Here is a 113,352-nt window from a genome sequence, read left to right as displayed (position 1 = left end):
GGAGACCGCTGCCGACGGCATGCGCGTCACCGCCGTGGAGGGGAGCGACGCCTGGCGCACCACCTCGTACGGCTTCGTGCACGACACCGAGCACGCCCTGCTCGCACCGCTCGAGCCGGACACCGCGATGGAGGTCTCGTTCCCACTCGACTTCAGCGCCCAGTTCGACCAGGCCGGCGTCTTCGTCAAGGTCGACGACACCACCTGGACCAAGGCCGGCGTCGAACGCAGCGACGGCCAGGACAGCCTGGGCGCCGTGGTCACCCGCGGCGTGTCCGACTGGTCGCTGTCACCCGTCCCCGGCTGGCACGGCCGCCTGGTCACGATCCGGGCGAGCCGCTCGGGCGACGCACTGACCGTCCGCGCGCGGGTGGACGACGAGCCGTGGCGGCTGGTGCGGGTGGCGCCGCTCGACCCGGACGCCGCGGTGACCGCGGGTCCGTTCTGCTGCGCCCCGTCCCGGGGCGACCTCACCGTGCACTTCACGGCCTGGAGGCTCGGTGCAGCCGACACGAGCCTGCACCCGGACGAGTGAGCCGGCACCACCCCCGTGGCCACGCCGGCCCCCGTGGTCACGCCGGCACGTCGAGCAAGCGTCCGGTGAACTCCCGGAGCGCCCGGACGGCCCGCTGGGACAGGGTCGCCTCGGGCATCATGCTCATCGACCCGTGGAACGCACCCGGCCAGACGTGCAGCTCCGCCTGCACGCCGGCGGCCCAGAGGGCGCCGGCGTAGGCGACGGTCTCGTCGCGGAACACCTCGGCGCTGCCGCAGTCGACGTACGCGGGCGGCAGCCCGGTCAGGTCGTCGGCGCGTGCAGGTGCGGCGTAGACGGACACGGCGTCGCCACCGCGACGGTCGCCCAGGTACGCGTCCCAGCCGAATCCGGTCATCTCGCGGTCGGCCACGCCGACGCCGTCGAACTGCCGAGTTGACAGGGTCGCGTCGCGGTCGTCGAGCATGGGGCTGACCAGGACCTGCCCGATCACGGCGGGGCCGCTGCGGTCACGGGCGAGCAAGGCCGTGCCCGCGGCGAGGCCTGCTCCGGCGCTCTGTCCGACCAGGACGATCCGGTCGGGGTCGATCCCGAGCTCGTCGGCGTGCTCGGCCGTCCACACCAGGCCGGCGTAGCAGTCCTCGACCGGGTAGGGGTCCGGGTGCTCGGGCGCCAGGCGGTAGTCGGGGCTGACGAGCACGACGTCGTGCACCAGCAGCCAGTCGTCGTACGAGTCGAGGTTGCCCAGGTGGTGCCCGAACACCATGCCGCCGCCGTGGATGGCGTAGGCACAGGCTGCGGTGCCCGTCCGTCCGATGCGCTGGATCACGGCGAGCGCGATCGGGTCGCCGTGGTGTCCGGGGACGGTGATGCTGCGGCGCTCCAGGCCACGGGCGAGCAGGCCGTCGTCGAGCTGCTCGTCGGTCATGCCGAGCTGTCGCATCCTCGGCAGCATCTCGGCCGTCAGGTGGAAGCGGCCGCGCTCGTCCATCGCGGACAGGAAGGGCTCGAACTCGGGGTCGAACGGCGGGCGGGGCAGGGTCTGGATGTCAGGCACGGGTGGTCTCCAGGGTGAGGGGTGTCGGGTCGTTGGTGGTGGCCGGGTCGTTGGTGGTGCGGGATCGGATCATCCCCACCGCGACGAGCAGGGCGGCGACGGCCGCGAGCCCCAGGCCGGCCACGGTCAGGGCGTCCTGGAAGTCCGCCAGCCGAGCGGTCGTCCAGCTGGTGGTGGCGATGCTGCCGCTGACGAAGGCCGCGACGATCGTGCCCGCCGTGGCGACGGCAGCACCGGCCGCGAGTTCGCTCGAGGTGTCGACGAGTGCGGCACCGACCGAGGTGCGGTCGGCGGGCAAGCCCGTCAGGACCGACGCCCCGGCGACGACACCGACCACGCGCATCCCGGCGGCGACGAGCACGAGCGCCACGACTACCCAGCCGTACCCGTACCGGCTCAGCCCGCCGAAGACCACCAGGCCGGAGACCACCGCAGCGGCGCTGATCCAGGCTGCGCGGCCCAGGCCGACGCGCTGGACGAACGGTCCGACGAACCGGCCTCCGGCGAGCAGCACGACGACCTGCGGCAGCGTCCCCAGCGCAGCCAGGACCGGCGACCAGCCCCAGGCGAACTGCAGCTGCAGCGTGACCAGGTAGGACATCCCGGCGACGGCCAATCCAGACGCGGCCTTGAACGCCAGGCCGCTCGACACCAGCGGTCGGGCGAGCAGGTGCAGGTCCACCAACGGGTGCTGCGCCGTCCGCTCCCGTGCGACGAACCCGATCGCACACGCGACCGTCAGGACGATGGCGAGCCATCCCCATTCGGCGGTGGTGCCGGAGCCGACCAGGACGGTCGGCGTCACGAGCGCCCCCACGACGGTCGCCGTGCCGAGCAGGGCGCCCGCGACGTCGACCGGGTCGGGCCGGAGTCCGGCCGCGTCATCACGGTCGATGCCGAGCCGGATGCCGATCCACGCGAGCACCGCGATCGGCACGTCGGCCAGCAGCAGCACCTGCCACGGAGCGACTGCCAACACGAACCCGCCGATCGTCGGACCGATCGCCAACCCGACCAGTCCCGCGGTCGAGATCACCGTCAGCGCGCGGACCCGCAGCCCCTCGTCGTCGAACAACCGGAACGCCAGCGACATCGACCCCGGGGTGGTCATCGCGGCGGCGACGCCCATGACGACCCGCACGGCGATCAGCTGCTCGGTCGTCGTGACCGCCGCCGTGGCGAGGCTCGCCAGGGCCAGCAGGACGAGCCCGACCAGCATCACCCGGCGACGGCCGAAGCGATCAGCGACGGCACCGAACAGCAGCATGAGCCCGCCGAACGCGACGGAGTAGGCGCCCGCGACCCACTGTAGGCCCGTGGTCGAGGACCCGAGCTCGCGGCCGATCGTCGGCAGCGCGACGTTGAGGACGGAGTTGTCGAGCATCTCGAACAGGAACACCGCCGACAGCCCGGCGAGCGCCATCCATGCTTCGGAGAGACGCGGAGGGTGGTCACCGGCCCGAGGGCGGTGGAGGAGAGAGGAACTGGGGGACACGGGGACGCACTCCTTCGAGGGAAGAAGTGGCGACTCGTTCGATGCCGCGTGTGGATGCGTCGCAGAGCGCGGCGCCTTTTACCTCAGTGATCGAGACCATACACGGGCGGCGGCCGCGACGGAAGTCGAGGCAGTGGGCCAGAATGCAGTCGTGCGACGCAGCTCGGGGTGGTCCTCTCGGTCGATGGCTGCTGCCATCGCGTTGACCGCCCTGGTGGCGCTGACCGGCTGTGGGTCCGACGGCGTCCTGACGCTCGGCGCCGACGAGGCGACACGCTCACCCTGCCCCAGCCCGACGACCATCCCGGTCGAACAACTCCGCACCTCCGCCGCGCCGACGTGCGTGCCAGCAGGATCCGACCTGCTCTTCCCCAACGGCACGAGGGTCACCATCGACGACCAGGCCGGGTCGGGCGGCTTGCAGTCGACGAGTGATCCGGTCCGGTACTCGTGGATCGACGTCGGCAACTTCGGAGTCGTCGCCGGACAGGCCACCACGAGCTGCGCGCGACACCACGTGTGGGGAAGCATCGAGGGGGTCCGGAGAGTGCGACAGGCGTTCGGACCTGACTGGCCGTGTCCGGCGAGGGACTAGACACGGTCAGCTCTCCGGACGTCACATCCCGCTGCCGTCGAAGAACGACGCCAGCGCGGGCGCCGTGTCTGCCACCGTCGACACGTTCGCCAGCAGGACCACCCCCAGGAACAGGACCAGCACCGGCAGCGCCGTCCCCGCAGCCGCCAGGACCCGACGGAGTCGCCGATCGGTCGGACTCGTGCGGGCTCGTCGGATCCACACCATCACGGTCGCCACGACCACGGCGACGATCGCCCCCGCTGCGGTCCCGACGAGCACCGCGTGGTACAGACGGAAGTCTTCGACGAGTGCCGTCAGCATCGGCGTCATCGTCCCGGCAGCCAGCTCGCCCCGCACCTGCGCGACAGACGCACCGGTCATCGGCAGGAAGGTCAACACGGACGACAGCGGCGCCGCCGCGCCCTGCACGTTCGCCATCACCATCAGGAGCAGGACTGGAGGCGAGGGGGCGCCGAGCAGACCGGCTGTCAGCAGCAGGACACGCCGGCTCCGCGTCGGGGCGTGGACGTACGCAGCCCAGATCCGCTTGCCGACCGGCAGGACCGCGACCAGGAGCGCTGCCGCGACGATCGCCTTGACGACGTGGAAGACCGCCCAGAACGACACCGCATCGGCCAAGCCCGAATCCGAGGAGCTGCCGGACCGCACCCACTGCGAGAAGCCGGCTGCAACCACATCCGGCAGGGTCGCGACCGAAACCTGTGCACCGGTCGACCACGCTGCGATCGCAGACGGCAGGAACACGAGCGCCATCACCAGCACGCCTGCGCCGGCCAACCACACCGCCCCACGTCGCTCCGGCTGCAGAACCCCGTCCGTCATGGTCATCGTCAGTCCCCTCCACCCATGTCGGGCGATCCCGACGAGTCAACGGTAGGGAGCCCCGGCCCTTCAGCGCGTCCTCCTCGAGCACGAGGCGCGATCATCCCCTCGTGTTCTTTCGTCGCCTATGTCGCCAGCGGGCGCGCCGAGTTGGTACTACGTCCCTACAGCTCTCGCAGCGATACGAGCGAGCGCAGTCGCAGAGCTCGACGAAGCGGGGTCCGCTCAAGTCCATCGACCACGACGGCGGCGCCGATCCAGGTCGCTCCCGCCATGTTCACGAGAGCATGAGCGGCTTCCGCCTGGGCCCCCGTCGCTATCCAATCGTCCACGAAGAGCACGCGGTCCCCGGACTGCAACAGCGAGCGTCGAACTCCGAGGCGCAGGGAGCGGTCTCGGTAGTCCGGCCCGGTCGAGACCTCCCACCAGGGATCACTGTCCGTGGCGCGGCTCGGGTCCTTCCGCACCTCGGCGAGGCCGACGCCGAGGTGCACTGCGACGAGCGCTCCGAGGATGGTCCCGCGCGACTGGATCCCCATGACCACCGACGGCTGGGTGTCATCGAACAGGGAAGCAAGGGCGGGACCGAGGGACCTCAGGACGTGCGGATCACGCCACCAGCCCGTGAGGTCGGCGTACGAGTTGTCGTCCGTCCGGTCACCGAGCCAGCGGAACGAGGTCTGTAGCCGTCGTTTCAAGTCGGCGTCCGCGGTCACAACGCCATTCTCTCAGGGCGCCCGGTGGGCTCTGACGGACCGATGAGGGATCGGCAGCCGAGACAGCGCGGACAGCCGGCGACGTCCTAACCTGCCTGTCGTGCTCATCGTGATCCGCGGCGCCTCTGGCTCCGGCAAGTCGACCGTCGCGGCGCAGCTGCAACAGGAGTTGGGCTGGCCCACCGCCGTACTTGGCCAAGACCACTTCCGACGGACCATCTACAAGGAGCGCCAGGACGCCGGTCACGCTGACGGGATGGAGCACGCGGGGCTCCTCGAAGTCGCAGCCAAATACTGCCTCTCGGCTGGCCATGACGTCGTGCTGGAAGGGATCTTCCAGTCCGACCGCTACGCAGCGATGCTGGAACGCGTTGCGAGCACGTCGCCCGGGGCTCGTTTCTACGCCTTCGACCTCTCGTTCGAGGAGACCCTGCGGCGGCATACGGGACGTTCGCTGGCGTCCGAGGTCAGCCCGGAACAGATGCACGCCTGGTACCGCGGATGGGACCCGCTCCCGTTCGTGACGGAGCGGCCGATCCTCGCGAGCGAAGAGGTAGTCGCAGTCACCCGACGAATCCTCCACGGCCATTAGAGGATCAGGCAGCGGGCCGGGGCGTACGGACCCGTCTCGTTACCCGATCTGCTGCAGGACAACTCGTGTCCAATCTTGCGGGCCGGTTCGTTCTACGCTTCTGGTGTGGACGAGTGGTGGGATCTGATCGACGCGTCCGGAGCGCCTACGGGTGAGACGTTCCGGCGCGGTGACGGCAATTGGCCGAGTGAGGAGTTTCATCTTGTGGTCACGGTATGCGTCTACCGAGCCGACCGAACAATCCTTCTCACGCAGAGGGCTCCGACGAAGGAGTTCGGCTTCGGGTGGGAGTTCCCCGGTGGGAGCGCTCTGGCAGGCGAGGCAGGTCCTGTAGCAGCGTGCCGAGAGTTGCGCGAGGAGACCAATGTCCCAGTCGAGCCGGAGGCGCTGCGCCGCATCGGTCGCTTCACTGAGGAGACGGCGCTGGTAGACCTCTTCGTCGTGCAGGAGCCGACGGGGTCAGCGGTGCGTGCGGATCCTGCCGAGGTAATTGATTGGAGCTGGGTCTCTCTGTCGGAGGTCAACGCGCGTCGCCAAAATGGGGTGATGGCGGACCCATGGGGGCCGCGGCTGGACGCGCTGTGGCCAGCAGCGATGGCATCGATCCTCGCTGCCGACGAGTCACGAATGCACACGTCTCCATAGCCGATCGTTGATCGCCGTCCCCTTCTGCGATGTGGTCTTCACGGATGCAGCTGCGCGCAACGCCCTCCGGCTTCGACACATCGACGAATGGTTGGGGACAGCCCTTCCCCGCCGGGTCGCGGATCTCATCAAGGTGCTCGAGGACCTTCCAACGAAGCCCTCAACGAGTTGAAGGTGCACCGCCCCGCCCGACTCAACGACGGCACATCAGGACGCCTCCGGACGGCAGGTCAGGCCGGCGGAGTGGTCAGAGGAACCAGATAATTGTGCTCGGGCCAGCATTCCGACAAGCCGGTCGCCCCTCGGACGCCAAAGGGGCCGGCGGCGACGACCGCCGGCGACTCGCTGACCGTCTCGCTGGCCGATCGGCAAACGAGATGGATGTTGACCAACGCGCTTGTAGCCTTGGGACGTGCGAGACGCCCTGTTCCCGGTGTTGAGTGTCGCCGTCCTCGTGCTCACCGCCGCAGGAATTGTGTGGCGAGCTCGGAACAAGCGATGGGTTCGGGACGCGCAACTCGCACTCAACGCTCAACCTCGTCTGAGCCTGATCCTGCCCGTCTTTCTGGTGTTGTTCGCAGCAGTGACCGTCATCCTCGGAGTCGGATCACTCGAATCCCGCTTCGCCTACGGATGGGGCTAATTCCCCCTCGCTCTCGACGCGCTCCTCATCGTTGGTTTCACCGTGTGGATCTCACGGCGTCCGTTCCCCGTGAACTGAAACAGTGCGCGTCTGACGCCGCCGCCGTCCGGTATTCGGTCGCCTACCGGGCGTGGAGTTCGAGGTAGTCGAGGGCCTGACGGACCGTTTCTTCGAGGGCGCGGGTGCTGTCGATGACGAGCCGATCGTCCGTGCGAGGCTCGTACTCGTCGGCGGTGCGCTGTACCTCGTCCCACGTCGGCAAAGTGAACCCGGGCAGGTCGTTCGCACGCTTTTCCACGCGGCGACGGTGTTCGTCGACGTCCGCACACACGACCTCGATCACGCGCAGCGGTACCCCGGCGGCATCCGCTGTCGACACCCATCCAGCCCGAGCGGGTTCAACGCCGCTCACCGCGTCCGCGATGACCATCTGCCCTCGCCGCAGATTCGGTACCGCGATGGTATGCATAATCGAGTACGCGGCGATCCCGGACTGCTCGCGCGGGATTTGGTACTTCCACATCGCACCCTCGATCGCGTCGACGCGGAGCGTCAGTGAGGGCATCAGCTCCGCGATCGCAGCCGACAGCGTCGACTTCCCTGCACCGGGAAGACCACAAACCTGAACCAGCATCGACAACTCCTTCGTTGGCCGTAGCCCCTTGTCTATCGGTCATGGACGCGCAGCACCAGCGAAGTGGATACGCACGCCAGACCCCCGAGGACGTGTCCGATTGCCGATTCCTCACCGAGCCGCGTTCGCACGACCAGCTGTCAGCTGTCGAGTGCAATGACCCAGAGCAGCAACAGGAGTCCCGCGACGACGAGAACTCCGATTCCCGACCAGAACCACGGAGCGCTAGCCCCGCGCTCCGCTCTCGCTCGGCCCACCCCATCCCTGCGCACGGCCATGAGAGCAGCTCGCCCAATCAGTCCGAGCCCCGCCAGCATGATGATCAGGACCCCGCACCACGTCCACCACGAGAACTGCACAGGTCGAGCATGCCGGACGAGACTCACTTTTGGTCGCGGCGAGCACAAGGCGGCAGTCTCAATAGCCGATTTCTCAGTGCGACCTCGGTGGACGTTTGATGCGGGGAACAGCAAGTGCCGCGGCGACCGGGATCGTGGTGGCCGACAAGTCGGCGGACTACTGCGGCATGTCCACGAACCGGGAGAACATCCCGTGGAACGCCACCGTGATCGTGTCGGTCGGCCCGTTGCGGTGCTTCGCCACGATCAGGTCCGCCTCACCCTGGCGCGGGTTGTCCTTCTCGTACGCGGACTCACGGTGCAACAGGATCACCATGTCGGCGTCCTGCTCGATGGACCCCGACTCACGCAGGTCGGAGATCATCGGCTTCTTGTCGGCACGCTGCTCGGGGCCACGGTTCAGCTGGGACAGCGCGATCACGGGCACCTGCAGCTCCTTCGCCATGAGCTTCAGTGCGCGGGAGAACTCGGAGACCTCTTGCTGGCGGCTCTCGACCTTCTTGCCCGAGGTCATCAGTTGCAGGTAGTCGATGACCACGAGCTTCAGGTTGTGCTGCTGCTTGAGACGACGGCACTTGGCACGGATCTCGACCAGCGTCATGTTGGGGGAGTCGTCGATGAAGAACGGGGCGTCGTTGATCCGCCCGCGGGTCTGCGCGATGGTGGTCCAGTCGCGCGAGTCGACGGTGCCCTTGCGCATGTTCTGCAGGGGCACGCTGGTCTCGGCGGACAGCAGACGCATCGCGATCTCGGCGCGACCCATCTCGAGTGAGAAGAACGCGGCGGTCTGGTCGTGCTTGACGGCGGCGGCGCGGCACAGGTCGAGCGCCAGGGTCGACTTTCCGAGTGCGGGTCGGGCGGCGATGATGATCAGCTGCCCGGGGTGGAAGCCGTTGGTCAGACCGTCGAGCTGAGCGAACCCGGTCGGCACACCGGTCATCTGGCCGTCGCGGCCCTTGGCGGCCTCGATCTCGTCGATGGCGGCGGAGATGGCCTCGGTCAGGGGGACGTAGTCCTCGGTCTGCACCCCGCCGGCGACGTTGTAGACCTCGGCCTGGGCGCTGTTCACCAGGTCGGTGACCTCGCCCTCGGACGCGTACCCCATCTGCACGATGCGGGTGCCGGCGTCGACCAGTCGCCGCAGCACGGCCTTCTCGGCGACGATCGCGGCGTAGTACCCGGCGTTCGCTGCCGTGGGCACCATGCTCGTGACGCTGTGCAGGTACTCCGCACCGCCGGCGCGGGACAGCAGACCGGTCTTGGTCAGCTCGTCGGTGACGGCGATGACGTCGGTCGGCTCGCCGTGCGAGTACAGCGACAGGATCGCGTCGAAGATGACCTCGTGCTTGGGGATGTAGAAGTCCACGCCACGGGCGGTCTCGATGACGTCGGCGACGGCGTCCTTGGACAGCAGCATGCCACCGATCGTGGACTGCTCGGCGAGCAGGTCGTGAGGCGGGGTGCGCTCCATGCCGCCGCGATCACCGTAGTTCCCGCCGCGCTCCGCGTAGTCCTGTGGCGCCGGGTCCAGGTGTGCGATCGACACGCGAGCTCCTTCAGTTCTGCGACCAGCCCGGACGACTCCGGACCTGATCGTTCTACCCCGAGCGACCGACATCCCCGAGTCGCTGGGCCAAGCTACGGGTACGAAGTTATCCCCAGCAAACGCCCTTGTGGATAACTCTGTGGAGAGACTGCGGAACACGCCGGAACGGTGTGTGGAGAACTGTGGACAGGGCTGTGGAAACTCTCCCCAGAGAACACACTTTCGACTACTTGACCTGGGGTTTCTGTTTCCACCCTGTGTGTGGACAACAGGGCTTCAACGTGGGCTTGAAGGTTTCCGATTTGACGTTTCTCCTGTGTGAAACGGCTTGACAAACGGGCCGTGCGTTCGGAGTCTCCCGGCTGGCTCTCAGCCACCCGCAGCCCTGTCCGTGCGGTAACCCGCAAGGGCGGACGGGTGCCCAGCCAGACCGACGGCAACCGGCGGGAACGACGGAAGGCGGGCCTCCCGACAATCAGCGCAGCACCCGCCGACCCCGCAGGAACGACGGAAGGCGGGCCTCCCCGAGATGGGGAGACCCGCCTTCCGACGGAACAACCGGAACCGACACTGTCGGACCGCAGCAGCCTTACTTGGCGGCGACGACCTTCAGCGAGATCACGGCGGTGATGTCTTCGCGCAGACGAACGGTGGCCTCGTGGTCACCGACGGTCTTGATGGTCGCGGGGACCTCGACCTTGCGCTTGTCGAGCGAGCCGACACCCTGTGCCTGCACGGCGTCTGCGACGTCGGCGGGACGGACGGAGCCGAACAGGCGACCGTCCTTGCCGGCCTTGACGGTCAGCTGGATGGTGGCGTTCTCGAGCTTCATCTTGAGGTCCTGTGCCTCTTCGATGGTCGCGAGCTCGCGCGCGGCACGGCCGGCGCGGATCGCCTCGACCTGCTTCTCGCCGCCCTTGGACCACGCGACAGCGAAGCCCTGGGGGACGAGGTAGTTGCGGGCGTAGCCGTTCTTGACGTCGACGACGTCACCGGCGGAGCCGAGGCCGGAGACCTCGTGCGTGAGGATGAGCTTGGACATGGTGATCCTCCTGATCAGCGGCCGGAGCCGGCGTAGGGGAGGAGCGCCATCTCACGGGCGTTCTTCACGGCACGGGCAATGAGGCGCTGCTCCTGGACGGAGACGCCGGTGATGCGACGGGCGCGGATCTTTCCACGCTCCGAGATGAACTTGCGCAGCGTCGCGACGTCCTTGTAGTCGATGACGCCGACCTTGATCGCCTTCGCGGGAGCGGCGTTCTTGCCGCCCTTGCCGCGAGGCTTCCGGCGGTCGCCGGTGCTCTTTCCAGCCATGATTTTTCCTTAGGAGAAGAAGAAGTGTTGTGTCCGCGGACGGATCAGAACGGGGTCTCGTCGTCGTAGGTGCCACCGGGGGTCGACCACACGTCGTTCGACTGCGCTCCACCACCCTGCTGCTGGCCACCCTGCGGGGACCACGGCTCGTCCGAGCGGCCGCCGCCGGAAGCGTTGCCGCCCCCGCCGTTGCCACCGAAGTTGCCGCCGCCCGAACCGCCGCCGACCTGGCCACGACCGCCGCCACTGCCACCCGCTGCGCGGGTGATCTGTGCGGTGGCGTACCGGAGCGACGGGCCGATCTCGTCGACCTCGAGTTCGATGCTCGTACGCTGCTGGCCCTCACGGTCCTGGTACGAGCGCTGACGCAGACGACCCTGCGCGATGACGCGCGAGCCCTTGGTCAGCGACCCCGCGACGTGCTCGGCGAACTCGCGCCACACGCTCGCACGGAGGAACAGCGCGTCGCCGTCCTTCCACTCGTTCGCCTGACGGTCGAACGTGCGAGGAGTGGACGCGATGGTGAAGTTCGCCACAGCGAGCCCGTTCTGCGTGTAGCGCAGCTCGGGGTCAGCAGTGAGGTTGCCCACCACCGTGATGACGGTTTCGCCGGCCATCGGTTACTCGGCGCTCGCGGTCGCGGCGGCCGGGGCAGCAGCAGCGTTGGCTGCCTTGCGCGCGGCACGGGCCTCGTCGCGCTGCTTCTGGGCGGCGACCTGCGCCATGCCCTCTTCAGCGCGCAGGACCTTCGTGCGGAGCACGGCCTCGGAGAGACCGAGCTGACGGTCGAGCTCCTTGGCGGCGTCGGCAGACGACGTGAAGTTCACGACGGCGTACAGGCCTTCGTTCTTCTTGGCGATCTCGTAGGCGAGACGACGACGGCCCCAGACATCCACGTTGTCGACGGTCCCACCGTCGTTGCGGATGACAGCGAGGAACTTGTCCAGGCTGGGAGCGACGGTGCGCTCGTCGAGCTCGGGGTCGAGGATCGCCATCAGTTCGTACTGGTGCATGCGGAACCCACCTCCTTTGGTCTTGGCGGCTCCGGGCGGTTCCCGGAACAGGAGGGTTGATGCATGTGCGCCAGACCGCAGGTGCGGTCGGCACAACCCCGCAAGCTTAGCGGACAGCCTGGAGGCCCGCTACCGGTCCGTCAGATCGGTGCCAGTTGCTCAGGCGGTCAGGCCGGTGCGTCCCGCTCGGCCCACCAGGCGCGCAGCCGCTCCTCGGCCACGTCGGGCCCGAGGGGCCCCTCGTCCATCCGCGCCTCGAGCAGGAACCGGTAGGCCTCGCCCACGGCGCGCCCCGGCGGGATGTCGAGGATCCGCATGATGTCGTCCCCGGTCAGGTCGGGCCGCAGCGAGTCGAGCTCCTCGCGTTCGGCCAGGTCGCGGATCCGGTCTTCCAGGTCGTCGTACGCGAACGCCAGGCGGTCGGCCTTGCGGCGGTTGCGGGTGGTGACGTCCGAGCGGGTCAGTTCGTGCAGGCGCTCGAGCTGCGGGCCGGCGTCGCGCACGTACCGACGCACGGCGGAGTCGGTCCACGCACCGTCGGTGTAGCCGAAGAAGCGCAGGTGCAGCTCGATCAGGCGAGCGACCGCCGCGATGGTGTCGTTGTCGAAGCGCAGGGCCCGCAGCCGCTTCTTCGCGAGCTTCGAGCCGACCAGGTCGTGGTGGTGGAAGCTCACGGCGCCGCCGGGCTCGAGCTTGCGGGTCGCCGGCTTGCCGATGTCGTGCAGCAGGGCAGCCAGCCGCAGGACGGTGTCGGGGGAGTCGCCGGCGTGCCGCTCGTGCTCGTACCCGATCGCCTGGGTCAGCACCGTGAGCGAGTGCTCGTACACGTCCTTGTGGTGGTGGTGCTCGTCGATCTCCAGGCACATCGCCGGCAGCTCCGGCAGGAACCGCTCCGCCAGGCCCGTGTCGACCAGCAGGCGCAGCCCGGGCACGGGGTCGTCGGTGTTCAGCAGCTTGACGAGCTCGTCGCGCACCCGCTCGGCCGAGACGATGTCGATCGAGTCGACCAGGTCCTGCATCGCCAGGCGCACGTCGTCGGACACCGTGAAGCCGAGCTGCGAGGTGAACCGTGCGGCCCGCATCATCCGCAGCGGGTCGTCGCGGAACGACACGGTCGCCGTCTGGGGCGTGCGGAGCCGTCCGGCCAGCAGGTCCTCGACGCCGCCGTGCACGTCGACGAGCTCACGGGCGGGCAGCCGCAGTGCCATCGCGTTCACGGTGAAGTCGCGGCGCAGCAGGTCGTCCTCGATGGTGTCGCCGAACGCGACCTCGGGCTTGCGGGTCTCGCCGTCGTACACGTCGCTGCGGTAGGTGGTGATCTCGACCTGTTCGCCCTGCACCCGGGCGGCGATGGTGCCGAACTGACGGCCGACGTCCCACGTGGCGCTGGCGATCGGCTCGACGATCGCCAGGACGTCGTCCGGGCGGGCGTCGGTGGTGAAGTCGAGGTCGGTCACCGGGCGACCCAGGAAGGCGTCGCGCACGGGGCCCCCGACGAGCGCGAGCTCGTGACCGGCCTCGGCGAACGCGCGGGCGAGGACCGCGACGGGGGCGGTGGCGGCGAGTGCGTCGAGTCGTTCGACGGCCTGGGCAACGGACTGCATGACGTCGTCGATCATCCCAGATCGACGCGACCGGTTGTCCACGACCTCCGCGTGCACGCCCTGCTCTCATGGTCCGGCCTCATACACTCGTGCGAGGTCCGAACCGATCCCGGCCCTCCACACGCATGCACATCCTCCGCTCCACGCTCGCTGCCGCCGCGTCCGCTCTGGTCGCGCTCGGCCTCGTCGTCACGCCTGCCGCCGTCACCCCGGCCCGGGCGGCGACGACCGCCTCGGTCTCCACCCACGTCGCACACCCGGCAGCAGCCAAGGCCGGCACGACGTCGGTCGAGATCGTGCCGGCGGACCGCGGGGTGGTGCAGCCGGACCAGGACCTCTCGCTCACGGTGACGGTCACGAACGACACCGACAGCGACCTGCCGGCCGGGTCCGCCGAACTCGACATCTTCCGGCAGTACGCGGGCACGCGCGACGTCATCAGCGACTGGCTCGCCGACACCAGCACGACGGGTTACTTCGGCGCATCGATGGGCTCGGTCGACGTCCCGGCCGTTCCAGCGCACCGATCGGTCACCATCGACGACGTCCGTGTCGTGCCGGGCAACCTCGGCCTGTCCGGGTACTCGTCGTTCGGCGCGAGGCGCATCGCTGCCGACTACCGCGCCGGGTCGACGTCGGCCGTGGCGCGGTCAGCGATCACCTGGTACCCGAACTACGAGCAGACACCGGTCGGGGTGTCCGTCGCGATGCCGATCACCATGCCGGCCGGCTCCGGCAGCCTGATCAGCGCGAAGGACCTGGCGGCGGCGACCTCGGTCGACGGCACCCTGACGCAGCAGCTCGACGCGGCGCAGGACCACAACGTCGCGCTCGGGATCGACCCCCGGATCATCGCCTCGATCCGCATCCTGGGCGAGAACGCACCCTCGACGGCGACCACGTGGCTGCAGCGCCTCGAGGGCATGCGCAACGAGACCTTCGCGCTGTCGTACGCCGACGCCGACGTCACCGGACTGCGTCAGGCCGGGGCATCGGGCATCCTGTCGCCCATCTCGCTCGACCAGCTCGTCGACCCGAACGACTTCCCGGGTGCCACGACGGCGTCGCCGACACCGACACCGACCGGCAGTGCGAGCGCCACCGCCGACGCCTCCGCCACGGCGACCCCGGGCACCCCGCAGGACGGCACCGCCGGGCAGACCGGCGCGGGGTCCCAGGGCGGCACCGCGGAACCCGGGCAGGGGGCCCAGCCGACGACGCTCCCGACGACGGCCCAGCTGCTCGACTTCCCGTACACGACGTCGTCGCTCGCCTGGCCGGCCGAGGGCACCGTGGCGACGGACGACCTGCCCGCCCTGGCCGACGCCGGGACGACCAGCACGATCGTCTCCAGCGGCAACACCTCCGCCGGGTCCGACACCACGATCACCGCCTCCGAGAAGATCGGTGACCACCACGTCCTGGTGTCCGACCAGGGCATGTCCGACCTGCTCCGCGACGCCGCGTCCGCCACCTCGCAGCGTGCGTGGTCCAGTGCGATGAGCGAACTCACCGCGACCCTCGCCACCGCCTCACGCCAGGGCGGCACGACCGGCCCCGTCCTGCTCACCCTCGGACGGACGTGGCCGACCGACTCCACGCGCCTCACGCAGGCACTCGACGCACTCGAGACCACCCCGTGGGTGTCACCCGCCGATCTCTCCACCGCGTCGGCCGTCACCCCCGGGTCCGTCTCGCTGGCCAGCTCGTCCGACAGCGACGCCCGGCTCGACCAGCTCCGACGGCTGGTCCAGGCATCGAAGAACCTGACCGACTTCGCGTCGGCGATCGAGACGCCGGCCGACCTGACCGCGCCGGCGCGCGTGGCCGACCTCGCTGCGGCGTCGAACGCCTGGCGCAGTGACGACAGCGGCTTCGCACAGGCGGTCGACACCCGGGTCAGCCGGGCCGCGCGGGTCGTGTCGAGCGTGGGCATCCTCGACGGCAGCAGCATCACGCTGCTCGGCGACCGGTCATCGCTGCCCATCTCGGTCCGCAACCGGTCCGAGTACCCCGTCACGGTGTTCCTGACGGTGCAGCCGTCCAACTCGTTCCTGCGCATCGAGAAGAACGCCGTCCGCGTGACGGTGCAGCCGGACTCGTCCAGCCGGGTCACCTTCCCGGTGCAGTCGGTGGCGAACGGCAAGGTCGAGCTGACGATGTCCCTGACCAGCGCGACGGGGGTGCGGATCGCCGATCCGGCCACGGTCGAGATCAACGTGCAGGCGCAGTGGGAGACCGTCATCACCGCGGCGGCCGCGATCGCCGTCATCCTGATCTTCGGCCTGGGCATCTACCGCAACGTCCGCCGTCGCATCCGGCGACGCCGGAACGGCGAGCCGGACGACGTCGACGACGACCCGAACCGCCTGTACGAAGCGCCGTCAGACGACGACCTGCAAGAAGGCCCCGATCACCCCGCCGGGGCGGCCACCGCCATGGCGACGGTCGGCTCCAGCACCCCGCTCGCCGCCGCAGAGGAGCCCACCATCACCGCCACGCAGCCCGAGCCGCTCGCCACGACCGGTTCCGCCGACCCGGTGGAACCCGTGCAGCGCAGCCTGGGTCGGGCCAGCGCGATGCTCGCGGCCGGCACGATGATCTCTCGGGTGCTCGGCTTCGCGAAGACGTTCGTGCTGGCGTACGCGATCGGCAACTCGGGCTCACGCGCCGCCGACGCGTTCGCCATCTCGAACCAACTGCCCAACAACATCTACGCACTGATCGCCGGCGGGCTGCTGTCCGCCGTGCTCATCCCGCAGATCGTCCGCTCGATGAAGCAGAACAGCGACGGCGGGACCGCGTACGTCAACAAGATCGTCACGCTCGCCGGATCGGTCTTCGTGCTGATCGCGATCGTGGCAACCGTGCTCGCGCCCGTCCTGGTGCGCCTGTACAGCCAGAGTGCGGGTGACGGCGGCAAGGGGTTCACCGCCGCCCAGACCGACCTGGCCATCGCGTTCGCCTTCTGGTGCCTGCCGCAGATCCTCTTCTACGCGATGTACTCGCTGCTCGGCGAGGTCCTCAACGCCAAGCAGGTGTTCGGGCCCTTCACCTGGGCCCCGCTCCTCAACAACGTCATCGCGATCGCTGGACTGATCGTCTTCATCGCGATGTTCGGCGGCCGTGACGTCAACGCGGCCACTGCGGCGTGGACGCCCCTGAAGATCGCTGTCCTCGCGGGCAGTGCGTCGTTCGGCGTCCTGGCACAGGCCGCGTTCCTGCCACTGTTCTGGCGCCGAGCGGGCCTGTCGTTCACCCCGGACTTCCGCTGGCGGGGCGTCGGTCTCAAGGCCACCGGGACCGCTGCGGGCTGGCTGTTCGGCATGATCCTGGTGACGCAGCTGGCGGGCATCGTGCAGGCCCGTGTCGCGTCGCTCGCCCAGGGCGCCGGCAACGCGACCCTGGCGACCAGCTGGCTGCTGTTCATGCTGCCGCACTCGATCATCACCGTGTCGATCGCGACCGCGTACTTCACCCGGATGAGCCACGACGCCGAACGCGGAGACCTGGCCGCCGTCCGTCGGAACCTGTCGCTGTCACTCCGGATCGTCGGCCTGTTCACGGTCTTCGCGTCCGTCGCCCTGGTGGTCATGTCGACGTCGTTCGCCCGGGTCTGGGAGAACACGTTCTGGCTGACGCAGTCGATGGCGTGGGTGCTCGTGGCCTACATGCCCGGGCTGGTGCTGTTCAGCATGCTCTTCATCATCCAGCGGGTGTTCTGGGCGCTGCACGACCACCGGACCCCGTTCCTCATGCAGATCGTGCAGTCCGGTCTGTTCGTCATCGGCGCCCTGGCGGTGGCGGCGTTCCCGGCCGAGCACATCGGTGTCGGCATCGCGGTCTGCACCACACTTGCGGGCACGGCGCAGACCATCGTGGCCCTGGTGGTCGTCCGCAAGCGCCTCGCGGGCATCGACGGGCCGAACGTCACCCGCTCCCACGTGCAGTTCGTCATCGCCGCGCTGATCGCAGGCGTGGTCGGCGTCCTCGTCGCGAACTTCTTCGGCGCGTTCTCGGCGGACGGGTTCGCGATGTCCGACGTCACGAGCGCCCTCATCACGCTCGTCCTGACCGGCGCCGTCATGGTGCTCGTCTACTTCGGAGCCCTCGTCGTCGCGAAGAACGGCGAGATCCGTGGCGCGGTCGACATGCTCAAGAGCCGTCTCGGGCGCTGACCGTCGCCGTTCGGTGCCGGTTCTCGGTGGGTCGCGCGCTCACGGGCGCCGTGGAATGCCCCGCCGGTAGGATGCGTTGACCCGGTCAGAAGCAACGGAAGGGCACTGAAGGCATGCGCCAGCTCATCATCATCGGTTCCGGCCCGGCCGGGTTCACCGCCGGCATCTACGCCGCGCGCGCTCAGCTGAAGCCGCTCATCGTCGCGTCCAGCGTCGAGACGGGCGGCGAGCTCACGAAGACCACCGAGGTCGAGAACTTCCCCGGGTTCCCCGAGGGGATCCAAGGCCCCGACCTCATGATCAAGATGCAGGAACAGGCCGAGCGCTTCGGCGCCGAGGTCCTGTACGACGACGCCGTCTCGGTCGAGCTGACCGGCGACGTCAAGAAGGTCACGGTCGGTTCCGGCGAGACGTACGAGGCCCTCGCGGTCATCTACGCCACCGGCTCGGCCTACCGCCAGCTCGGACTCCCCGACGAAGAGCGCCTGTCCGGCCACGGTGTCTCGTGGTGCGCGACCTGCGACGGGTTCTTCTTCCGTCAGAAGAACATCGCCGTCGTCGGCGGTGGCGACTCCGCGATGGAAGAAGCGACGTTCCTGACGCGCTTCGCCGACAAGGTCACGGTCATCCACCGCAAGGACACCCTCCGTGCGTCGAAGATCATGCAGGACCGGGCGATGAACGACCCGAAGATCGAGTTCGCCTGGAACAAGGAAGTCGTCGGCATCTCCGGCGAGTCCGCGGTCGAAGGCGTCACGCTCAAGGACACCGTCACGGGTGAGACCTCCGAGCTCGCGCTCGACGGCCTGTTCATCGCGATCGGCAACGACCCGCGCGTGCACCTCGTGCACCAGCAGCTGCAGCTCGCCCCCGAGGGCACCATTGCGGTCGAAGGCCGTACCTCCAAGGCCGTCGGCGTCCCCGGTGTGTTCGTGGCGGGCGACGTCCTCGACCACACCTACCGCCAGGCCATCACGGCCGCGGGTTCCGGTGCCGTGGCAGCGCTCGACGCCGAGAAGTTCCTCGCGGACCTCGACGACCACCTGACCAGCCAGGCCGAGGGCGACGCCCCGGTCGAGCCCGTCACCATCTCGGCCTAGGGAATGGTCCGGCGTCTCGCGCCGTTCCATCCACCGCACGACTTCTCGAAGGAGCACACATGTCCAACGCCAAGGCAGTCACCGACGCCACCTTCTCGGACGAGGTCCTGAAGTCCGACAAGACGATCCTCGTCGACTTCTGGGCCGAGTGGTGCGGCCCGTGTCGCGCCGTCTCGCCGATCCTCGACCAGATCGCCGAAGAGCACGCCGGCAAGATCGAGATCGTCAAGCTCAACGTCGACGACAACCCGCAGTCGGCCATGAACTACCAGATCACGTCGATCCCGGCGATGAAGGTCTTCAAGGGCGGCGAGGTCGTCAAGACCGTCATCGGCGCCAAGCCGAAGCCGGCCCTCGAGGCCGACCTCGCCGAGTTCCTCGCGTAGGGACCAGCACCACGACCCGGACGCCCCGTCCTCCATTCCATCGGAGGGCGGGGCGTTCGTCCGTCTCCGGCGGTCGTCGCCTGGACGTCGACAGGTCCAGACGTTCAGGATCGGCCTGTGTCCCCGTGCCCGGCTTTCGGACACACATGTCGTACTGTGGCTGGACTGCCGAGTGAACGGAGAACTCGATGACCAACGGCAACAGTCTCGACCCCTGGTACGACTCCTACGCCCAGCGCACCGCAGGGCTGAGCGCCTCCGAGGTACGAGCCCTGTTCGCCGTGGCCTCCCGGCCCGAGGTCGTCTCACTCGCCGGGGGCATGCCGTTCGTCTCCGCCCTCCCGCGTGAGCTCGTCACGGGCTCGCTCGACCGCGTGATGGCCGAGGACGCCGCGATGGCACTGCAGTACGGGGGCGGCCAGGGTCTGCGCCAGCTCCGCGAGCACATCGTCGACATCATGTCGCTCGAGGGCATCCGCGCGAGCGCCGAGGACGTCGTCGTCACCACCGGGTCCCAGCACGCCCTCGACCTGGTCACCCGCCTGTTCATCGATCCGGGCGACGTGGTGCTCGCCGAGTCACCGTCGTACGTCGGCGCCATCGGTGTGTTCCGGTCCTACCAGGCCGAGACGGTCCACGTGGCGACCGACGAGCTCGGTCTGGTCCCCGAGGCCCTGCGCGAGACGATCGGCCGTCTCCGGGCCGCTGGCAAGCGGATGAAGTTCCTGTACACGATCCCGAACTTCCACAACCCCGCCGGGGTGACCATGAGCCGCGAGCGCCGCATCGAGGTGCTCGACATCTGCCGCTCGAACAACATCCTGGTCCTCGAGGACAACCCGTACGGGCTGCTGTGGTTCGACGAGCCCGCGCCCCAGGCGATCCGCTCGATCGACGACGAAGGCGTGGTCTACCTCGGGTCGTTCTCGAAGACCCTCGCACCGGGCTTCCGCGTCGGCTGGGCCCTGGCACCGCACGCCATCCGCGAGAAGCTCGTGCTGGCGAACGAGTCGGCCGTCCTGGCGCCGAACTCCTTCGGCCAGTACGTCGTCAACGCCTACCTGGACGCCGCGGACTGGAAGGGTCAGATCGACATCTTCCGCGGCATCTACGCCGAGCGCCGTGACGCGATGTTCCAGGCGCTGGGGGAGTTCCTGCCCGACCTGACGTGGACCCGGCCCAACGGCGGGTTCTTCGTGTGGCTCACGCTGCCCGAGTCCCTCGACTCGAAGGGCATGCTGCCCCGCGCCGTCAAGGAGCTCGTGGCCTACACTCCCGGCACCGCCTTCTACGCCGACGGCAGGGGCGCGCAACACATCCGTCTGTCGTTCTGCTACCCGACCGCCGAGCAGATCCGTGTCGGCATCAAGCGGCTCGCGAACGTCGTCAACGACGAGCTCGAGCTCATCGAGACCTTCGGCTCGGCCACCCGACCGAACGCCGTCGTCCCGGCGTCGTCCTCGGTCAGCGGCCCGCCGCCGAACATCTCCTGACCAGCACTTTCCGCAGTTCACCGCAGTTCCGGAGGTCTCTCCCATGGCCGAGCTCACTCGTCGCCACGTCGTCGTCGTCGCCGGAGGGATCTCGCATGAACGCGACGTGTCACTGCGCTCGGGCCGTCGCGTCGCCGACTCCCTGACGGGCTACGGCTGGCAGGTCGACCTGCGCGATGCGGACGCCGCCCTGCTGCCCGCACTCCGCGAGTCCCGCCCCGACGTGGTCTGGCCGGCGCTGCACGGCGCCTCGGGTGAGGACGGCGCGCTGCGCGGCATCCTGGAGGCCGTGGACATCCCGTTCGTCGGCTCACGCTCGACCTCGGCTCGCCTGGCATGGGACAAGCCCACGGCGTCCGCGCTGGTCGCCAGGACCGGCGTGCGGACCCCTCGGTCGGTCACCCTGTCCCACGACGTGTTCCGCGAACTCGGTGCCGTCGGCGTCCTCGAAGCCATCGCGGCCGAGCACCCCGTTCCCCTCGCTGTGAAGCCGGCCCGCGGCGGCAGCGCGCAGGGAGTGACCCTGGTCGCGGACGTCAACGACCTGCCGCGCGCCATGGTCACGGCCTACACCTACTGCGATGACGTCGTCGTCGAGCAACTCATTCGCGGAACCGAGATCGCGCTCGGGATCATCGACACCGGTGACGGTCCCGTTGCCTTGGCACCGGTCGAGATCGTGCCGCGGAACGGCTTCTACGGCTTCGAAGCCCGGTACAACGCGGGAGAGACGACGTTCTACACGCCCGCACGGCTGTCCGACGACAACGCTGCGGCTGCGGCCTCGGCAGCCATCCAGGCACACCGCGCACTCGGGCTCCGACACATCTCGCGTGTGGACCTGATCATCGACGGTGCGGGCACCCCGTGGTTCCTCGAGGCCAACGTCCTGCCTGGCTTGACCGAGACGTCATTGCTGCCGCAGGCGCTCTCAGTGTCCGGCTTCGACCTCGGGTGGACGTACGCAGAGCTGGCGGAACAGGCCATCCGCGACCACAACGCCTAGGTTTCACGTGGAACATCGCCGTCGCTGAGCCGGGACCGAGTGATGGCTGGCCTGCGTCAACGCTGCCGTGGCTGTCGAGACGTGAGCGCTGCAGCGCCGACGGCGATCAGCACAGCGCCCGCGACCAGGTAGTAGATGAGGGCGAAATCGACCCCGCCGCCATCGCCAGCGGTGACCACCACGAACACGCACATCGCCAGGGCGACCGCTCCACCCACAAGCGCGGCGACTCCGAGCACCATCGCAACACGCTGCGGGCGAGTAGGTGCCACGTAAGCCCTCCGGATGTCACGCACGAACGATGTTCCACGTGGAACATCGAAGAGGCGAACTCTAGCGCGCGACGTCCTGGGCGCCGAGCTCGCTGAGGATCCGGTTGAGGTCGGCCGCATTCGCGAAGTCGATCGTGACGCGTCCCTTGCGAGCCCCCATTGCGATCTGCACCCGCGTGTTGAGCCGGTCACCCAGACGCTCCGCAACGTCCACGAAGTGCGCGTCACGCTTGGTCGGCTGCGTGGGGGCCTTCTTGGGAGCTCCCTGCGCCATCTGCTGCGCTGCTGCCTCTGCCTGCCGGACCGACAGGTCTTCGTTCACGATCTTCTCGGCGAGGTACTCCATCGCCTGCGCGTCCGGTGCGGCCAAGATCGCTCGCGCGTGCCCGGCCGACAGCACACCTGCGGCGACGCGACGCTGCACGGGGGAGGGGAGCCGCAGCAGTCGGATCGTGTTCGTGATCTGCGGACGGGACCGGCCGATACGCTGCCCGAGCTCTTCTTGGGTGATCCCGAAGTCAGCGAGGAGCTGCTGGTACGCCGAGGCTTCCTCGAGCGGATTGAGGTTCGCGCGGTGCAAGTTCTCGAGCAGAGCATCGCGCAGCATGACATCATCAGGGGTTTCCTTGATGATCGCGGGGATGGTCGCGAGTCCCAGTTCTTTCGTGGCACGCAGACGACGCTCGCCCATGATGAGTTCGTACTGCGGCTCGGTCCCTCCGGCGCCCTCGATCGGACGCACGACGATGGGCTGCAGCACGCCGATCTCGCGGATCGAGTGCACCAGCTCCTGCAGCTCCTCTTCGCGGAACTCCTTGCGGGGCTGCTGCGCGTTGGGCTTGATGTCCAGCGGGTTGAGGTTCGCCAGGCGCGCACCAGGGACCGCCACGAGCTGCTCAGCCGTCGCACCATCCGTTGCCGGCGCCGACGCGGGCGAGCCGCCGGTCGGGAAGAAGACGTCGACGGGACGTTCCTGCTGATCGGGAGTGGTCGGGATCAAGGCGCCGATGCCTCGGCCGAGTCCGGTCCGCTTGGGTGCCATCAGTGCTGTGCTCCTCGTGCTGCGATCTCGGCAGCTGCCTCCAGGTAGGACAACGAACCGCTCGAGTTGACGTCGTAGGCCACAACGCTCTGGCCGTAGCTCGGTGCCTCACTCACGCGCACCGAACGGGGGATCATGGCCTTCAGGACCTGATCACCGAAGTGCTCCCGCACGTCCGCTGCGACCTGGTTGGCCAGGTTCGTGCGGCCGTCGTACATGGTCAGCAGGATCGTCGACACGCGAAGGTCGGGGTTCAGGTGCCGTTCGATCAGTTCGATGTTGCGCAGCAGCTGGCTGAGCCCCTCGAGCGCGTAGTACTCACACTGGATCGGGATCAGGACTTCCTGTGCCGCGACGAAGGCGTTGATCGTCAGAAGGCCGAGTGACGGCGGGCAGTCGATGAACACGTAGTGGTACGGCTCGTCGAGCGAGGCCAAGTACTGGTCGAGCGCGGTCCGGAGACGCTGTTCGCGTGCAACCAGCGACACGAGCTCGATCTCCGCGCCTGCCAGGTGGATCGTGGCCGGGACGCACCAGAGTGTGTCGGACTCGGGGGAGCGCTGCACGGTGTCTGCGATCGGTGCTTCGTCGACGATCACGTCGTAGATGCTCGCGACCTCGGCCTGGTGGTTCACACCGAGGGCTGTCGAAGCGTTCCCCTGCGGATCGAGGTCGATGACCAGGACCCGTGCTCCGCCGTGCGCAAGACCAGCGGCGAGGTTCACCGTCGACGTCGTCTTGCCCACACCGCCCTTCTGGTTCGACACGGTGATGATCCGCGTCGATGCCGGCAGTGGGAACTGCTGCGTCGCGATGGCACGACGACGGCGATTGAGATCAGCGATCTCGCGAGCGAGTGGTGTCGACGCGTCGTAGTCGGTCGATGAACTCAACGAGTGCCTCTTCCCCGGTTCGATGTTTCACGTGGAACGTGGTGCGCAGCACCCGATCGAACAGGCGATCTCAGCGCCACGCGGCGTCAGTCAACTGTAGCCCGGAACACTCGCGTGGTCTCTTCGACGACACCGACTCCGAGCTCGAGGATCTCGACATCCGCCAGACGATTGCGGAGGATGACCTTGCGCGCTGCAGCCATCTCGTCCTCGACGCGCGCACCCTTCATCAGAATGAGCTGACCGCCGGAACGCACGAGCGGCACGGTGATGGGGATGAGCTTCGACAGCGCACTCACCGCACGCGCCGTGACCTGGTCGAGGACCACCGTGTCCGCGACTTCCTCGGCCCGCCCCCGGAGGACATCGACGTTCTCCAGGCCCAGCCGCGCAGCCTCGGAGGTCAGCCAGTCGACCCGGCGTTCCATCGGCTCGATCAACGTGAAATGCACGTCCGGACGAGCGATCGCCAGCACCAACCCAGGCAACCCGGCACCGGAACCGACGTCACCAACGTGACCACCAGCCTCCAGGAGCGGTGCGACCACCGCGGAATTGAGGATATGTCGTGTCCATAACCTCGGGAGTTCCAGCGGTCCGATCAGGCCGAGCTCTTCACCGCGACGAGCCAACTCGTTGGTGAACGAGCGCGCCGTTGCCAACCGGTCCCCGAACAGGGTCGCGGCGGCAGCCGGCTCGTCTTCGAGCACCGGCGCAGCAGCGTCCGCAGCGGTGGCAGGACCGTCCGTCATCGCGTGATGACGGTGTGCCGGTCGCGACCCTCGCCCTCGGACTCCGAGTGGAAGCCCTTCTCAGCGACGAGGTCGTGCACCAGCTTGCGCTCGTACGACGACATCGGCGGCAGCGACGCCGTCGGGGATCCGTCCTCGATGCGCTCGACCGCGGTGTCCACGAGCCGCTGGAGCTCGGAGGCGCGAGCATCTCGCGATCCACCGATGTCCAGGATCAGCCTGCTGAACTCACCGGTCTCGGCCTGCACAGCGATGCGCGTGAGCTCCTGCAGCGCCGACACCGTGTCCGGCTTGGCCAGGACGCCCAGCGTGTTCCCCTCGTCCGTGACGGACAGGTAGACGCGACCGGCGCGCTCCTCGATCTCGATGTCACCGTCGAGGTCGCAGATGTCGAGGAGTTCCTCGATGTAGTCCGCGGCGATGTCGGCTTCGTCACGCGCGTCCTCGGAGGACACCGGTGCGGTGGACTCCGGGTCGAGGGTGGCGGCGGTGTCGTGGTCGGTCACTTGGTCTTCCCGCTCTTCTTGGCGCGCTGCTTGCCCACCGGCTGCTGACGCTGTGTGGTGATGCGTACGGCCTCCATCTCAGCGGCGCCGGCACCGGCACCGGCCTCGGCGAGCACGCCTGCGGGCACGCCGCGACGCTGGGCCTTCTTGGCGAGGCGGGCCTCACGCGCAAGCGCGGCTTCCGAACCCGGCGTCGGCATGCTGCGGATGACGAAGTACTGCTGGGCCATCGTCCACAGGTTCGAGGCGAGCCAGTAGAACATGACGCCGAGGGGGAACGACAGACCCGAGATCACGAAGATCAGGGGGAGCACGTACAGCATCATCTTCTGCTGGCGGTACATCGGAGACTCCTTGGTCTCCGGGGACATGTTCTTGGCGACGAGCTGCAGCTGCGTGATGAACTGCGAGGCCGTCATCACGACGATCATGAAGCCGGCGATGACGCGGACTTCCCAGCCGGAAGCGTTCGTGAACGTCTCGTGCAGCGGCGCACCGAACAGCGAGGCGTTGCCGAAGGACTTCGCCAGGTCGTTCGTCAGCAGGCCGATGCCGGTCTTGTTGATCTGCGCTTCGTGCAGCACCGAGTACAGCGAGAAGAAGATCGGCATCTGCAGCAGCAGCGGCAGGCAGGAGCTGAGCGGGTTGGTCCCGGTCTCCTTGTACAGCGCCATGGTCTCGCGGCTCATGGCCTCACGCGAGAACTGGTCCTTCTTGCCCTTGTACTTGTCCTGGATCTTCTTGAGCTGCGGCGCGACTTCGAGCATGCGGCGCTGCGACTTGATCTGCCGCACGAAGATCGGGATCAGCGCGGCGCGGACCACGAAGGTCAGGAAGATGATGGAAAGCACCCAGGTGATGCCCGCGCTCGGGTCCATGCCGAGGTTCTCGAAGACCCAGTGGAAGCCGACGAGGATGGCCGAGACCACCCACTTGAGGGGCCAGAGGATCGTTCCGATGATGTCCATGGGGACGGCTACGCCTTTCGAGTGCGCTGGGGGAGCAGCATGGGTCGGAGGGTGCCGACCGGGGACTGCGATTGCTGCGGCACCGGAGCCAGGACGAACCCGAACCGGTTGACGAGGTAGGGCCGACGACGGTCAGGGACGTCGTCGATGCCGCCGGCAGCCCAGGGGTTGCAGCGGCCGATGCGCCAGGCGCCCATCGCGGTCCCGCGTACGACGCCGTACTGCTGGATCGCTTCGAGCGCGTAGCGCGAGCACGAGGGGTGGTAGCGGCAGACGTTGCCGTACAACGGTGAGATGACGGCACGGTAGGCGCGCAGCACGACGACGCAGGCGTTGCGCGGAAGCAACGCCACGGTCCACAGGACCCGCTTCAGGAGCGTCCGGTTCATGCTGCCTTCTCCACACCGCGCGCGAACGATCGCGAGACGTCTTCGAGCAGGGTAGGCCATGTGGCCTGCGGAGCGGCTGGTAGTGCGCGGACCACCACGTCGTACCCCGTGGGATGCCCCTGCAGCAGCTCGTGGGCGATGCCCTTGAGTCGGCGCCTGACCAGGTTGCGCGTCACGGCGTTGCCGACGGTCTTGGCGACGATGAAGCCGAACCGCGTGGGTCCGGCCCCGCTGACGTCGTGACGGACCACCGACACGATGACGTTCCCGGTCGCACTGCGCCGACCACGACGGACCGTCATCCGGTAGTCGTCGCCGCGCACGATGCGGTTGGCGCGGGCGATCATGCCGACACCCACCGGGCGGGGGCGCCGCTGGTGTCGATCCCCGGGCACACCGAAGCGCCGCGCGGCGGGACCAAGGGTCCGGCCGGCGCGGCGCCGGGAGGTGCTGCGATCGGATCCAGCAGGATCAGATCAAGCCGACAGCTCGGTGCGACCCTTGGCGCGACGTGCGGCCAGGATCGAGCGTCCCGCGCGGGTGCGCATGCGCAGACGGAAGCCGTGCTTCTTGGCACGACGACGGTTGTTCGGCTGGAAGGTGCGCTTGCTCATGATCTTCTCCATACGGCTGCTCGAGGCTGGCCGTCACGAATGTGGTTGGTTGACGCAGGTGGTCACGACCAAGGGGCCGCAGTCAACTGGACAACGGTACGTGACCGAGGGCAGTGAGGTCAAACCCCGAACGCGTCCCGGCCAGCCGGCCAGCACCCGGAGAGCGGGGAGCGAGCGTTCTCCACACTGGGGACAACTTCTGTTCGGTGGGAGTCGTCATGGTCCTTTACAGTGGGGTGATCGATCCGCCCTGCGGCCCGGTACGACGGGGAAGCACCACTCCCGCAGTGTCTCGGACGGTGCTGGACCCGACTGTGGACAACCCTGTGGGGAAGTCAGACGGTACGACGGCGTCGACGAGGTCGCCTGAGAACCCCAGACTCCCTCGTCCGGACCAGCACGCGACGGACTGATCAGCGGTCCGACCGCGCCGAGCGGACGATGCACCATGCCCGCAGCACCACGACACCACGAGCCCAGGAGACGAGCGCGACATGACGATGCCCGCCGATCCCGTCGAGGACCTCTGGTCGTCGGTCCTCGGACTGCTCACCGAGGACGAGCGCATCACGCCGCAGCTGCACGGCTTCCTCAACCTCGTCGAGCCGAAGGGCGTCCTGGCCGGCACGCTCTACCTCGAGGTGCCGAACGACCTGACCCGCGGGATGCTCGAGCAGCGCATCCGCCTGCCCCTGACCGAGGCGATCTCGCGCATCGGTGACGACTCGGTGGCGAACTTCGCGATCACCGTCAACCCGGACATGGCCTCCGAGCCGCGGATGGAACCCTCGGTGCCGTCGTACGCCGAACCTTCGCAGGCACCGGTCGAGCAGAGCGCGGCGCCGCGCCAGTACATCGAGGCGCCGTTCGTCCCCAGCCAGATCGACGCCCCGGGCACCGCCGGCCGCCCGGAGTCGCGCCTCAACCCCAAGTACAACTTCGACAACTTCGTGATCGGCGCCTCGAACCGGTTCGCACACGCCGCCGCGGTGGCAGTGGCCGAAGCACCGGCCAAGGCGTACAACCCGCTGTTCATCTACGGCGACTCCGGACTCGGCAAGACCCACCTGCTGCACGCGATCGGCCACTACGCCGAGAGCCTGTACCCGGGCATCCGCGTGCGGTACGTGTCCAGCGAGGAGTTCACGAACGACTTCATCAACTCGATCGCGAACAACCGCTCGAACCAGTTCCAGCAGCGGTACCGCGACATCGACATCCTGCTGATCGACGACATCCAGTTCCTGCAGGGCAAGGACTCCACACAAGAGGCGTTCTTCCACACGTTCAACACGCTGCACGACCACAACAAGCAGGTCGTCATCACGTCGGACGTCGCGCCCAAGCACCTGACCGGCTTCGAGGACCGGATGCGCAGCCGGTTCGAGTGGGGTCTGATCACCGACGTGCAGGCACCCGACCTCGAGACCCGCATCGCGATCCTCCGCAAGAAGGCGCAGTCCGACCACCTGCAGGTGCCCGACGACATCCTCGAGTTCATGGCGTCGAAGGTGTCGAGCAACATCCGTGAGCTCGAGGGCACCCTCATCCGCGTCACCGCGTTCGCCAGCCTGAACCGGACGGCCGTCGACATGGCGCTGGTGCAGACGGTCCTCAAGGACCTGATCACGCTGGACGAGGACAACGTCATCGCGCCGACGGACATCATCAACCACACCGCGGAGTACTTCAAGCTGTCGGTCGACGACCTGTACGGCTCGTCCCGATCCCAGGCGATCGCCACGGCCCGGCAGATCGCGATGTACCTGTGCCGCGAGCTCACGAGCCTGTCCCTGCCCAAGATCGGGCAGCTGTTCGGCAACCGCGACCACACCACCGTGATGTACGCCAACAAGAAGATCGCGGAGCTCATGAAGGAGCGACGGTCCATCTACAACCAGGTGACCGAGCTGACGAGCCGCATCAAGCAGGACCGCCGGTACCGCTGAGCACAGCGCTCACGACGGCGCGGTCGCGTCCGTCAGAACATCGGTTCACACGGCCAGGAGGCCCGACCCGCGTCCGTCGGATCGGCCCACTCCGGCGCGCGTCCACCATCTGAGACGGTTCCATGCGCCGGACTTCTCACAGTGTGGAAAGCCTGTGGATAACTGTGGAGGACACGCCGCGCGGTTGTTCACAGCCATGGGGTCGACTGTGGAATCTGGGGATGGAAGTGGATAGATGAGATTGATTCATCCCGAGGGCGTCAACAGGCCACTCACAAGTCACACGGTTGTAGTTCCCGCTCGCTGACCGGCATCCCCAGAGTTGTCCACAGTGTGCACAGGCGTTATTAGCCTTGTCTCTCTTCATCTCTCTGGATCACTGGGCCAACCTTGTGGACGGCGGGATGACAAGAAATCCGGGCTGTGCTCCGCTGTGCCACAATGGGGCGGCCGGACAGTCCGACGACACGACAGGGGTCCCAGCTGTGAAGTTCGAGGTCAACCGGGACGTCTTCTCCGAAGCCGTCTCGTTCGCGGTGAAGCTCCTCCCACAGCGCACGACCCTCCCGATCCTGTCGGGTGTGTTGATCCATGCCGAGGGCGATCGCCTGACACTGTCGTCGTTCGACTACGAGGTCTCGGCGCAGACGTCCATCGCCGCGCAGATCGACGAGTCCGGCACCGTGCTCGTCTCCGGCCGCCTGTTGAACGACATCGCGAGCCGCCTGCCGAACGCCCCCGTGTCGTTCTCCACGGAAGAGTCGCGGATCACCGTGACCTGCGGCTCGGCGCACTTCACGCTGCTGAGCATGCCGGTCGAGGAGTACCCGACCCTGCCCGAGGTCGGCGAGCAGACCGGCGTCATCCCGGGCGACGCGTTCTCGGAAGCCGTGTCCCAGGTCGCGGTCGCCGCCAGCCGTGACGACGTCACCCCGGTGATCACCGGTGTCCAGCTCGAGGTCAGCGACCACGACCTGTCCCTCATCGCGACCGACCGCTACCGCGTCGCCGTCCGGACGATCCAGTGGGACTCGGGTCGTACCGCCGACGGCGAGTCGACGACCCTGCACGCGCTCGTCCCGGCACGCACCCTGCAAGAGGTGGGCCGCACGTTCGGCTCGGCCAGCACGGTGTCGGTGTCGATCAGCGGCACGTCCGAGCGTGAGCTCATCGCGTTCCAGGCCGCCGACAAGACCGTCACCTCGTTGCTCATCAAGGGCAACTACCCGCCGGTCCGCCGGCTCTTCCCCGACACCGTGCAGGACCACGCCGTGATCAACACGGCCGAGCTGGTCGAAGCGGTGCGACGGGTCTCCCTCGTCCTGGAGCGCGAAGCCGCCCTCCGGTTCTCCTTCTCGGTCGACGGGCTCACGCTCGAGGCGATCGGATCCGAACAAGCGCAGGCGTCAGAGTCGATCGATGCGTTGCTGACCGGCGAGGAAACGGTGGTCTCGTTGAAGCCCGCCTTCCTGCTGGATGGGTTGAACGCGGTGCACTCCGAGTTCGTCCGTGTCTCCTTCACCAAGACGGAGAACCCCAACAAGCCGGGCCCGGTGCTCATCACCGGCCAGTCCTCGCGCGAGGAACCGGCGACGGACGGCTACCGGTACCTGCTGCAGCCCAATCTCCTGCTGCGATAGCAACAGCCGAACACTGCGCCGACGGGCTCCACCGAGCGCCGGCGCGACGACGAACAGAAGAGGAAATCATGCAGATCGGTCTTGTCGGCCTGGGGAAGATGGGCAACAACATGCGTGCGCGTCTGCGCAACGCAGGGATCGACGTCGTCGGGTACGACGCCAACCCCGCCGTCTCGGACGTCGCCGACCTCGGGGAGCTGGCGAAGGCCCTCACCGGCCCGCGTCTGGTCTGGGTCATGGTCCCCCACGGGAAGATCACCGACGACGTCATCAACGACCTGGCCGAGGTGCTCGAGCCGGGTGACCTGGTGATCGACGGCGGCAACTCGAAGTGGCTCGACGACGAGAAGCACGCCAAGCAGCTCGACGCCAAGGGCATCCGCTACATTGACGTCGGCGTCTCCGGCGGCATCTGGGGCAAGGACAACGGCTACGGCATGATGGCCGGTGGCGACCCGAAGGACATCGAGTTCGCGATGCCCGTCTTCGACGCACTCCGTCCCGAGGGCCCCCGCGGCGAGGGCTTCTCGCACGCCGGCGGCGTGGGCGCGGGGCACTACGCCAAGATGGTCCACAACGGCATCGAGTACGCGATCATGCAGGCCTACGGCGAGGGCTACGAGCTGCTCGAGGCCAAGGACATCGTCCACGACGTGCCGGCCGTCTTCGCCGGCTGGCAGCGCGGCACCGTCGTGCGCTCGTGGCTGCTCGACCTGCTCGTGCTCGCGATCAACGAGGACCCGAAGCTCGACGAGCTCGAGGGCTACGTCGACGACTCGGGCGAGGGTCGTTGGACCCTCGAAGAAGCGATCGAGCTGGCCGTCCCGATGCCCGCGCTCTCCGCCGCCATGTTCGCGCGCTTCGTCTCGCGTCAGGGCAGCCAGTCCCCGACGATGAAGGCCGTCGCCGCGCTGCGCAACCAGTTCGGCGGCCACGCCGTCAAGAAGGCCTAGTCCCTCCGGGACGAAGCCCCGGCCCGCGTGCACGTCGACCACCTCCAGCTCACCGACTTCCGGAACTACCGGCAGGCGGAGGTCGACCTCGCACGCGGGCCGAACCTGTTCGTGGGACGCAACGGCCAGGGCAAGACCAACCTGGTCGAGTCCATCGCCTACCTCTCCACCCTCGGCTCGCACCGGGTCCCGACCGACGCCGCCTTGGTCCGCCAGGGCTGTGACGCGGCGATCGTCCGCGCACGACTCGCGCACGAGGACCGCAGCATCCTGGCCGAGGTCCAGATCAACCGCACCGGGTCGAACCGTGCGCAGGTCAACCGGGCGCCGATCAAGCCGCGTGAGTTGCCGCGGTACTGCACGAGCGTGCTCTTCGCCCCCGAGGACCTGGCACTGGTCCGCGGCGAACCGTCGGGTCGTCGCCGGATGCTCGACGAGTTGCTCGTGCAGATCGCCCCGCGCATGCAGGGCGTCATCGCCGACTACGACCGGACGCTCCGGCAGCGCAACACCCTGCTGAAGTCGGCTCGGGCGACCGGGGCCAAGTCGGGTTCCCTCGCCACGCTCGACGTCTGGGACGAACGGCTCGTCGCGTTCGGGTCCGAGATCATCGCGGCGCGTGACCACCTGACCCGGCGCCTGGCGCCCTTCGTCGCCGAGGCGTACGCGACCGTCGCCGGCGAACGACACGAGGCCTCGATCACGGGCGTGCTGAGCGTCCGCGGCGGCGACCCCGAGGACTCCTCGGCCACCGACCCCGTGCTCGGTACCCCGGACGAACCCGTCACCGTGCCCTCGGCGGCCGAGGCCTTCCGGGTCGCGCTCGAGCGCCGCCGCCGCGACGAACTCGACCGCGGGCTGACCCTCGCCGGACCCCACCGTGACGACGTGCTCTTCACCCTGAACGGGTTACCGGCCCGCGGGTACGCCAGTCACGGCGAGTCGTGGTCGTTCGCGCTCGCAATCCAGCTGGCCAGCGCGTCGATCCTGCGCGCGGAGTCGACGCTCGGCGACCCGATCATCATCCTCGACGACGTGTTCGCCGAACTCGACGAGTCCCGCCGCGAACGCCTGGGCAACGCGGTGGCGGACTACGAGCAGGTGCTCATCACGGCCGCCGTGTTCGGCGACGTGCCCCCGCAGCTGGCGGCGCACACCGTCCGGATCGAGGCCGGCACCATCGTGACCGACGAGACGGAACCGACCACGGCCTCCAGTCCGGCGACGCCGGAAGCCGGGGCCCCGGCGACCACGGAAGCCGACGTCTGATGCCCCGTCCCTGGCGACCCACCGAGCCGGCCCGCGTGTACGGCCACCTCAAGGCGGTCTTCGGCGACCCGTCCAAGCGTGGGGTCGACGCCCGGCGCCGACGTGCCAAGGAGTTCGACGCCGACACCGTGCCGTACGGGCGCGGCCGTGAACCCAAGGGGCTCGGCGACATCGTCGGATCGCTCGCCGCCGAGCTCGGCTGGACCGAGCCGCTGGCACGGTCGGAGCTGTTCGTCGACTGGCCGAGCGTGGTGGGCGAAGAGCTCGCGAAGCACTCCAGTCCGGTGACCATCGAGGACGGCGCGCTCGTCATCCGCTGCGACTCGACGGCCTGGGCGACACAGCTCCGGCTCATGCGTGCGACGGTCACGACGACCATCGCGGAGCGCCACCCGGAGGCGGGCGTGCAGTCGATACGTGTTTCGGGCCCAGACGTCCCCACCTGGAAACGCGGCCTCAGGAGCGTCCAGGGGCGCGGTCCTCGCGATACCTACGGTTGAGCAGAGGAAATCATCCTCTGGTCGCGAAATCGGCCCTCCAGGGGCCGTTTTCACCCTCGCGGACGAGGCGCCTGCGATAGACTGACTAGTGCAGTGCGCGGGCGTTCCGCGCGCAGGCAGGAGCTCTCGCGACATGGCATCAGGATCTGAAGACGACCAGAACACATCAGTCGAACAGTCGTACGGCGCAGACCAGATCCAGGTGCTCGAGGGGCTCGAAGCCGTCCGCAAGCGCCCGGGCATGTACATCGGCTCCACGGGCCCCCGCGGTCTCCACCACCTGGTGCAGGAGATCGTCGACAACTCCGTGGACGAAGCCCTGGCCGGCTACTGCGACACCATCGACGTGACCATCCGCGAAGACGGCGGTGTCCGCGTGGTCGACAACGGCCGCGGCATCCCCGTCGGCATCCACTCGGCCGAAGGCGTCTCCACGGTCCAGGTCGTCCTGACCGTCCTGCACGCCGGTGGCAAGTTCGGCGGCGGTGCGTACGCCGTGTCCGGTGGTCTGCACGGTGTCGGTTCCTCCGTCGTGAACGCGTTGAGCTCCGAGCTCGACGTCGAGGTCCGTCAGCAGGGGCACGTCTGGCGACAGAGCTACACCGACGGCGTCCCCGTGGCTCCGCTCAGCAAGGACGAGGAGTCGGAAGAGCACGGCACCACGATCACGTTCTGGCCGAACGCCGAGATCTTCGAGACGGTCGTCTTCGACTACGAGACCCTGCGCGCGCGCTTCCAGCAGATGGCGTTCCTGAACAAGGGACTCCGCATCAACCTGCGCGACGAGCGCACCCCCGACGAAGGGGAAGAGTCGCGCCACGATTCCTTCCGCTACGAGCGTGGTCTTGCCGACTACGTCGAGTACCTCGGCGCGCAGAAGAAGGCCGACCTGGTCCACCCCGACGTCATCGGCTTCGAGGCCGAGGACCCCGAGCGCAAGATCGCGCTCGAGGTCGCGATGCAGTGGAACACCTCGTACCAGGAGAGCGTCCACACCTTCGCCAACACGATCAACACGCACGAGGGCGGCACCCACGAAGAAGGGTTCCGCGCGGCGCTGACGTACCTGGTCAACAAGTACGCGCGCGAAGCGAAGATCATCAAGGAGAAAGACGACAACCTGACGGGTGACGACATCCGTGAAGGCCTGACCGCCGTCATCTCCGTCAAGCTCGGCGAGCCGCAGTTCGAGGGCCAGACGAAGACCAAACTCGGCAACACCGAGGCCAAGGGCTTCGTCCAGCGCGTCGTCGGCACCGAGCTGACCCACTGGTTCGAGAGCAACCCGACACAGGCCCGCGACGTCGTCCGCAAGGCGATCCAGGCGTCCCAGGCGCGGCTCGCCGCCCGCAAGGCCCGTGAGACCACCCGCCGCAAGGGCCTGCTGGAGTCGGGCGGCATGCCCGGCAAGCTCAAGGACTGCCAGTCGAAGGACCCGACGCTGTCCGAGATCTTCATGGTCGAGGGTGACTCCGCCGGTGGTTCCGCCGTGCAGGGGCGCAACCCGATGACCCAGGCGATCCTGCCGCTCCGGGGCAAGATCCTGAACGTCGAGAAGGCCCGGCTCGACCGCGCCCTGGCCAACCAGGAGATCCAGTCGATGATCACGGCGTTCGGCGCCGGCATCGGCGAGGACTTCGACCCGGACAAGGCCCGGTACCACAAGATCGTGCTGATGGCCGATGCCGACGTCGACGGCCAGCACATCACCACGCTGCTGCTCACCCTGCTGTTCCGCTACATGCGTCCGCTCATCGAGCGCGGCTACGTGTACCTGGCGCAGCCGCCGCTGTACCGCCTGAAGTGGTCGAACTCGGCACACGAGTACGTGTTCAGCGACCGTGAGCGCGACGCCCTGCTGCAGTCCGGCATCGCCTCGGGCAAGCGCATCCCCAAGGACAACGGGATCCAGCGCTACAAGGGCCTGGGCGAGATGGACTACAAGGAGCTCTGGGACACCACGATGAACCCGGACACCCGCACGCTGCTGCAGGTCACGCTCGAGGACGCGGCAGCGGTGGACAGCACCTTCGCGACGCTGATGGGCGAAGACGTCGACGCGCGTCGCCAGTTCATCCAGCAGAACGCGAAGGACGTCCGGTTCCTGGACATCTGATCCACGGACAGGAGGCGCGGTGCCAGCCGCGCGTCCTGGTCCGGACCACCTGTGGTCGCGCCCGGCGCGACGAACGTCACCACGGCCTCCCGGCCGTCAGAAAGGTAGCCGAGTCAGATGGCTGACGAGAACGAAACGAACGACGACCAGCCCGAGATCGTGCACGGTGAGGTCGGGGACATCGTCGTCTCCGGCGACCGGATCTCGCAGGTCGACCTGCAGCTCGAGATGCAGCGGTCGTACCTCGACTACGCGATGAGCGTCATCGTCGGGCGCGCACTGCCCGAGGTCCGCGACGGACTCAAGCCGGTCCACCGCCGCGTGCTCTACGCGATGTACGACGGTGGGTACCGCCCCGACCGTGCCTTCTCGAAGTGCTCGCGCGTCGTCGGCGACGTCATGGGACAGTTCCACCCGCACGGCGACAGCGCGATCTACGACGCGCTCGTCCGTCTGGTGCAGCCGTGGTCGCTCCGGTACCCGCTCGCGCTCGGCCAGGGCAACTTCGGTTCGCCCGGCAACGACGGTGCGGCCGCCCCGCGGTACACCGAGACCAAGATGGCGCCGCTCGCCATGGAGATGGTCCGCGACATCGACGAAGAGACCGTCGACTTCCAGGACAACTACGACGGCCGCACGCAGGAACCCGCGATCCTGCCGGCACGGTTCCCGAACCTGCTGGTCAACGGATCGGTCGGCATCGCCGTCGGCATGGCGACGAACATCCCGCCGCACAACCTGCGCGAGGTCGCCGCCGGTGCGAAGTGGGCGCTGGAGCACCCGGACGCCACGCGTGAAGAGCTGCTCGGCGCGCTGATGCAGCGCATCAAGGGACCGGACTTCCCGACCGGGGCCCAGATCCTCGGCGTCAAGGGCATCCAGGACGCCTACCGCACGGGCCGTGGTTCGATCACGATGCGCGCGGTCGTCTCGGTGGAGGAGATCCAGGGACGCACGTGCCTGGTCGTCACCGAGCTGCCGTACCAGGTCAACCCCGACAACCTCGCGATCAAGATCGCCGAGCTCGTCAAGGACGGCCGCCTGGCCGGCGTCGCCGACATCCGCGACGAGACCTCCGGTCGTACCGGCCAGCGCCTGGTGATCGTGCTCAAGCGCGACGCCGTCGCCAAGGTCGTGCTGAACAACCTGTACAAGCACACGCAGCTGCAGGAGAACTTCGGCGCGAACATGCTCGCGATCGTCGACGGCGTGCCGCGCACCCTGGCGCTCGACGGCTTCATCTCGGCGTGGGTCGACCACCAGGTCGAGGTCATCGTCCGCCGCACGCAGTACCGTCTGCGCGAAGCCGAGAAGCGCGCGCACATCCTGCGCGGGTACCTGGCCGCCCTCGACGCGCTCGACGAGGTGATCGCCCTGATCCGGCGATCGCCCGACGTCGAAGAAGCACGCAGCGGCCTGATGGACCTGCTGTCGGTCGACGAGATCCAGGCCCGGGCGATCCTCGAGCTGCAGCTGCGCCGTCTGGCCGCGCTCGAACGACAGAAGATCCACGAGGAAGCCGAGGCCCTCGAGCTCAAGATCGCCGACTTCGAGGACATCCTCGCCCGGCCCGAGCGCCAGCGGTCGATCATCGGCGAGGAGCTCGACGAGATCGTCGAGCGCTTCGGTGACGACCGTCGCAGCGAGATCATGCTCGGGTACGACGGCGACATGTCGATCGAGGACCTCATCCCCGAGGAAGAGGTCGTCGTCACGATCACCCGCGGCGGCTACGTCAAGCGCACGCGCAGCGACCAGTACCGCCAGCAGCACCGCGGCGGACGTGGTGTCCGCGGCGCCCAGCTGCGTGCGGACGACGTCGTCGAGCACTTCTTCGTGACGACCACGCACCACTGGCTGCTGTTCCTGACCGACCAGGGTCGCGTCTACCGCGCCAAGGCGTACGAGCTGCAGGAGGCCGGGCGCGACGCCAAGGGACAGCACTCGGCGAACCTGCTCGCGATGCAGCCGGACGAGCAGATCCAGCAGGTCCTCGACATCCGCGACTACGAAGCCGCGCAGTACCTGGTGCTCGCCACCGAGCAGGGCCTGGTGAAGAAGACCGCGCTGACCGAGTACGACACCAACCGCACCGGCGGCATCATCGCGATCAACCTGCGCGAGGGCGACACGCTCCGCTCGGCACTGCTGGTCGACGAGACCGACGACCTGCTGCTGGTCTCGCGCCACGGGATGTCGCTGCGGTTCACCGCCACGAACGACACGCTCCGACCGATGGGGCGGTCGACCTCCGGGGTCAAGGGCATGTCCTTCCGCGACGGCGACTCGCTGCTGGCAGCACGGGTGGTCTCCGACGACGGCTTCGTCTGGGTCATGACCGAGGGCGGCTACGCCAAGCGCACCGGCGTCGACCAGTACCGCATCCAGGGCCGCGGTGGACTGGGCATCAAGGTGGCCAAGCTGGCGGCCGACCGAGGCGACCTTGTGGGTGCTCTCATCGTGGGTGAAGACGACGAGGTGCTCGTCGTGCTGCAATCGGGCAAGGTGGTAAGGTCTGCCGTGGCCGAGGTCCCCGCCAAGGGCCGTGACACGATGGGCGTCGTCTTCGCGAGGTTCGCGGAGAACGACCGGATCATCGCGGTGGCCCGGAACAGCGAGCGGAACCTGGACGACCAGGAAGACGCCGAGATCGAACCCGCGGGCCCGGTGGAGACGGTCAGCCCTGCTGAAGCGGCCCCTGATTCCACTGATCCCATCGACACCGATCCCATCGACACCGCGCCCGTCGACGACGAGGCCGGAGAGGACCAGGCAACCAATGAGTAGTGTCGCCGAGAAGCTCCAGAAGAAGGCGAAGCGACCCGTCGGCACCCGCCAGGTGCGGCTCCGACTGGTCTACCTCGACTTCTGGTCGATGGTGAAGCTGTCGTTCCTGATCGCCCTCGCGGGCAGCATCGTGATCGTCGTCGCCACCGCCCTGGTGTGGGGCATCCTCAACCAGACCGGGGTGTTCACCCAGATCGACGCCCTGCTCAAGGACGTCACCGGGCAGAACAACTACTCGATCATGGACCAGTTCTCGCTGGGCCAGGTGCTCGGGTTCTCGGTCGTCGTCGGCATCCTCAACGTGGTCGTCGGCACGGTGCTCGGCGCCATCGTCAGCGTGCTGTACAACCTCAGTGTGCGGATCACGGGCGGTCTGCTCGTGGGCTTCACGAACAACTGACACACCCGGCCGGATGGGGCCGACCGCACGATTTCGCTCCGGCGGGTTCGTGCGCTAGGCTTTCATCCGGTCTGAGGGGCTATAGCTCAGGCGGTTAGAGCGCTTCGCTGATAACGAAGAGGTCCAAGGTTCAAGTCCTTGTAGCCCCACCACGCACAATTCAATCCCAGGTACTGCGGTGCCGCGACTCCCTCGGGGGTCACTCGGGGCCTTAGCTCAGTTGGTAGAGCGCCTGCTTTGCAAGCAGGATGTCGGGAGTTCGATTCTCCCAGGCTCCACTCCCTCGGCGTGAGCGTTGCTCCGCTCGTTCCTCGCTCCGCAACGCTCGGTCGTCGTGCTGGTCTGCGCGCCTCCGGCGCGGTGTGCCTCGTGTGTGCCCGTGCCCTGAGTGGTCGCAACACACCGCTCGGGTTCGCCGAGTGGTCACGACTTGTCGGTGGGGCGTCGGCGGGGCGACGTTCTGTGCCCAGTGGCCGGATGTGAGCGGGGTGTCGTGACCAGTCAGCGCGCGAGGCCGTGACAACACGCGGCCCGTCCGAGCGGTCGCAACACACCGCTCAGCTTCGGCGAGTGGTCACGACTTGTCGTTGGGTCGTCGCCGGAGCGACATGCTGCGACCAGTCGCTGGACGTGAGCGGGGTGTCGTGACCAGTCAGTGCGCGTGTGGCATCGGCGTGTGCCACGCACGTGGCACCGGGCGGGAGGCACGAGGCCAGGCCGCCGCGGGCCTCCTGTTCGGCGCGGCCCGCGTCACGGACCTGCGGCCGACGGATCGGGGCGGGTGAAAGGGCTCGCCGCGGTGCGTCGAGGTCGCACACGCACACGCACACGCACACGGACAGCACCCGTGCCAAGAACGACGAAGGGCCCCGGCGCGTGCCGAGGCCCTTCGTACGAACCGGGAGGTCAGGCGGCGGACTTGTCCGCCGAGTCGGCGTCGTCAGCGACCCACAGGTCGTCGTCGGCGCGGAGCGTCTGGTACGCGGCGTACGCGGCACCAGCGATGGCGACCACCCCGACCACGATCAGCGCGACGCCACCGAAGCCGATGCCCTGCTTCTGGTGACCGGGCGTGTACTTGGCCGCGGCCTTCTTGGCCTGCTTGCCCTTCTTCTGGGCCTTCTTGACGAGCTTCTTGACGCGGGGGTCCTTCGCGAGGTCGCCCACGCTCATGACCGAGCCCGCGGTCGACACCAGTCCGGGGATGACCTCGGTCTGGAACCGGTGCGACGCGGTCTGCGCAGCCGAGGTGGCAGCGTGCACACCGGTTGCGACGGCCGGGCGCACCCCGTTGTCGATCGCGTGCTGGACGCGGGGGGCGATGTCCTTGCGCGCTGCATCGGCGGCGTGCGAGCGGGCATCGGCCAGGATCTCGTTCGCGTGCTCGAGCACCTTGCGCTGCTCGCCGAGGAGCGAGGCGGTCTTGCCCTTGAGCTTCTTGATCTGCTTCCGGCGCTTGCGCGACAGTTCGATCGTCGTCATCTGGTACCTCCATCGGAACGGCGTGCACCCATCCTGCCACCAGGGTGCCTGACAGGTCACAGGGCCGTCCCTGTGCGTCTCGTCTGTACGCAGGTCACACATGCGAGAATCGGAACATGTCTCTGCACACTGCTGTCGCAACGATCCACACGAACAAGGGCGACATCCGCGTCAACCTGTTCGGCAACCACGCACCCAAGACCGTCAAGAACTTCGTCGACCTCGCCACCGGCCAGCAGGAATGGACCCACCCGGGCACGGGCAAGGTGTCGACCGACAAGCTGTACGACGGTGTGGTCTTCCACCGCATCATCAAGGACTTCATGATCCAGGGCGGCGACCCGCTCGGACAGGGCGTCGGCGGCCCCGGCTACCGCTTCGACGACGAGATCTCCCCGGAGCTCACCTTCCAGAACCCCTACATCTTCGCCATGGCGAACGCCGGCATCCAGGGCGGCCGCGGCACCAACGGGTCGCAGTTCTTCATCACGACCGTCGCCACCCCGTGGCTGCAGGGCAAGCACACCATCTTCGGTGAGGTCGCGGACGACGAGTCCCGCGCTGTCGTCGACGCGATCGAGGGCGTCCCCACGGACGGCCGTGACAAGCCGCTCGAGGACGTCGTCATCAACAGCATCGACGTCGAGTCCGTCTGACCCCTGTGACCGATCAGGCGTACAACCCGGCCAACTACTGCTACCGGCACCCAGACCGACAGAGCTTCATCCTGTGCCAGCGGTGCGGGCGGACGATCTGCACGGAGTGCCAGACACCGGCGGCGGTCGGGGTGCACTGCCCTGAGTGCGTGCGCGAGCAGCGTGCGAAGTTCACCGAGAACCGCCGAGCTTCCGGGGCCCCGAACGGGCTGACGGTCGCGCGGCGGCGCTTCGCGATGCTCGACCAGAAGGCGACGATCGTCATCATCGCGGTGTCCGTGCTGATCTGGTTGCTCGACCAGGTCACGCGCGGGTACTTCACCCAGCTGTTGTTCTTCAACGCGGCGTACCTGCCCACCCAGCCGTGGCGCATGGTGACCTCGTTGTTCGTGCACTCGGGCTTCCTGCACATCGCCTTCAACATGTGGGCGGTGTTCATCTTCGGTCGGATGCTCGAGAACATGCTCGGGACCTGGCGCTTCCTGGCGCTGTACTTCCTGGCGGGACTCGGCGGTTCCATGGCCGTCACCCTGATCGCTCCCGGCTCGTCGGTCGTGGGCGCATCAGGCGCGATCTTCGGGCTGTTCGCGGCGTTCTTCATGCTGCAGCGCAGCCTGGGTGGCAATGCCGTCTCACTGCTGGTCATCATCGGTCTGAACCTGGTGATCGGGTTCCTGCCGGGCACCAACATCTCGTGGCAGGCCCACGTGGGTGGGATCGCCGTGGGCTTCCTGACGGGCTACGTCTTCGCCAAGACAAGGAACATCCGTCGACGGAACCTGCAGATCGCGCTGCTCGTCGCCGAAGCGGTGGTCATCATCGCGCTGACCTACGTCGGCTACGCGATCGCCATCGGCTGATCGACCGGCCCCGGCTTCGGCACGGAACGCCCCGCTGCTCTTCGGAGCGGCGGGGCGTTCGTCGTCTGTGGAGAACTCCCTGAGTTACACGCGTGTGATTATCCCCATTGTGGAGAGACCTGTGGACAACTCCGGACCCTGCATGTGGACAGCCGTGTGGAGAACCTGCAGGCCTGTGGAGAACCGGGCCTGACGGCGCAGATCGGTCAGGCAGCCTGTGGGCAGACGACGACGCCCGCCGTACCGAGTGGGTACGACGGGCGTCGGGGGCGCAATCGGCGGTCAGCGCCAGCGCGTGGTCATGAGGAAGCCGATGAACATGATGCCGAAGCCGATCAGGATGTTCCACGAGTTGAGCGTCGGGACCGGCAGGGTGCCCTGGGAGATGTAGAAGATGATGACCCAGGCGAGTCCGATCAGCATGAACCCGAACATGACCGGCTTGAACCACACGGGGTTGGGCTGGTCACCCGCCGTCTCGACCGAGTCGGCTCGGGTCCTCCGGGCGGGCTTGGTGCGGTCCTTGTCCTTGGCCATGGCCGGTATCCTACCGTGAACATGTGTGTGGACGACCCCCGCAGAGTGTCCACACGACCTCCACGAGTACGGTGAACCGACCATGACCAGGATCCTCGTCGTCGACAACTACGACAGCTTCGTGTACACGCTCAACGGGTACGTCCAGCAGCTCGGGGCGCAGACCGACGTCGTCCGCAACGACGCCTTCCCCGAGTCCGAGATCGCCGAGCGCATCGCCGACTACGACGGCGTGCTGCTGTCACCGGGGCCGGGCACGCCCGCTGACGCCGGTGTGTCGATCGCGACCGTCCGTGCGTCGATCGCGGTGGACAAGCCCCTGCTCGGTGTCTGCCTGGGCCACCAGGCGATCGCCGAGGCGCTCGGCGCGACCGTGACCCACGCCGAGGAACTCATGCACGGCAAGACCTCGCAGGTCGACCACGACGACAGCGCGCTGTTCGTGGGTGTCCCGCACCCCTTCACGGCGACGCGGTACCACTCGCTGGCGATCGTCGACGGCACCGTTCCGGACACGCTCACCGTGACGGCACGGACCGAGGGCGGCGTCATCATGGGCGTCCAGCACCAGGACGCCCCCGTCTACGGCGTGCAGTTCCACCCCGAGTCGGTCCTGACCGAGGGCGGCTACCGGATGGTCGGCAACTGGCTCGAGACGGCGGGCCTGTCGGGTGCCGCCGAGCGCGCCGCGGGCCTCGGCCCGCTCATCGCCGCCCACCACGCCTGACGCGCGGCGTTCCGGTCGCTGGACCCCCAGTGTCCTGCCCGCCTTGAGCGCTCCCACCTGCGCTCCCACCTGTCGGACAGGAGGCGCGTGGCGGGCGACCCCGGGCCTCCCGTCCGGTGGGTGACCGGTCCGGAAGCCGCAGCGGATGAGCGGGCCAGCGGTTCAGTTGCCGTTGTCGCCGGTGTCGCCGGCGTTCCCGCCGCTGTCGCCACCAGGACTCGGAGCCTGCGTGGCCGGTGCGCTGGGACGGACTGACGCAGCGCAGTAGGTCAGGACGACCGTGCTGCCCTGGGCGATGTCGCCGGCGGGCTGGTCCTGCTGCGACACGAGGCCACCGGTGCAGGCGTACGACGGCTGCTGCTTGACGGTCAGGCCGAGGTTCGCGAGTGTCGAGTTCGCGGTCGCGATCGGCTGCTGCGAGACGTCCGGCAGCTGCACCATGCCGTTGGACACCGTCAGGTTGACCACGGTGCCCTTCGTGAGCGACGTGCTGGCGGCGGGGTCGGTGCTGAGCACGGTGCCTTCCGGGACGGACGGCGAGTAGTCGGTGTTGATCGCACCGACCTCGAAGCCGGCGGCTTTCAGTGCACTCTGGGCCGCGTCCTGCGTCTGGTTCGCGACGTCGGGTACGGCCACCTGTTCCGGGCCGAGCGAGACGACCAACCGGATGTTCTGCTTGCGGGCGACGTTCGTGCCGGAACCCGGTTCGGTCCGGATGACGGATCCCTTGTCGACGTCGTCCGAGTTCTCGTCGACACGAACCGGCACCAGGTCCTTCTGTTCGAGGGCCTTGCTGGCCGAGTCGTAGGTGGCACCGACGACGTTCGGCACACTGACCGACGACGACACCGGTGCCTGGCCCGGCTGCAGGTTGGCGACCCAGAAGACGACCCCGGCGATCACGGCCACCGCCACCAGGATGCCGACCCAGATCCACGCGACCGGCGGGCGGTTCTGCGTGCGTTGCGGGCGGTGTTCCTGCGTGTCGTCGAGTTCACGGAAGGCGACCTCGGGGTTGGAGGTCGTGCGCGGGTTCACGCCGAAGAGCATGGTCGACGCATCGTTCGCGCGCTGCTGCTGCAGCTTCTTGGTCGACGCCGGGACGTGCCCGGCGCCGGCCTGCTCGAGGTCGCGGCGGAACTCGGCGGCGTTCTGGAACCGGCGGGTGCGGTCCTTGACCAGGGCGTGCAGCGTGACGGCATCGATCGCCGGCGAGACCGACGGGGTGATCGTGGACGGGGCGACCGGCTGTTCGCTGACGTGCTGGTAGGCGACCGCGACGGGCGAGTCACCGAGGAACGGTGGGCGTCCGGTCAGGAGCTCGAACAGGACGATGCCCGTCGAGTACAGGTCGGTGCGCGCGTCGACCGTCTCGCCGCGGGCCTGCTCCGGCGAGAAGTACGAGGCGGTGCCCAGGATCGAGGTGGTCTGCGCGACCGTCGCCGAGGTGTCCGTGATGGCCCGGGCGATCCCGAAGTCCATCACCTTGACCTGTCCGGTCTGCGTGACCATGACGTTGGCGGGCTTGATGTCGCGGTGCACGACGCCGGCGCGGTGGGAGTACTCGAGCGCGGTGAGGATGCCGCTCGTGATGCGCACGGCTTCGTCGGACTCGACGGGCCCGTCGGCGATGACGTCGCTGAGGGGTCGACCCTCGACGAACTCCATCACGATGTACGGCACCTGGACCTCGGCGCCGGACGGCTCGGTGACGGTCTCTTCGCCGGCGTCGTAGACACGGACGATCGTCGGGTGGGCCATCCGGGCGGCCGCCTGCGCTTCTTGACGGAAGCGGGTGCGGAACGCCGGGTCGTTGGCCAGGCTCGGCTTGAGCAGCTTCACGGCGACACGACGACCGAGTCGTGTGTCCTGCCCGACGTGCACGGTGGCCATGCCGCCCCGACCGATGACGTCACCGATCTCGTACCGGTTGGCGAGGAGCGTGATCCCCGCGGTCACACCTTCTGGCACGTACTCCTCCGAATGTCCGTCGGGGGCAAGTGTACGACAGGGCTCCCTGGTGAGACGCTGGCGACGAGGCCGCCCACACCAACCGTTACCGGAACGGTGTGGACGACCCCGACGTCGTCAGTTGCCGTCCTGCGGTCCGCCGGTCTGCGTGGCGCCGCCGGTGGGCTCGCCGGACGGCTGCTGGACGGTCCAGGTCGCGGTGGCGGCGTCGGAGTTCTCGGACGCCGTGAGCGACCCGCAGGTCACGTTGTACACGAACGAGACCTCGGACCCGGCAGCGTCGGCCTGGATGTTGACCGCGGTCGACGACGTGTCGCCGGACGTGGCACCCGAGCTGTCCTTGCCGCCGGTCACGGTCCACGAGTACTTGCTGACCGTGTACCCGGTCGGGCAGGTCGCGGCCGACCAGCTGAACGTCACCGCTCCGCTGGACGACACCGTGCCCGCCGACGGCGTGTTCGGCTTGTTGACCGTCGGGGGTGCCGTGTACTCGCGCAGGGTGATGAGCGTGCCCGGGGCCACGCTGCCGGTCGGGGTGATGGACTGCACCGTGTTGGCCTGTGCGGCCGACGGGGCGGTGTCGCCGTCCTCCACGGTGACCTCGAGGCCGAGCGCGCGCAGGGCGGTCTGCGCCTCGGCGGTGTTGCGGCCGACGTAGTCGCTCTGGTTGATGAACAGGCGGTCCGGCGTGGGTGTCTGGCTGGGCGTCCGGCTGGGCGTCTGGCTGGCGCTCTTGGACGGGCTCGGCGCGGGGTCGGCGTTGCCGTTCGCGAACACGACCGCGGCGATCACGGCACCGGCGATCACGAGGATGCCTGCCGCGACCACCCACCAGATCCAGGCGCGCTTCTTCTTCGGTTCGTCGTCCGCGGGGGCTGCCGGCGAACTCGGCGTCCGAGGGACACCACCGACCGTGGAACCGGCCTGGGTGCCGATGAGCGCGGTCGCGGCGTCGTTGCCCTGCGGGGGGTTGAACGCCACCGTGCCGGCACCACCGAGTGCGGGCACCGCCACGGTCGCGGCCGCGACGTCACCGCGACGGAGCGCCTGCGCCGCCCGCGCCAGGTTGGCTGCGGTGGCCGGACGGTCGGCCGGCTTCTTCGCGATGCAGGACATCACCAGCGCGGCGACCGGCTCGGGGATGTCCCCGGGGAGCGCCGGCGGCTGCTCGTTGATGTGGGCCATCGCGATCGCGACCTGCGACTCGCCCGTGAACGGACGGCGTCCGGCCAGGCACTCGTACGCGACGATGCCGAGCGAGTACACGTCGGTCGACGGCGACGCCGGGTGTCCGCTCGCCTGTTCGGGCGACAGGTACTGGACCGTGCCCATGACCTGACCGGTCGCGGTGAGCGGCACCTGGTCGGCGATGCGGGCGATGCCGAAGTCGGTGATCTTGACGCGGCCGTCCGGCGTGATCAGCAGGTTGCCCGGCTTGATGTCGCGGTGCACCAGGCCGACCGCGTGGGCAGCCTGCAGCGCGTTCGCCGTCTGCGCGACGATGTCCAGGACCTTGTCGACCGGCAGCGTGTGCTCACGCTCGATCATGGTGGAGAGCGCCTCACCGGGCACGAGCTCCATCACGAGGTAGGCGCTGCCGTCCTCTTCGCCGTAGTCGAAGACGTTGGCGATGCCCTCGTGGTTGACGAGCGCGGCGTGACGGGCCTCGGCGCGGAAGCGCTCGAGGAACCCGGGGTCGCCGAGGTACTCGTCCTTGAGGATCTTCAGGGCGACGGTGCGTCCGATGACGAGGTCGGTCGCCTGCCACACCTCTCCCATGCCGCCGATGGCGACCCGGGACGAGAGCTGGTACCGCCCACCGAAGGTGAGTCCGCTGGTGGGTCTCATTTGTTCAGCACCGCCTCCATGACGTTCTTCGCGATCGGGGCCGCGACCGTGTTGCCGACGCCGGACTGTCCGCGTCCGCCGCCGTTGCCGACGACGACCGCGACGGCCACCTCCGGGTCCTTCGCGGGCGCGAACCCGGTGAACCAGAGGGTGTACGGGTCGCCCGTGCCGTTCTCGGCAGTCCCTGTCTTGCCGGCGACGTCGACCCCGTCGATCTTCGCATTGGTTCCGGTCCCCGCGTTCACGACGCTCTGCATCGCCTCGGTCAGGTCAGCTGACTCTGAGGACGAGAGCGGGTCGCTGTACTGCTTCGGGGAGAACGACTCGACGGTCTTCAGGTCGCTCGTGGTGATCGAGTCGATGAGCGAGGGCTGCATGACCTTGCCGCCGTTGGCGATGCCCGCGGACACCATGGCCATCTGGAGCGGCGACACACGGACGCTGCCCTGGCCGAACGCGCTGAGCATGAGTTGCGCCGTCGAGTCGACCTCGGGGTACTGGCTGGCGGTGGCCTTCATCGGGACCTCGATCGCGTCGCCGAACCCGTACTTGTCCGCCATCGCCTTGATCGTGTCGTACCCGAGCTTCTGCCCGAGTTCCGCGAAGGGGATGTTGCACGAGTTCTGGATGGCGGTCCGCAGCTTGACGGTGTCGCCGCCGCCGCACGAGCCGCCCTCGGCGTTGTTGATGTAGCTGCTGGTCTGCGGGAGCTGCAGGCGTGACGGGTTCGGGAACTCGGAGTCGAGCGTGTACTTGCCGCCCTGCAGGGCAGCGGACGCCACGACGAGCTTGAAGACCGACCCGGGCGTGTAGAGGTCGCCACCGATGGCACGGTTCTGCAGCGGGGTCGGGGACTGTCCCAGCAGCGCGTCGTACTGCGCCTTGACCTTCGCGGTGTCGTGCGACGTGAGCGAGTTCGGGTCGTAGTCGGGCTTCGACACCATCGCGAGGATCTTGCCGGTCTTCGGCTGGATCGCGACGACGGCCCCCGTGTTCGACCCGAGGGCGTCGTAGGCGGCCTGCTGCACGTCCGGGTCGATCGTCAGGTTGACGTTGTCGCCCTGCACGTCCTGCCCGGTCAGGATCGAGTTGAGGTTCTGGAAGAACGAGTCGTCCGAGTTGCCGGACAGCACGGTGTTCTCGGCGCTCTCGATGCCGGTGTTGCCCTGGCCGATCGTGAAGTACCCCGTGACGGCCGAGTACAGCGCGCCGTTGGAGTACTTGCGCTGGTACTTGTACTGGTCGTCGACGGCGGTGGACTCGGCGATCGGGGTGCCGTTGACCAGGATGGCGCCGCGTTTGTTCGAGTAGCTGTCGAGGATGGTCCGCGAGTTGCGCGGGTCGGCGCGCAGCGAGTCGGCGGCGAAGAACTGGATCGAGGTCGTCGACACGAAGAGTGCGACGAACATGAGCACGATGACCGTGGAGACGCCACGGAGCTGGCGTTTCATCGACGCTCCTTCCTGGTCCGCCCGCGAGCGGCCTTGCGGTCGTTGGTGCGCAGGCCACCGCGCTCGGAGAGCACGCGCTGTTCAGCGGGGATCGAGTCGGTCAGCCGCAGCAGCATCGCGGCGATGATCCAGTTGGCCACCAGGGACGAACCACCCGCGGCCATGAACGGGGTCGTGAGTCCGGTCACGGGGATGATCCGCGTGATGCCGCCGACGACGACGAAGACCTGCAGGGCGATCGTGAAGCCGAAGCCGATGCCGAGCAGCTTGCCGAAGTCGTCCTGCGCCATGAAGCCGACCCGGATGCCACGCGACACCAGGACGATGAACAGCGCCAGGATCGCGAAGACACCGATCAGACCGAGCTCCTCGCCCAGCGACGAGAGGATGTAGTCGGCGTTGGCCACGGGCGTGATGTACGGGCGGCCCTGGCCGAGTCCGGTGCCGGTGATGCCGCCGTTGGCGAAGCCGAACAGGCCGTTCACGAGTTGGTAGCTGGCCTGCGTGTCGGCGTAGTAGACCGAGTTGGCGAAGGGGTTCAGCCACTGCTCGAAGCGGCCCTGCACGTACTCCAGCACACTGGCTGCGGCGAGGGCGCCGCCGACGAACAGGGCCAGGCCGATGAGCACCCAGCTCAGGCGGGCGGTCGCGACGTAGATCATCACGAGGAACAGGCCGAAGTAGAGCAACGCGGTGCCGAGGTCGCGCTGGAACACCAGCACGCTCATCGCCACGCCCCACACGATCAGGATCGGGCCCAGGTCGCGGCCGCGGGGGAAGGTCATGCCGAGGAACTTCTTGCCCACGATCGACAGACTGTCGCGCGCGGTCACCAGGTACCCGGCGAAGAACAGCGCCATCGTGATCTTGGCGAGCTCACCGGGTTGGAACGAGAACGGGCCGAGCCGGATCCAGACGCGGGCACCGCCGATGTTCTGGCCGATGCCGGGCAGCATCGGCAGGAGCAGCAGCACGATCGTCAGGAACATGAAGATGTACCGGTACCGCTGCAGGAACCGGTGGTTCCGCACGAGGACGACCGTCAGGATCGCGAAGACCATGGCGAGCAGGGTCCAGACGATCTGCTTGACGCCGATCGCGTTCCACCCGGTCAGGGCGTTGTGGACGTCGATGCGGTAGATCTCGGCGATCCCGATGCCGTTGAGCACCAGTGCCACCGGCAGGATGAACGGGTCGGCGTTCTTCGCGACGATCCGCAGCACCACGTGCATCACGAGCGCCAGGCCGAGGATCGCCGAGCCCGCCCAGAGCACGGACGTGTCGAACAGTCGGCCCTTGGTGCCCAGCTCGACGAGCACCAGGGCACCGGCGCAGATGCCGCATGCGATGACGAGCAGCACGAGCTCGAGGTTGCGCGCGCGCGCCGGCTCGCGCAGCTTGATCGTGATCGCCTGTGTCAGCGACGGGGAGGTCGTGGTGGTCACTTCGCAGCCCCCGACGTCGAGGACGGCGACGGTGACGGGCTGGGGGTCGGTGAGGACGACGAGCCGCCGGAGCCACCGGTGCCGCTCTGGTCCTGTCCGGTGCGGGCCGCGGTGCGCAGGCGGTCCACGATGTCCCGCGCGTCGTCGAGCGACTGCGCGTTGATCGTCGAGCGGACGTTCTCCCTGGTGTACTCGGGCAGGTCGGAGACCTCGATGCCGGAGTCCTCGTACACGTCGGACAGTGCGACCGGGCCGATCTGCTGTTGCACGCCCTTGTAGATCGCGACCTGGCCGCGGTCCGAGCCCACGTAGTAGTGGTCCTGCACGATGCGCCAGCCCAGGAACACGGCACCGACCAGGGCGGCGACGGCGAGCACGAGCGCGATCGTCCACGTGATGCGACGGCGGACCCGGCGACGGCGGTCCTCGGCGATGAGCTCGGCGAAGTACTGGTCGCTCTCCGGTTCGAAGTGCGAGTCCTCGGGGGCGGTGGTGACCTTGAGCGGGTGCAGCAGGATCGTGGGGAGGCGGATCGGCTTCCGGCCGGTCGATGCCTCGAAGGTGAGCGGAGCGGCGGCAGACCCGACCGTGGTGGCGGCATCGTCGTCGTCCTCGGCGGAGACGGCGTCGGTGACGTCCATCGCCACCACCGTGACGTTGTCCGGCGCCCCGTGGTCGAGGGTCTCCTTGACCAGGCGCTGGGTCACCTGGTTGGCGTCCATGTTCGACGCCATCGCATGTCGGATGCGCTCCTCGGCCAGGTACGACGACAGCCCGTCGGAGCAGAGCAGCCACCGGTCGCCCGGGCGGATGTCCATGATCGCGGTGTCGACCTCGGGCGCCGCGTCGACGTCGCCGAGCACGCGCATCAGGACGGATCGGCGCGGGTGGACCGCCGCTTCTTCTGGGGTGATGCGGCCGCTGTCGACCAGGCGCTGGACGAAGGTGTGGTCGGAGGTGATCTGCTGCAGTTCGCCGTCGCGGAACCGGTAGATGCGCGAGTCGCCGATGTGGGCGATCGCGATCTGGTCGCCGACGCGGATCATCGCGCTGACGGTCGTGCCCATCCCGGTGAGTTCCTGGTGCTCGAACACCGTCTCGGTGATCAGCTGGTTCGCCGCGATCAGGGCCGACTGCAGGGCGAACTCGGCGTCGTGCGCGGACGGGAACTCGCGGTCGACCTCGCGGATGCGGCGGATCGCGATCGCCGAGGCGACGTCACCCCCGGCGTGTCCGCCCATGCCGTCGGCCACGGCGAAGAGGTGTGCGCCGGCGTACCCGGAGTCCTGGTTGTTCGCGCGGATGCGCCCCACGTGGGACACAGCGGCGCTCAGCGTGCGAGCCGTCATCCGGGCCTACCGCCGCAGCTCGAACGTCGTCGTCCCGATCGTGATCGGCGTCCGCTCCGCGACGGTCACGGGGGCCGTCACCTTCTGCCCGTCGATGAACGTGCCGTTCGTCGACTCGAGGTCGATGACCACCCAGCCGGACGACTGCAGTTCGAGCCGTGCGTGGTGCGTGGACGTGTAGTCGTCGCGGATCACGACGTTGCTCTCGCTGGAGCGCCCGATCGTGATCGGTCCGCGGCCGAGCGGCATCTCCATGCCCTCGCGGGCACCCTCGGTGATGACCAGGCGGGTGGCGACGTCGGTGGCGGTCTGCTGCGGGCTGGAGCGGCCCTGCTCGATGAGCTCCGTGAACGCGCCCGCACCGCCTGCAGGGGCAGCAGCGGGGATCGTCGGGGTCGTCGGTCCCGCGGGCGCGCCCTTGGGATCGGTGGGGATCGTCCGCACGCGCTGGCCGAACAGGTCGCTGCGCAGAGCGAAGACGATCACGAAGACGAAGAGCCACAGCACCGCGAGGAACGCGAAGCGCAGCACGAGCAGTGTCAGCCCTGTGGTCATCGCGCACCTCCGTCGTTCTCCGGGATCACCCGGAACACCATACGGGTACGACCGATCTCGATGGTGGAGTCCGGCTCGACGATCGCCTGGTCGAAGCGTTCGCCGTTCAGTTTCGAGCCGTTCGTGGACCCGAGGTCGTTGGCCTGCGCGTGCTTGCCGTCCCACAGGACCTCGACGTGCTTGCGGCTGGTCCCGGTGTCCGCGACGGTGATGTCCGCGTCGGTCCCGCGACCGATGACGGTGCGCCCGCGGTGCAGTCGGTGCCGCTGCGAACCGATGTCGAGGACGGCGACCCAGGCGACGTCGCGCTGCACCGTGGTGGAGTCGATCTGCAGGATCCCGGTGGAGAGCGTGCCGTCCTGCTGCAGGCGGATGGTGACCGGACCGGAGAACGAGTAGTTCTGGGCGACGGCGTGTTGCTGCACCATCTGGGTGAGCTCGTCGATGAGCGGCCGGCCGACGTCGTTCATGCGCGTGCAGTCCGGCGGCGCCAGGCGCACGGTGAACTCGTTCGGCACCAGGATGCGGTCGCGCGAGACCACCGCGGCCTTGGTGTCGAGCTCGCGTCGGAGCGCGCTCGAGATCTCCACCGGCTGCACACCGGAGCGGAAGGTCTTGGCGAACGTGCCGTTGACGGCGCGCTCCAGCCCCCGCTCGAAGCTGTCCAGCAGTCCCATGGGTCTCCCACGTCTCGGGTCGATGACCTCTGCATGGTAGTCGGCGTCAGCTGGGGCAGTCTGTGCGTGGTAGTGTTCTGTGGCTGGCGCGAGTGGCGGAATTGGTAGACGCGCACGGTTCAGGTCCGTGTGCTGGAAACGGCGTGGGGGTTCAAGTCCCCCCTCGCGCACCAGAGCCTGACGGAAGTCAGGCAAGCAACGACAAGGCCCCCGGGAATCCCGGGGGCCTTCGTCGTTCCTCGCGCCTACGGTGGGCCGCATGAGCAACAGCAAGCGCGTCGTGGTCATCGGCGGAACCGGACACATCGGCACGTTCCTGGTCCCGCGGCTCGTCCGCGCCGGACACGACGTCGTGAACGTCAGCCGCGGATCGCGGCGTGCGTACGCGGACGCGCCGGAGTGGGAGCGGGTCGAGCAGGTCGTCGCGGACCGCGAGCAGGAGGACCGCGACGGCACGTTCCCCGACCGTGTCGCCGACCTGCGGCCGGACGTCGTCGTCGACCTGGTCTGTTTCACGCTCGAGTCGGCCACGGCACTGGTCGACCGGCTGCGCGGATCGGACGTCCACCTGCTGCACTGCGGCTCGATCTGGCGCGCGGGCCCGAGCCAGGTGCTGCCGATCACCGAGGAGAACGCCACGCCGCCGGTCGGCACCTACGGCGTCGAGAAGGACCGCATCGCCCGGATGCTCAAGCAGGAAACCACCGATGGTGGTGTCGTCACGACGTCGTTGCACCCCGGTCACATCAGCGGCCCGGGCTGGGCGCCGATCGGACCGGTCGGCAACCTCGACCCGTCCGTGTGGCACACGCTGGCCGCCGGCGAGACGCTCGCGATCCCCGGCATCGGGACGGAGACGATGGCGCACGTGCACGCCGACGACGTCGCGCAGGCCTTCGCGCTGGCCGTCGAGCACCGCGACGCCGCTGCCGGCCAGGACTTCACGGTGGTCGCACCGGACGCCCTGAACGTCCGTGGGTACGCGGCGCTCGCCGCGTCGTGGTTCGGCCAGGAGGCCCGGCTGGAGTCCGTCTCGTGGGACCGGTTCCGCGAGACGTGCGACCAGGACGCCGCCGGCGCGAGCTGGGACCACCTGTCGCGCAGTCAGGTGTTCAGCATCGACAAGGCACGACGGCTGCTCGGCTACGAACCGCGGTACACGGCCGGCGAAACCGTGGAGTCGGCGGTCCGCTGGCTCGTCGAGCACGGCGAGCTCGACGTCCCGGCCTTCCCGGTGCAGTGATACCGGTTATACTCAGCGCATGAAGAAGGCCATCTCGGTTCCGGACGCCGACTTCGAACGATTCGAACGCGTGGCGCGTGCCCACGGCATGAACCGCTCAGAGTTCTACCGGACCGCGGCCGCACGGTTCGCGGACCAGCTCGAGGGGACGTCCGAGCTCACGGCACTCGCGGACGCTGCGCTCGCGAAGGCCCGAGATGACGACGACCTGTTCGTGCGGCAGAACGAGCGGCTCCGGTCCGAAGGGACGACCTGGTGATCGAACGGGGCGACGTGGTGTGGGCCGACTTCGGTTCTCCTCGCGGCTCGGAGCCCGCGAAGGTGCGTCCGTGCGTGGTCCTGCAGGCCGACTGGCTGACGGCGTCATCGATCCAGACGGTCCTGACGGTTCCGCTCACCTCGAACACCGCGCTCGAGCAGTTCCCCGGCAACGTGCTGGTGCCCCCGGGCTCGTCCGGTCTCGACCGTGACTCGGTGGCGAACGTCACACAGGTCGGACCCGTGAGTCGGGAGTTCCTCGACCCGCACCCGGTCGGCATGCTCCCCGCCTACCTGCTCGGACAGGTCGAGGCGGGGGTCCGACTCGTCCTCGGTGTCTGACCGCGGACGGGAGGCCCGTGGCGGCGGTGATCCGCGCCTCCAGTCCGCCTGCTGGTCACCCGTCGGACGTCAGCCGCTCCGCCGGAAGACCGACGGCTCCGGCGACGGTGCGGACGACCAGGTCGTCGCGCTCCGCGCGCGACCGGTGGCCGACCAGGGCGTAGCCGTTCGCGGCGTCCACCAGGGCGAAGAGCAGGAACGCGACACGGTCGGGGTCGTCGGTGTGCATCGACCCGGCAGCGACGCCGTCCGCGACGACCTGGCTGGCGAGCTCCTGCCACGCGCCCATCACGGCGCGGGCGGCGTCGGCGAGCTGCGGGTTCGAGCGGCCGATGCTCCAGGCGTCGGCCCAGATCGTCCCGACGTCGTCGCGTCGGGGGTCGTTGACGGCGGCGAGCAGTGCTCGGAGCCGGTCGACCGGGTCGTGTTCGGCGATGACGACCTGGCGGACCTCGGCGACCTCGTCGGTGGCGACGGTGCGGAACGTGTCGGCGACCAGGGCCTTGATGGCCGGGCGGTAGTGGGCCACGAGTGACGGTGCGACGCCGACCGATGCGGCGACGGTGCGCAGCGTGAGTCCCGCGAGCCCGTCGGCGCGGGCGAGGGCCACGGCGGCGGCGTCGATCTGCGCGGACCGTTCCTCGGGCGACAGGCGACGGCGGGGCGGGGTGGGCACGGGGACAGCCTAGGCAGGGGCGCTCAGCCGGTGGGCAGGGCGACGAACGCGGCCCACACGTCGGCGCGGGTGGCGAACCGGCCGAGGTCGCGGTGGAGCAGCCTGCCGGCGTGTTCGACCCGGGCGCGTGCGGTGTGCCGGTGGATGCCCAGGACCTGCGCGGTCCGGTCGTACTCGCAGTCCTGCTCGAGCCAGGTGCGGACGGTCCGGGTCAGGTCCGAACCAGCGGCGGCGTCGTGGTCGGTCAGGGGCGCGAGGAAGGCCGCTGCGACGTCCGCGGCATCGGTGTGTGCGAGGTGCGCCAGGACGCCGTCGCGTGCCAGCTCGGCGAACGCCACCAGGCCGGGACGACCCTCGCGGGAGCGTCCGAGGGCCAGGACGGACTGGGCGCGGGCGCGGCCGAAGGAGCCGTAGGACGTGTCGTCCGACAGCCCGGCGTGCAGGTCCCATCGCTCGGTCAGTGCCCGGACGGTGTCGAGTCCGGCATCGTCCGCGCCGACGCACAGGAACAGGTCGTCGTCGACGGCGAAGAACAGGTGACCGGGGCGGTCCTGCACCCAGAGCTCGAGGAGGTCGACCACGGCATCGCGGTCGCCGTCCTCGACGTGGACGGCGGCCACCCGGACGGGTTCGGCGGGCAGGGGACCCCAGAGCTCGCGCGACGTGGTCGCCACCACGTCGGGGTTGCCGGACGACAGCATCGTCAGCAGCCCGGTGCGCAGCAGGCCCCGGGCGCGTCCGAGCTCCCGGTTCTGCTGCAGGGCCAGGCCGGCCAGGGCGATGACCGCGGTCACGACCTCGCGGCCGGCGTGGTCGAGCGTGCCGGTGGCGATGGCGAGGATCCCGTCCAGGTGCCCTCCGGAGCCCAGGGTCTGCAGTGTGAAACCTCCTGAGGTGGTTCGTACCGGCAGGCTCGCCCGGTGCCCGCCGCGCAGGAGTCGGGCACTCTCCGTCCGCAGCTGGTCGACCTGGTCGGCGGTGATGCCGTCGGGCGGGAACGCCCGGTCGAGCCGCCCGGAGACGTCCAGCAGGCCCACCCAGCAGTCGAGCTGCCGGGACAGCTCGGCGAGCGTGGCACCCAGGCCGTCGGGGCGCATCGCCGCGAACGAGATGGCGCGCTGCGCGGCGAGTGCCCAGGCGTCGCGCGCGTTCGCGTCCTTGGCGGCGGTCTCCGCGTTCGCCTGCGCGACCTGGATGAACGAGGTGGCGTACGGCACCTCGAACAGCGGCAGGCCGTGGGCGCGGCACGCTCCGACCAGGGCGTCCGGGGTGCCGGCGCGGACGACCTCGGTACCGAAGCCGAGCGCCACGACACCGTGGTCGGTCAGGCGGCGGACGTAGTCGTCGGCGACCGTCCGGGGGACCTCGGCGTCGGCACCGAACTGGGTGCCCGTGGTCAGCAGTGCCTGGCCCGCGGTCAGGAACGGCGTGGGGTCGGGCAGGTCGGAGCTGTGCAGCCAGGCGATGGTGTCGTCCTGGCTCGTGCCGGTCAGCAGGCGGAGCCCGAGGTCGCGCCGGGCGAGCAGGGAACGCAGGGTGGCGGGCATGGCGTCACTGTATCCGCCGTGGCGATCGGTACTGCAGGTGGTGTACACGGTGGACGGTGGGCGGTCGGTGCGTGGGCTCCTACGATCGCCGCATGTCCTCCACAGCAGTGCACCCCACCACGACCACCGGCGGACCGGGTCTGGCGCAGGAACGCCGTCTCGTCACGGCGGTCCCCGGCCCGCGGTCCACGGAACTGCTGGCACGCAAGGCCGCGGCCGTACCGACGGGGGTGGGTGTCGCTGTGCCGATCGCCGTCGTGGCCGCTGGCGGCGGCGTCGTGGTCGACGCGGACGGCAACTCGCTCATCGACCTCGGTTCGGGGATCGCCGTGACCTCGGTCGGCAACGCCCACCCCGGTGTCGTCGCCGCGGTCACCGCGCAGGCAGCAGCGTTCACGCACACGTGCTTCACCATCGCCGCCTACGACGGGTACGTCGAGGTCGCCGAGGCCCTCAACCGCCTGACCCCGGGCGACCACGACAAGCGGACAGCGCTGTTCAACTCCGGCGCCGAAGCCGTCGAGAACGCGGTGAAGATCGCCCGCAGCCACACCGGGCGACAGGCGGTCGTGGTGTTCGACCACGCGTACCACGGTCGGACGAACCTGACGCTGGCGCTCACCGCCAAGAACCAGCCCTACAAGAGCGGCTTCGGCCCGTTCGCCCCCGAGGTCTACCGCGTGCCGATGTCGTACCCGTACCGCGACGGCCTGTCCGGCGCCGAGGCGGCGAGGCGGGTGATCAGCCAGATCGAGAAGCAGGTCGGGGCCGAGAACACCGCGGCGGTGCTGATCGAGCCGATCCAGGGCGAGGGCGGCTTCGTCGTGCCCGCCCCGGGCTTCCTGTCGGCGCTCGCCGCATGGGCCCGGGCGAACGACGTGGTGTTCATCGCGGACGAGGTGCAGACCGGGTTCGCCCGCACCGGCGCGATGTTCGCCAGCGACCACGAGGGCGTCGTGCCGGACATGGTGACCACCGCGAAGGGCATCGCGGGCGGCCTGCCCCTGTCCGCCGTGACCGGCCGCGCCGACATCATGGACTCCCCGCAGGTCGGCGGCATCGGCGGGACCTACGGCGGCAACCCGATCGCGTGCGCGGCCGCCCTGGCAGCGATCGACGCGTTCGAGCACGACGGCCTGGTCGAGCGCGCGCAGGAGATCGAGGCCATCGTCGTCGACACCCTCCGTCGGGCCCAGGCGGACGACCCGCGCATCGGCGACGTCCGGGGTCGCGGGGCGATGATCGCGATGGAGCTCGTCGACCCGGCGACCGGCGATCCCGATCCGGGACTCACCGGACGGGTCGTGCGGTACGCCTTCGAACACGGGGTGATCGCCCTGACCGCGGGCACGTACGGCAACGTGCTGCGCTTCCTGCCGCCGCTCGCGATCGACGACGCACTGCTGGCCGAGGGCCTGGGCGTCGTGCTGGAAGGACTGGCCCAGGCATGAGCGCCACCACCGAACACGACCTGCTGTCCCGCGTCCCCACCGGGCTGTTCATCGACGGCTCGTGGCAGCCGTCGTCGGACGGAGCCACCTTCGCCGTGCACGACCCGTCGACCGGCGCGGTGCTGGCCGACGTGGCGAGTGCGACCGCTGCCGACGGGATCCGCGCGCTGGACGCCGCCGACCGAGCCCGCGCCGACTGGGCTGCGACCGCGCCCCGGAAGCGCGGGGAGCTGCTGCGTGCCGCGTTCGACCTGCTGCAGGAGCGCCGTGACGACTTCGCGCTGCTGATGACCCTGGAGATGGGCAAGCCCCTGGCCGAGGCGAACGGCGAGGTCACCTACGGCGGCGAGTTCCTGCGCTGGTTCTCCGAACAGGCAGTCCGGATCGGCGGCTCGTACAGCACGAACCCCGAGGGCACCGGTCGCGCGATCGTCTCGCACAAGCCCGTCGGTCCCGCGTACCTGATCACGCCGTGGAACTTCCCGCTCGCGATGGCGACGCGGAAGATCGCCCCCGCGCTGGCCGCCGGCTGCACGGTGGTCGTCAAGCCCGCCGAGCTCACGCCGCTGACCACGCTGCTGTTCGTCGACCTGCTGCGCGAGGTCGGCGTGCCCGACGGGGTGGTCAACGTCGTGCCGACCGCTTCCGCCGCGGCGGTGTCCGAACCCGTCATCGGCGACCCGCGGCTGCGGAAGCTGTCGTTCACCGGCTCGACGCCCGTCGGTCGGACCCTGCTCGCGCAGGCCTCGGCGAACGTCCTGCGCACCAGCATGGAACTCGGCGGCAACGCCCCGTTCCTGGTGTTCGCGGACGCCGACCTGGACGAGGCCGTGACCGGTGCGCTCGCCGCGAAGTTCCGGAACACCGGACAGGCCTGCACCGCCGCCAACCGGTTCATCGTGCACCAGGACGTCGCCGAGGAGTTCGCGCGCCGCGTCACCGAGCGCGTGCAGGCGATGCGCGTCGGCCGTGGCACCGAGGACGGGGTCGCGATCGGCCCCCTCATCGACGACCGCGCCGTGGCCAAGGCCGAGCGCCTGGTCGCGGACGCCGTGTCCCGTGGTGCCGTGGTGCGGACCGGCGGGCACGCCGTCGACGGCCCGGGCACGTTCTTCGAGCCCACGGTCCTGACCGACGTGCAGCCGGGCAGCGAGATCCTGCGTGGCGAGATCTTCGGCCCGGTGCTCGCGATCAGCACCTTCGCCACCGACGACGAAGCCGTCCGCGCGGCCAACGACACCGAGTACGGTCTCGTGGCGTACGCCTTCACCGAGGACCTGGCCCGTGGGCAGCGTCTGATGGAGCGGCTCGAGACCGGCATGCTCGGCCTCAACACCGGGGTCGTGTCGAACGCCTCGGCACCGTTCGGCGGGGTCAAGCAGTCCGGCGTCGGGCGTGAGGGCGCTGCCGAGGGCATCGCCGAGTACCTCGAGACGATGTACACGCTGACGCCGGACCCGTTCCGGCAGCGCACCACCACGAGCGGACAGGGAGCACAGCGATGACCGAGAGCGACGTCGTCATCATCGGAGCCGGGGTCACCGGGCTGATCGCCGCGACCCGCCTGCGGGCCGAGGGCCGGACCGTCACCGTGCTCGAGGCCCGCGACCGGGTCGGCGGCCGCACGTGGACCGACGACATCCACGGCGTCGCGCTCGAGATCGGCGGTCAGTGGGTCTCCCCGGACCAGACCGCCCTGCTGGAGACCCTCGACGAACTCGGGCTGGACACGTACGACCGGTACCGCGAGGGGTCCAGCGTGTACGTCGACGCGGACGGCACCCGCACCGAGTACACCGGCGACGTCTTCCCGCTGCCGCAGGCCACGGCGGACGAAATCGAGCGGCTGGTGTCCGTCATCGACGGGTACGTCGCCACGGTCGACCCCGCCGAGCCGTGGAACGCCCCCGACGCCAGGCAGCTCGACGAGACGAGCTTCCGCGCGTGGCTGCACGGCCTGAGCGACGACCGGGTCGCGACCGACAACGTCGAGCTGTTCATCGCCGGCGCGATGCTCACCAAGCCCGCCCATGCCTTCTCGGCGCTGCAGGCGCTGCTGATGGCCGCGTCGGCCGGCAGCTTCGCGAACCTGGTCGACGCCGACTTCATCCTCGACAAGCGCGTCGTGGGCGGGCTGCAGCAGGTCTCCGAACGGCTCGCCGAGCAGCTCGGCGACGCCGTGCACCTGAACGCGCCCGTGCGGACGCTCCGCTGGACCGAGGACGGCGTGGTGGCGCTCGCCGACGGAGGCATCGAGGTGCACGCGAAGCAGGCCCTGGTCGCGGTCCCGCCGCCCCTGTACACCCGGATCACGTTCGAGCCGCCGCTGCCCCGCCGCCAGCACCAGCTGCACCAGCACCTGTCGATGGGCTTCGTCATCAAGGTGCAGGCCGTGTACGACCGGCCGTTCTGGCGCGAGGCCGGGCTGTCCGGCACCGCGTTCAGCCCGTACGAGCTCGTCCACGAGGCCTACGACAACACGACGCACGGCTCGGCACAGGGCGCCATCGTCGGCTTCGTGTCCGACGAGCACGCCGACGCGGTGTTCGCGTTGCCGGCGGAAGAGCGCAGGGCCCGCATCCTGGCATCGCTCGTGGACTACTACGGTCCTCAGGCGGCCGACCCCGTCGTCTACCACGAGAGCGACTGGGGGACCGAGGAGTGGACCCGGGGTGCCTACGCCGCGAGCTTCGACCTGGGTGGGCTCGCCCGGTACGGCGCCGACCAGCGCGCTGCCGTCGGTCCGATCCGGTTCGCGTCGAGTGACCTGGCCGGCGCCGGGTACCAGCACGTCGACGGTGCGGTCCGCATCGGCCGGCAGGTCGCCGCCGAGATCGAAGCGGCGCTGCCGCAGCACGCCGCGCTGTAGTCGCGACCACGCCACGGACACCAGGCCCGATGCCAGCTGGCACCGGGCCTGGTGTCCGTCAACCGGCGACGATCTCCGCCTTGAAACCGGCGGAGTTCTCCAGCCACCCGGCGTAGTGGTCCGGGCCGCCGGCTCGCGGGTATCGGTCCTGGTAGAGCGGTTGCCATCCGTGTGCTGGCGCCGCGGCCATGACGTCGTTGACGGCCGTCGGCGAGCCAACAGCGAAGGCGATGTGGTTCACACCGGGTGCTCGCCGATCGTGCGTGCTGCCGGTGAGGTTCGGCGAGGTGGTCACCGTCAGGTACGACCCACCGGCAGTCCAGCTCGCGCCCTCGGGCCAGGACGCGCTCTGGTCGAAGCCGACGTGCTCCAGCAGCCAGCCCCACTCGGTCAGCGCGATCGGAAGGTCCGCGACCCAGACTTCGACGTGATGGAACCCGGACACCGGGCCAGTCTGGCAGCAGTGTCGCCCGGTCGCGCGGCGTGTGGATCGTCCTGGCAGCGGTGATTGCAGCTCAGACCCCACAGGGTCTCGCCTTCGACACGGAACGGCGGGCGATCCTGTTGGTCGCTGACGACAAGACCGGCGACTGGACGGGTGGTACGACAGGAACATCCCCCGTGCCGACGACCTCTTCGACGGACACCTCGAAGCGCTGGCACGGCGCCGGTCGGTCGCTCCGTCGAAGGGCAAGAAGAACAAGAACCCGAAGGGAAGTCGATCACGATGGCCAAGTCACTCAAGGACTTCCTCGCCGAGCACCCGGTCGATCGTGCACGCGTCGAGGCACACAAGGACCAGATGCTCGCCGAGGTGCGCGCACATCACCTCCGTGAACTCCGAGAACTCGCGGGACTCACGCAGGCGCAACTCGCAGACCGGATCGGCGTCGGCCAGCGACAGGTCTCGAAGATCGAACACGGTGATCTGGACAACGCCAAGGTCGGAACGCTCCGCAGTTACCTCGAGGCGGTCGGAGGCGCCCTGGTCCTCGAGTACGTGACCGGAGACTCGCGTATCCAGGTGACCTGACGGCTCCACGAGACGGACAGGAGGCCCGGTGCCAGCTGGCACCGGGCCTCCCGTCCGTCGTGGGTTGCGGTCCGTCAGCCGATGCGGACGAGCTTCTTGTTGACGAACTCGTCGGCCCCCAGGGGGCCGAGCTCGCGACCGAAACCGCTCGCCTTGACACCGCCGAACGGCAGTTCCGGGCTGTCCGCGCCGACGATGTTGACGTAGACCATGCCCGCCTCGATGCGGTCGGCGACGCGGAGTGCTTGGTCGGCGTCGGTCGTGAACAGGTACGAACCGAGGCCGTAGGGCGTGTCGTTGGCCAGTCGCACCGCGTCGTCCTCGTCCGTGACGCGGTACACGGCGGCGACGGGGCCGAAGAACTCCTCGCGGTACGCGTCGTTGTCGGGGGTGACGCCCGTCAGGACGGTCGGGGTGAAGGCGTTGCCGGTGCGCTCGCCGCCGGTCACGACCGTGGCGCCCTGGGCGGTCGCGGCGTCGAGCTGCTGCTGCAGCCGGTCGGCGGCGGCGGGCGACGACAGCGGGCCGAGTTCCGCCCCCGGGGTGGTGGGGTCGGTCGGGGCGACCGCGGCCATGGCGGTGGTGAACTTCGCCAGGAAGTCGTCGTACAGGTGGTCGGCCACCAGGAAGCGCTTGGCGGCGTTGCAGACCTGACCGTTGCCCTCGAGCCGGGTCATGACCGCGGACTCGACGACGGCGTCGAGGTCGTCCGTCGACAGCAGGATGAACGGGTCCGAGCCGCCGAGTTCCAGCACCACCTTGGTCAGGTTCCGGCCGGCGATCTCGGCGACGGCGGCACCCGCGCGGGCGGAACCAGTGAGGGAGACGCCGTGCACGCGGCGGTCGGCGATGACGTCGGCGACCTGGTCGTTCGACGCGAAGACGTTCGTGTAGGCGCCGGTCGGGAAGCCGGCGTCGGTGAAGACCTGCTCGACGGCCAGGGCCGACTCGGGGCACTGCGGGGCGTGCTTCAGCAGGACCGTGTTGCCGATGAGCAGGTTGGGGCCGGCGAACCGGGCGATCTGGTACGCCGGGAAGTTCCACGGCATGATCCCGAGCAGCACGCCGACCGAGGACTTCCGGATGAAGGCGCTGCCCTCGGCCCCGGCCGCCAGGGTGATGGGCTGGTCGGCGAGGAACTCCTCGGCGTGGTCGGCGTAGTAGTCGTAGATGTCGGCGCAGAAGTCGACCTCGCCCAGGGCCTGGTCGATCGGCTTCGCCATCTCGCGCACGATCGTCGCGGCGAGGTCCTCGCGCCGTTCGCGGTACAGCTCGGCGACGCGGTGCAGCAGCGCAGCGCGGTCGGCGACGGTGCTGGTGTCCGCGGCGTGCGCACGGTCTGCGACGGTGATCGCGTCGCGCAGGGCCTCGTCGGTGATCGTGGGGAAGGTGCGCAGCACCTCGCCGCTGGTCGGGTCGGTGACGGCGTAGATGGTGTCGCTCATGGTGCCTCGTCTGCTCAGTGGTCGACGGTCGTGCCCGAACCCTACCGACGGGCGCGTTCGGCGTGGCCTCGCCGCCGAGTACAGCGACGAACGTGGACATGGACGCGGTGGCGATCGCCGGCGCGGTCGCGGTGCTTGCTGTCAACTGGCCCGATGCGCGCTGGGACCGGGCATGACGGACCCTCAGCCGGAGGTGCTTGCCAGAGGGGGTGTTCCCGGCGCCGCTCCCTACGCTCGGCCTTCCCATGCAGCACACATCTCGCTCCAAGGCGGTCGTTGTCGCCGTCGTCGTCCTGACGGCCCTGACCGCGGTCAACATCGGCGTCGCGGCGACCTGGTGGGGCCGATCCGCCGCCGCAACGCCCGGCAGCAGCGCACTCGGGACGGGGTCCCCGTCGTCGACCGCCACGCGCACCGCTTCCGCGCGTCCGTCGACCACCGCCCCGACGCCGTCGGCCAGTGCCGGCATCCCCGCGGCCGAGGCACCGGGGTCGACGACCGCCCCGGCGACCGTCGACCTGGCGACCACCTGGGGGCCGCCCGCCGACATGCCGACGGCGGGTCGCCTGCTGCGCATCGCGATCCCGGCGACCCGGTCGCACTTCACCGCTCGCGACGCGCTGGTGTACCTGCCGCCGGCGGCGCTCACCGCGGACCCGCCGCCCCTGCCCGTCGCCGTGCTGCTGTCCGGGCAGTCCCGGGGTGCCGGCCCCGAGGACCTGCAGACCGGCGGTCACATCGAGGAGACGATGGACGCGCTCGCGACGCTCAACCGTGGGCTGACCCCCATCGTCGTCGTGCCCGATCAGCTCGGCCCGCAGTCGGCCAACCCGATGTGCGTGGACGGACCGCTCGGCAACAGCGCGACGTACCTGGAGGACGACGTCCCCGCGTGGATCACCACGCACCTGCGCGTGCAGACCGGTGCCGCGGCGTGGACGATCGGCGGGTTCTCGCAGGGTGGCACGTGCGCGATCCAGCTCGGTGCCGGGGACCCGGGGCGCTTCGGGAACCTGATCGACGTCGCCGGCGAGGACGGCCCGTCCATCGGACCCGTGGCGAAGACGATCGCCGAGGGGTTCTCCGGCAACGCCGCCGCGTACCGACGAGCACAGCCGGCGGCGCTGCTCGCCGCGCATGCGCCGTACCGGTCGACGAACGCGTTCTTCGCCGCGGGTCGTGACGACCACGCCTACGGCCAGGTGACCCCGGTGCAGTCGCAGCGTGCGCGGGTGGCGGGGATGCACGTCACCACGTGGATCCTGCCGAAGGCATCGCACAGCTGGTCCATGGCCAGACCGGCGCTCGCCGCCGGACTGTCGTGGTTGCAGCCGCTGATCGGCCTGGCGCCCCGGGCCTGATCAGCGCGCAGGCCGCGACCGGTCTGGCGCCCGGGCCTGATCAGCGGACGGGTTGCTGCTGCGTGATGCAGTGCAGCCCGCCGCCGCGCGCGAAGACCTCGCGTGCATCGACCGTGTGCACCTGCCGCCCCGGGTAGACGTCGGCCAGGATGCCCCGCGCGCGGTCGTCCGCCCGCGGCTCGCCGAACCCGCAGGCGATGACGGCGCCGTTCACCACGACGTGGTTGACGTAGTTCCAGTCGACGGGGCCGCCGTCGTCCGCCAGGGTCGCGGGTGCGGGCAGCTCGACGATCGTGGCGCCCGTCTGCTGTTCCAACGCCCGTCGGACCTGCGGCATCACCAGGTGGTCCGGGTGGCCCGGATCCGGTTGCGCGTGCAGCAGGACCACGTCGGGCGACGCGAAGGTCGCCACCATGTCGACGTGACCGCGGGTGCCGAGCGCGCCGTCGTCCCGCGTCAGTCCGCGCGGCAGCCAGACGACGTCCGTGGCACCGATGGTCCGTCCGAGCTCGTCCTCGACCCGTGTCCGGTCAGCGTGCGGGTTCCGTCGTGGGTCGAGCTGCACCGTCTCGGTCACCAGCACGGTGCCGGAGCCGTCGGTGTGCACCGCGCCGCCCTCGTTGACCAGCAGCGACGGGATCCGCTCCACGCCCGCTGCGTCGGCGACGAAGCGCGCGACCTCGGCGTCGCGGGTCCACGTCGCCCAGGCGTTCGCGCCCCAGCCGTTGAACACCCAGTCGACGGCACCGTGTCGGCCGGTCGCGTCGTCCACGACGAACGTCGGTCCGATGTCCCGCATCCAGGCGTCGTCGAGGGGGGCTTCGAGCACGGTCACCCCGCTGGACAACAGCCGGTCGGCGTCGGCCCGTGCGACCGGGTCCACCACGACCGTGACGGGCTGGTGCTCGCTGATGGTGTTCGCCGTCGTCGCCCACGCCACCTGTGCGGCCTCGGCGCTCGCCGCGTCGTCGCCGAGCGTCACGCCCGGTCGGGGGAACGCCATCCAGGTGCGTTCCTGCGGCGCCGTCTCGGCCGGCATCCGCCAGCTCATGATCGGCCGCCGTCCGTCGGTGTCGGTCCGGTCTCCGCGGCGCCGGCCGGTGCGTGGGCCGGCATCGCCAGGGAGGCCCGGATCGCCTCGAGCGCGCCGTGGTCGTCGCGCTCGTGGTCGACCGGGGCCGTCAGCGCGTCGTACAGGTCGGGTCGCCGGGTCAGCGCGAAGGGGAACAGTCGGAGCCACTCGGTGCGGGCCGGCAGATCGAGGTCGGCGACCAGCACCACGTCGGCGTCGCGCGGCGCCTGGACGAGCACGCGGCCGAAGGGGTCGGAGATGAACGAGGACCCGTAGAAGGTGATGGCACCCTCGTCACCCCAGCGGTTCGGGACGACCATGAACTGCCCGGCGGTGATGCCGTTGGCGACGATGACCTGCTGCCAGATCCCGGCGGTGTCGAAGTCGGGGAAGCTCGGTTCGGAGCCGATCGCGGTCGGGTGGACGAGCACCTCGGACCCGGCGAGCTCGTACGATCGGGCGACCTCGGGGAACCACTCGTCCCAGCACGTGGGCAACCCGATGCGGACGGCGTCGGTGCCCGGCAGCTCGTACACCGGGAAGGGGTCGGCGTCGGAGCCCGGCCGGAACCAGGTGTCCTCGTGGTACCCGGCGCTGATCGGGATGTGGGTCTTGCGGGTCCGTCCCACCAGGGTGCCGTCGGGCGCGACCAGCACGGCCGTGTTGTAGCCGCGTGGGTCCTCGGGGTGGTCGTCGTCGGCGGGCCGTTCGAACAGCGAGGCGTGCACCGCGACGCCGTGGTGCACGGCCTGCTCACGCGCGAAGGTGATCGTCGGTCCGTCGTCAAGCGACTCGGCTCGGTCCCGTGGGACGCCGGTCGCCGCGGTGTCGCCGGGGTAGCGCAGCAGGGTCAGCTCGGGCAGGAACACCGCGCTGGCGCCGTTCGCCGCCGCGGTGGCGATGCCGTCTGCCAGCACCCGGCGGTGTTCGACAGGGTCCTCGTGCCACCGCGTCTGCACGAGGGCCACCCGCGCGGTTCGGCGGGGTCGTTCCGTGTCCTGGTGCAGGGGCGACCGGAGCGGGGAAGCGATGACGACGTCCATGCCGCCATTGTTGACCATACGATCAACGATCACAAGGGGATGGTCGGTCGAAGGCTGCGAGGGCGTCCGCCAGCATGCGGTGTCCCTGCGCCTCGAACCGCTCGTCGCCGACCGCGAACGCCCACACCGCCGTGCCGACGGCCTCGCGCAGTTGCAGCCACCGCCAGGCGTCGGGCTCGCGCGGGTCCTGGCCGTAGCCCTCGAAGAAGGCCTGTTCGAGCGCCGGGTCGACCTGCCAGTGCAGGACGGCCAGTCGGGTCAGGTCCGAGGACCGCGGGCGCAGGGAGAACCGGCCGAAGTCGATCATCCGCAGTCGCCCGTCGTCGACGATCCAGTTGCGCGGCTGCCAGTCGCCGTGCGTCGGGACGAGGGTGACCGGCGTGGGTTCGAACCGTGCGAGCAGCCCGCGGACACGGTCGGCGATCGGGGGTTCGATCCGGTGCGGTGTGTCGAGGGTGGCCAGGGTCTTGGCCGTCTCGGCTCGCAGGTACCCGTCGTCGCGAACGGCGTGCTGGTCGTGCAGGCGACGGAGCAGCGCCCCCGACTGCCGGTGCACGTCCGGTGCGTGTTCGTCCGCGGTACCGAGTGCCAGGTGGCCGGGCACGCGGTCGAGCACCAGCACGCGCACAGCCTCGTCGGCGGCGAGCAGGGCGCCGGTGTCCCCAGAGGCGACCAGTGGTGCCGTCCACGCACGGTGGGCCAGGAGCTCGCGCGGGAAGTGCGTGTTCGTCGGCCCGGACGCCTTCACGGTGACGTCGTGGTGGTCACCCACGACGTGCAGGACGACCGTGTCGAGCAGTCCCCACGAGTCGTTCGACACCACCCTGGCGCCCGGGACCGCGCGTCGGACGAAGTCCAGCTGCCGGTCGTCGAGCCCCGTGTCGCCCCACTGCATGCCGTCACGCTACCGATCTGACACGCCCCTGGACATCTTTGGCTATTGGTAGTAGCTTTTGGCTACGGCAATTAGCCGACGTCATCACCGCCAGGAGGCAGTCATGCTCGAACACCTCACCATCGGCCAGGGGACCATCGCGGTCGAGGTCACCGGATCGGGCCCGCTCGTCGTCCTGGCGCACGGCATGGGCGACAGCCGGCATTCCTACCGGTTCGTCGTGCCCCAGCTGGTCGCCGCCGGGTACCGCGTCGCCAACGTCGACCTGCGCGGCTGCGGCGACTCGAGCGCGACCGGATGGTCGGGCTTCGGGCGCACGGACATCGCCGGCGACCTGGTCGCGGTGGTCCGGCACCTGGGCGGCCCGGCCGTGATCGTCGGGCAGTCGATCAGCGGTGGCGCTGCGACCATCGCCGCAGCGACCGCGCCGGACGTCGTGGTCGGTGTCGTCGAGATCGCGCCCTTCACCCGGAAGCAGTCGCTCGACCTGCTCGGGCTGGTTCGCCACGCGCGGGTCCGTCGCGGGATGATGCAGCTGATGCGGGTGTACATGAGCGGCAGTCTGGCCGCGTGGATGCGGTACCTCGACATCGCGGTCCAGGCCAAGCCCGCGGACTGGGCGACCGAAGGCGCGCGCATCGAGACATCGCTGCAGCAGCCGGAACGGATGGCAGTGCTGCGGGCGATGGCGAAGACCACGCCCGCGGACGCCGGTGCCCAGCTCGCCGCGGTCCGGTGTCCGGTCCTGGTGATCGAGGGCAGTGCCGACCCGGACTGGGCCGATCCCCGCGCCGAGGGCGAGCGGATCGTGGCCGACCTGCGCGACGGCCTGGGGCAGGTCGTCGTGATCGACGGTGCCGGGCACTACCCGCACACCGAGACGCCGGACGCCGTGCTCGCCCACGTCACACCGTTCCTGCGCACCGCCTTCCACACCGAGGCCGCCGGTGCCTAGGGCTGGGCTGGTCCCCACGACCGTCGCCACGGCGGCAGCGGAGATCGCGGACGAGTCCGGGCTCGCGCAGCTCAGCATGAACGCCGTGGCCGAGCGCCTGGGCGTCAAGCCACCGTCGCTGTACAAACACGTGCAGGGTCTTGCGGACCTGACACACCGGATCGCCGTGCTGGGTGCCGAAGAGCTCGGGGACGCCATCCGCCACGCGACACAGGGCCGCGCCGGACGCGACGCCCTGGTCGCTGCGGCGCAGGCGGTCCGCGAGTACGTCCGCCAGCACCCCGGCCGCTACGCCGCGACCATCGGTGCCACCCCGACCGGCAGTGACGACCCGCTCGCCGTCGCGATGGACGCGACGCTCGAGTCGTTCGCGGCCGTCGTGCGGGGCTACGACCTGGATCCGGAGCAACAGATCCACGCGATCCGCACGATCCGCAGCGTGCTCCACGGCTTCACGACGCTCGAAGCGTCCAACGGCTTCCAGATGCACACGGACGTCGACGCGAGCTTCGCGTGGATTGTCGACCTCATCGACCGGGGTCTGCGGGCTCCGTGAGTGCGGCCGCGTAGGCGCGGACCGAACGGTGGTAGCGGGGGAGCGTCGGTTCGATCGCTTCGATCGCGACGCGCAGGGCCTCGTCCGAGCGCCCCGCGCTGTGCAAGGCGAGCGCCAGGAAGACCCGCGGCGCAGCTCCCGTGGCGGGGTGTTCGGGTGCGGCATCGAGCATGGCGATCGCCTCGTCGACCCGGCCCAGGTTGCGCAGGGTCGACGCGTGCTGCACGACCATCTGTGCGGCACGGACGGGGTCCGCGGTGTCCAGGCCCTGGGCGGTCGCAGCGGCGTAGTGCACGTCTGCTTCGGCCTCGTGACCACCGGAGTCGCAGGCACCGCCGAGCTCGAACGCGCCGAGTGCCGGATGCGGCGCCTCGCTCGCCAGGTCACGCATCCGGGTGATCCGCTGTTCGTCGTCGACCGTGTCGTCGGCCCACAGGTCAACGACCCGACGTTCCCATTCCGTGGCGTCCATCACCCCAGGCTACGAGGTCCGCGTCCGTGGGCGCGGGGAACCGTCACTGCGCCGCGGTGTGCGCCTCGGCCCATGCGGCGAGCTGCGGGTAGTGCGCGTCGATCGCCGACTCCGGCAGGTGCCTGCCCGACGGATCGTCCTCACCCGGGAGCATGGCGCGGTCGTCGAAGTCGTCCGCTCGGTCATCGCCGAGTCGATGCTCGAGGACGTCGTCGGCGACGTACTCCAGATCCTCGTTGTCGAAGTCGTCCTTCGACGCGTCGGCGGCGGCGAGGTACCGGACCAGGCCGTCCGGGTCTGTCGAGGCCTGTCGCGTGACGACCTCGCCCTTGCCGATCAGCCAGGAGCGGAAGTACTCGAAGCCGTCGTCCGACATCCCGTCGGCCACCGCGAAGCCGGCGTCCCAGATCGACCAGCGGTCCAGTGCTCCCAGTTCGCGCCCGTACCGCAGGTCGAACGACTCGACGTCCTCGGTCGACAGGCGCGTGAGCACGGACCGCAGGTGCGCGGGCGACGCGGACCGGCCGGTCGGGTCGGCACCGCCGCGAGCCTGGTCGAGCAGACTCCAGAACCGCGTCTCGGACATCACGGCAGGAACCGGGGAAGCCCTCGTTGCGTGGTGCGGTGCCGTGCATGAGGCGGTTCCGAGGACCACCAGCAGCGCAACGGGCACGATCAGGCTCCGACGCGATCGGATCATGCTGTCACCAGGCCGAAGTGTTCGACGACTCGCTGCGCGACCTGGGCCGGGGAGTGCTCGTCGGTCGGCAGGACCAGCTCGTCGAGATCCGCGACGGCCTGTCGTTCCTGCAGGTCGGCGGCACGCTCCAGGTGCCACCGGAGTTCCTGCTGTCGTGCGCCGTCGTACCGGCGGCCGAGCCGGGCCTCCAGGGTCTGCGGACTTGCCACGAGCCGGACGGAACGGATCGGCATCTGGACGGCGTCCGCGGAGCGGCGCACGTCGGCGGGCTCCACGAGCACGCCGCTCATCACGAGCTGGCGCGGTCCGGCGGTGCGGTAGTTCGCCCACACGGCGGCGATGTTCTGCGCCTCGATCGCCGTGTTGTCGGGGTCGTGCCCGGCGACGGGCCACGACCGGTGGAACCAGTCCACGTCCATCAGGCTGAACGGCCGGTCGGCGTCAGCCAGCAGGTTGCCGACGTGGTCGAGCACCGAGGTCTTGCCGACGCCGTACGACCCGTTCAGGAACACGGCGAAGGGCGGTGCAGCGGTGAACGCGTCGGACATCAGGTCGTGCAGGTCGTCGGGCCGCCGTCGAAGCTCGTGCACGCCTCGGTCGGGCCGAGGATCGCCACGGCGACGAACGCTGCCTGCAGCACGAGGATGCCGAGGGCGACGATGAACAGCGTGCGGCGACGCCGAGGATGTTCGCGGACGCCGGTCAGCAGAGCCAGGAACGCGACGAGCACCCCGCCGCCTGGCAACAGGAACGACCCGACGACGGTCAGCACCACCAGCATCGCGAACTCGCCGCGGGTCGAGCCGAAGCGGGGCACGGGTTGCGGAGTCGTCACGACGGCAGCGTACGAGGTCGCGGGGCTCGCCGTGGAGCCCAGTCCGGGGGTGGAGTGGCTGCCACCAGGACCTTCAGCGCGAGGGTCAGGCGAACGGACGGGCCAGCGCGGCAGCCGAGACGTCCACCTCGGCGTTCAACGGCCAGCCCGGTTCGAGCGAGCGCGTCTCGCAGGCTCTCGCGGCGCGCGTACTGGCGGGGGCAAGCCGTGGGGACAACGATCGGATCAGTGTCTCCCAGTTGGGCGAGACATCAGTACCGTCGCTACAGCACTCGCTGTCGAAGGAGATGGGCATGACCGCCGTACGCGTCGAACGTATCCCGGTGAGCATCGGGTACCGCACAGTCTGTGCCGCTGTGGGTGTCTTCATTCTCGTTGTCTCCGTCGTCATTGCGTGGAACTCGTCGTACGACTCGCTACCCCGCGTCGGGTTCTTCTGTTCGGCTGTTGTTTCAGTCCTCGTTCTTCTCCGAATACCATTTCTGGGGTTCTGGGTCGATCGCACGTCGGGAAATCTCATCGTGCGGGGATGGTTTTGGACTCGCGTGTTCCCACTCGGCTCTGATCTGAAAGTGGATCGCGTTGCATATCAAGGTGCGTTGAACTACGGGTACTCGAGGGGCTACTTCAGCGTGATCTCCATCTGGACAGGACCCGATGGCGACGAAGATGATGGCGGAGTGCTCTGGACGCTGGGGCCGTCTCGGGGGGTTCGACGTGACATGCTCAGGGTTCGAGCAGAAATTGCAGCAGCGTCTTCATCCGAGAGCGATGGAGTGCGTCGCAATCCTCTGAATTCGAATACGAAAAATCGTCGTGACAAGCAGCCAAGATCTTGAGGCGAGCGAGAAGGCGATGAAAAGACGTGTATGGGGCAGTCGAAGAGGTGCACTCGTATCGGCGGCAGCGATGGTATACCGATTCCGCTCATCGTGCTACTGGCGTCATTGGGAACCGGATTCACGACCTACAATGGTCTACTTTTTCTGCCGGGTATTGCTCTCTTGCTTCGCGCATCGACGATGGGTGTTTTCTTGGCGGAGAACGGCTTCGAGGTCGTGTCTTGGTATCGAAAGCACCTCATATGTAAGTCCAACGTGAGGTCAGTTTCACTCGTGCCATACAGCGGACTCTTGAATCGTAATGCAGAGAGTGGGATCGACCCTGTCTGGTTGTTCTGTCGGATGCTCAGCGTGGAAACGGCTTCGCGGAAGAAGAAAGAGTACCCGAGTACGATCAGCTCTCGCAGTACGGCAGAAAGCATTGCCAATGAGATAGCCGTGTGGGCCGGATTACCCGCAAGAAGTCGATCTGATTCCGCAAAGCATCGTTGATAGCCTCCCTTACGGAGCATCGGTACATCCCCTACTGGGGGCGTGCGGTAGCCGTACAAGGTGGAATAGATGGATTTTGCAACGCTACTCGGGGTACGATCAGCTTACGGATGGTCACCGCGAACCGGGTGCGCCTCTGATTGCAGGTCGCAATCTGTTCGGCACTGATCTCAACAACTGCGTGGGTCCCCAGGCATGGAAGACAGGATCTGAGTATTCTCGGCTACCTATTCCGTGTTCTGGCCTCGTGTGATCGAGGAGGAAACGGCGAATGAACGAGAACTCGAGCGTTGATCCTTCCTCGGTGCCGCTTTGGGGTGCTGTTCCTCGGAAGCGCGCGGTGCACCCTGTAGACCTGCTCGTGAGTGGCGTCATCGAGATCCTCGGCATCCTGATGCTGATCCCCCTAGCTCTGTTGCGCGAACACTGGCGCGGCATGGTTGGCGAGGTTAACCAGAGCGTGCCCGTTTGGCTGATTGCGGGGCAGATATTCCTGGTGATCGCTTCGGGTATTGCGGCGGCACTGATGCTCCGATCTCATTTGCTCGCTTTCTGGGTGCCGGCCGCTGCAGCGATGATCGGATTCATCGGCATTGTGGCGACAGTATTTCTTGTGGCGGCTTCGCTGCCTTGCCCGTCGCTGTGCTGAACGTGCCGAGCACAAGATGCCCCTGTCAAGTGTTCGTGCCGCGGTCATGTGGGATCCGCACCACAATCAAGTGGCGTCGATGGATCTGGGAACTCTCTATAATGTGCAGCGCTGACGCGCTGTTCAACATCCGGAGGTGATGGCGATGTGGATCGATCAGGATGGGACAGTCTGTGTCGAATCGATTGATGCTCCGCTCTCGATACTCTCGAGAGCAGCGCGAAGAAGCTTGCTCGTTGCTCGACGATCAGCAGTCGGCGCGTTGATGGACGACCTGACTGAGATTGAAGGGGAGGTGACCGATGAGTTGCCGAACTTCGCTCCTGATCCAAAAGAGAGCGACTTCTTCGAGCGCGAAATCCCTCGTGAGAAGCTGGAACCGTTGCAGCGCGCTACCTCGTTCGAGGACCTCCGCAACGTGCTTCCCGAGTTCGTGCGGACCATCGAGCCGCGTTGGCGGCTCGACGCATCCGAACTGGCGACGGAGATCTGCGAAGCGGCGTACTACCGCCGACTTCGGCGGGTACTCGCCTACCTGAACATCGCCTGATCAGCTCGGTGGGGAAAGGCGGCTGTCTCAGCAGTCGGTGCGATCGGCGGTGGATACGCGGCGAAGGGCCTGGCACGACTGGGCCAGGGCGTCATTCGCGCACACGTCAGGTACAGTTTCCGAGCAGGGCGTTCCGTGTCTCGACGCTGCATGTCTCGGTCATATCGCAGAGTTCGCTTCGGAGCGAACGCCACGGGTAACGCCGTTGGAAACGGATTTTCAGCTTGGGGAGGGGACCGCCGCTGGGTCAAGAGATGGCGGGCACGCCGATGATCTCGAAAGGTGAACGCATGAAGCGGGTTCCAGGTACGCGTTCCGGCCCTCTCACTGTGGCTTCGGCGTACACACTGCTTCTCGGCGGAGCGACAGGGATCAGTGTTGCACTTGATGGCCTGAGAAGGGAACAGGTGGTCATTTTTGGAATTCTGATCGCGTGGCTCATCAGGGCGGCGACAGTCGGACTCTTCGTGGGGGCACATTCGATGAAGATACGCGGATGGTTCCGGACCGTACTGTTGCCCGTGGAGTCGGTTGAGCGAATGGATGTTCGTGGCTATTCAGGACTGATGAATCGCTTCACAGCAGGAGGCCTTGATCCTTTTCATCTGTTCTTGCGAATGTTCGTGTTCACCATCAAGGACGGGGTGGAACGAGAATTTCCCAGCACCGTGTCGACTTCTCGTCAAACGCAGAAGGCGCTTCGAGCGGTCGTTGATCGCTTCCCGCAGCTCAATACCGATCCCGGCGCTCTTCTGCGGTCATCGTCGCCCGGTCGGCATGCTTCACCCAGATCTCGTCACCAGACGAGTGACCCACCCTCATGAGCAGGCAGAATTCCGCTTCATCACTCCGTAGAGCGCAGGGTCGGCTGTCGTCACACGAGTGGACGTGTCAGCTCGAGCGCGGTGATCGGTCGACCGACGGTCCGGGAGGCCGCCCGCAGCCCCGACCGCAGCGCACCGTGCACGGTGGCCGGGTCCGCACCCCAGGTCGCCTCGCCCGCCAGCTGCACCCGGCCGACGGGGGAGCCGAGCAGGTCGTGGTCCTCGGTCGATGCCCCCACGTGCAGGTACGAGTACGACCCCCGCGCGAACGGGTCCGCCGCCCACCGGGTGATCCGCACGGCATCGGGCGACGGCACCGCGTCACCGAACATCCGTCGCAGCGCGGCCAGCCCCTCCGCGACGATCGCGTCGTCGGTCAGCTGCTCGAGCCGGCGGGCACCAGCACCACCGACCAGCGCCGCAAGCACGGGCTCCCCGGTCACCCGGGACATGTCGTACCAGGAGTGCCAGTCGACCCCGGCGGGCCCCTGCTGCCGGATCACCCAGTCCGAGCCCCAGAACCGCGTCGGGAAGCGCAGGAACACCTTGTCGTAGACGCCGAACCCGAGCCGCTGCATCGCACCGGCGACGGGGTCGGGCAGCGGCGGGTCGAAGACGATGTCGTCCGCCTGCAGCACTCCAAGCGGCACCGTCATGACGGTCGAGGCTGCGCTGAACACCGCACCGTCGGCGGTCGTCACGCGGACGCGCTCGTCGTTCTGCGCCACCTCGGTCACGACGACACCGGTCCGCACGTCCAGCCCGTCGGCCAGCGCGCGGGCGTACTGGCCGTAGCCACCGGGGAACACCACCTCGTCACCGGGCACGTGCTCTTCCTCGAGCCCGTGGGCGTCGAGGTCGGTGACGGGTGCGCCACACAGGTCCTCGGAGCGGTGCGCCAGGTACTCCTTGACCCGCAGTGCACGGTCACCGGACCACCCGAGGGACGCCACCACGGCTTCGACGGCGGCAGCGTACGAGGTCCCGGTCGGCGCTGCAGCCACCGCATCGTCGAGCAGTTCGTCCACGGTGTGCAGGTCGGCCACGAAGCCCGCGGGGTCGGCGACACGAGCGCCCGAGGGGTCGTGCCACGCGATCGGTCGCCCGTCGAACTGGAAGCTGCCCACCGTGAACTCGACGGTGTCGATGCCGAACGCCGACGCCAGCTGCCACAGGGGGTTGCCGTCGATGCCGTGGATCCACGACGCCCCGAGGTCGACCGGCACGCCCAGGGCCGAGTCGGTCCAGGTGCGCCCGCCGATGCGGTCGCGTGCCTCGAGCACGACGACGTCGTGGCCGGCCAGCACCAACGCCCGCGCACAGGCCAGCCCGGCGACACCCGCTCCGACGACGATCACGTCAGCACCCATCACGGAACCGTCCCATCAGTGGTCCTCCATCAGTGGCCGCCCGTCAGCGGCGCCATCAGCCGCGCGGCGATGCTCGCCCGCCCGGTCAGTGCTTCTTCGCGGTCGGCAAGGTCGGTCGCGACCAGTCCGGCGTTCGCCCCGAGGAACCGCAGCGGCTCGCGCTCCCAGTCGGGAGAGTGGTGCCCGACCCACGGCAGCGCGGTCAGGTCCGAGCGGACCCCGCGCACCAGGTCGGCGAGGGTCCGCCCCGCCAGGTTCGTCGTCGAGAGTCCGTCGCCGACGTAGCCGCCGGCCGTGCCCACGGCGCCGTCCCACGTCACCGAGGCGCACCAGTCGCGCGGCACCCCGAGCGGTCCGCCCCAGGTGTGGGTGACGGGTGCGTCGGCCACCGCCGGGAACAGGTCGACCAAGGCGGATCGCAGGTGCGAGAACACCCGCGGCACCCGGTCGTACCCGGGGCGGATCGCCGACCCCCAGTGGTACCGGGCACCGCGTCCGCCGAACGCCAGGCGGTCGTCGGCGGTGCGCTGCCCGTAGACCAGCAGGTGCCGGTAGTCCGAGAACGTCTGTCCGTGCTCGAGCCCGATCCGGTCCCACACGGCGGCGGGCAGCGGTGCGGTCGCGATCATGAGCGAGTACAGCGGCATGATCCGGCGGCGCGTCTGCGGCAGCTGCGCGCCGTAGCCCTCGACCGCGACGACGACCGCGCCGACGGTGACCGTGCCACGGGTGGTGACCACGCGCCCTCGGGCCCACGACGTGGCGGGCGTGTGCTCCGCGATCACGACACCACGGGCCTCCAGGGCGGCGGCCAGTCCGCGCACCAACGCGGCGGGCTGCACCCGCGCGCAGTCCGGGGTCCACGCCACACCGACGGTGCCGGCGGCGTCACCATCGGCTGCCGACCGGTGCACCATGTCGTCACCGAACGCGCCAGACGAGGTGACCTCGTCGCGGGCCGCGCGGTCCTGCACCGCGGAGCGCGCATACAGCACGGTGCCGCCCTTGACGTAGTCGCAGTCGATGCCGGCCTCGGCCGCTGCGCGCCCGACCTCGTCGACGGTGTCGCGCATCGCCCGGCGCATCGCGAGCGCGGCCTGCAGGCCGTCGTGCTCGGCGATCGACGCGGCCGACCGTGGGAACAGGGCCGAGCACCAGCCACCGTTCCGGCCGGACGCGCCGAACCCGGCGATCTCGCGTTCCACGACGACGATCTGGAGGCTCGGATCACCCTGCAGCAGGTACCACGCGGTCCAGAGACCGGTGAGTCCAGCGCCGATGACGCAGACGTCGGCCGTGCGGTCGCCGTCGAGGGGCGGCCGGGGCGTCAGGTCGTCGCGGCCGGTGGCCACGAGCTGGTCCAGCCAGAACGAGACGCCCCGGTAGCCCGTCACGGTCAGATCTTCGACGCGGCCTCGGACAGCACGCTCCGCAGGATCGAGGTGATCTCGCGGAACTCGGGTTGCCCGATGGTGAGCGGCGGCGCGAGCTGCACGACGGGGTCGCCCCGGTCGTCCGCGCGGCAGTACAGTCCGGCGTCGAACAGCGCCTTCGACAGGAACCCGCGCAGCAGCCGCTCGGACTCGTCGGCGTCGAAGGTCGTCTTGGTGGCCTTGTCCTTGACGAGCTCGATGCCGTAGAAGTACCCCGCACCGCGCACGTCACCGACGATCGGCAGGTCGCGCAGCGTGTCGAGCTCCGCCTTGAACAGCGGGGCGTTCTGCTGGACGTTGGCCAGCAGACCCTCTTCCTCGAAGATGTCGAGGTTCTCCATGGCGACCGCGGCCGACACCGGGTGCCCGCCGAACGTGTACCCGTGGTAGAAGGTCGTGTCGCCCTTCGAGAACGGCTCGAACAGCCTGTCGCTGATGATGGTCGCGCCGATCGGGGAGTACCCCGAGGTCATCGCCTTGGCGCACGTGATCATGTCCGGCACGAACCCGTACGTGTCGCACGCGAACATCGTGCCGATCCGGCCGAACGCGCAGATGACCTCGTCGGAGACCAGCAGCACGTCGTACTCGTCGCAGATCTCGCGCACGCGCTGGAAGTACCCGGGCGGCGGGGTGAAGCAGCCGCCGGAGTTCTGCACCGGCTCGAGGAACACCGCGGCGACGGTGTCGGGCCCCTCGAACTCGATCATCTCGCGGATGCGCTCGGCCGCCCAGACGCCGAACTCCTCTTCCGACTGACCCGCGAAGCCCATCTCGTCGGCGCGGTAGTAGTTCGTGTTCGGCACACGCAGGCCACCGGGGGTGAGGGGCTCGAACATCTGCTTCATCGCGGGGATGCCCGTGATCGCGAGGGCTCCCTGCGGGGTGCCGTGGTACGCCACCGCGCGGGAGACCACCTTGTGCTTCATCGGCTTGCCGCGGAGCTTCCAGTAGTGCTTGGCGAGCTTGAACGCGGTCTCGACGGCCTCGCCGCCGCCGGTCGAGAAGAACACCTTGTTCAGGTCACCGGGGGCGTGGTCGGCCAGCCGGTCGGCGAGCTCGATCGCCGCGGGGTGCGCGTACGACCAGATCGGGAAGAACGACAGCGTCTCGGCCTGCTTCGCCGCCATCTCGGCCAGGCGCTTGCGTCCGTGCCCGGCGGCGACGACGAACAGCCCGGACAGGCCGTCGATGTAGCCCTTGCCGTGGCTGTCGTAGACGTGGTGCCCCTCGCCGCGCACCATGATCGGCACGTCGGCGCCGGCCTGGTTGGCACCGTGGCGGGCGAAGTGCATCCACAGGTGGTCGCGGGACTTCTGCTGCAGGGCGGCGTCGTCGACCGGGGCGAACGGGTCGTACGAGCCCAGGCGGGTCGGTCGGTCGGTGATGGTCATCGCGTTCCCCAGTCGTAGAGCTGTTTGCGGAGTTGCAGGTAGACGAAGGTCTCGGTGCCGGTCACGCCCGGGATGGCCCGGATCGTGCCGTTGAGCAGTTCGATCAGGTCGTCGTCGTCCTCGCAGACGACCTCGACCATCAGGTCGAAGCTGCCGGCGGTCATCACGAGGTAGTCGACGGCCGCCAGTTGTTCGAGTGCGTCGGCGACCGAGCGGGTGTCGCCGTTGACGCGGATGCCGATCATCGCCTGCCGGTGGAAGCCGAGCTGCATCGGGTCGGTGACCGCGACGATCTGCATGACGCCGGTCTCGGTCAGCTTCTGTACGCGCTGCCGCACCGCCGCCTCGCTGAGACCGACCGCCTTGCCGATCTCGCCGTACGGACGGCGGCCGTCGGCCTGGAGCTGTTCGATGATGCGCTTGGAGATGTCGTCGATCGGACCCGGACGTCGTGGTGCTGCCGCCATGCCGGACAGCATGACAGTGGGATCGGACACTGTGCAAGGGATTTCGTTGTGAACAACGTGTTTCGCGACGATTTCCGTTGTTACAAGTCTTCCGAACCGCCGTTTTCCGTGTCAGGATCACCGCCATGCCGGACACCACGAGCACCGTCACCCACCCTGTGCGGAACTTCGTCGGGGGCGCGTTCGTCGAGCCCCGTGGGAACGCCGTCATGGACCTGGTCGACCCGACCGACGAGCAGGTCTACGGCGTCTCCCCGGTGTCCACCGCTGCCGACGTGGACGATGCGTTCACGTCGGCGGCGGCCGCATCGGTGCAGTGGCGCCGGACGACCCCGGGCGAACGGCAGCTCGCGCTGTTCCGGATCGCCGACGCGATGCAGGACCGGGCCGAGGAGTTCGCCGACCTGGAGTCCCTGGACACCGGCAAGCCACGCGCCACCCTGGTGCAGGACGAGATCCTGCTGTCGGTCGACCAGCTCCGGTTCTTCGCCGGGGCCGCCCGCAATCTCGAGGGCCGGAGCGCCGGCGAGTACCTGGCCGACCACACGTCCTTCGTCCGCCGCGAACCGATCGGCGTCGTCGCGCAGGTCACCCCGTGGAACTACCCGCTCAACATGGCGGTGTGGAAGATCGCGCCGGCCATCGCCGCGGGCAACACCACCGTGCTGAAGCCGAGTGACACGACACCCCTGTCGACGCTGCTGCTCGCCGAGGTCGCCGCCGAGTTCCTGCCGCCGGGCGTGCTCAACGTCGTGGTGGGGGACCGCAGCACCGGCGCCGCGATGATCGATCACCCGACGCCGCAGCTCGTGTCGATCACCGGGTCCGTCCGCGCGGGCATGGAGGTCGCACGGGCCGCCGCGAACGACCTCAAGCGCACCCACCTGGAACTCGGCGGCAAGGCCCCCGTGATCGTGTTCGACGACGCCGACATCGCGGCCGCGGTCGCTGGCATCGTCGCCGCCGGGTTCTTCAACGCCGGTCAGGACTGCACGGCGGCGACCCGGCTGCTCGTGCAGGAGGGCATCCACGACGAGTTCGTCGCCGCCCTGGTCGCCGAGGCCCGGGTGAACGCGCAGTGCGGCCCGGACGTCGACGCCCCGTTCTTCGGTCCGGTCAACAACGCCGGACAGCTGGCGCAGGTGCGCTCGTTCATCGAGACGCTCCCCGACCACGCCACGATCGAGCTCGGCGGGCACCGGATCGGCGACCGCGGCTTCCACCACCAGGCGACGATCGTGTCCGGCCTGCACCAGGACGACCGGATCGTGCAGCAGGAGGTGTTCGGGCCGGTGCAGACCGTGCAGCGCTTCCACACCGAGGACGACGCCCTGCGTGCAGCGAACGGTGTTGCGTACGGACTGGCGAGCTCCGTCTGGACGACCGACCACGCCCGGGCGATGCGCTTCGCCCGCGACCTGGACTTCGGCTGCGTCTGGATCAACACGCACATCCCGATCGTCGCCGAGATGCCGCACGGGGGCTTCGGGCACTCCGGGTACGGCAAGGACCTGTCCCAGTACGGGTTCGACGACTACACCCGCATCAAGCACGTCATGTCCCACATCGGCTGAGCCCGATCCCACCTGCAGCAGGAGGCACCATGGCAGTGACCGGTACGTTCGCCGAATCGGGAGCCGATCTCCGGCTCGAGCAGATCACCAAGTCGTTCCCCGGGCACACCGCGGTCGACACCCTCGACCTGACGGTCCCGGCGGGGTCGTTCTTCGCCCTGCTCGGTCCGTCCGGCTGCGGCAAGACCACCACGCTCCGACTGGTCGCCGGGCTCGAGGAACCGACGAGCGGCAGCATCCTGCTGGGCGGCAAGGACGTCACCGAGACCAAGCCCTACCAGCGGCCGGTCAACACGGTGTTCCAGAACTACGCGCTGTTCCCGCACATGAGCGTGCTCGACAACGTCGCGTTCGGCCTGAAGCGTCGGCGCATCCCGGACCCGATGACCAAGGCGAAGGAGGCGCTGCGGCTGGTCGAGCTCGAGGCATCGGCGTCGAAGCGGCCCGCGCAGCTGTCCGGCGGCATGCAGCAGCGCGTCGCCCTGGCCCGCGCGATCGTCAACCGACCGGCACTGCTGCTGCTCGACGAACCGCTCGGCGCCCTCGACCTGAAGCTCCGGCACCAGATGCAGCTCGAGCTCAAGACCATCCAGGCCGAGGTCGGACTGACGTTCCTGCACGTCACCCACGACCAGGAAGAGGCGATGACGATGGCCGACACGGTCGCCGTCATGAACGGTGGTCGGATCGAGCAGATGGGCAGCCCGGAGGACCTCTACGAACTGCCACGCACCGCGTTCGTCGCGAACTTCCTGGGGCAGTCGAACCTGCTCGAGGGCGACGTGCAGGGCACCGACGGCCCGCTGCTGGTCGTGCGCACCGCGGCCGGCACGTTGGCAGTGCCGACCGACCGTGCGGTCGCGACCACGGGCCGCATGGTCGTCGGGGTCCGCCCCGAGAAGCTCAAGATCCGCACCGCCGAACCCGCGCGCGAACCCGGCCGCAACATCCTCGGCCCCGGACGCGTCGTCGACGTCTCGTTCTCCGGCGTCAGCACGCAGTACCTGGTCGACGTCCCCGGCGCCGGCCGGGTGTCGGTGTTCGCCCAGAACTCGAAGGGCGGCCCGCGGGTCGCCACCGGCACCGAGGTCTGGCTCACCTGGGGTGTCGACCACGGCTTCGGCCTGGAGGCCCCGCACACGTCCGACGCGACCGTCACCACCCAGCCCGCACCGGGCCTCCAGACCGGCCAGCCCGCCACCGCAGGTGCGGTCGCATGAGCGCCGGACCCGACCTGCTGCGCGGACTGACGTCCGCCCGCGTCAGTCGCCGGGGTCTGCTGGCCGGTGGCGGTGCCGCGGCGCTCGCCGCCGTGCTGACCGGGTGCAGCATCAAGGGCTCGGCCGGATCGCAGGGCGACCCCGTCGACTGGAGCGCCTTCTGGCGGAACGCGAAGCAGACCAAGGACCTGAACTTCGCGAACTGGCCGCTGTACATCGACTCCGACCACGGCAAGTCCGAGTCCCTGCGGCTGTTCGAGCAGGAGACGGGCATCGCGGTGGACTACCAGGCGGTGATCCAGGACAACGCGACGTTCTACGCCACCGTCTCCCCGATCCTGCGGGCCCAGGGATCGACGGGCTACGACCTGGTCGTCATGACGAACGGGTACGAGCTCACCGAGATGATCAAGAACGGCTTCGTGTGCCAGCTCGACCGGTCGCGCATGCCGAACTTCGCCAAGTACGCGTCGGACGCGGTGAAGGACCCGAACTACGATCCGGGCAACAAGCACTCCGTCGTGTGGCAGACCGGGTTCACGGGCCTGGCGTACAACCCGAAGTACACCGGGCGGAAGATCACCTCGTTCCAGGACCTGCTCGATCCGGCGTTCCGCGGGCGCATCGGGCTGATGAGCGACAACACCGAGCTCGGGTCGCTGGCGCTGCTGGCGCTCGGCATCGCGCCGGAGACCTCGACGCCGGCGGACTGGCGGAAGGCCCAGGACTGGCTGCGGACGCTGCGGCCGAGCGTCGCAGGGTTCTACGACCAGAGCTACATCAACCGGTTGGAGAACGGCGACACGTGGATCACGCAGGCGTGGTCGGGTGACGTGTTCCAGGCGCAGCAGTCCGGGTTCCCGCACCTGGAGTTCATCACGCCGGACGAGGGCCAGATGACCTGGCACGACAACATGCTGATCCCCAAGCAGGCCGCCAACCCGCTGTCGGCGCTGACCTGGATGGACTACTACTACACGCCCCGGATCGCCGGCATCGTCGAGGACTACGTCAACTACGTGTGCCCGGTGCCCGCAGCCGAGGACTACGTGCGCGACGAACTCAAGGACGCCACCGTGGCGGACAGCCCGCTGGTGTTCCCCGATGCGTCGGTGCTGGCGAAGTCGCACGAGTTCCGCGTGTTCGCCAACTACGACGAGTACTCGCAGTGGAACGGCATCTTCAACGCGGTGGTGCAGTCGTGAGCGCCGTCGGGGTGGCCCCGGGGCTCGGGCCCGCCGGCACCGCGCCGGTGCGCCGAGGGCGTCGTCGCAGCACGCCGTTCCTGCTCGCGCTGGTCGGGACCGCGTACCTCTGCGTGTTCTTCGTGATCCCGCTGGTGTCCGGGCTGATCGTCTCGCTGATGTCGGGCAACCCGGACGACGGCTACACGTTCACGTGGAACTTCGGCATCTACTCGTCGCTGTTCGTCGACCCGCAGGTGCCGTACCTGACGTTCCTGCTGCGGTCGCTCTGGTACGGCCTGGCAGCCACGGTCGTGACGATCATCGTCGGGTACCCGGTGGCGTACTTCGTCGCGTTCCGGGTGTCGCCGCGGTGGAAGAACCCGCTGCTCATGCTCGTGTTCATCAGCTTCCTGGTGTCGTTCGTCATCCGCACCGACATGTGGGCGTTCGTGCTGGCGTCGCAGGGGCCCGTCGTCACCGTGCTGCAGGGCATCGGGCTGGCGGGCAAGGACTTCCACATCCTGGGTACCGGCGGGGCGGTCATCTTCGGGGACGCCTACAACGACCTGGCGTTCATGGTGCTGCCGATCTACGCCGCGCTCGAGCGCATCGACCCACGACTGGGTGAAGCGGCGAACGACCTGTACGCCGGCAAGGCCCGCGCGTTCTGGCACACGACGCTGCCGCTGTCCCGCTCGGGCATCTTCGCCGGGGTGCTCCTGGTGTTCATCGACTGCGTGGGCGACCCCGTCAACTCGGCGCTGCTGGGCGGGACGAACACGTACACGATCGGGCAGGCGATCCAGGACGCCTACTCCGGCAACCAGCAGTACAACGTCGCCGCGGCGCTGTCGACCGTGCTGATGGTCGTGCTCGGCATCATCCTGTTCATCTACGCCCGCGTCTCCGGCACCGACGACCTCGAGGACCTCGTATGACCACCGTCGCACCGCCCCGTTCGTCCGCAGGGTCGGCATCGCCGGTCTCCGCGCCGGTCGTGCACCGCAACGGCGTGAACCGCCGCGGGCCGTGGTTGGCGATCGTGTACTGGGTCGTCATCGCGATCACCCTGGTGCCGATCGTGTACATGGTCGTGTACTCGTTCAACGACGCCCCCACGAACCGGCTGTCGTTCGCCTGGAACGGCTTCACGACGTACTGGTACGCCAACCTGGTGAACGTGTCCGGGCTCGGCCAGGCCTTCGTCACCTCGGTCGTCGTCGCGTTCCTGGCCGCGATCGTGTCCGTCGCGATCGGCCTGCCGCTCGCCCTGGCGCTCGAGCGGTACCGGTTCCCGGGGCGCGGCGTGGTGAACTCGGTCGTGTTCGCCGACATCGCCGCACCGTCGATCGTCGTCGGATCCGCGTCCCTGTCGTTCTTCCTGTCGATCGGGCTCGGCACCGGGTTCCTGACGGTGCTGCTGACACACGTCGCGTTCGACGTGGCGTACGTGGTCGTCGTGCTGCGGGCGCGGATCGCCGGGACCTCGCGCGCGCTCGAAGAGGCGGCCGGCGACCTCGGTGCGACACCGTTCCAGGCGTTCCGGCTCGTGACGCTGCCGTTGCTCGCGCCGGGCATGCTGGCCGCGGGGCTGCTCGCGCTGGCGATGTCGATCGACGACTACGTGATCACGTCGTTCGTCGCCGGTCCCGCGGTGACGTTCCCGCTGTTCGTGTACGGCGCCGCCAAGGCCGGGATGCCCCCGCAGGTGCTGTGCTTCGGGACGCTGGTGTTCGCGGTCGGGCTGCTCGTCGCGCTGCTCAACGGGGCGCTCAACCGGCGGTTGGCGCGCACGCGCGGGTGAGGTCCCGCTCGCATGGTCCGGTGGTGAGCACGGTGCTCACGTGCGCACCGTGCTCACCTGCGCACCGTGCGAGGTCCGCGGAGTCGTGTACGGGGTTGGCCGCCTGGTGCGAGGAAGGTTCCTTGCACCAGGCGACCAACGACGCACCAGCGGTGACGGATCGCAGACTGGAGGCGCGGTGTCAGCGGGCACCGCGCCTCCCGTCAGCGATGCATCGCGTCAGGCGGCGGTGTGCGCCGCCTGCGCGCGGTCCGCAGGTGCGTCGTCGGCCAGCAGCCGCTCGGCGGTGCGGAGCGACAGCGCCATGATGGTCAGCGCCGGGTTGGCGATGAGCGAGCTCGGGAAGACCGAGTTGTCGACGATCCACATGTTCGGGACGTCCCACGACCGGCCCGCGGCATCGACCACCGAGCGTCCGGGGTCGGTGCCCATGCGCGCGGTGCCCACGGTGTGCGCGGTGCGGTCGAGCACACGGACGTCGGTGCCGCCGGCGGCCTCGACGATCGCGGTCATCGTGGCGATCGCGTGCTCGGCGATCGCCGCCTCGTTGTCGCCGGGGCTGAAGGTGACCCGGGCGACGGGCATGCCGTTCGCGTCGAGCTCGTCGGTCAGCACCAGTCGGTTGTCGTCGTACGGCAGGCACTCGGCGTTGATGCCGACGCCGGCCATGCGGGGGTAGTCCCGCACGGCCTTGACCAGTGCGGCGCCGCGGAGCTCGCCACCCCGGACGAGCGACGTGGCCAGCGTGAGCGGCTGCGCGCCGAGGCTCTGGATCAGGTAGCCGCCCGCGAAGTCCACGCCCTCGGGCCGGATGAAGTCCTCGGTGATGATCGACGACGGGTACCCGCGGTACGAGCGCATGGACTCGTCGAACGTCGCCCAGACCTGGGTGGCGCCGTGGGCCGTGAAGTTCCGCCCGACCTGGCCGCTGCTGTTGGCAAGGCCGGTGTGCAGCAGGAGTCGCGGGGTCTCGATCCCGCCGGCGGCCAGCACGAGGGCTCGGCACCGCTGGCGGTGGTCGCGGCCGCCCTGCCGGTAGACGACGGCCTCGACACGACCGGCGCCGTCGAGCTCGATGCCGTGCACGACGGCCTCGGCCCGGATCTCGGCACCGAAGGCGACGGCGGCGGGCAGGTACGTCGTGTCCATCGACACCTTGGCGCCGTTCCGGCAGCCCTGGTGGCAGGAGCCGCACGCGACACAGGCCTGGCGCAGGCCGTGGTGCTCCTGCATGCGGTCCTCGGTGGTCAGGCCGACCGGGGCGTCCGTCGCGGTGATGCCGAGGGCAGCGGTGCCGCGCATCATCATGTCCGACGAGGCGTTCCGGGCGGGCGGACCCATCCGGTAGCGGCGCGCGGGGTCCCACGGGTAGTGCGCGGGCCCGGCGACACCCACGTCGTGCTCGGCCTGCTCGATCCAGCGCACGAGTTCGTCGTGGTCGATCGGCCAGTCCTCGCCCTGTCCGGAGTCGGTCCGCAGCCGGATGTCGTGCGCGTTCGGGCGGGGCGTGAACGCACCCCAGTGCAGGGTCGAACCGCCGACACCGGTGCCGCTGTTGTTCGGACCGAAGGCGGTCGGAGCGCTGCCGCCGCTGATCCGCTCGTCCATCCAGTTGATGTCGCCGGGGGCCTCGACCTCGTCGGGGGTGTGGTCGCCCGGCTCGGTGTTCGGGCCGGCCTCGAGTGCCACGACCCGCAGGCCACGTCGGGCCAGGGTCGCCAGCAGCGGCGCACCACCCGCTCCGGTGCCGACGACGACCACGTCGACGATCTCGTCCTGGTCGTAGCGGCGCTGGTCGTTCAGCTTCATCGTGTGGCTCCCGCCGGTTCCCATGCTTCGCGCTGGCCCGCTCCGAGGAGCAGGAAGCCCTGCTTGCGGACGCCGTCGCCACCGTTGGCGAAGCCGTCGTAGTCGATCTCCGCCATCGTGGCGGGGTGTGCGACCCACTGCTTGACCAGGTCGACGCTGGCGTCCTCGGCCCAGGCCTGCAGCTGCGCCGCGTCGAGGGATCCGGCGGCGGGTTCGTGCTCGCCCCGGGTGACCGCATCGAGCACGGCCGTCAGGTGGACGTCACCCCGGTCGGCCTCGGGTGCGAGCGCATCGAGTCCGGCGCGGTACGCCTCGACGTCGACGGGCAGCCCGTCCGGTCGCCAGCCGTCACCCGCGCCGGCGGCGAGCTGGGCGTCGACGCGCAGGGCGAGGTCGACCTGCAGGCCGTCCTGCGGCACCACGACCCGGGCGACCGCACGCAGGGTCGTCAGCTGCTGTGCGGAGAGCACCCGGGGCTCGGCGCCGGGGTCGTCCGCCAGCGCGCGGACGGCCAGGATCCCGCGGGTCCGGGCGCTGACACGGGGCGACGCGATCACGCGCACGGTCGTGGGCGGCACGACCGGGCTCGGTGCGACCCGGCGCTCCCAGAAGGCACGGATGCGCTCGGCGACCTGGTCCGGGCGCTCCCACGGCAGCAGGTGCGCGGCGCCCGGCACGACGTCGAACTCGCCGTTCGGCCAGTGCGGCAGGTTCAGGGTGCGCTGCGCCTCGGGTCCGAGGTCACCGTCCGACGCGCCGGCCAGCACCAGTGCGGGCACGGGGTTCGGCGGGAACTCGGCCGACCAGTCCTCGCGGCTGCCACGGACGAGCCAGTCGGTCCAGGCCCGCGGGTCGGCGCGCTGCACGTCGTGCACGGCCATCGCGGACGGCTCCGGCGGCAGGGGGCCGTCGGTGTTCGCGGTGACGAACGTGTCGGCTTCATCGGCCCCGATCTCACCGTCCGCCGCCCAGTCGAGCATCGTCTTGCGGCGTTCGTCGTCCATCGGCTCGGGCGACAGCGGCGACGCGGCGAGCAGCACGACGGCGCGCAGCCCGAACAGCCCGTTCGAGCCGTCGATCGTCCGCGACGCGACGACCGAGGCGACCTTCCCGCCCATCGAGTGGCCGATCAGCACCCACTCGGTCGCGCCACTGCGGCCGACGGCACGCTCGACGCGTTCGACCATCTCCTCGACGCTGGTGCCCGTCGCGGCGGACGAACGACCGAACCCCGGCAGGTCGATGCCGATCAGGTCGAGGGTCCCCGCCAGGCGGGTCCGCATCGTGGCGAACTCCTCGGAGCTGGACCCGAGGGCGTGCAAGCAGAACGCGGTCGCCGTCATCCCTCATTCCTACGGTGCCGCGCGCGCTCGCTCCCAGCGCGCCTGTACCCCGCGACCGCCCACAGCGACGGACTCCGGGGCCACGCACCACCAGATTGTTACGGGCGCGAGACGATCTCGTCCGACGCGGGCGCACCCGGGCGTCCCTTCGGTAGGTTCCAGACATGAGTGCAGAGCTGACGCTCGGCGCCGAGGAAGAGCTGCACCTCATCGACCTCGAGTCCGGCCGACTTTCCGCGAAGGCCCCGCGCCTTCTGCCCAAGCTGCCCGCCGACCGCTTCGGCGCCGAACTGCAGCGGACCACCATCGAGACGAACACCCCGGTGGTGACGACCCTGGACGACCTGCGCCGGGTGATCGTCGACCTGCGGCGTGAGCTCGCGGCAGCGATCGCGCCGTCGGGCGTCACGATCGCGGCCGCCGGCACCGCGCCACGGTCCGAGTACGCCGACTTCGAGCTCACGAGCGGTGGGCGCTTCGGTCGGATGCAGGAGCAGTACCGGATGCTCGTCGACGAACAGCTCATCTGCGGGCTGCAGGTGCACGTCGGGGTGAGCGACCGCGACCTGGCGGTGCAGATCGCCCAGCGCGTGGCACCGACGCTGCCGGCACTGCTCGCGTTGAGCGCGTCGAGTCCGTTCTGGAACGGGCAGGACACCGGGTACGCGTCGTTCCGGAGCATCATCTGGCAGCGCTGGCCGTCCGCCGGCAGCTTCGGTCGGGTCGACAACGCGGCCGAGTACGACAAGGTGCTCGACGACCTGATCGCGTCCGGGGTCATCGCCGACAAGAAGATGGCGTACTTCGACGTGCGACCGTCCTCGCACGCTCCGACGCTCGAGCTGCGGGTCTGCGATGCCACGCCGGTGGTCGACGACGCCGTGCTGATCGCCGGACTGTTCCGCGCCGCCGTCCGTCGGGCCGAGGTGGCCGTCGAGTCCGGCGCCGAGTGGCACCCACGCAGCGAGCCGCTGCACCGTGCGGCGATGTGGCAGGCCGCCCGCAGTGGCCTGAGCGGCGACCTGCTCGGACTCGGGCAGCACCCGGAGCGGCTGCCGGCCGAGGTCGCCGTACGGCAGCTCGTGTCACGGCTGCGGCCGCAGCTCGAAGAACTCGGCGACTGGGGCACCGTGACGGCCCTGCTCGAGGACACCCTGGCCCGGGGCAACTCCACCGACCGGCAGCGCACGGCGTACGCCGAACGCGGCGAGCTCGACGACGTCGTGGCGCAGGTGGTCGAGGACACCGCGGGCACCCCGTCCGGCCGCGACGAGCACCACGTCGCCGCGATCCCGTCGTACCGGGTGCGTGCGGGCGACGAGGCCGTCGGGCCCGGGGCACGCCCCCGACCGGCGTTCCGCGACCTGGCGGCGTACTTCGGCCGGTGGGACGTCGACACCACGATCGAGCACTGCGCCGCACGCGACGTCTGGACCCGCGAGCACGAGGTCGGGTTCGTGGTGGACGGCGGCGTCCAGGCGTTCGGCTGCGACCTGGTGCCGCGCACCGTCAGTGCCTACGAGTGGGCGCAGCTCGAGGCCGGACTGGTGCAGCGGGCTCGTGCGATCGAGCTGTTCCTGCGCGACGCCTACGGGCCGCGGCGCATCGTGACCGACGGCGCCATGGACGACGACGACTTCGTCGGGGCGAACGGCTGGGACCCCGACGCCGCGCGGCTCCCCGCCACCGCCGTTCGGGCGCCCGTGATCGGCTTCGACCTGGTCCGCAACGAGTTCGGCGGCTGGCGGGTGCTCGAGGACAACGTGCGGTCGCCGTCCGGCGTCGCCTACGGGCTGGCGCTGCGCGAGCTGATGGACGCCGTGGTGCCCGAAGCCCCACGGCCACCCCGTCTGCGTGACCCGGCCACGGTGCCGGAGCGGCTCCGCACGACGCTCCGGACGAACGCGACGGCGGTGACCGGAGCCTCCGACCCGGTGCTGGCGCTGTTGACCGACGGTCCCGGCGCGGGTGCCTGGTACGAGCACCGGCGGCTGGCGGACGGTGCCGGCATGCACCTGGTGACCGAGTCGGACCTCGACGTCGTCGACGGCCACGTGGTGCACGCGCCGAGCGGTCAGGTCCTCGACGCGCTCTACCTGCGGATCGACCGTGACGTCCGCGCCCTGACGAACGACCGCCTGCCGGACCTGGGGCCGCGGGTCCTCGACGTCGCCCAGGCTGGCGGCGTGTACCTGGCGAACGCCCCCGGCAACGCCCTGTTGGACGACAAGGCGATGTACGTCAACGTCCCCGACCTGATCTGGTACTACCTCGAGCAGAAGCCGCTGCTCGAGTCCGTTCCGACCTACCGACCCGAGCTCGAGGGCGAGCGGCTGTCGGTGCTCGACCGCGTCGGCGAACTCGTGACCAAGCCCGTCGACGGCGAGGGCGGGCGTGACGTCCTGATCGGCCCGAGCGCCAGCGCTCCCGAGGTCGCCGAACGCCGCCGACGGATCGCCGCGGACCCGTCGGCATGGGTCGGACAGGAAGTGGTGCAGCTGTCCTCGCACCCGACCATCGGGCCGGCCGGACTCGATCCGCGGCACGTCGACCTGCGCGCGTTCGTCTACGTCACGGGGACCGGGCCGGACGACGTCCACCTGGCCGACGTCGCGCTGACACGGGTCGCGCCCGAGGGCAGCATGGTCGTCAACTCCTCGCGCGGCGGCGGCGCCAAGGACACCTGGATCGTCGGACCCGAAGGAGAACGCTGATGTGCGGACTGGCCGGCGAGATCCGCTTCGACGGCACCACCCCGGACGTCGCGGCCGTGGCCCGGATGACCGGGTGCCTGACGCACCGCGGGCCGGACGGCGACGGACTGTGGGCGCGCGGCCCGGTCGCCCTGGGGCACCGGCGGTTGTCGATCGTGGACCTGTCGACCGCCGGCGCACAACCGATGGTGGTGTCACGGCTCGGGTTGACGATCGCCTACAACGGCATGGTCTACAACTACCGGCAGCTGCGCGACGAGCTGCACGGCAAGGGCCACACGTTCGACTCCACCTCGGACACCGAGGTGATCGTCGCGGCGTACGCCGAGTGGGGCACGGCGTTCGTCGACCACCTGGTGGGGATGTTCGCGATCGCGATCTGGGAGCACGCGAGCGGCCGCCTGGTGCTGGCGCGCGACCGCCTCGGCATCAAGCCGCTCTACGTCGCGGCGGTGCCCGGGGGCCTGCGCTTCGCGAGCTCCCTGCCCGCGATCCTGGCGGGGAACGGCGACCGCGGGTCCGTCGACACGTCCATCGACCCCGTCGCCTTCGCGTCGTACATGTCCTTCCACTCGATCGTCCCGGCACCCCGAACGATCCTGTCCGGCGTCGGCAAGCTCCCACCCGCGACCGTCCGCGTGGTCGAGCCCGACGGCTCCACGCACGACACCGTGTACTGGGAGCCCCGGTTCGAGCGCGACCCGGCCCGGTCGGACTGGACCGACCAGGACTGGCAGCAGGCGTTCATCGGGTCGCTGCGCACCGCGGTCGAGCGCCGCATGGTCGCCGACGTCCCCGTCGGGGTGCTGCTGTCCGGCGGCATCGACTCGTCGCTCGTGGTGGCGCTGCTCGCCGAGGCCGGTCAGCAGGACCTCGCGACGTTCAGCATCGGCTTCGAGGCGGCCGGAGGCGAGTCCGGCGACGAGTTCGCGTACTCCGACCTGGTCGCGCGGCAGTTCGGCACGGACCACCACCGCATCCACATCCCGTCGTCGCGGCTGCTCGACGGCATCGACGGTGCGGTCGCCGCGATGAGCGAACCGATGGTCAGCCACGACTGCGTCGCCTTCTACCTGCTGTCGCAAGAGGTCTCGCAGCACGTCAAGGTGGTGCAGTCCGGACAGGGCGCCGACGAGGTCCTGGCCGGGTACAGCTGGTACCCGCCGCTCGCCGACGTGCCCCGCGACCAGGCGGCCGAGGCGTACCGGTCGGTGTTCATGGACCGCCGGTGGCCGGCGCTGCAGGGACTGCTGGGTCCGCGGTGGCGGAGCGACGACGACACCCCGTCGGCGTTCGTCGACGCGGAGTTCGCCCGCCCCGGTGCCGAGACGAGCGTGGACGCCGCACTCCGCAGCGACACGACGATCATGCTCGTCGACGACCCGGTCAAGCGCGTCGACACGATGACGATGGCGTGGGGGCTCGAAGCGCGCGTGCCGTTCCTCGACCACGAGTTCGTCGAGCTCGCCGGCGCGATCCCGCCCGAGCTCAAGCTGGCCGACGGCGGCAAGGGCGTCATGAAGCGGGCATCGCGCGGGATCGTCCCCGATGCGATCGTCGACCGGTCCAAGGGGTCGTTCCCGGTGCCCGCGATCCGACAGCTCGAGGGGCCGTACCTGGAGCGTGTGCGCCAGGCGCTGCACGCCCCCGAGGCCCGCGAGCGCGGCCTGTTCGATCCCGGTACGGTCGAACGGATGCTCGCCGACCCGAACGCCACCCGGACCGAGATCGGCGCGAACGCGCTGTGGCAGCTCGGGCTGATCGAGATGTGGCTGCAGCGACAGGGCGTCCGGTGACGCACCTGGGCGACGCGCTCACCGCAGCATGGGGGTCGTGGGGACCGACGATGACCCGGAACGCCCGGCGCGTCGCGTTCGTCAGCGACCGGCACGGGGTCCCCGAGGTGTTCGTGCAGGACGTCGTCGTCGACGGCACCCCGTCCGAGCCGATGCGGATCCGGCTGTCCGAGGACCCGGTCATCCGCGTCTCGTGGTCGTCCGACGGTGAGTGGCTCGCGGTGGCCATCGCGACCGACGGCGGTGTGAAGCAGCAGGTCTGGGTGGTTCGCCCCGACGGCACCGACGCCGCACAGATCGCGGGCTCCCGGTACCAGCACGCCGAACTCGGGCCGTGGAGCCGCAGCGGACACCGTGTCGTGATCACGCTGCCGTCCACCGAGCCCGAGCAGCCCACCCGCGCGTACCTGGTCGACCCGGTGTCCGGCGACCGCGACGACCTGGCGGTGGGCGAGCTGATCCACGTGCTCGACCTGTCGGTCGAGGAACGCCTGGTCGTGATCGGCGACGGGCAGCGCGGGCAGGAGTTCGTCGTCGCGGTCGACCGGCTGACCGACGAGAGCCACCCGCTGCTGACCGACCCGGCATCCGGTTCGGCCGAGATCGCGTTCCTGCGGCCGTCGCCCGCCAGCGAGACCAGCCCCCTCGTCGCCTACGTCGCGACCGAGGCCGGGGCACCCCGCCGCCAGCTCGTCGCGCAGCCGGTCGGCCCGCACGGCTGGCGTGGACGGCCCCGACCGATCGTCGCGCGTGACGACGCCGAGCTGGAGTTCCTGGACGCCGACGACGCGGGCCGCACGCTGCTGCTCGGCTGGAACGTCGCCGGGCGCAGCGAGCTCGAGCTGATCAACACGCACGACGCCTCGCGCACACCCGTGCCGGACCTGCCCGGAGCCGTCGTCACCGACCCGGTGCTCAGCCGCGACGGCCGGAGTGTGATCCTGGCCGTCGAGGGCCCGACCCGCCCGCGCGAACTCTGGCGCCTGGACACGAACGCCCTGACGTGGGCCAGGGTCACCGACGTGCCGACGCTGCCCGACGTCGCTCTCGTCGACCCCAGCCTCGAACGCTTCACCGCCCGTGACGGCCTCGAGCTGACCGGCTGGCTGTACCCGGCGGTCGACGGCACCACCCCGTCGACGCAGGCCGAGCCTGCCACCGACACCGGGCCTCCCGTCCGTCGTGCAGCGATGGTGCACCTGCACGGCGGCCCGGAGTCGCAGGAGCGGCCGACCTTCTCGCCGCAGCACCAGGCGCTCGCCGCGGCGGGCATCACCGTGTTCGCCCCGAACATCCGCGGATCGTCCGGGTCGGGTACCGCGTTCGTGCACGCGGACGACCTGGCCCTGCGGTGGAACGCCCTGGCCGACGTCGTCGACTGCGCACGCTGGCTCGTGTCGAACGGGCACGCCGACCAGTCGCGCGTGGCGGTGGAGGGCCGCAGTTACGGCGGGTACGCCACCACCGCGTCGCTCGCGTTCACGCCCGACGTCTTCGCAGCGGGCGTGGCGGTGTGCGGGATGAGCGACTTCGCGACCTTCTACCGCGACACCGAGCCGTGGATCGCAGCAGCCGCGGCGACCAAGTACGGCCATCCGGTGGACGACGCGGCGCTGCTGGCGTCGCTGTCGCCGATGCGGGCGGTCGACGACATCACGGCGCCGATGCTGGTCGTGCACGGCGAGCTCGACACGAACGTGCCCGTCGGCGAGGCCGAGCAGCTCGTCACGGCGCTCCGTGACCGCGCGCACGACGTCGAGTACGTCGAGCTGGCGGGGGAGGGCCACGAGTACCGACGGGCGTCCTCGCGTGCGCTGCTGGTGCGCAGCATGGTGGACTTCCTGTCGGCGCGTCTGGCGTGACTCCGGCCGCGCACCCCGACTCTCTAGGATCGACGGTGTGACGACCACGGTGCCCGGCTTCGGAGCGGAACGGATCACGCAGCGCGGGCTGCGCGACCGGGTCTACGACCGGGTGCTCGACGTGCTGATGGGCCACGACGTCGAACCGGGCATGCGCCTGTCGATCGACGGTCTGGCGCGCACCCTGGGCGTCTCGCCCACCCCGGTGCGCGAAGCGCTCGTGCAGCTCGAACGGACCGGTCTGGTCGTGCGCGAGGCGAACAAGGGCTACCGGGTGGCGCCGCCGCTCGCCGGTGAGCAGCTCGAGGCACTGTTCGACGCGCGCCTGATCGTCGAGACCGGTGCGGTCGACCTGGCGGCTCGCGGTGACGTGGTGGCGCTCCGCGCCCGACTGGAGGCTGCGCTCGCCGAACAGGCCGAGGTCGCCGCCGACATCGCGCGGGTGGGCGCGGGGGCCGCGTCCGAGGAGACGATGGCCCGGTTCTTCCGCAGCGACTGGCAGTTCCACCAGGTGCTGTTCGACGCGACGCGCAACCCGTTCCTGCAGGAGATGTCCGAGGCCATCACCACCCGGGTGCACCGGATGCGGCAGATGGTCGAGGGCGGGGACGACGACACCGACCGTGCCGTGCACGAGCACCAGGCGATCATCGACGCGCTGGCGGTCGATCCAGCTGCGGCGGTCGCGGCGATGCGGGCGCACATCGACGCCGTGCGTGAGCGGTCTCGCGCGGACGCGTCCCACACGTCCTGACGCGCGTCGTCCTGATACGGGGACGGACGCCCGTGCCGAGGTTCGGGTCAGCGGCCCTTGGGGGCGCGACGTCCTGATCCTCTGTGACGGGGACGGACGCCCGTGCCGAAGTTCGGGTCAGCGGCCTGCCGGGGAGTCGTCGTCCTGATACGGGGACGGACGCCCGTGCCGAGGTTCGGGTCAGCGGCCTGCCGGGGAGTCGTCGTCCTGATGCGGGGACGGACGCCCGTGCCGAGGTTCGGGTCAGCGGCACGGGCGTCCTGATCCTCCGAGCCCGGTCTTCTTCGGAGCCCCCCGTCAGAGGGGTTTGGTCCCACTTCGGTACGACCTGTTGCGATCTGCCGTGGTCGGAGTATCTTTCCTACAGGAAAGAGGTTCAGAGACGAACCGCACACCGTAGTCGCAAGGGAGCACTCCGTGAGCACACCGCAGGACTGGGTCCAGCAGGACTGGGACACGACGACCTGGACCGCCGACACGTGGCCGATCGCCGCCTGCCTGCACGGTTTCCCCGCCGTCGGCCGCGACGGCGTGGCCATGCACGACGCGGACCCGGCGGTGTGGGACGACGTCTTCGGCCAGATCGCCGCCGCGGGGTTCTCGCTGGCCGAACTCGCCGACAGCCACATCCGCCCCGCCGACCTCGAGCCCTCGCGCCGCGACGAGCTGTTCGCCGTCGCCCGGTCGCACGGCATCGGGATCCCGTCCGTGCACCTGCAGCGCCGCAGCGTCATCCAGCCCGGACACGAGGCCGAGAACCTGGCGTACGCGCACCGCACGATCGACGCGGCCGCCGAGTGGGGCATGCAGGTGTTCTCGACCGGTCTGCACCAGCCCTTCAACGACGCCCAGAAGCGCGCGCTGTGGTTCTGGACGGCGCAGGGCCCGAAGGATCCGGACGACCCCGAGATGTGGGCGGCAGCGGTGTCCCGACTGCGCGAACTCGGCGAGCACGCCGCGTCCGTCGGGCTGCCGATGGCGCTCGAACTGTACGAGGACACGTACCTGGGCACCGCCGACAGTGCGGTCCGCCTGGTCGACGAGATCGGACTCGACACCGTCGGGCTGAACGCCGACGTCGCCAACCTGATCCGGCTGCACCGCCCGGTCGAGCAGTGGCGCGAGCTGTTCGCGAAGACCATGCCGTACGCCAACTACCTGCACGTCAAGAACTACACGCGCGACGAGTCGGCCGACGGCAGCTGGGCGACGAGCGTCCCGAGCACGATGGAGACCGGGCTCATCAACTACCGCCAGGTCCTGCGTGACGCGGTGGCGGACGGGTTCCGCGGCATCGTCATGACCGAGCAGTACGGCGGGGACAGCCTGGGTGTCTGCGCCACGAACCAGCAGTACATCCGGGGCGTCCTGGCGACCGCGGACTTCAGCGCCACCACCGAAGGAGCAACTCGATGAGCACCCTCGACATCGCCGTCGTCGGATCCGGCTACATGGGCGGCGGCATCGCCCAGGTCCTGGCCCTGGCCGGGCACACCGTCCGGATCGCCGACGTCTCGGGCGACATCGCCCGCGCCAACCTCGACCGACTGCTCGGCGAGACCGCCCAGTTCGTCGCCGACGGCCTGTTCCCCGATGATGCCGTGGAGCGGGTGCGCGAGCACCTCAGTGCCGCGGAGACGATCGAGGACGCCGTCGCGACCGCGGACTTCATCGAGGAAGCGGTGCCCGAGAAGCTCGCGATCAAGCACGAGACCCTCCGCCGCATCAGCGCTGCCGCCCGCCCGGACGCCGTGATCGGGTCGAACACGTCGACGATCCTGATCGCGTCGCTCGCCGAGGCCGTCACGAACCCGGAACGCTTCCTCGGGGTGCACTTCTCGAACCCGGCGCCCTTCATCCCGGGCGTCGAGCTGATCCCGCACCCGACGACGAACGACCACGCGGTCGAGGTCGGCGAGGCCGTGGTGGCCGCCACCGGCAAGCAGTCCGCCAGGGTGAAGGACTCCACCGGGTTCGTGCTGAACCGCCTGCAGTACGCACTGTTCGACGAGGCATCGAAGATCGCCGACGAGGGCATCGCGACCCCGGACGACATCGACACCATCGTCCGCACCACGTTCGGGTTCCGCCTGCCGTTCTTCGGCCCGTTCGCCATCGCGGACATGGCCGGGCTCGACGTCTACGCGTTCTGCTTCGAGTCGCTGCAGACCCGCTGGCCCGAGCGCTTCGCCACACCACCGACGCTGCAGCAGCACGTCGATGCCGGCGAACTCGGCACCAAGTCCGGCTCGGGCTACCTGGACGTGCCGGCCGACCGCACCCCCGAGCTGGTCGCCTACCGCAACCGTGCCTACGTCGCCATGCAGCAGCTGCTGGACGACCTCGGCCCGGCACCGATCCACTGAGGGAGCGCACCATGAGCACCACCAGCAGCAGGACGGTCGTCCTCACCGGGGCGGCATCGCCGCGCGGCATCGGCCGCGCCACCGCACACCACCTGGCCGAGGCGGGGTGGGACGTCGGGATCATCGACCTGGACGACGACGCGTCACGCGCCGTCGCTGCCGAGGTCCACGAGCAGCACGGCGTCCGTGCCGTCGGCGTCGGCGCGGACGTCTCCGACGAAGCAGCGGTCCGCGCAGCGTTCGACACGATCGAGGCCGAGCTCACGCCGCTCGTCGCCCTGGTGAACCTGGCGGGCGTCTCGTCGGCGCACGCCTACCTGGACCTGCCGCCGGGGGAGTGGCACCGCGTGCTGTCGATCAACCTGGACGGTGTGCACTTCGCCAGCCTGCGAGCGGCGGAGTCGATGGTGGCGAACGGGTACGGGCGCATCGTCACCCTGTCCTCGGTCTCCGCTCAGCGCGGCGGCGGCACCTTCAGCAAGACGCCCTACTCGGTCGCCAAGGCCGGCGTCATCGGGCTCACCCGGGGACTCGCCCGCGAGCTCGGGCCGCGCGGCGTGACGGTCAACGCGATCGCCCCCGGCCCGATCGACACCGACATCATGGGCGGCACCCTGACCGAGGAACGCAAGACCGCGATGGCCGCCGACGGGGTCCTGCCCCGCATCGGCACCCCGAGGGACATCGCCGCGGCGGTGGCGTACCTGATCAGCGAGGACGCCGGGTTCGTCACCGGCCAGACCCTGAACGTCGACGGCGGCCTGTACATGCACTAGGCCCGGCCGCCCGCGGAACGTGACCGGTCGTGACCGGCGCGATCCGCGCCTCCAGTCCCGCACCGTGCTCGCAAAGGAGCGAACCCCGTGTCACTGCCCCCTGCCCCCGCGCTCGGATCGACCAACGACCCCGGCCTGCGGTCCGCCATCGGCAAGGCGACCAAGCACCTGATGCCGATGCTCGTCATCCTGTACTTCGTCGCCTTCCTCGACCGCACCAACGTCGGCTTCGCCGAAGAGGCGCTGCGGGTCGACCGCGGCATCTCGGACGCGGCGTTCGCGCTCGGCGCCGGCATCTTCTTCATCGGCTACGCCATCTTCGAGATCCCGTCGAACCTGCTGCTCAAGCGGTTCGGTGCCCGGTTCTGGCTCGCCCGCATCGCGATCACGTGGGGCATCGTCGCCGCGCTGTTCGCCTTCACGACGAACGACACGATGTTCATCGTGCTGCGGTTCATCCTGGGCGTGACCGAGGCGGGACTGTTCCCCGGCGTCATCATGTACCTGTCCGAGTGGTTCCCGAACAAGGTCCGCGTGCGGATGTTCGCGATCTTCTACCTGGCGCAGCCGTTCTCGCAGATGATCGGCGCCCCGCTCTCCGGCGGGCTGATCAGCGTCGGCGACCAGGCCACGCCGTTCCACGGGTGGCAGGTCATGTTCGCGGGCGAGGGGGTGCTGGCGGTGCTCGCGGGTGTCGCCGCGGTGGTGTTCCTGACGAACAGTCCGCAGCAGGCGAAGTGGCTCGAGCCGGGGGAGAAGGCGTCGCTGACGGCGGCGATGGCCCGCGAGGACACCGCCCGCAGCCAGGACGGCCCGACCGGCATCTGGAAGGCGATGGCCAGCGGCCGCGTCTGGTACTTCACGATCATCTACTTCTGCCTGCAGGTCGCCGTGTACGGCACGACCTTCTACTTGCCGCAGCAGGTGTCGTCGCTGCTCGGGCAGGACGTCGGCTGGCAGGTCGGCCTGGTCACCGCGATCCCGTGGCTGGTCGGACTCGTCGCCTGTTACCTGATCGGCTCGCGCGCCGACACGGTCGGTCGGCGTCGACGCTGGGGCGCGATGTTCTACGTCACGACGGGGCTGTCGATCCTGGGCTCGGCGTGGGCCGGTGCGAACGGGCAACCCGTGCTCGGCATCCTGTTCATCACGCTGGCCGTGGCGAGCTTCCTGGCGGTCGGCCCGATCACCTGGGCGTACCCGACGGCGTTCCTGACCGGGGCCGCGGCCGCCGCGGGCATCGGCCTGATCAACTCGCTCGGCAACCTGGGCGGGTTCGTCGCCCCGATCATGCGCACGGCCATCAACGAGGTGGTCCCGACCGACAGTGGTGCGTTCGGCATCGTGTCCCTGGGGGTGCTCGCCTTCGTGGCCGCGGTGATGATCTTCTGCACCAAGTACTTCCGCGGGGCCCGGGCCGACGAGTTGCTCGACACCGCGCACGTGGCGACGAAGGAGACGACACGATGACCCGACTGTTCAACGACCCCGCGGACTTCGCCGACCAGGCGACCGAGGGCTTCGTCGCCGCGAACGACCGCTGGGTGCGTCGGGTGCACGGTGGCGTCGCCCGGTCGACCACGAGCCCGGACGGCACCGTCGCCGTCGTCATCGGCGGTGGCTCCGGCCACTACCCGGCGTTCGGCGGGCTGGTCGGCCCGGGGCTGGCCGCGGGGGCCGCGCTCGGCAACCTGTTCGCCAGCCCGAGCGCCCAGCAGGTCGCCGGGGTGGCCCGCGCGTCCGAGCACGGCGGCGGCGTGCTGCTCAGCTACGGCAACTACGCCGGTGACGTGCTGAACTTCGACGCCGCGGCGCGCACGCTCGAGCAGGACGGGATCCCGGTCCGGACCGTCCGCGTGACGGACGACGTCGTCTCTGCCCCGGCCGACCGGCCGCACGAGCGTCGCGGCATCGCCGGGGACCTCTGCGTGTTCAAGGTCGCGGGTGCCGCAGCCGAGCAAGGGCGTGACCTGGACGCCGTCACGGGCGTCGCCGAGCGGGCGAACGACCGGACCCGCTCGTTCGGCGTCGCGTTCTCCGGGTGTTCGCTGCCCGGCGCAGCAGACCCGCTGTTCACGGTCCCGGCCGGTCGGATGGCGGTCGGCATGGGCATCCACGGCGAACGCGGGATCGACGAGACCGACGTGCCGACTGCCGACGGACTGGCCCAGCTGCTGGTGTCGCGGCTGCTCGACGAGCTCCCCGACGGTGTCGTGGTCGACGGCGCACGGGTGGTGCCGATCCTGAACGGGCTGGGCAGCGTCAAGTACGAGGAGCTCTTCGTCGTCTACCGCTCGGCGCAGCGGCTGCTCGTCGACGCCGGCACCGTGCTGGTCGAACCCGAGGTCGGCGAGCTGGTCACGAGCTTCGACATGGCCGGGGTGTCGCTCACGCTCTTCTGGCTGGACGACGAACTCGAGGCCCTGTGGGCAGCGCCGGCCGACACCCCTGCGTTCCGCAAGGGCGGTGCGCTGCCCCAGCAGCCGGTCGCCGCGGCCGAGGCCGAAGCCGACCTGCAGGCCGTCACCATCGGCCCCGCGTCCGACGACTCCCGCCAGGTCGGCGCATCCGTCGCGCGCGCCCTCGCCGCCGCCCGAGCCGTCGTCGACGAGCACGCCGACGACCTCGGCCGGCTGGATGCGGTTGCCGGGGACGGGGACCACGGCATCGGCATGCAGCGCGGTGCGCACGCGGCCGACACCGCAGCCGCCGATGCGGTCGAGGCCGGTGCCGGTGCGGGGAGCGTGCTGCGGATCGCCGCGGACGCCTGGTCCGACCGGGCCGGTGGCACCTCCGGCGCGATCTGGGGAGCCGGACTGGAGGCCCTGGGTCGCGTCCTCGGCGACGACGAGCGTCCGACGGGTGCGCGCGTCGCGGACGCGGTGCACGCCGCCACCGAAGCGGTGCTGGCCTTCGGCGCGGTCCCCGGTGACAAGACGATGGTCGACGCGCTCGTGCCGTTCGACACGGTCCTGCGTCAGCAGCTCGACGGCGGAGCACCCGTTGCACAGGCCTGGCGCGCGGCGTCCGATGCGGCGCGCTCGGCCGCCGACGCGACCGCCGCGATGCTCCCGCGCAAGGGCCGCGCGCGGACCCACGCCGAGCAGGCCGTCGGCACCGCGGACCCGGGAGCCGTGTCCTTCGCGCTGATCGTCGCCGCGGTGGCGCCGTGACCACGATCGGGATCTCGCTGAAGACCTACTTCTCGCACGCCCGGACCCTGGCGTGGGCGGGTGCCGTCGCGGACATCGCCCGTCGGCACCCGGCCGTGCTGTCCGGCGCGGCGACGCTGTTCGTGGCGCCGACGTTCCCGGCGCTCGTGCCCGTGCGCGACCTGCTCGCAGGGTCGGGGGTGCAGCTGGCCGCGCAGGACCTCGGGTGGGCCGACGACGGTCCCTTCACCGGTGAGGTCTCCGGCGCCGAGCTGCACGAGATCGGGGTCGACCTGGTCGAGATCGGGCACGCCGAGCGCCGCGCGCTGTTCCACGAGACGGACGCGGTCGTCGCCGCCAAGGTGCACGCGGCGTTCCGCAACCACCTGCGGCCGCTGGTCTGCGTCGGTGAGACGACCCGGCCCTCCCGTGCGGACGACGCAGCGACGGACGACGCCGTGTCGGACGTGACCGCGCAGCTCGACCGCGCGCTGTCCGAGTCCGACGCCGCCGGCGTGACCGGACCACTCACGGTGGCCTACGAGCCGGTGTGGGCGATCGGTGCGGCCGAGCCCGCGCCGGACGCGCACGTCGTCACGGTGCTCGACCGTCTGGCGGCGCACCTGGCGACGCGGCCCGAGCTGGCGGGCAGCACCGTCCTGTACGGGGGCAGCGCCGGACCCGGTCTGCTGACGCGTGGCCACGGACGCATCGGCGGACTGTTCCTCGGCCGGTTCGCCCACGACCCCGCCGCCGTCGAACAGGTGCTCGACGAGGTCCTGGCCCTCGGCTGAGCGCAGCAGTACGGTTCCTGCATGAGCGCACCCGTGCCGTACTTCCACTTCTCCGGAACCGCCGCCGACGCCCTCGACACCTGGCAGCAGGTGTTCGGCGGCACGGTCGAGCGGCACACCTTCGCCGAGTTCGGTCGTCAGGACGGGCCGGGCGACGCGATCGCCCACGGCGAGCTGCGCGGACCGGTCGACGTCTTCGCGGCCGACACCGCTGACGGCGAGCACCCGACGGTCGTCGACGGCGTGCTGTTCGCGCTGCTCGGAGCGGCGGACGCGGCGACCTCGGCGCGGTGGTTCGACGCGCTCGCCGAGGGCGGCACGGTGCTCGACCCGCTGACGCTCCGGCCGTGGGGGGACCACGACGGGCAGGTGCGTGACCGCTTCGGGGTCACCTGGCTGATCGGGTTCCAGGGCCCGGCTGCCGGGGCAGCGCCTACTGCCGACCAGGCGCCTGCCGCGGACTAGGCGTCGCGGGCGCCGGCCAGGCCGTGGTCGTGCGCGTAGACGACCAGCTGCACCCGGTCGCGCAGCGCCAGCTTGCCGAGGATGCTCGAGATCTGCGTCTTGACCGTGGACTCGGTGACGAACTCCCGCGCCGCGATCTCCGCGTTCGACAGCCCGCGCGACGCCCACCCGAACACGATGCGCTCGCGGTCGGTCAGCGTCTGGAACTCGGACGGCTGCGGGGCCGGTGCACGTTCGACGTCGGCGCCGAACAGCTGCGACAGGTCGTTCGGCGCGATCACCGAGCTGCCCTCGTGCACCGCCCGGACCGCTGCGAACAGGAACGGCGGCGTGGTGTCCTTGAGCAGGAACCCGCTCGCGCCCAGCCGGATCGCCGTGGCGGCCGCCGGGTCCAGGCCGAACGTCGTCAGGACGACGACGCGGGGCAGCGGGCCCTCGACCGCACCGGAGAACAGCCGGCGGACGGTCTCGACGCCGTCCATGCCCGCCATGCGCATGTCGAGCAGGAGGACGTCCGGCCGGAGATCCGGGACGAGTGCGAGCGCCTCGGCGCCGTCGGAGGCCTCGCCGACGACGACCATGTCGGGCTGGGCGTCGAGGACGACGCGCAGGCCCGCGCGGAACAGGGCCTGGTCGTCGGTGAGCAGGATGCGGATCGGATCGGTCATCGGTTGGTCCCCCCATGGACGTCGAACGGGATGCGGGCGCGTGCACTGAACACGGCGTCGAGGACGGCGGCGTCGAACGACCCGCCGAGGGCGGCCAGGCGGGACTGCATGCCCGTCAGGCCGCGGCCGGACCCCGCGGTGGACGGGCGTGGGTCGATGTCGAGCCCCTCGCCGACGGGCTGCTCGACGACGGGCACCGCGTTCTCCACCTCGAGCACCAGGTCTGCCGACCGCCACGTCTCGCGCACCGCGACGCTGCCACCGGGAGCGCCGTGCCGCAGCGCGTTCGTCAGCATCTCCTGCAGCACCCGACGGGCTGCCGTGCCGGTCTCGTGGCCCAGCGAACCGGCGTCACCGCGGACGGTGTGCTCGACGTCGACTCCGGCTTCGCGGATGCCCTGCACGATCGCCTCGAGCGACGCCGGATCGGTGCCGATGTCCGAGCCGTCGATGTGCCCGAGCACCTGACGGACCTCGACCAGCGAGCTGCGGGCGGTGCTGGCGATCGTCGCGCTGACCTCGCGGATGCGGGCCTCGTCGTCGAGGAACGGCACCGAGTCCGCCTGCGCGATGATGACCGCCAGCGAGTGGCCGACCACGTCGTGCACGTCGCGGGCGATGTCGGCGCGGATGCGCTCGGACTCGGCTTCGTCGACGGCGCGGGTCGCCACGGCCTCGGCGCGGCTGGCCAGCTCTTCGGCCCGGCTGGCCGCTGCTTCGGCATCGGCGCGGCGGACCGACTCGAGGACCTGCGACCGGACCGCCCGCGTCGCCAGGCCGGTCGCCCACACGGACACCAGCGCCAACGCCGGGGCGGCCAGCACGATCGCGGCCTGGTCGCGGGGGCCGTTCAACAGCACCGCGAACCGGTACCCCGTGTGGGCGAGGTACATCGACGCGGTGGCGCCGGCGACGACCGACAGCACACCGGCCAGCACGACCTCGGTCCGCGTCCCGACGATCGCGACGCTGCCGACCACCACGAACAGGGCGAGGTCGACGAGTGACGGGCGTTCACCACCGAGCACCTGGACCACACCGAGGGCGACCGCGACGAGCATCGCGCCGGACGGGGACAGACGACGGACGGCGATCGCGAGCGTCGCGGCGACCACGGCCAGCAGGCTCGCGTGTTCGAGTTCGAGGTCGATCGGGGCCAGGAAGACCACGGCGGCGACCAGTGCCCAGCCCAGGTCGACCACGATCGACCGCAGGGGGAGCGGCCTGATGAACCCGCGCCCGTCCCTCACGGCTCGATCATCGCACGGCGCCCGACACGGTGGTGAGTGGCGCTCATCCCGCTGTGCTGTCGGTGCCGCTGGTCACGGTGACGCCGGAGCTGCCGACGGTCCGGGAGACGGTGCTGCTGCGGTCGCTGCTGTCCGGGGCGTGTGCGCCACCGATCGCCCAGCAGGCCACCCCGATGACGACGGCGATGACGACGAGGGTGGCGGCGGTGGTGCGGGTGGTCGAGGTGGGCATGGACCCAGCCTCGGTGCTCGCGACGGTCCGGACATCGCTCCAGCGGGTGAACGCGCTGGGTCGTCCGGGCGAGATCCGGCTGGACCACGTGCGGACGGGAGGCCCGGTGCCAGCTGGCACCGAGCCTCCCGTCCGGTGGGGTGCCGGCCCTCAGGCCGCCGTGATCAGGCCGCCTTGATCAGGCCGTTCGGGTTCAGGACGTACTTCGTCGCCGCACCCTTGTCGAACTCGGCGTAGCCGCGCGGTGCGTCCTCCAGGCCGATCGCCTTGGCGTTGACGTTCGCCGCGATGCTGGTCCGGTCGTGCAGGATCGCCATCATCAGCTGCCGGTTGTACTTCATGACCGGGCACTGGCCCGTCGTGAACGACAGCGACTTCGCCCAGCCGGTGCCCAGGCTCAGGGACAGCGAGCCCTTCTTGGCGGCGTCGTCGACCCCGCCCGGGTCACCCGTGACGTAGAGCCCGGGGATCCCGAGCGCTCCGCCGGCCGCCGTGACGTCCATCAGCGAGTTGAGGACCGTCGCCGGCGCCTCGGAACCCGATCCGGACCCGTGGCCCTTCGCCTCGAACCCGACGGCGTCGATGCCGCAGTCCACCAGCGGTTCGCCCAGGATCTGGTCGATCTGGTCGGCCGGGTCGCCCTTCGTCAGGTCCACGGTCTCGCAGCCGAAGCTGCGGGCCTGGGCCAGGCGGTCGGCGTTCATGTCGCCGACGATGACGACGCTCGCACCGAGCAACAGCGCGCCCGTCGCCGCGGCGAGTCCGACCGGACCGGCGCCCGCGACGTAGACGGTCGAGCCGACCTCGACACCCGCGGTGACCGCGCCGTGGAACCCGGTGGGGAAGATGTCGGACAGCATCGCCAGGTCCAGGATCTTCTCCATCGCCTGGTCCTTGTCCGGGAACTTCAGCAGGTTCCAGTCGGCGTAGGGCACCAGCACGTACTCGGCCTGTCCACCGACCCAGCCGCCCATGTCGACGTAGCCGTACGCGCTGCCCGGGCGGTCCGGGTTGACGTTGAGACAGATGCCGGTCTTGCGCTCCTTGCAGTTCCGGCAGCGGCCGCAGGCGATGTTGAACGGCACGGACACCAGGTCACCGACCTTGATGAACTCGACGTCCGGGCCGACCTCGACGACCTCGCCGGTGATCTCGTGGCCGAGCACCAGGTCGGTGGGAGCCGTCGTGCGGCCGCGGACCATGTGCTGGTCGCTGCCGCAGATGTTGGTCGCGACCGTGCGCAGGATCGCGCCGTGGTTCACTTTGCGCCCGACGTTGGCGGGGTTGACGCCCGGCCCGTCGTGCAGTTCGAAGGTCGGGTAGTCGACGTCGATGACCTCGACCTGCCCCGGTCCCTTGTACGCGACTGCGTGGTTCGTTGCCATGTGATCCTCCTTGGTCACAGTGCGGCGGCGCCGGATCCGACGCCGTGGTCTGGTGGTCAGAACGTGCGGATCGGGATCTCGGCGGGGGCGGCGAGCAGTTCCTCGACCTCGTCGTCGAGCTTGACCAGCGTGATCGACGCCCCGGCCATGTCGAGCGACGTGCAGTACTCGCCGACGTAGCTGCGCACCGGGGTGATGCCCTGCGCGACGAGCTTCTCGTGCGCGATCCCGTACAGCAGGTACAGCTCGCTGATCGGGGTGCCGCCGAGCCCGTTCACCATGAGCGCGACCCGGTCCCCGCTCGAGAAGGGCAGGTCGGACACGATCGGGTCGAGCAGGATGTCCACGATCTCGTCCGCCGGCACGATCTTCTGCCGTGCCCGCCCGGGTTCGCCGTGGATGCCGACACCGACCTCGATCTCGTCGTCGCCGAGCTCGAACAGCGGGGAGCCCTTGGCCGGGGGCGTGCAGGCCGTCAGCGCGACGCCCATCGTGCGCGTCACCGCGTTCACCTTCTCGCCGACCCGCACCACCTCGTCCAGGTCCGCTCCCGCCTCGGCCGCGGCACCGACGGCCTTGATGACGAAGAAGTTCCCCGCGACACCGCGGCGGCCGATCGTGTACGTGGAGTCCTTGACCGCGACGTCGTCGTCGATGAACAGCGTCTTGACCTTGATGCCCTCGGCCTCGGCGAACTCCTCGGCCATCTCGAACGCCATCTTGTCGCCCGTGTAGTTGTTCACGAGCAGCAGCACGCCCCTGGGGCTGTTCACCCGGCGGGCGGCCGCGATCACGTAGTCCGTCGGCGGTGCGGCGAACACGTCACCGGGGCAGGCGGCGTCGAGCATGCCCTTGCCCACGACCATGACGTGCGCGGGTTCGTGCCCCGAGCCGGACCCCTGCACGATCGAGACCTTGTCGTCGTTCGGGGCGTCGGCCCGGACCACGAGGTTGTACTCGGGGTCGTAGGTCAGGGTGTCGGGGTTCGCGAGTGCGAGCCCCTTGAGCATGTCGGGGACGAACTGCTTCGGGTCGTTGACGAACTTCTTCATTGCGGGTGCCTCACTCCTTCGTGATGGAACGCGGGGGGTCTCGGGTCGGGCTGGGTCGGACCGGCTGGTTCGGGTCGGGATGTCTCGGGTCGGGTCGGGCTGGGTCCGGTCGGGTCGGGCTGGGTCCGGTCGGGTCTCACCAGGTCTCGGCGATGCGTTCGGCCAGCACCGCGACGGCGACGGCGCCCGGGTCCGGCGACCCGATGCTGCGCTCGCCGGTGTACGACGCGCGGCCACGCCGGGCCTGCAGCGCCGAGGTCGCGTCCGCCGCGCTCCGTGCGACCTCGGCGGCGTGGCGGGCGATCGCAGCACCGTCCGAGTCCCCGCCGGCGTCAGCCTCGATCGCGTCCGTCATCGGCACGATCGCATCGAGCAGGGTCTTGTCCCCGAGGTCGGCACCACCGCGCTTCTTGATCCCCTCGACCGCCGCTCGGAGCATCGCGACGACGTCCTCGATGCCCAGGTCCTGCTTGCCCTTGACGACCCCGGCCGCCCGCAGGAAGGCCGTGCCCCAGATCGGACCGGACGTGCCGCCGATCCGGCTGCTCATCGTCATCGCGACCCGTTGCAGGAACGCGCCGGGGTCCTCCTGGTCGTACCCGTCGAACTCGGCGAGCACGATCTCGAACCCGCGGGCCAGCGAGTACCCGAAGTCACCGTCCCCGGCGACGGCGTCCAGGTCCGAGAAGTACGTCTCGTTGTCGACGCAGGTCTGCGCGATGCGCTGCACGACGGTCGCCAGTCGGGTGGTGGCTTCGGTGGTCACGGTCGTCCTCCGGTCAGTCGCAGCAGTTCGGTGAGGGTGTCGAGCGTGACCTGACCGGCCGGCTCGACGTGGTGCGGGTCCTGCAGCACCCGGTCCGGGGTGTCGGGCAGGTCGCCCAGGCTGTCGACGACCAGGGCGGCGCCGGTGAAGTCCTCGTCGGCGGTGTAGCTGCTGACGGTGACGACGGTGCACAACCCGGCGGCGACGGCGGCGCGCAGGCCGTTGGCGCTGTCCTCGACCACGACCGTCTCGTCCGCGGGCACGCCGAGCTCGCGGATCGCCAGCTCGTAGACGTCCGGCGCCGGTTTCTTGCGCGGCACCACGTCACCGGCGAACACCGCGAACCACGCGGCCGCGTCCTGGCCGACGACGTGCTCGAGCACCGCTCGCACCGACGCCTCGGCCGACGTCGAGGCGATCGCCAGTCGCCATCCGGCGTCGTGCGCTGCGTGCACGATGCGTGCGATGCCGGGTCGAGCCGGCAGCGCGCCCGCCCGGACCCGGGCCGTGTACCGGCGCGTCTTCTCGGCGTGCCACTCGGCGACGGCGGCCCGCTGGTCCTGGGGGTCGGACGGGAGGCCCGCTCGGCCCACGAAGTCCGGTGTGAGCAACGACGCCAGGCGTTCCTTGCCGCCGCCGATCCGCAGGACGCTCGCGTAGTCGTCCTCGCTCCACCGGACCGGCAGGCCGAAGTGCTCGAAGGTCTCGTTGAAGGCCGGCAGGTGGCCGTCGCGTTCGGTGTCGGCGAGCACGCCGTCGCAGTCGAACACCAGCGCGTGCGTCATCGGCGCCCGGCCCTGCCGTCCGCGCCGAACCACGTCACGTGTTCGGCGATGACGTCGGTGACGGCGGACTCGATCGCGGTGACGAGCTTGGGCGGGTCCCAGCTGTCGGATGCGCGGGCCTGTTCGAGGTGTGCGAGCGAGGCCCGCATGTAGGCGTGCTTGACCGCGGTGGAGATGTTGATCTTCGACACCCCGGCGTCGATGAACGACCGGAAGTCCGCTGCGCTCAGGCCGGTGCCCCCGTGCAGGACGATCGGCCGGTCGGTCAGCGCCGCGAGTCCGGCCGCGCGCTCGGGCAGCAGCACGGGGTCCGCCTTGTACAGGCCGTGGCTCGTGCCGAGCTGCGGGGCGACCAGGTCGGCGTCGGTCCGTGCGGCGACGTCGGCCAGTTGCTCGACCGAGTACGCGTGCCGGGACGCGTCGCTGCCGACCCCGTCCTCGACGCCCAGGATGTTCTCGATCTCGGACTCCACGTCGACGCCCGCGGCGTGCGCTGCCGCGGTCACCTCGCCGGTCTCACGCACCGCGTCGTCCAGGTCGCGATCGGACGCGTCGAACAGGACGCTGGACCAGCCGGCGGCGATCACGTCGTCGAGCACGGCGCGGTCCGGGCAGTGGTCCAGGTGCAGGGCGACCGGCACGGTGACGTCGCGGGTGAGGGCTCGGAACAGGTCCGTGGTGAACGCGGTCCCCGAGCTCCGGACGGTCTTCACGGAGATCTGCACGATGAGTGGTGCCTGTGTCCGTGTGGCTGCGGCGATCACCGCGCGCATGCTCAGCTCGTCGAAGACGTTCACGGCCGGGACCGCGTACCCGTCGTCGCGGGCCGTCCTGGTCATCGCCCTGGTGGACACGTCCATCGGCACTCCTCACTCCGTCGTGGGATGGTCGTCCGCATCGACGACGTGCTCGGACTGTACCTGTCTAGACAGGGCTCGACAAGTAAACTGACCGATCATCCGATGTGAGTCGGCCGAGCAGCGAGGTGGTCCGTGATCGACGCAGTGGAACGCGACTCCGTCGTGCCCATCTACCAGCAGCTCGAGGACATCTTCACGGCCAAGATCGCCAGCGGTGAGTGGCTGCCGAGTCAGCGGATCCCGTCCGAGAACGAGCTCAACCGGCACTACGGGCTGAGCCGCATGACGGTGCGCGGCGTGCTCAACAAGCTCGCCGCCGACGGCCTGCTGACCCGCGTCCCGGGCAAGGGCACGTTCGTCGCGCCGGACAAGATCAGCGCGGTGTCACCCGCCTACCGCGGCATCCGCGAGCAGCTCGAGGTGCTCGGGTACGACATCACCACCGAGCTCGTCGCGCTCGACCGCGGCCCCGCCCCTGCCCGCGTGCGGGACCGCCTGGGCCTCGGCGCCGACGACGACGTGTTCGCGATCGTGCGACTGCGATCGGTCGACGGCAAGCCCCTGAGCGTGCACCGCTCGTTCGTGCCGGCGGCGATGGCCCCGACCCTCGCCGGGCTCGACGTCGTCGGTGAGCAGCTCTGCGTGGTCCTCGAGGACGCCTTCGGCCTGGCGATGCACGACGTTGCCGAGACGCTCGAGGCCGTCGCCGTCGCCGAGTCCGACGCCACCCTGCTCGACCTGCGCCGCGGGGACCCGGCGCTGCAGCTCACCGACGTCATCTCCGACCGGGCCGGTACCCGGTTCGAGTACTCGACGATCGTGTTCCGCGGGGACCGGATGCGCCTGCAGTTCGACTACACGCGGCCCTGACCCACGGCGTTGCCGGGGTCGGACGCTGCGAGTCGGAGGGTGGAGATCTGCCACCGCGATAAATTTACCGCAGGTGCACGTGTCGATTGATAAGTTTATCGACCTCGACGAGTTGTACAGTCCAGCAATGGCACTTGTGCTGACCTGCGGACTGTCCTTCTCCGGCAAGAGCACCCTCGCAGCGCGCCTCGCCGAGGAGCTCGGTGCCCAGATCACGAGCCTCGACCGCATCAACGACGAGCGCGGCCTGGACGGCGGCCAGGGCATCCCGCTCGAGGAGTGGGCGACGACGAACCGCATCGCCCACGAACGGGTGGCCCGCATGCTCGCGGACGGAAAGCACGTCATCGTCGACGACACCGGGTCTCCGCGATTCGTGCGGGACGCGTGGCGAGCCGATGCGGACCAAGCTGGCGTGCCCTTCGTCCTCGTCTGGGTGCAGATCGACCCGGAGCTGCAGCGGGTCCGGGTCCGGTCGAACCGTCGGTCAGGGCTCCGGGCGGACGTCACCGACGCCGTGTTGGCCGAGCACGCGGCGACCTTCGAGCCGCCGACGGACGAGGGCGCCCTGGTGGTCGACGCTGAACGCAGTGACGACCCGGCGACCTCGGCCGACCTCGCCGCCGCGATCCGGTCATGACCCGTCGGTAGCGGTCCCGAGCCGCGCACCCAGGCCGGCGGCGAGCACATGCGCGTCGCGGAGTGGCAGCCACCAGCACGTCCACGAGACCGCGGGCCCACCGTCCGACCGCGAGGCCTCACCGGCCTGCCACCGCTCGTCGAGGTCCACGTCGGCCATCGACATCAGGAAGAAGTGCCGCACCGCGATCTCGTCGCGCGCCGGACGGAGGTCGTAGCGCTCGACGCCGAGCGGACGGAGCACGGAACCCCGGTGTCCGGTCTCCTCGAACAGCTCACGCTCCGCTGCGTGCTCCGGGGACTCGTCGCGCTCGATGGTGCCGGCAGGGACCTGCACTCCCGTCACCGTCATCGGCAGCCCGTCGTGCGTGAACACGAGGAGGTGTTCCGCGTGCACGACGTAGCAGACGACCTTCGCGACCTCGGGCGGCACGGGTCAGACCGACACGGACCCGAGCATCCGGTGCGCGATCGAGATCGACTCGCCGGACACGACCGACAGTGGCGACGACAGGAACGCGACCAGGTCGGCGATCTGCTGCGGGCTCGACTCGCCGCCGGCGCCGCGCTGCACGCTGCCCGACGGCTCGTCGGTCACGGTACCCGGGTTCACCACGTTCACGGTGACGCCCGACCCGGCGGACTCGTCGGCCAGGTTCTTCGCGATGATGTTCGTGGCCGCATTGCGGAGTGACGCGGTGATGTTGCCCGAGATGTAGGCGTTCTGTCCGCTGATCACGACGACCCGACCGAAGCCGGCGTCGCGCTGTCCGGGCAGCACGGCGTTCGCGACCCGCAGGAACCCGAGCGCCTTGCCGTCGACCGCGCCGGCGACCTGGTCGGGGTCGGACTTGCGGGCCGGGTCGAGCGTTCCCGCGCTCGGGGCTGCGGTGACGACCAGCACGTCGATCCGGCCGTGCTGCTCGAGGACCGCTCGGACGCCCGCGTCGACGGACTCCTGCGACGCCGTGTCGATCGCGACGCCGTCGTCGCCGGCACTTCGAGAGGCCACGACGACCGCGGCCCCTTCTGCACGGAGTCGGTCGGCGACGGCGGCGCCGATGTAGCCCTTCCCTCCGACGACGAGCGCGACACGGTCTGTGAGTTGGAGGTCCATGACTCGACGCTATCCCCGGCCACCCCGCACGTCCGGCCCGCTCCGCGGCGGCGGCCTCGAACGGTTCGGTGCGCGAAACGTACAGAAGACGAACCGTTCATTGCACGAACCGTTCACGTTCTGAAACACTCTCGGCGTCCGACACGGACGCATCGAGATGGCCAGGAAGGTGGAAGCACGCATGCGCAGCACGTACCTCGGAGTCCAGCGGAACACGCGGATCGCCGGTTCCCACCCCCGCGTCGGCCTGACCGCCCCGGACGTCATCGACGCCTGGGTCTCGGCTCGGATCGAGGACCCGTCGCTGCTGTCCCGGCGCACCGAGCCCTCGTACGCCGACTTCTTCTCGGTCCCCCGTTCCTGACCAGGAGCTCCTGACCCCATGCCGTTGACCGTCGTCCGCCGCGAGCACCACCACCTGTACGGCCGTCAGCCGCGGTCCGCAGCAGCCCAGCGCGCCGTCGACGCCCTGCTCCGCCTGCAGCACGCCGAGGAGCAGCAGATCGAGCACGCCCGCACCGAGAGCGGTATGTCGAAGAACGAGTTCCTGGCCGTCCGGTACCTGCTGCAGGCCCACCGCGACGAGCGGGCGATGGGGCCCAAGGACCTGGCGGTGATGCTCGCGGTGTCGAACGCCTCGGTCACCAAGCTGGTGGACGCCCTGGTCGAGCGCGGAGACGTCGTGCGGACGGCGCACCCGTCCGACCGCCGGGCGCAGGTGCTCGAGCCGACGGAGCAGGCCGCCGCCACGATCGAGGCGTCCTACGCCCACTTCCACCAGATCGTGGTCGAGGTCTTCGACGGGCTGTCCGACGGCGACAACCAGGCGGTCGCGCACGCGCTCGGCCAGGTGGTCGGAGCGCTCGCCGAGGCGGTGCCGGAGCCAGCCGACGAGTACACGGTGCGCGAGACGGTCGACGCGACCAGCTGACGGACTGGAGGCCCGGTGCCAGCCCTGAACTGGTCCCCGAAGGTTGGACTGTGAAGTCAGGTTAGGCCGCGAGGGCGTGGGCTCGGTAGTTGACCGGGCTCA

110 protein-coding genes and 3 tRNA genes (1 of these 113 only partly in view) are annotated in these 113,352 nt (G+C 69.7%); 57 read left to right on the top strand and 56 right to left on the bottom strand.

All coding sequences use genetic code 11. The features are described 5' to 3' along the window. A protein-coding gene (locus MT346_RS13725; protein ID WP_243563631.1) for a DUF1349 domain-containing protein crosses the window boundary here: on the top strand, positions 1–535 show its 3' portion. It extends 53 nt beyond the left edge of the window; only the last 535 of its 588 coding nucleotides appear in the window; the start codon falls outside the window, past its left edge; it ends in the stop codon at positions 533–535. Positions 536–572: 37 nt separating this feature from the next. On the opposite strand, the gene MT346_RS13720 is transcribed toward MT346_RS13725, so the two are convergent. Both MT346_RS13720 and MT346_RS13715 read right to left on the bottom strand, forming a co-directional pair. Continuing rightward, positions 573–1,553, bottom strand: a complete 981-nt coding sequence (locus MT346_RS13720) for an alpha/beta hydrolase (RefSeq protein WP_243563629.1) — start codon at positions 1,551–1,553, stop codon at positions 573–575. Next, positions 1,546–2,976 (bottom strand): MFS transporter, encoded by a 1,431-nt coding sequence (locus MT346_RS13715; protein WP_243563628.1) that lies wholly within the window; start codon positions 2,974–2,976, stop codon positions 1,546–1,548. Before MT346_RS13715 ends, MT346_RS13720 begins: the two co-directional genes overlap by 8 nt. 256 nt (positions 2,977–3,232) lie before the next feature. On the opposite strand from MT346_RS13715, the gene MT346_RS13710 reads away from it, so the two are divergent. Beyond that, a complete protein-coding gene (locus MT346_RS13710; RefSeq protein ID WP_243563627.1) occupies positions 3,233–3,643 on the top strand; it encodes a hypothetical protein in 411 nt (136 codons plus the stop codon). 21 nt (positions 3,644–3,664) lie between these two features. On the opposite strand, the gene MT346_RS13705 is transcribed toward MT346_RS13710, so the two are convergent. Both MT346_RS13705 and MT346_RS13700 read right to left on the bottom strand, forming a co-directional pair. Continuing rightward, the gene (locus MT346_RS13705; protein WP_243563626.1) at positions 3,665–4,474 is read right to left on the bottom strand and encodes a hypothetical protein; all 810 of its coding nucleotides are present in this window, start codon (positions 4,472–4,474) and stop codon (positions 3,665–3,667) included. A gap of 158 nt (positions 4,475–4,632) precedes the next feature. Further along, positions 4,633–5,184 (bottom strand): phosphoribosyltransferase family protein, encoded by a 552-nt coding sequence (locus MT346_RS13700; protein WP_243563625.1) that lies wholly within the window; start codon positions 5,182–5,184, stop codon positions 4,633–4,635. Between the two features lie 100 nt (positions 5,185–5,284). Between MT346_RS13700 and MT346_RS13695 the strand changes: the two genes are divergently transcribed. The 3 genes from MT346_RS13695 (at position 5,285) to MT346_RS13685 (ending at position 7,064) form a co-directional block, all read left to right on the top strand. Continuing rightward, positions 5,285–5,776 carry an AAA family ATPase gene (locus tag MT346_RS13695; protein ID WP_243563624.1) on the top strand — a complete coding sequence of 164 codons (492 nt, stop codon included), beginning with the start codon at positions 5,285–5,287 and terminating at the stop codon, positions 5,774–5,776. Between the two features lie 105 nt (positions 5,777–5,881). Then, positions 5,882–6,421, top strand: a complete 540-nt coding sequence (locus MT346_RS13690) for an NUDIX domain-containing protein (RefSeq protein ID WP_243563623.1) — start codon at positions 5,882–5,884, stop codon at positions 6,419–6,421. 412 nt (positions 6,422–6,833) lie between these two features. Next, positions 6,834–7,064, top strand: a complete 231-nt coding sequence (locus MT346_RS13685) for a hypothetical protein (RefSeq protein WP_243563622.1) — start codon at positions 6,834–6,836, stop codon at positions 7,062–7,064. 121 nt (positions 7,065–7,185) lie between these two features. Here the strand turns inward: MT346_RS13685 and MT346_RS13680 are convergent, their stop codons facing one another. The 7 genes from MT346_RS13680 to MT346_RS13650 all read right to left on the bottom strand — a co-directional run bounded on the left by MT346_RS13680 (position 7,186) and on the right by MT346_RS13650 (position 13,534). Continuing rightward, positions 7,186–7,698, bottom strand: coding sequence for an ATP-binding protein (locus tag MT346_RS13680; RefSeq protein WP_243563621.1), 513 nt, complete (start codon positions 7,696–7,698; stop codon positions 7,186–7,188). Between the two features lie 516 nt (positions 7,699–8,214). Further along, positions 8,215–9,603 (bottom strand): replicative DNA helicase, encoded by a 1,389-nt coding sequence (gene dnaB, locus MT346_RS13675; RefSeq protein ID WP_071299679.1) that lies wholly within the window; start codon positions 9,601–9,603, stop codon positions 8,215–8,217. A gap of 589 nt (positions 9,604–10,192) precedes the next feature. Next, positions 10,193–10,645, bottom strand: coding sequence for a 50S ribosomal protein L9 (rplI, locus tag MT346_RS13670; protein WP_243563620.1), 453 nt, complete (start codon positions 10,643–10,645; stop codon positions 10,193–10,195). A 14-nt stretch (positions 10,646–10,659) separates the two neighbouring features. After that, positions 10,660–10,917, bottom strand: a complete 258-nt coding sequence (gene rpsR / locus MT346_RS13665; RefSeq protein ID WP_056121021.1) for a 30S ribosomal protein S18 — start codon at positions 10,915–10,917, stop codon at positions 10,660–10,662. 44 nt (positions 10,918–10,961) lie between these two features. Beyond that, a complete protein-coding gene (locus MT346_RS13660) occupies positions 10,962–11,534 on the bottom strand; it encodes a single-stranded DNA-binding protein (protein ID WP_056121019.1) in 573 nt (190 codons plus the stop codon). 3 nt (positions 11,535–11,537) lie between these two features. Then, entirely contained in the window at positions 11,538–11,930 is a 393-nt protein-coding gene (gene rpsF, locus MT346_RS13655; RefSeq protein WP_243563619.1) for a 30S ribosomal protein S6, read from the bottom strand. A gap of 167 nt (positions 11,931–12,097) precedes the next feature. Then, positions 12,098–13,534, bottom strand: coding sequence for a CCA tRNA nucleotidyltransferase (locus MT346_RS13650; RefSeq protein ID WP_243563695.1), 1,437 nt, complete (start codon positions 13,532–13,534; stop codon positions 12,098–12,100). Positions 13,535–13,659: 125 nt separating this feature from the next. Here MT346_RS13650 and MT346_RS13645 point away from each other — a divergent pair, with 125 nt between their 5' ends. From MT346_RS13645 to MT346_RS13625, 5 genes are all read left to right on the top strand, one after another. Next, entirely contained in the window at positions 13,660–17,712 is a 4,053-nt protein-coding gene (locus MT346_RS13645) for a DUF6049 family protein (RefSeq protein ID WP_243563618.1), read from the top strand. A gap of 113 nt (positions 17,713–17,825) precedes the next feature. Next, the gene (gene trxB / locus MT346_RS13640) at positions 17,826–18,812 is read left to right on the top strand and encodes a thioredoxin-disulfide reductase (RefSeq protein WP_243563617.1); all 987 of its coding nucleotides are present in this window, start codon (positions 17,826–17,828) and stop codon (positions 18,810–18,812) included. 59 nt (positions 18,813–18,871) lie between these two features. After that, positions 18,872–19,198 carry a thioredoxin gene (trxA, locus tag MT346_RS13635; protein ID WP_017887828.1) on the top strand — a complete coding sequence of 109 codons (327 nt, stop codon included), beginning with the start codon at positions 18,872–18,874 and terminating at the stop codon, positions 19,196–19,198. Between the two features lie 188 nt (positions 19,199–19,386). Then, on the top strand, positions 19,387–20,691 hold the full coding sequence (locus MT346_RS13630) for a PLP-dependent aminotransferase family protein (RefSeq protein WP_243563616.1): 1,305 nt from the start codon (positions 19,387–19,389) through the stop codon (positions 20,689–20,691). Between the two features lie 43 nt (positions 20,692–20,734). Then, positions 20,735–21,697: a D-alanine--D-alanine ligase gene (locus MT346_RS13625; RefSeq protein WP_243563615.1), complete on the top strand. Its 963-nt coding sequence runs from the start codon at positions 20,735–20,737 to the stop codon at positions 21,695–21,697. Between the two features lie 56 nt (positions 21,698–21,753). Here the strand turns inward: MT346_RS13625 and MT346_RS13620 are convergent, their stop codons facing one another. The 9 genes from MT346_RS13620 to rpmH form a co-directional block, all read right to left on the bottom strand. Beyond that, positions 21,754–21,939: a hypothetical protein gene (locus MT346_RS13620; RefSeq protein ID WP_243563614.1), complete on the bottom strand. Its 186-nt coding sequence runs from the start codon at positions 21,937–21,939 to the stop codon at positions 21,754–21,756. Positions 21,940–22,030: 91 nt separating this feature from the next. Further along, complete coding sequence (locus MT346_RS13615) at positions 22,031–23,011, bottom strand: ParB/RepB/Spo0J family partition protein (protein ID WP_243563613.1); 981 nt, start codon at positions 23,009–23,011, stop codon at positions 22,031–22,033. Next, on the bottom strand, positions 23,011–23,904 hold the full coding sequence (locus MT346_RS13610) for a ParA family protein (protein ID WP_243563612.1): 894 nt from the start codon (positions 23,902–23,904) through the stop codon (positions 23,011–23,013). The genes MT346_RS13615 and MT346_RS13610 overlap by 1 nt, the downstream gene beginning before the upstream one ends. Positions 23,905–23,990: 86 nt before the next feature. After that, positions 23,991–24,656: a 16S rRNA (guanine(527)-N(7))-methyltransferase RsmG gene (rsmG, locus tag MT346_RS13605; RefSeq protein WP_243563611.1), complete on the bottom strand. Its 666-nt coding sequence runs from the start codon at positions 24,654–24,656 to the stop codon at positions 23,991–23,993. Continuing rightward, the gene (locus MT346_RS13600) at positions 24,653–25,162 is read right to left on the bottom strand and encodes a protein jag (RefSeq protein ID WP_374202529.1); all 510 of its coding nucleotides are present in this window, start codon (positions 25,160–25,162) and stop codon (positions 24,653–24,655) included. Before MT346_RS13600 ends, rsmG begins: the two co-directional genes overlap by 4 nt. Continuing rightward, positions 25,159–26,130 (bottom strand): membrane protein insertase YidC, encoded by a 972-nt coding sequence (gene yidC / locus MT346_RS13595; protein ID WP_243563610.1) that lies wholly within the window; start codon positions 26,128–26,130, stop codon positions 25,159–25,161. The genes MT346_RS13600 and yidC overlap by 4 nt, the downstream gene beginning before the upstream one ends. 8 nt (positions 26,131–26,138) lie before the next feature. Continuing rightward, positions 26,139–26,519: a membrane protein insertion efficiency factor YidD gene (gene yidD, locus MT346_RS13590; RefSeq protein WP_243563609.1), complete on the bottom strand. Its 381-nt coding sequence runs from the start codon at positions 26,517–26,519 to the stop codon at positions 26,139–26,141. Next, positions 26,516–26,866, bottom strand: coding sequence for a ribonuclease P protein component (gene rnpA, locus MT346_RS13585; RefSeq protein ID WP_243563608.1), 351 nt, complete (start codon positions 26,864–26,866; stop codon positions 26,516–26,518). Before rnpA ends, yidD begins: the two co-directional genes overlap by 4 nt. Before the next feature lie 129 nt (positions 26,867–26,995). After that, positions 26,996–27,133: a 50S ribosomal protein L34 gene (rpmH, locus tag MT346_RS13580; RefSeq protein ID WP_055951440.1), complete on the bottom strand. Its 138-nt coding sequence runs from the start codon at positions 27,131–27,133 to the stop codon at positions 26,996–26,998. Positions 27,134–27,627: 494 nt separating this feature from the next. On the opposite strand from rpmH, the gene dnaA reads away from it, so the two are divergent. From dnaA to MT346_RS13530, 10 genes are all read left to right on the top strand, one after another. Continuing rightward, positions 27,628–29,082, top strand: coding sequence for a chromosomal replication initiator protein DnaA (gene dnaA / locus MT346_RS13575; protein WP_374202528.1), 1,455 nt, complete (start codon positions 27,628–27,630; stop codon positions 29,080–29,082). Between the two features lie 485 nt (positions 29,083–29,567). Next, the gene (gene dnaN, locus MT346_RS13570) at positions 29,568–30,722 is read left to right on the top strand and encodes a DNA polymerase III subunit beta (RefSeq protein ID WP_243563607.1); all 1,155 of its coding nucleotides are present in this window, start codon (positions 29,568–29,570) and stop codon (positions 30,720–30,722) included. Further along, positions 30,719–31,675 (top strand): phosphogluconate dehydrogenase (NAD(+)-dependent, decarboxylating), encoded by a 957-nt coding sequence (gnd, locus tag MT346_RS13565; protein ID WP_308221905.1) that lies wholly within the window; start codon positions 30,719–30,721, stop codon positions 31,673–31,675. Before dnaN ends, gnd begins: the two co-directional genes overlap by 4 nt. A gap of 27 nt (positions 31,676–31,702) precedes the next feature. Further along, positions 31,703–32,944, top strand: coding sequence for a DNA replication/repair protein RecF (recF, locus tag MT346_RS13560; RefSeq protein WP_243563605.1), 1,242 nt, complete (start codon positions 31,703–31,705; stop codon positions 32,942–32,944). Beyond that, positions 32,944–33,444 (top strand): DUF721 domain-containing protein, encoded by a 501-nt coding sequence (locus MT346_RS13555; RefSeq protein WP_243563604.1) that lies wholly within the window; start codon positions 32,944–32,946, stop codon positions 33,442–33,444. The genes recF and MT346_RS13555 overlap by 1 nt, the downstream gene beginning before the upstream one ends. Before the next feature lie 133 nt (positions 33,445–33,577). Then, the gene (gyrB, locus tag MT346_RS13550) at positions 33,578–35,560 is read left to right on the top strand and encodes a DNA topoisomerase (ATP-hydrolyzing) subunit B (protein WP_243563603.1); all 1,983 of its coding nucleotides are present in this window, start codon (positions 33,578–33,580) and stop codon (positions 35,558–35,560) included. A 117-nt stretch (positions 35,561–35,677) separates the two neighbouring features. Further along, complete coding sequence (gene gyrA, locus MT346_RS13545; protein WP_243563602.1) at positions 35,678–38,347, top strand: DNA gyrase subunit A; 2,670 nt, start codon at positions 35,678–35,680, stop codon at positions 38,345–38,347. Further along, the gene (locus MT346_RS13540; protein WP_243563601.1) at positions 38,340–38,747 is read left to right on the top strand and encodes a DUF3566 domain-containing protein; all 408 of its coding nucleotides are present in this window, start codon (positions 38,340–38,342) and stop codon (positions 38,745–38,747) included. Before gyrA ends, MT346_RS13540 begins: the two co-directional genes overlap by 8 nt. A gap of 75 nt (positions 38,748–38,822) precedes the next feature. After that, positions 38,823–38,899 (top strand) — tRNA-Ile (locus MT346_RS13535). 53 nt (positions 38,900–38,952) lie between these two features. Further along, positions 38,953–39,025: transfer RNA gene (locus MT346_RS13530), tRNA-Ala, on the top strand. A gap of 628 nt (positions 39,026–39,653) precedes the next feature. On the opposite strand, the gene MT346_RS13525 is transcribed toward MT346_RS13530, so the two are convergent. Then, positions 39,654–40,229, bottom strand: coding sequence for a DNA helicase (locus MT346_RS13525; protein WP_243563600.1), 576 nt, complete (start codon positions 40,227–40,229; stop codon positions 39,654–39,656). Between the two features lie 116 nt (positions 40,230–40,345). On the opposite strand from MT346_RS13525, the gene MT346_RS13520 reads away from it, so the two are divergent. Beyond that, entirely contained in the window at positions 40,346–40,885 is a 540-nt protein-coding gene (locus tag MT346_RS13520; RefSeq protein ID WP_243563599.1) for a peptidylprolyl isomerase, read from the top strand. 149 nt (positions 40,886–41,034) lie between these two features. Continuing rightward, positions 41,035–41,745, top strand: a complete 711-nt coding sequence (locus MT346_RS13515; RefSeq protein WP_243563598.1) for a rhomboid family intramembrane serine protease — start codon at positions 41,035–41,037, stop codon at positions 41,743–41,745. 282 nt (positions 41,746–42,027) lie between these two features. Here the strand turns inward: MT346_RS13515 and MT346_RS13510 are convergent, their stop codons facing one another. Then, the gene (locus MT346_RS13510; protein ID WP_243563597.1) at positions 42,028–42,282 is read right to left on the bottom strand and encodes a cell division protein CrgA; all 255 of its coding nucleotides are present in this window, start codon (positions 42,280–42,282) and stop codon (positions 42,028–42,030) included. A gap of 82 nt (positions 42,283–42,364) precedes the next feature. Here MT346_RS13510 and MT346_RS13505 point away from each other — a divergent pair, with 82 nt between their 5' ends. After that, positions 42,365–43,009, top strand: a complete 645-nt coding sequence (locus tag MT346_RS13505) for an aminodeoxychorismate/anthranilate synthase component II (RefSeq protein WP_243563596.1) — start codon at positions 42,365–42,367, stop codon at positions 43,007–43,009. A 162-nt stretch (positions 43,010–43,171) separates the two neighbouring features. Here MT346_RS13505 and pknB read toward each other — a convergent pair whose 3' ends face one another. From pknB to MT346_RS13470, 7 genes are all read right to left on the bottom strand, one after another. Then, a complete protein-coding gene (pknB, locus tag MT346_RS13500) occupies positions 43,172–44,980 on the bottom strand; it encodes a Stk1 family PASTA domain-containing Ser/Thr kinase (protein WP_308221903.1) in 1,809 nt (602 codons plus the stop codon). 117 nt (positions 44,981–45,097) lie between these two features. Next, a complete protein-coding gene (locus MT346_RS13495) occupies positions 45,098–46,828 on the bottom strand; it encodes a protein kinase (protein WP_243563595.1) in 1,731 nt (576 codons plus the stop codon). Continuing rightward, positions 46,825–48,279: a penicillin-binding protein 2 gene (locus MT346_RS13490; protein WP_243563594.1), complete on the bottom strand. Its 1,455-nt coding sequence runs from the start codon at positions 48,277–48,279 to the stop codon at positions 46,825–46,827. The genes MT346_RS13495 and MT346_RS13490 overlap by 4 nt, the downstream gene beginning before the upstream one ends. Next, positions 48,276–49,724, bottom strand: coding sequence for an FtsW/RodA/SpoVE family cell cycle protein (locus MT346_RS13485; protein ID WP_243563593.1), 1,449 nt, complete (start codon positions 49,722–49,724; stop codon positions 48,276–48,278). The genes MT346_RS13490 and MT346_RS13485 overlap by 4 nt, the downstream gene beginning before the upstream one ends. Beyond that, a complete protein-coding gene (locus MT346_RS13480) occupies positions 49,721–51,073 on the bottom strand; it encodes a Stp1/IreP family PP2C-type Ser/Thr phosphatase (RefSeq protein ID WP_243563592.1) in 1,353 nt (450 codons plus the stop codon). Before MT346_RS13480 ends, MT346_RS13485 begins: the two co-directional genes overlap by 4 nt. Positions 51,074–51,079: 6 nt before the next feature. Beyond that, positions 51,080–51,628 (bottom strand): FHA domain-containing protein, encoded by a 549-nt coding sequence (locus tag MT346_RS13475; RefSeq protein WP_243563591.1) that lies wholly within the window; start codon positions 51,626–51,628, stop codon positions 51,080–51,082. Beyond that, positions 51,625–52,305 (bottom strand): DUF3662 and FHA domain-containing protein, encoded by a 681-nt coding sequence (locus MT346_RS13470; RefSeq protein WP_243563590.1) that lies wholly within the window; start codon positions 52,303–52,305, stop codon positions 51,625–51,627. The genes MT346_RS13475 and MT346_RS13470 overlap by 4 nt, the downstream gene beginning before the upstream one ends. 86 nt (positions 52,306–52,391) lie before the next feature. Between MT346_RS13470 and MT346_RS13465 the strand changes: the two genes are divergently transcribed. From MT346_RS13465 to MT346_RS13450, 4 genes are all read left to right on the top strand, one after another. Continuing rightward, positions 52,392–52,478 (top strand) — tRNA-Leu (locus MT346_RS13465). A gap of 86 nt (positions 52,479–52,564) precedes the next feature. Next, positions 52,565–53,548 (top strand): NAD(P)-dependent oxidoreductase, encoded by a 984-nt coding sequence (locus MT346_RS13460; protein ID WP_243563589.1) that lies wholly within the window; start codon positions 52,565–52,567, stop codon positions 53,546–53,548. A gap of 19 nt (positions 53,549–53,567) precedes the next feature. Beyond that, positions 53,568–53,807: a CopG family transcriptional regulator gene (locus MT346_RS13455; RefSeq protein ID WP_243563588.1), complete on the top strand. Its 240-nt coding sequence runs from the start codon at positions 53,568–53,570 to the stop codon at positions 53,805–53,807. After that, positions 53,804–54,148, top strand: a complete 345-nt coding sequence (locus MT346_RS13450; RefSeq protein WP_056120957.1) for a type II toxin-antitoxin system PemK/MazF family toxin — start codon at positions 53,804–53,806, stop codon at positions 54,146–54,148. Before MT346_RS13455 ends, MT346_RS13450 begins: the two co-directional genes overlap by 4 nt. A gap of 55 nt (positions 54,149–54,203) precedes the next feature. On the opposite strand, the gene MT346_RS13445 is transcribed toward MT346_RS13450, so the two are convergent. Then, positions 54,204–54,824 carry a TetR family transcriptional regulator C-terminal domain-containing protein gene (locus MT346_RS13445; protein WP_243563587.1) on the bottom strand — a complete coding sequence of 207 codons (621 nt, stop codon included), beginning with the start codon at positions 54,822–54,824 and terminating at the stop codon, positions 54,204–54,206. A gap of 23 nt (positions 54,825–54,847) precedes the next feature. Next, positions 54,848–56,371, bottom strand: a complete 1,524-nt coding sequence (locus MT346_RS13440; RefSeq protein WP_243563586.1) for a PucR family transcriptional regulator — start codon at positions 56,369–56,371, stop codon at positions 54,848–54,850. 92 nt (positions 56,372–56,463) lie between these two features. Here MT346_RS13440 and gabT point away from each other — a divergent pair, with 92 nt between their 5' ends. The 3 genes from gabT to MT346_RS13425 are packed head-to-tail and all read left to right on the top strand — an operon-like array spanning position 56,464 to position 60,691. After that, on the top strand, positions 56,464–57,822 hold the full coding sequence (gene gabT, locus MT346_RS13435) for a 4-aminobutyrate--2-oxoglutarate transaminase (protein WP_243563585.1): 1,359 nt from the start codon (positions 56,464–56,466) through the stop codon (positions 57,820–57,822). Next, complete coding sequence (locus MT346_RS13430; protein ID WP_243563584.1) at positions 57,819–59,327, top strand: NAD-dependent succinate-semialdehyde dehydrogenase; 1,509 nt, start codon at positions 57,819–57,821, stop codon at positions 59,325–59,327. Before gabT ends, MT346_RS13430 begins: the two co-directional genes overlap by 4 nt. Next, positions 59,324–60,691, top strand: coding sequence for an NAD(P)/FAD-dependent oxidoreductase (locus MT346_RS13425; protein WP_243563583.1), 1,368 nt, complete (start codon positions 59,324–59,326; stop codon positions 60,689–60,691). Before MT346_RS13430 ends, MT346_RS13425 begins: the two co-directional genes overlap by 4 nt. Before the next feature lie 58 nt (positions 60,692–60,749). Here the strand turns inward: MT346_RS13425 and MT346_RS13420 are convergent, their stop codons facing one another. Further along, positions 60,750–61,136 (bottom strand): VOC family protein, encoded by a 387-nt coding sequence (locus tag MT346_RS13420; protein WP_243563582.1) that lies wholly within the window; start codon positions 61,134–61,136, stop codon positions 60,750–60,752. A gap of 282 nt (positions 61,137–61,418) precedes the next feature. Between MT346_RS13420 and MT346_RS13415 the strand changes: the two genes are divergently transcribed. Further along, a complete protein-coding gene (locus tag MT346_RS13415) occupies positions 61,419–61,724 on the top strand; it encodes a helix-turn-helix domain-containing protein (protein WP_243563581.1) in 306 nt (101 codons plus the stop codon). A gap of 74 nt (positions 61,725–61,798) precedes the next feature. Here the strand turns inward: MT346_RS13415 and MT346_RS13410 are convergent, their stop codons facing one another. Then, the gene (locus MT346_RS13410) at positions 61,799–63,169 is read right to left on the bottom strand and encodes an NAD-dependent succinate-semialdehyde dehydrogenase (protein WP_243563580.1); all 1,371 of its coding nucleotides are present in this window, start codon (positions 63,167–63,169) and stop codon (positions 61,799–61,801) included. 245 nt (positions 63,170–63,414) lie between these two features. Here MT346_RS13410 and MT346_RS13405 point away from each other — a divergent pair, with 245 nt between their 5' ends. Beyond that, on the top strand, positions 63,415–64,530 hold the full coding sequence (locus tag MT346_RS13405) for an esterase family protein (protein WP_243563579.1): 1,116 nt from the start codon (positions 63,415–63,417) through the stop codon (positions 64,528–64,530). 40 nt (positions 64,531–64,570) lie between these two features. Here the strand turns inward: MT346_RS13405 and MT346_RS13400 are convergent, their stop codons facing one another. From MT346_RS13400 to MT346_RS13390, 3 genes are read right to left on the bottom strand one after another with little or no spacing between them, the layout of a single operon-like run. Beyond that, the gene (locus tag MT346_RS13400; RefSeq protein WP_243563578.1) at positions 64,571–65,581 is read right to left on the bottom strand and encodes an agmatine/peptidylarginine deiminase; all 1,011 of its coding nucleotides are present in this window, start codon (positions 65,579–65,581) and stop codon (positions 64,571–64,573) included. Further along, positions 65,578–66,645 carry a nitrilase-related carbon-nitrogen hydrolase gene (locus MT346_RS13395; protein ID WP_243563577.1) on the bottom strand — a complete coding sequence of 356 codons (1,068 nt, stop codon included), beginning with the start codon at positions 66,643–66,645 and terminating at the stop codon, positions 65,578–65,580. Before MT346_RS13395 ends, MT346_RS13400 begins: the two co-directional genes overlap by 4 nt. Positions 66,646–66,667: 22 nt before the next feature. After that, the gene (locus MT346_RS13390; protein ID WP_243563576.1) at positions 66,668–67,540 is read right to left on the bottom strand and encodes a phosphotransferase family protein; all 873 of its coding nucleotides are present in this window, start codon (positions 67,538–67,540) and stop codon (positions 66,668–66,670) included. Positions 67,541–67,643: 103 nt separating this feature from the next. On the opposite strand from MT346_RS13390, the gene MT346_RS13385 reads away from it, so the two are divergent. Continuing rightward, positions 67,644–68,495 carry an alpha/beta fold hydrolase gene (locus MT346_RS13385; protein ID WP_243563575.1) on the top strand — a complete coding sequence of 284 codons (852 nt, stop codon included), beginning with the start codon at positions 67,644–67,646 and terminating at the stop codon, positions 68,493–68,495. Continuing rightward, positions 68,488–69,051 (top strand): TetR/AcrR family transcriptional regulator, encoded by a 564-nt coding sequence (locus MT346_RS13380; protein ID WP_243563574.1) that lies wholly within the window; start codon positions 68,488–68,490, stop codon positions 69,049–69,051. Before MT346_RS13385 ends, MT346_RS13380 begins: the two co-directional genes overlap by 8 nt. Here MT346_RS13380 and MT346_RS13375 read toward each other — a convergent pair. The 4 genes from MT346_RS13375 to MT346_RS13360 form a co-directional block, all read right to left on the bottom strand. Continuing rightward, positions 69,023–69,523, bottom strand: a complete 501-nt coding sequence (locus MT346_RS13375; RefSeq protein WP_243563573.1) for a tetratricopeptide repeat protein — start codon at positions 69,521–69,523, stop codon at positions 69,023–69,025. The two genes, MT346_RS13380 and MT346_RS13375, sit on opposite strands and share 29 nt — an antisense overlap. Before the next feature lie 43 nt (positions 69,524–69,566). Continuing rightward, on the bottom strand, positions 69,567–70,109 hold the full coding sequence (locus tag MT346_RS13370) for a DUF4240 domain-containing protein (protein ID WP_243563572.1): 543 nt from the start codon (positions 70,107–70,109) through the stop codon (positions 69,567–69,569). Positions 70,110–70,219: 110 nt separating this feature from the next. Beyond that, positions 70,220–70,813 carry a hypothetical protein gene (locus tag MT346_RS13365; protein ID WP_243563571.1) on the bottom strand — a complete coding sequence of 198 codons (594 nt, stop codon included), beginning with the start codon at positions 70,811–70,813 and terminating at the stop codon, positions 70,220–70,222. Next, on the bottom strand, positions 70,771–71,058 hold the full coding sequence (locus tag MT346_RS13360; RefSeq protein WP_243563570.1) for a hypothetical protein: 288 nt from the start codon (positions 71,056–71,058) through the stop codon (positions 70,771–70,773). Before MT346_RS13360 ends, MT346_RS13365 begins: the two co-directional genes overlap by 43 nt. Positions 71,059–72,663: 1,605 nt before the next feature. Between MT346_RS13360 and MT346_RS13355 the strand changes: the two genes are divergently transcribed. The 3 genes from MT346_RS13355 (at position 72,664) to MT346_RS13345 (ending at position 74,415) form a co-directional block, all read left to right on the top strand. Then, positions 72,664–73,041, top strand: coding sequence for a hypothetical protein (locus MT346_RS13355; RefSeq protein WP_243563569.1), 378 nt, complete (start codon positions 72,664–72,666; stop codon positions 73,039–73,041). A 265-nt stretch (positions 73,042–73,306) separates the two neighbouring features. Then, positions 73,307–73,591, top strand: a complete 285-nt coding sequence (locus tag MT346_RS13350) for a hypothetical protein (RefSeq protein WP_243563568.1) — start codon at positions 73,307–73,309, stop codon at positions 73,589–73,591. A gap of 254 nt (positions 73,592–73,845) precedes the next feature. Then, positions 73,846–74,415, top strand: coding sequence for a hypothetical protein (locus tag MT346_RS13345; protein ID WP_243563567.1), 570 nt, complete (start codon positions 73,846–73,848; stop codon positions 74,413–74,415). Positions 74,416–74,465: 50 nt separating this feature from the next. Here the strand turns inward: MT346_RS13345 and MT346_RS13340 are convergent, their stop codons facing one another. From MT346_RS13340 to MT346_RS13325, 4 genes are read right to left on the bottom strand one after another with little or no spacing between them, the layout of a single operon-like run. Further along, a complete protein-coding gene (locus MT346_RS13340) occupies positions 74,466–75,785 on the bottom strand; it encodes an NAD(P)/FAD-dependent oxidoreductase (RefSeq protein WP_243563566.1) in 1,320 nt (439 codons plus the stop codon). A gap of 29 nt (positions 75,786–75,814) precedes the next feature. Next, the gene (locus tag MT346_RS13335; protein ID WP_243563565.1) at positions 75,815–77,179 is read right to left on the bottom strand and encodes an FAD-binding oxidoreductase; all 1,365 of its coding nucleotides are present in this window, start codon (positions 77,177–77,179) and stop codon (positions 75,815–75,817) included. A gap of 2 nt (positions 77,180–77,181) precedes the next feature. Further along, the gene (locus MT346_RS13330) at positions 77,182–78,612 is read right to left on the bottom strand and encodes an aspartate aminotransferase family protein (RefSeq protein WP_243563564.1); all 1,431 of its coding nucleotides are present in this window, start codon (positions 78,610–78,612) and stop codon (positions 77,182–77,184) included. After that, entirely contained in the window at positions 78,609–79,091 is a 483-nt protein-coding gene (locus tag MT346_RS13325) for an Lrp/AsnC family transcriptional regulator (protein WP_374202530.1), read from the bottom strand. Before MT346_RS13325 ends, MT346_RS13330 begins: the two co-directional genes overlap by 4 nt. Before the next feature lie 113 nt (positions 79,092–79,204). On the opposite strand from MT346_RS13325, the gene MT346_RS13320 reads away from it, so the two are divergent. The 5 genes from MT346_RS13320 to MT346_RS13300 are packed head-to-tail and all read left to right on the top strand — an operon-like array spanning position 79,205 to position 84,864. Further along, complete coding sequence (locus MT346_RS13320; protein WP_243563563.1) at positions 79,205–80,653, top strand: gamma-aminobutyraldehyde dehydrogenase; 1,449 nt, start codon at positions 79,205–79,207, stop codon at positions 80,651–80,653. A gap of 29 nt (positions 80,654–80,682) precedes the next feature. Next, on the top strand, positions 80,683–81,873 hold the full coding sequence (locus MT346_RS13315; protein WP_243563562.1) for an ABC transporter ATP-binding protein: 1,191 nt from the start codon (positions 80,683–80,685) through the stop codon (positions 81,871–81,873). Further along, positions 81,870–83,078, top strand: coding sequence for a spermidine/putrescine ABC transporter substrate-binding protein (locus tag MT346_RS13310; RefSeq protein WP_243563561.1), 1,209 nt, complete (start codon positions 81,870–81,872; stop codon positions 83,076–83,078). Before MT346_RS13315 ends, MT346_RS13310 begins: the two co-directional genes overlap by 4 nt. Continuing rightward, complete coding sequence (locus tag MT346_RS13305; RefSeq protein WP_243563560.1) at positions 83,075–83,998, top strand: ABC transporter permease; 924 nt, start codon at positions 83,075–83,077, stop codon at positions 83,996–83,998. The genes MT346_RS13310 and MT346_RS13305 overlap by 4 nt, the downstream gene beginning before the upstream one ends. Then, on the top strand, positions 83,995–84,864 hold the full coding sequence (locus MT346_RS13300; RefSeq protein ID WP_243563559.1) for an ABC transporter permease: 870 nt from the start codon (positions 83,995–83,997) through the stop codon (positions 84,862–84,864). The genes MT346_RS13305 and MT346_RS13300 overlap by 4 nt, the downstream gene beginning before the upstream one ends. Before the next feature lie 219 nt (positions 84,865–85,083). Here the strand turns inward: MT346_RS13300 and MT346_RS13295 are convergent, their stop codons facing one another. Together MT346_RS13295 and MT346_RS13290 are read right to left on the bottom strand one after the other, a co-directional pair. Next, positions 85,084–86,673: a GMC family oxidoreductase gene (locus tag MT346_RS13295; protein ID WP_243563558.1), complete on the bottom strand. Its 1,590-nt coding sequence runs from the start codon at positions 86,671–86,673 to the stop codon at positions 85,084–85,086. Continuing rightward, positions 86,670–88,016, bottom strand: a complete 1,347-nt coding sequence (locus tag MT346_RS13290) for an alpha/beta fold hydrolase (protein WP_243563557.1) — start codon at positions 88,014–88,016, stop codon at positions 86,670–86,672. Before MT346_RS13290 ends, MT346_RS13295 begins: the two co-directional genes overlap by 4 nt. Before the next feature lie 164 nt (positions 88,017–88,180). Here MT346_RS13290 and MT346_RS13285 point away from each other — a divergent pair, with 164 nt between their 5' ends. The 11 genes from MT346_RS13285 (at position 88,181) to MT346_RS13235 (ending at position 102,695) form a co-directional block, all read left to right on the top strand. Next, positions 88,181–90,730 (top strand): carboxylate--amine ligase/circularly permuted type 2 ATP-grasp protein, encoded by a 2,550-nt coding sequence (locus MT346_RS13285; protein ID WP_243563556.1) that lies wholly within the window; start codon positions 88,181–88,183, stop codon positions 90,728–90,730. Beyond that, positions 90,730–92,526, top strand: a complete 1,797-nt coding sequence (locus MT346_RS13280) for an N-acetylglutaminylglutamine amidotransferase (RefSeq protein WP_243563555.1) — start codon at positions 90,730–90,732, stop codon at positions 92,524–92,526. The genes MT346_RS13285 and MT346_RS13280 overlap by 1 nt, the downstream gene beginning before the upstream one ends. Next, on the top strand, positions 92,523–94,388 hold the full coding sequence (locus tag MT346_RS13275) for a prolyl oligopeptidase family serine peptidase (protein WP_243563554.1): 1,866 nt from the start codon (positions 92,523–92,525) through the stop codon (positions 94,386–94,388). Before MT346_RS13280 ends, MT346_RS13275 begins: the two co-directional genes overlap by 4 nt. A gap of 37 nt (positions 94,389–94,425) precedes the next feature. Further along, entirely contained in the window at positions 94,426–95,142 is a 717-nt protein-coding gene (locus MT346_RS13270) for a GntR family transcriptional regulator (protein WP_243563553.1), read from the top strand. 417 nt (positions 95,143–95,559) lie between these two features. Next, positions 95,560–96,558 (top strand): sugar phosphate isomerase/epimerase, encoded by a 999-nt coding sequence (locus MT346_RS13265; RefSeq protein ID WP_243563552.1) that lies wholly within the window; start codon positions 95,560–95,562, stop codon positions 96,556–96,558. Further along, positions 96,555–97,508: a 3-hydroxyacyl-CoA dehydrogenase family protein gene (locus tag MT346_RS13260; RefSeq protein WP_243563551.1), complete on the top strand. Its 954-nt coding sequence runs from the start codon at positions 96,555–96,557 to the stop codon at positions 97,506–97,508. The genes MT346_RS13265 and MT346_RS13260 overlap by 4 nt, the downstream gene beginning before the upstream one ends. Before the next feature lie 11 nt (positions 97,509–97,519). Next, positions 97,520–98,284 carry an SDR family NAD(P)-dependent oxidoreductase gene (locus tag MT346_RS13255; protein WP_243563550.1) on the top strand — a complete coding sequence of 255 codons (765 nt, stop codon included), beginning with the start codon at positions 97,520–97,522 and terminating at the stop codon, positions 98,282–98,284. Between the two features lie 87 nt (positions 98,285–98,371). Then, entirely contained in the window at positions 98,372–99,754 is a 1,383-nt protein-coding gene (locus MT346_RS13250) for an MFS transporter (RefSeq protein ID WP_243563549.1), read from the top strand. Continuing rightward, the gene (locus tag MT346_RS13245; RefSeq protein ID WP_243563548.1) at positions 99,751–101,457 is read left to right on the top strand and encodes a dihydroxyacetone kinase family protein; all 1,707 of its coding nucleotides are present in this window, start codon (positions 99,751–99,753) and stop codon (positions 101,455–101,457) included. Before MT346_RS13250 ends, MT346_RS13245 begins: the two co-directional genes overlap by 4 nt. After that, on the top strand, positions 101,454–102,230 hold the full coding sequence (locus tag MT346_RS13240) for a triose-phosphate isomerase family protein (protein ID WP_243563547.1): 777 nt from the start codon (positions 101,454–101,456) through the stop codon (positions 102,228–102,230). Before MT346_RS13245 ends, MT346_RS13240 begins: the two co-directional genes overlap by 4 nt. Positions 102,231–102,251: 21 nt before the next feature. Beyond that, a complete protein-coding gene (locus tag MT346_RS13235) occupies positions 102,252–102,695 on the top strand; it encodes a VOC family protein (protein ID WP_243563546.1) in 444 nt (147 codons plus the stop codon). On the opposite strand, the gene MT346_RS13230 is transcribed toward MT346_RS13235, so the two are convergent. The 8 genes from MT346_RS13230 to MT346_RS13195 form a co-directional block, all read right to left on the bottom strand. Next, positions 102,692–103,363, bottom strand: a complete 672-nt coding sequence (locus MT346_RS13230) for a response regulator transcription factor (protein WP_243563545.1) — start codon at positions 103,361–103,363, stop codon at positions 102,692–102,694. The genes MT346_RS13235 and MT346_RS13230 overlap by 4 nt on opposite strands. Then, a complete protein-coding gene (locus tag MT346_RS13225; RefSeq protein WP_243563544.1) occupies positions 103,360–104,613 on the bottom strand; it encodes a sensor histidine kinase in 1,254 nt (417 codons plus the stop codon). The genes MT346_RS13230 and MT346_RS13225 overlap by 4 nt, the downstream gene beginning before the upstream one ends. Positions 104,614–104,656: 43 nt before the next feature. Next, positions 104,657–104,845: a hypothetical protein gene (locus MT346_RS13220; RefSeq protein WP_243563543.1), complete on the bottom strand. Its 189-nt coding sequence runs from the start codon at positions 104,843–104,845 to the stop codon at positions 104,657–104,659. A gap of 164 nt (positions 104,846–105,009) precedes the next feature. Then, positions 105,010–106,230, bottom strand: a complete 1,221-nt coding sequence (gene fdhA / locus MT346_RS13215; protein WP_243563542.1) for a formaldehyde dehydrogenase, glutathione-independent — start codon at positions 106,228–106,230, stop codon at positions 105,010–105,012. A gap of 56 nt (positions 106,231–106,286) precedes the next feature. After that, on the bottom strand, positions 106,287–107,282 hold the full coding sequence (gene dhaK / locus MT346_RS13210; protein ID WP_243563541.1) for a dihydroxyacetone kinase subunit DhaK: 996 nt from the start codon (positions 107,280–107,282) through the stop codon (positions 106,287–106,289). A 136-nt stretch (positions 107,283–107,418) separates the two neighbouring features. Beyond that, the gene (gene dhaL, locus MT346_RS13205) at positions 107,419–108,048 is read right to left on the bottom strand and encodes a dihydroxyacetone kinase subunit DhaL (protein ID WP_243563540.1); all 630 of its coding nucleotides are present in this window, start codon (positions 108,046–108,048) and stop codon (positions 107,419–107,421) included. Beyond that, positions 108,045–108,833, bottom strand: coding sequence for an HAD-IA family hydrolase (locus tag MT346_RS13200; RefSeq protein ID WP_243563539.1), 789 nt, complete (start codon positions 108,831–108,833; stop codon positions 108,045–108,047). Before MT346_RS13200 ends, dhaL begins: the two co-directional genes overlap by 4 nt. Then, positions 108,830–109,693 (bottom strand): class II fructose-bisphosphate aldolase, encoded by an 864-nt coding sequence (locus MT346_RS13195; protein WP_243563538.1) that lies wholly within the window; start codon positions 109,691–109,693, stop codon positions 108,830–108,832. Before MT346_RS13195 ends, MT346_RS13200 begins: the two co-directional genes overlap by 4 nt. Before the next feature lie 132 nt (positions 109,694–109,825). Here MT346_RS13195 and MT346_RS13190 point away from each other — a divergent pair, with 132 nt between their 5' ends. Both MT346_RS13190 and MT346_RS13185 read left to right on the top strand, forming a co-directional pair. Next, positions 109,826–110,563 carry a GntR family transcriptional regulator gene (locus MT346_RS13190; RefSeq protein ID WP_243563537.1) on the top strand — a complete coding sequence of 246 codons (738 nt, stop codon included), beginning with the start codon at positions 109,826–109,828 and terminating at the stop codon, positions 110,561–110,563. Between the two features lie 127 nt (positions 110,564–110,690). Continuing rightward, positions 110,691–111,203 carry an ATP-binding protein gene (locus MT346_RS13185; RefSeq protein ID WP_243563536.1) on the top strand — a complete coding sequence of 171 codons (513 nt, stop codon included), beginning with the start codon at positions 110,691–110,693 and terminating at the stop codon, positions 111,201–111,203. Here MT346_RS13185 and MT346_RS13180 read toward each other — a convergent pair. Together MT346_RS13180 and MT346_RS13175 are read right to left on the bottom strand one after the other, a co-directional pair. Next, positions 111,198–111,635, bottom strand: coding sequence for an NUDIX domain-containing protein (locus MT346_RS13180; RefSeq protein WP_243563535.1), 438 nt, complete (start codon positions 111,633–111,635; stop codon positions 111,198–111,200). The two genes, MT346_RS13185 and MT346_RS13180, sit on opposite strands and share 6 nt — an antisense overlap. A gap of 3 nt (positions 111,636–111,638) precedes the next feature. After that, positions 111,639–112,319 (bottom strand): SDR family NAD(P)-dependent oxidoreductase, encoded by a 681-nt coding sequence (locus tag MT346_RS13175; RefSeq protein ID WP_243563534.1) that lies wholly within the window; start codon positions 112,317–112,319, stop codon positions 111,639–111,641. Positions 112,320–112,500: 181 nt separating this feature from the next. Between MT346_RS13175 and MT346_RS13170 the strand changes: the two genes are divergently transcribed. Then, on the top strand, positions 112,501–112,683 hold the full coding sequence (locus tag MT346_RS13170) for a hypothetical protein (protein WP_243563533.1): 183 nt from the start codon (positions 112,501–112,503) through the stop codon (positions 112,681–112,683). A gap of 18 nt (positions 112,684–112,701) precedes the next feature. Then, positions 112,702–113,250, top strand: coding sequence for a MarR family winged helix-turn-helix transcriptional regulator (locus MT346_RS13165; protein ID WP_243563532.1), 549 nt, complete (start codon positions 112,702–112,704; stop codon positions 113,248–113,250). The last annotated feature ends 102 nt before the right edge of the window (positions 113,251–113,352 follow it).

Origin of the sequence: Curtobacterium sp. VKM Ac-2922 (assembly GCF_022815645.1) — a bacterium.
In the GTDB taxonomy this organism is placed as follows: domain Bacteria; phylum Actinomycetota; class Actinomycetes; order Actinomycetales; family Microbacteriaceae; genus Curtobacterium.
Note: the sequence above shows the minus strand (reverse complement) of the source record. Positions and strands in the feature narration are given on the sequence as shown.

Coding starts and splice junctions, on each gene's coding strand:
- MT346_RS13455 (WP_243563588.1), top strand. CDS start 53,568: ATGAAGAAGGCCATCTCGGTTCCGGACGCCGACTTCGAACGATTCGAA.
- MT346_RS13260 (WP_243563551.1), top strand. CDS start 96,555: ATGAGCACCCTCGACATCGCCGTCGTCGGATCCGGCTACATGGGCGGC.
- MT346_RS13170 (WP_243563533.1), top strand. CDS start 112,501: ATGCGCAGCACGTACCTCGGAGTCCAGCGGAACACGCGGATCGCCGGT.
- rnpA (WP_243563608.1), bottom strand. CDS start 26,866: ATGATCGCCCGCGCCAACCGCATCGTGCGCGGCGACGACTACCGGATG.
- MT346_RS13320 (WP_243563563.1), top strand. CDS start 79,205: ATGCCGGACACCACGAGCACCGTCACCCACCCTGTGCGGAACTTCGTC.
- gabT (WP_243563585.1), top strand. CDS start 56,464: ATGTCCTCCACAGCAGTGCACCCCACCACGACCACCGGCGGACCGGGT.
- MT346_RS13475 (WP_243563591.1), bottom strand. CDS start 51,628: ATGACCACAGGGCTGACACTGCTCGTGCTGCGCTTCGCGTTCCTCGCG.
- MT346_RS13185 (WP_243563536.1), top strand. CDS start 110,691: ATGGCACTTGTGCTGACCTGCGGACTGTCCTTCTCCGGCAAGAGCACC.
- MT346_RS13220 (WP_243563543.1), bottom strand. CDS start 104,845: ATGCCCACCTCGACCACCCGCACCACCGCCGCCACCCTCGTCGTCATC.
- MT346_RS13285 (WP_243563556.1), top strand. CDS start 88,181: ATGAGTGCAGAGCTGACGCTCGGCGCCGAGGAAGAGCTGCACCTCATC.
- MT346_RS13410 (WP_243563580.1), bottom strand. CDS start 63,169: ATGAGCGACACCATCTACGCCGTCACCGACCCGACCAGCGGCGAGGTG.
- MT346_RS13505 (WP_243563596.1), top strand. CDS start 42,365: ATGACCAGGATCCTCGTCGTCGACAACTACGACAGCTTCGTGTACACG.
- gyrB (WP_243563603.1), top strand. CDS start 33,578: ATGGCATCAGGATCTGAAGACGACCAGAACACATCAGTCGAACAGTCG.
- MT346_RS13405 (WP_243563579.1), top strand. CDS start 63,415: ATGCAGCACACATCTCGCTCCAAGGCGGTCGTTGTCGCCGTCGTCGTC.
- dnaA (WP_374202528.1), top strand. CDS start 27,628: ATGACGATGCCCGCCGATCCCGTCGAGGACCTCTGGTCGTCGGTCCTC.
- MT346_RS13385 (WP_243563575.1), top strand. CDS start 67,644: ATGCTCGAACACCTCACCATCGGCCAGGGGACCATCGCGGTCGAGGTC.
- MT346_RS13280 (WP_243563555.1), top strand. CDS start 90,730: ATGTGCGGACTGGCCGGCGAGATCCGCTTCGACGGCACCACCCCGGAC.
- MT346_RS13680 (WP_243563621.1), bottom strand. CDS start 7,698: ATGCTGGTTCAGGTTTGTGGTCTTCCCGGTGCAGGGAAGTCGACGCTG.
- MT346_RS13415 (WP_243563581.1), top strand. CDS start 61,419: ATGGCCAAGTCACTCAAGGACTTCCTCGCCGAGCACCCGGTCGATCGT.
- MT346_RS13625 (WP_243563615.1), top strand. CDS start 20,735: ATGGCCGAGCTCACTCGTCGCCACGTCGTCGTCGTCGCCGGAGGGATC.
- MT346_RS13165 (WP_243563532.1), top strand. CDS start 112,702: ATGCCGTTGACCGTCGTCCGCCGCGAGCACCACCACCTGTACGGCCGT.
- MT346_RS13615 (WP_243563613.1), bottom strand. CDS start 23,011: ATGGCACCCAAGCGGACCGGACTCGGCCGAGGCATCGGCGCCTTGATC.
- MT346_RS13470 (WP_243563590.1), bottom strand. CDS start 52,305: ATGGGACTGCTGGACAGCTTCGAGCGGGGGCTGGAGCGCGCCGTCAAC.
- MT346_RS13705 (WP_243563626.1), bottom strand. CDS start 4,474: ATGACCATGACGGACGGGGTTCTGCAGCCGGAGCGACGTGGGGCGGTG.
- MT346_RS13315 (WP_243563562.1), top strand. CDS start 80,683: ATGGCAGTGACCGGTACGTTCGCCGAATCGGGAGCCGATCTCCGGCTC.
- MT346_RS13370 (WP_243563572.1), bottom strand. CDS start 70,109: ATGTCCGAGACGCGGTTCTGGAGTCTGCTCGACCAGGCTCGCGGCGGT.
- MT346_RS13400 (WP_243563578.1), bottom strand. CDS start 65,581: ATGAGCTGGCGGATGCCGGCCGAGACGGCGCCGCAGGAACGCACCTGG.
- MT346_RS13660 (WP_056121019.1), bottom strand. CDS start 11,534: ATGGCCGGCGAAACCGTCATCACGGTGGTGGGCAACCTCACTGCTGAC.
- MT346_RS13490 (WP_243563594.1), bottom strand. CDS start 48,279: ATGAAACGCCAGCTCCGTGGCGTCTCCACGGTCATCGTGCTCATGTTC.
- MT346_RS13520 (WP_243563599.1), top strand. CDS start 40,346: ATGTCTCTGCACACTGCTGTCGCAACGATCCACACGAACAAGGGCGAC.
- gyrA (WP_243563602.1), top strand. CDS start 35,678: ATGGCTGACGAGAACGAAACGAACGACGACCAGCCCGAGATCGTGCAC.
- MT346_RS13200 (WP_243563539.1), bottom strand. CDS start 108,833: ATGACGCACGCGCTGGTGTTCGACTGCGACGGCGTGCTCGCCGACACC.
- MT346_RS13620 (WP_243563614.1), bottom strand. CDS start 21,939: ATGGTGCTCGGAGTCGCCGCGCTTGTGGGTGGAGCGGTCGCCCTGGCG.
- MT346_RS13230 (WP_243563545.1), bottom strand. CDS start 103,363: ATGACCGATCCGATCCGCATCCTGCTCACCGACGACCAGGCCCTGTTC.
- MT346_RS13430 (WP_243563584.1), top strand. CDS start 57,819: ATGAGCGCCACCACCGAACACGACCTGCTGTCCCGCGTCCCCACCGGG.
- MT346_RS13340 (WP_243563566.1), bottom strand. CDS start 75,785: ATGGGTGCTGACGTGATCGTCGTCGGAGCGGGTGTCGCCGGGCTGGCC.
- MT346_RS13325 (WP_374202530.1), bottom strand. CDS start 79,091: ATGCTGTCCGGCATGGCGGCAGCACCACGACGTCCGGGTCCGATCGAC.
- rpmH (WP_055951440.1), bottom strand. CDS start 27,133: ATGAGCAAGCGCACCTTCCAGCCGAACAACCGTCGTCGTGCCAAGAAG.
- MT346_RS13630 (WP_243563616.1), top strand. CDS start 19,387: ATGACCAACGGCAACAGTCTCGACCCCTGGTACGACTCCTACGCCCAG.
- MT346_RS13495 (WP_243563595.1), bottom strand. CDS start 46,828: ATGAGACCCACCAGCGGACTCACCTTCGGTGGGCGGTACCAGCTCTCG.
- MT346_RS13440 (WP_243563586.1), bottom strand. CDS start 56,371: ATGCCCGCCACCCTGCGTTCCCTGCTCGCCCGGCGCGACCTCGGGCTC.
- MT346_RS13195 (WP_243563538.1), bottom strand. CDS start 109,693: ATGGACGTGTCCACCAGGGCGATGACCAGGACGGCCCGCGACGACGGG.
- yidC (WP_243563610.1), bottom strand. CDS start 26,130: ATGGACATCATCGGAACGATCCTCTGGCCCCTCAAGTGGGTGGTCTCG.
- MT346_RS13425 (WP_243563583.1), top strand. CDS start 59,324: ATGACCGAGAGCGACGTCGTCATCATCGGAGCCGGGGTCACCGGGCTG.
- MT346_RS13245 (WP_243563548.1), top strand. CDS start 99,751: ATGACCCGACTGTTCAACGACCCCGCGGACTTCGCCGACCAGGCGACC.
- rpsF (WP_243563619.1), bottom strand. CDS start 11,930: ATGCACCAGTACGAACTGATGGCGATCCTCGACCCCGAGCTCGACGAG.
- fdhA (WP_243563542.1), bottom strand. CDS start 106,230: ATGGCAACGAACCACGCAGTCGCGTACAAGGGACCGGGGCAGGTCGAG.
- MT346_RS13555 (WP_243563604.1), top strand. CDS start 32,944: ATGCCCCGTCCCTGGCGACCCACCGAGCCGGCCCGCGTGTACGGCCAC.
- MT346_RS13310 (WP_243563561.1), top strand. CDS start 81,870: ATGAGCGCCGGACCCGACCTGCTGCGCGGACTGACGTCCGCCCGCGTC.
- dhaK (WP_243563541.1), bottom strand. CDS start 107,282: ATGAAGAAGTTCGTCAACGACCCGAAGCAGTTCGTCCCCGACATGCTC.
- yidD (WP_243563609.1), bottom strand. CDS start 26,519: ATGAACCGGACGCTCCTGAAGCGGGTCCTGTGGACCGTGGCGTTGCTT.
- MT346_RS13290 (WP_243563557.1), bottom strand. CDS start 88,016: ATGACGGCGACCGCGTTCTGCTTGCACGCCCTCGGGTCCAGCTCCGAG.
- MT346_RS13395 (WP_243563577.1), bottom strand. CDS start 66,645: ATGGACGTCGTCATCGCTTCCCCGCTCCGGTCGCCCCTGCACCAGGAC.
- MT346_RS13480 (WP_243563592.1), bottom strand. CDS start 51,073: ATGACGGCTCGCACGCTGAGCGCCGCTGTGTCCCACGTGGGGCGCATC.
- trxA (WP_017887828.1), top strand. CDS start 18,872: ATGTCCAACGCCAAGGCAGTCACCGACGCCACCTTCTCGGACGAGGTC.
- rplI (WP_243563620.1), bottom strand. CDS start 10,645: ATGTCCAAGCTCATCCTCACGCACGAGGTCTCCGGCCTCGGCTCCGCC.
- rpsR (WP_056121021.1), bottom strand. CDS start 10,917: ATGGCTGGAAAGAGCACCGGCGACCGCCGGAAGCCTCGCGGCAAGGGC.
- MT346_RS13510 (WP_243563597.1), bottom strand. CDS start 42,282: ATGGCCAAGGACAAGGACCGCACCAAGCCCGCCCGGAGGACCCGAGCC.
- MT346_RS13300 (WP_243563559.1), top strand. CDS start 83,995: ATGACCACCGTCGCACCGCCCCGTTCGTCCGCAGGGTCGGCATCGCCG.
- MT346_RS13650 (WP_243563695.1), bottom strand. CDS start 13,534: ATGCAGTCCGTTGCCCAGGCCGTCGAACGACTCGACGCACTCGCCGCC.
- MT346_RS13715 (WP_243563628.1), bottom strand. CDS start 2,976: ATGGCGCTCGCCGGGCTGTCGGCGGTGTTCCTGTTCGAGATGCTCGAC.
- MT346_RS13345 (WP_243563567.1), top strand. CDS start 73,846: ATGGCGGGCACGCCGATGATCTCGAAAGGTGAACGCATGAAGCGGGTT.
- MT346_RS13710 (WP_243563627.1), top strand. CDS start 3,233: ATGGCTGCTGCCATCGCGTTGACCGCCCTGGTGGCGCTGACCGGCTGT.
- rsmG (WP_243563611.1), bottom strand. CDS start 24,656: ATGACGGACGGTCCTGCCACCGCTGCGGACGCTGCTGCGCCGGTGCTC.
- MT346_RS13355 (WP_243563569.1), top strand. CDS start 72,664: ATGAACGAGAACTCGAGCGTTGATCCTTCCTCGGTGCCGCTTTGGGGT.
- MT346_RS13235 (WP_243563546.1), top strand. CDS start 102,252: ATGAGCGCACCCGTGCCGTACTTCCACTTCTCCGGAACCGCCGCCGAC.
- MT346_RS13460 (WP_243563589.1), top strand. CDS start 52,565: ATGAGCAACAGCAAGCGCGTCGTGGTCATCGGCGGAACCGGACACATC.
- trxB (WP_243563617.1), top strand. CDS start 17,826: ATGCGCCAGCTCATCATCATCGGTTCCGGCCCGGCCGGGTTCACCGCC.
- MT346_RS13350 (WP_243563568.1), top strand. CDS start 73,307: ATGGACGACCTGACTGAGATTGAAGGGGAGGTGACCGATGAGTTGCCG.
- MT346_RS13295 (WP_243563558.1), bottom strand. CDS start 86,673: ATGAAGCTGAACGACCAGCGCCGCTACGACCAGGACGAGATCGTCGAC.
- MT346_RS13330 (WP_243563564.1), bottom strand. CDS start 78,612: ATGACCATCACCGACCGACCGACCCGCCTGGGCTCGTACGACCCGTTC.
- MT346_RS13540 (WP_243563601.1), top strand. CDS start 38,340: ATGAGTAGTGTCGCCGAGAAGCTCCAGAAGAAGGCGAAGCGACCCGTC.
- MT346_RS13645 (WP_243563618.1), top strand. CDS start 13,660: ATGCACATCCTCCGCTCCACGCTCGCTGCCGCCGCGTCCGCTCTGGTC.
- MT346_RS13525 (WP_243563600.1), bottom strand. CDS start 40,229: ATGACGACGATCGAACTGTCGCGCAAGCGCCGGAAGCAGATCAAGAAG.
- MT346_RS13175 (WP_243563534.1), bottom strand. CDS start 112,319: ATGGACCTCCAACTCACAGACCGTGTCGCGCTCGTCGTCGGAGGGAAG.
- MT346_RS13255 (WP_243563550.1), top strand. CDS start 97,520: ATGAGCACCACCAGCAGCAGGACGGTCGTCCTCACCGGGGCGGCATCG.
- MT346_RS13390 (WP_243563576.1), bottom strand. CDS start 67,540: ATGCAGTGGGGCGACACGGGGCTCGACGACCGGCAGCTGGACTTCGTC.
- MT346_RS13375 (WP_243563573.1), bottom strand. CDS start 69,523: ATGGACGCCACGGAATGGGAACGTCGGGTCGTTGACCTGTGGGCCGAC.